This window comes from Winogradskyella sp. PG-2 (assembly GCF_000828715.1).
Taxonomy (GTDB): Bacteria; Bacteroidota; Bacteroidia; order Flavobacteriales; family Flavobacteriaceae; genus Winogradskyella.
Window position 1 is genome coordinate 3,102,202 of record NZ_AP014583.1, and the last position, 115,343, is coordinate 3,217,544.

Genomic DNA, 115,343 nt, shown 5'->3' on the forward strand with positions numbered 1-115,343 from the left:
ATATGGAAGACATAGACAAACTAATTAAAGACACCTTAACACAAGAAGAAGCTAAATTCTATGATGATTTAGAAGAACAAAACCTATGGCAGATGATCTTTGGTATTTTTAAAGGAAAAAATAGCTGGATTGTTTATGTTATGAGCATTGTTCAAGTTGTATTCTTTGGTCTTTTTATTTATTGTGCTATTCAATTTTTTAAAGTTGAAACGACCAATGAACTAATTAAATGGGGAATTTATGGAACCTTGGCATTGATGGCATCGAGTATGTTAAAGTTATTTTCTTGGATGCAAATGGATAAGAAAGCGATAATTAGAGAAATTAAGAGATTAGAGCTACAGGTATCATCACTTTCTAGTAAAATACCTGACTAAGTTTTAAATCACAGTATTATTTAGTAATTTGCAGGTCTCTAGGGATGATTTCTTTCCCACGCTGAATTTTCAAAACTTTTGAAAGGATAAAGGTAGATAAGGAATGGATATTTTATTCATTTAAAAATTTATTTTATTATGGCAGTTTTAGACCAATTAACGTCGCAACAAGCGATTGATTTAGAAAACAAGTATGGTGCACACAATTACCATCCATTACCAGTGGTACTGAGTAGGGGAGAAGGTGTGTATGTTTGGGATTTAGAAGGTAAAAAGTATTATGATTTTTTATCGGCATACTCAGCAGTTAACCAAGGCCATTGTCATCCAAAAATTGTTGGAGCAATGACTAATCAAGCACAAACTTTAACGCTTACATCAAGAGCATTTTATAATGATATGCTCGGTAAATTTGAGAAGTTTGCTACCGAAACTTTTCATTACGACAAATTATTACCAATGAATACAGGTGCTGAAGCAGTAGAGACAGCATTAAAACTTTGTAGAAAATGGGCTTATGAAATTAAAGGTATCGATGAAAATAAAGCACAAATCATAGTTTGTGAAAACAATTTTCATGGTAGAACAACAACGATTATTTCATTTTCTAATGATCCTGTTGCTAGAAAAAACTTTGGACCATATACAGACGGGTTTATTAAAATTGAATATGACAACTTAAACGCTTTAGAAGAAGCTCTCAATACTAATGAAAATGTTGCTGGTTTCTTAGTTGAACCAATCCAAGGAGAAGCTGGTGTTTATGTGCCAAGTGAAGGTTATTTAAGTGCAGCTAAAGCGTTATGTGAAAAACATAATGTATTATTTATTGCAGATGAAGTACAAACTGGTATTGCAAGAACTGGTCGTCTCTTGGCTACATGTGGTAATTGTAGTTGTTCAGACAAACATTGTTCTGGTGCACCTGAAGTAAAAGCAGATATTTTAATATTAGGGAAAGCTTTATCTGGTGGAGCTTATCCTGTATCTGCGGTATTAGCAAATGATAGTATTATGAATGTTATTAAACCTGGGAATCACGGAAGTACTTTCGGTGGTAATCCAGTAGCAGCGGCTATTGGTATGGCTGCACTAGAAGTTATTAAAGATGAAGAATTAGCTAATAATGCTCAACAATTAGGTGAATTATTTAGAACTGAATTATCTAAGTTTATTGAAACAAGTTCTATTGTGAATAGTGTTAGGGGTAAAGGACTTTTAAATGCTATTTTGATTAATGATGATGAATATAGCGATACAGCCTGGAATATTTGTTTAAGATTAAGAGATAATGGCTTATTGGCTAAACCAACACACGGTAACATTATTCGTTTTGCACCACCATTAGTTATGACCAAAGATCAATTGTTAGATTGTGTATCTATAATCATTAAGACACTAAAGGAATTTGTGGATTAAATTATCAAAATTAAGATATAAAAAAAGCGATTTTCAATTAAGAAAATCGCTTTTTATTTTTTTACTAATAAGACTATTGTCCCATCATTTCTCTCATTTTTTCTTGGAGTAATTCTGGATCTTGCATTGTTTCCCATCCAAAATAAGTGAATAACCATATCATATAAATAGTCATTAAAAGACTTAACACTATACCTATTATTCCCATTATTTTACCGGCTTTAACATTTCCAAATCCAGTATAATCTTCAGGCGCAGCTTTATATATTTTTGTTGCTTTCCCTGCTAATACTACTGCAACAATACCAAAAATTAGTCCTGGTGCTCCATAGCAGCAACAGCCTAAGATTGATAATATTCCCATTACAAGTACAAGCGTTCCATTTGGTATTTGTTGTTTTTCCATTTGAGTTGATTTTTATTTTAGTTAAAATGTTTTAATTATAAAGCTTACTACAATAATACTAATATTTATTACAAAAAGGCCAAGTATTATTTTATGACCGAACTTAAATTTAAATTTTAGATGTAATAATAAGAAAGAAAACAAAATAATTAGCGTGTAAATAGCTGGATACATATAAAAAGCAGCGATAAACTCACCTTTTAAAATTAATGAAACTGAGCGCTGAATTCCACAACCCATGCATTCTACATTAAATGTCTTCTTCCACATACATGGTAACATGTAATCTTCTAATTGTGCTATCAGTAATTTCATAACAACAAATTTAGCTCTTTTGATAAAAAGTTCAATAAAAAATCATTCTTAGCTGTATTTTTGTGCTACTATTTTAATTGTTTATTATGAATATCTCTAGAACTATAAATTTTATATGTATTGTTGTTGGTGGTTTAGTTGCATTATATGCTCAAGCTCAAGAACAACAAAATACCTATTTGTTAACAGCAGGAATTGTATTATTAATGTTTGGTATCTATAGAACCTCTCGAAACATTCCAAGTAAGTTCGATAAGCAAGAAGAAGAGACTTTCATACAAACAGAAGATGAAGATTAATATTGGTGATAAGGTAGAAACCATTGATGATGCTATTTCTGGAATAGTGACAAAGATATCCGGAACTACCATTTCAATAGAAGATATGGATGGTTTCGAGTTTCAGTTTGAAACTAATGAATTAATGATATCATCAAACGAGAACACCATTGAGAACTCCATCTACAATTCAGATTTAGATGCTGTAAAAAGAGAAAAGGAAATACAGAAGCGTAAAATTGTTCCTACAGTAAAACCTAAAGAACGACATGCCCCGAAATTTGAAGTCGACTTACATATTCATCATTTAACTTCATCTACTAGTGGTATGTCTAATTATGATATGCTAAACCTGCAGTTAGACACAGCAAGACGTCAATTAGATTTTGCAATACGGAAGCGCATTCCTAAGATTGTATTTATACATGGAGTAGGTGAAGGAGTACTTCGTCAAGAGTTAGAAACCTTATTTGGACGTTATAATAATATAAAGTTTTACGATGCAGATTATAAGACCTACGGTTTAGGTGCAACGGAAGTTAGAGTATTTCAGAATTTAGAGCCCTAGATATTAATCTATTTCAGTATTAAAACTTATAGGATCTCCTATATATGTCCCAAATGGAATTTCAGTAGAATTTATTGGACCTATACCAGTATTTAATACTAAAAAACGAGTGGTTGCAATTCTTGTATATGTATTGTCAATAAACCCAGAATCAGTAAATGCCTCTGATGCATTAGCATCTAAATATCGTCTTGGTACTACAGAACCATCCGTACTTTCTTGATAGTCATCCCTTGGGTTTTCATTTTCATTTTCATCCTCTAAGCGTGTGTCAATCCCGTCTCCGTCATCATCTGTGTCTAAATAATCTAAGTCACCATCACCATCTGTATCTAGTGGATTTGTATTAGGATTATCATCACTATCACTGTTATCAATTTCATTAATGGTCTTTACATTATCATTATCATCATCTTCATCTAAATAATCAGCAATACCATCTCCATCCCAATCTTGAGGGTCTGCTATTCCACCTGGCCCATATTCAAATTCACTCGGAATTCCATCATTATCATCATCTTCAATATTAACACTAACGACTACAGTGCCAGCACTAGCTACATTATCTTCGGTGACTACTAAACCAGAGTCGGATAAAACATTACACAATACGCCATCAGACAAGGTCGTATTGTATTTACGATAATAAAACTGAACTTCACCAGGGATTGTAAGTTCTACAGATGTTTCAGTTGCTGTAGTAAACAAATAATCACTTGATGGTTTAGGTAATACTAAAAGCAATGCCTCATTTGGGTCTTCACGTGTATCATAAACCAGATATGAATCTTCAAAATTATCACAACGTTCTAGTAATTCATCAAATTCTAAATCTACAGTAAAAATGTCGCCATCATCACAGGATACAAATAAGGCTAAACAAAAGATGATATAATAGTGACACTTCATAGATTCTATTTTGAACAAAAATAATGGATTTGTAAAATTATAACGCTCCATTGTCTAAATAATTTTATTTACAATATTTTTGCAACATGAAGGCAGTATATTTAGACAATGCAGCTACAACTGCATTACGACCAGAAGTTGTTGATCGTATGACTAAGGTTCTTAATGAGAATTTTGGAAACGCCTCATCTACACATAGCTTTGGAAGATCATCAAAGGCGCTTTTGGAGCAATGCCGTAAAAACATTGCGAGTTATTTTAATGTTACATCTTCTGAGATTGTGTTTACCTCTGGAGGGACAGAAGCTGATAATTTAGCACTGAGAAGTGTGATAAGAGATTTAGGTGTTACAGAAATTATTACTTCTAAAATTGAACACCATGCTGTTTTACATACTGCTGAACAATTGCAAAAAGAATATAATATTGTTGTAAAATATGTCGATTTAGATCCTTGTGGTTTAATAAACTACTCACATTTAGAACAGTTATTAGCCTCTAGCAATAAAGCAATAGTAAGTTTAATGCATATTAATAATGAAGTAGGTAATATTTTAGACATTAAACAAGTAGCAGAGCTATGCAAAGCTAATAATGCACTATTTCATAGTGATATGGTACAATCTGTAGGACATTATAAAATAGATTTACAAGATATTACTGTTGATTTTATGGCAGCAAGTGCTCATAAGTTTCATGGGCCTAAAGGTGTAGGATTTTGTTTTGTCAGGAAAGAATCTGGTTTAAAACCTTTGATTTTTGGTGGTGAGCAGGAGAGAGGTTATAGAGCAGGTACAGAGTCTACGCATAATATTGTAGGCATGGATGAAGCTTTAAAAATTGCTTATGCTCGTCTTGATGAAGAAAAAAAATATGTTTCAGATTTAAAAACGTATTTCATTCAACAACTCAAAACAAATTTATTAGATGTTCATTTTAATGGAGGTTGTGAGGATGTTATTAATAGTACTTATACATTAATAAACGTGTGTTTACCTATTGCTCCAGAAAAAGCACCTATGCTACAATTTCAATTAGATTTAAAAGGTATAGCCTGTTCTAAAGGAAGCGCTTGTCAGAGCGGAAGCTCACAGCAATCTCATGTGTTAACTGAATTACTTAATGCTGAAAATTTAAAGCGACCATCTGTGCGTTTTTCGTTTAGTGTTTTTAATACTCAAGAGGAGTTAGATTATGTAATCTGGGTATTAAAAGAGTTTGTTAATTCTTAACAATAATCTTCTGCGACTTAACTGCGTTAGTGTTAGACCTTACATTTACAACATAAACACCATCACTTAAATCTGTTGTAGAAAGCACGTAACGATCTAGTACTGAATCATAAGTGCCATGCAATAAGCGTTTTGCCGCAATATCATATACTTCAATGGATGTGATATCTAAACCATTAGGATTAATGACCGAAAGTTGGTGAATACCATTATTTTGATTTATCACTAAGTCATTAACTTCAAACCCTTTAATATTTAATGGGTCTTGTGGTGTAAAGACAATTTCAAAACGATCAGTGTAGTTCCCAGGTTCTATATTAAGATCGTAATCTTGATTTCTCAAGTTTACATAAGTTTCATTTTCAATATCATGGATATAGATACCTTGAGATTCTTCAAAATTTTGAATATCAAAAATTCTAAAACGTAGCGGCTGTTGTTGTTCTATATCAATAACTAAAGGAATTACTAGTGCTTCTTCAAAGGGATAAGCTTGACCTGAATACTTTATATCTTCTATAGCAAAATAGGCATCTGAACTTACGTTATCAGAACGACTTAGCTCTAAACCATAATCAAAACCATCTGTTGCAGAATCGTGAAAATTTAAAACAACTTGTCGTGTATATTTGCTACTATCAACTGTAAAATCTATATTAATTCTAAATCTTCTAAAATCATCAGGAACAATAGTTAATCCATTATTTTGATAATTTAAATTTGTATTATTTCTAAAGAAAAAACTATCGGCACCTTCCTTTTCGTATACACGAAATTCATTTTTTGCACGAACAATTCCTGAAGTGCCTGAACGACCTTCTACCATAAAACCTTGCCCTATTGGGATAAATCTTCTAGAAAGTTTGGTTCCATTTGCTCCAGGTGGTGGTAATGGAAGAACGTTGTCTTGTTCATCATAAGTAAAAAATATTGCAGGAGTAGTAGTGATAACAGTACCGGCTGCATTAATAGTATATTCAGAATATCCACCAACATAATCTTGTAAGGTATGAGATGCAACAGTACCATCTTGTTCCCAAAAGAAAAGTGTACCAGTAATTGCCGCTGCATTTTGTGTATCATGAATAAAAGCAGCAGAATCTATTGCGCTTGGATAAGGGTTACCTATCAAAGTAAAATCACCATCTGCAACAGTGTTAGACATTGTTCCGTTATTTGGTTTACCTCTAAAATCATAATCAGTGCTACCTGTCGTTCCAATGCCTGTACCTTTCATTGTAAAACCTAATCCTGGGTCAATGTCACCAACATCACCAGCAAAAATCCAATCTGCATATGCGCTTGAAGATACATAAGTCCATAACCAACGAGATGATATTTGTAGAGGACTTGCAGTTCCGTTATAACCTGTTGTAAACGTACTATTATTACTGTCAATAAGACTTGCGGTACTTAATAAAGGGTCATCTATCTGATTTGTTCTAAAGTCGTTATTCCCAAAAGTATTTGTCAATATTCCTCCTACTGGTGAGCACCAATAATTATAAGACCATTGATTTACAGTTCCATCTTGGTATACACTTAACTCACCCAGACCAGAATTGCCTGTAGTTCCTGTGCCTTGCAAAAGTTGAGATTCGTCTCTTAAATATATTTTTGCTGTGGTTTCTTCTAAATTAATATCATCATTAACAAAGAGAACTTGATCTTTTACATATACATAAGCATTATTTCTTACGCTAAGTTGCGAAAAAGAAAAACTAAAGCATAGCATTAGACATGCAGTGAGGGAAATTTTCATGTTTAAAATTTTGTACTATAGCTTAGTAGGGTAATCTAAAGTGGATTAGACAGTTACAAATCTAACAATTTTGTATCATTTTATAGGTTTAATAATCGTCAATTTTGGCACTTGCACTAAAAATCTAAGTAATTTCACTAAATATTTAGAAGAAGGCTAAAAGCGAGCCGATAACCTCACATTAAAAACTCGAGGAGTTAAGAAGTTAGGAATAGCAAATTGACGTTTAGAATAAACATCTCTTACCCAAGTATTAGTAATAGAGTTTTGATTGTTGAACATATTGTAGATTTCAAAGCCTACTGAGAGTTCTTTAAATGCTTTTTTCCATTTAGAATTATATGTCTTATCTGGATTTACTAATTCTAAAGATACTCCTAAATCAGCACGTCTATAATCACGTAAACGTATCTGAAAGTCATAAGGATCAGCATAGCTTGGTGAACCACCTGGTACACCAGTATTATAAACTAAATTTAAATACATCTTTAAGTCTGGCATATTTGGTACATAATCCTGAAACAAAGCTCCAAATTTTAAGCGTTGATCCGTAGGTCTTGCAATATAACCACGGTTTTCAATATTTTCTTCGGTCTTTAGATAACCAAAACTAAACCAGGATTCAGTACCAGGTACAAACTCACCATTAAGTCGCATATCTAAACCATAGGCATATGCTTCAGCATTATTTTTTGCTCTATATCTAATCCTTACATTCTCTAAGGTATATGGATTTACATTACTCAAACCCTTGTAATATGCTTCAGTCACTAGTTTAAATGGTCTATCCCAAATTTCGAAGCTATACTCGTTTCCTAAAACCACATGAAATGATTTTTGCGCTTTTACTTTTGGTTGAACAACACCAGAAGAATCTCTTAATTCTCTGTAGAAAGGGGGTTGGTAATACAAACCACCTGCTACTCTAAAAAGCATATCTTTATCCCAATCTGGTTTTATAGCTAATTGGGCTCTAGGACTAAAAACGGTCTGAGAGTTACTTTCAATTCCATCACCATTAACGGTCCAACTATGTGCTCTAACTCCTACATTATAAAAGACATCGTTATTTCCCCAAGTTGTATTCTTGCTATATTGAGCAAAAGCTTGTAGGCGGTCAATTTGAACTTTATTTAAAGCTCTTACATTTTCGAAAGCTGCAAGTGGACCAGAAAAAGGTTCGTAAGGCTGTAAGTTTGGTGAGCTAAAGTTTGGCGGACGAATAGAAAAACCAGCCGAATCAATAACTTCCCATTCTAAAAGTCGGTCTCTAATATCCTCATGTGTATATTTTATAGACCATTCTACAGTACTTTCATCGTCAATTTTATAATCACCTCTATGTTCTGCATTAACTATAAAAGCGTCTAAATCATTTCTGGCATGTGTTAATTGAGAACCAATACCTTCACTAAACTCAACTTCCCCTAAATTTTCGTCACCAATATTTGTATTAACTTCTCCCAAACGATATTGTGCAAATATGTCAAAATACTCTTGTTCAGTAGTATGATATGCTGAAGCAATTACTTTTAAAGTTAATTCATCGCTTGCAAAATAATTGGCTTTAAATGCTCCGAAATAAGTCTGGTATTGATCTTTTTCTTGCCCATCATAAAATACTAGAAGTGCTACAGGTTCTTGCAAAGTACCAAAGTTAGTTTGTCTATTTTCTGGCTCAAAATTGTATTTATTTAATGAAATATTACCTAAAAAATTTAGATGAAATTTACTCGAAAAACGATAGGTTAGATAGGTTTGAGCATCTGCAAATACAGGTTCTACATTGCCTTCAGTCTCAAGATTATTTAATATTAAACTATTATCTCTGTAACGAACACCAGCTATTCCCGAAAACTTACCATCATTAGATACGGCTTCTGCAGCGACACTACCTCCTAATAAGCTTAAGTCGGTTCTTACTCCAAAAGCAACTGGGTTTCTATATGTGATATCTAATACAGAAGATAATTTATCACCAAATTTTGCTTGAAAACCACCAGCTGAAAAATCAACATTCTGAACTAAATCCGTATTCACAAAACTTAATCCTTCCTGATTACCAGAGCGAATTAGAAAAGGGCGATAGATTTCTATTTCGTTAACATATACTAAGTTTTCATCAAAATTCCCACCTCTTACTGAGTATTGTGTACTTAGTTCATTTGAGATATTAACTCCTGGTAGTGTTTTTAAAATATTCTCAACACCAGGTTGAGCACCTTTAATTGTTCTCACCATCTGAGGAGAAATGGAAGTAACTCCATCAACGGACTGTCTTGTATTAGTATTAATAACTACAGTTGCAATTTGCTCAATTTCAATTTTCATAACAGGATTAAACTCCAGCTCTTGTCCGTTTTTTAGATTGAATTTAGCCTCAACTCGTTTATGATTTAAATGAGTAAATACAATAGTGATGTCTTTACCAAATGGAATTTTAAGTTCATAAAATCCGTTTTCATTTGTAGCTGTACCTTCACCTGTGCTAGCCTTAATATTAACATCATTAATAGGGTTGTTGTTTTCATCTAAGATAACACCTCTGATAATTGCAGATTGTGAAAAGGATAATAAGCTAAAGAATAAGCCTAGTAGAACTATAAAATGTAAGCGTTTCAAATAGTTTAGTTTTATTTTCTAAAAAAGATTGCTTCAAATGTAGAACTATTTCCAACATTATCTGTAACAATTATTTTTAATTCGTTCTTTGTATCAGTAACGATATTATCTTTAAAATCGTGTATAAGTGTATCAGTTTTATAATCATATTCCATTAAAATCCACTTTCCGTTAACTGTTGCTCTATATTTACTAATGCCAGATAGTCCATCTTTTATTTTTACTTTAAGGTAACGGTATTTACTTAACCATTTTTTATCTTGAAAATTAGTGGGTCTTATAGAAGGTGCAACAGTATCCATAGCCAAAGTATAAGTGCCAAAAATTTTGCTGCCAGCACTTAAAATTTTGCCTTTGCGTTTAGTTCGTACATAGCTTGGTTTCTTGTAGTAGCCATATAATCTAGCAATAAAAATCTTATCTAAATGTTCTGTTTTGTAATTACTTAAGTCGTAATTAATATAAAAGTTTTTTTGTAGTGGAATATTGTCTTCATGCAAGAAGAGCGTATCACAGTTAACTTTAAAATCTATGAAACGATCGTCATATAATGTATTTTTATAAAAGCTAACTTTTATATTATTAGACTCTAACGTTGTTGCCTTGTTACTATATACAAGAGATTTAGACAATAAAGTATCATTATTTACTTTTTCAATAATTTCTAATTTTCCTTTTACAGGAACTGAAATCCAAGTTTCATTTTGCTTATAATCTCTTATTCTTACTTTATAGACAGATGATGTACTATCTTCAACACTTATATAACCATTGTCATAAGCATCTTTATAAAGACTCAAAGGGTTATTTTTTTGTATGAACAACTTTTGGATACGAGAACGATTAGTTTTAAAGTATTCATAATCTATTAATCTCTTAATATGCTTAGTTTCGTCAAAACTGAAGCGCTTAAAGTCTATTTCTAGACTTTTATTACCATTAAAAAAAGTTTGGATATTACTTACACCATTGTTGTTTGGTGCTAAATCTTGTTTGTCATAACTCGTTATACCAAAACCAATATTACCAAAAGCAGTAATTTTTTCAACCTCGTAATCTCCACTCTTCTTAGGAATCAACCTTAAAGGAACGCGTTCATTCTTGCCATTTATTATAGCGTTTTCATCTTTTGGATATGCATAAATAGCCGAAACATAAGGCGCTTTAGTATCTTTTACATCAAAGCCAAAAAGCATAGGATTCAATGGTCGTTCTTGGTTATCCCTAATTTCGAAATGTAGATGAGGTCCACCAGAACCTCCTGTATTACCAGAGAAAGCTATCACTTCGTTAGGAGCAATAATAATTTCTTCAGTACTAGGAAACACCTCTACCTCAAAACTTTCCTTATCATACTGGCATTCTTTAATATACTTTTCTAAGCGTTTAGAAAATTTTTGAAGGTGACCGTAGACCGTAGTGTACCCATTGGGATGAGTTATATATATTGCTTTACCATAACCAAAATGCGAAATTTTAATTCTACTTATATAACCTCCGGCAGAAGCATAAACTTTAAGTCCTTGTTTTTGTTGTGTTTTAATATCTATACCACCATGAAAATGCGATGATCTTAACTCAGCAAAAGTACCAGCAAGAACAATCTGAATATCTAAAGGGTTTCTAAAATAATCTTGAGGGTATTCTGTTTGACCATAAGCAGAACAGGTAATTAAAAGGAGGAGCAATTTTTTTTTCATATAATGGACTATGTTAGCTAAAATATCAATTTGATTGAGAAATTCAAATCTTAATATAATATTATTTTTTTTAACGTATTAATTCTTTTGATGTTATGGGAACTAAAAATAATTGTAAAAGAATTGTGTTTTTTCATTAGGTATGTTAACTTTGTTTCAACAGTATTGAATTACTTTAATGAGTAAAATAGAAGACATTGTTGATGCTTTAGAAAATAAAATCAGTAAAGTTTTACATAAGCAAGAGGTTTTAAAACAGACCAACGCGAAACTTTCTGAACAATTAGAACAACAACAGCAAAAACTTTTAGAGCAACAAGAAGAATTAGGGTCTTGGGCAGAAAAGTATGAAACACTCAAAATCGCAAATTCAATGCTAGGTAGTGACGAAAATAAACGAGAAACAAAGCTCAAAATAAATGCACTTATTAGAGATATTGACCATTGTATTGGGCAGATCTCGGAATAAAGTTGTAAATTAGACTAGATGTCAGATCAATTAAAAATTAAACTTTCAATCGCTAATAGAGTATATCCTTTAACGATTAATCCGATTCAAGAAGAAGGTTTAAGAAAGGCTACAAAGAAAATTGAAGCCATGATAGGACAATTTGAACAGAATTATTCTGTTAGAGATAAGCAAGATGTTTTAGCAATGTGTGCTTTACAGTTTGCTGCTCAAGTAGAGCAAAAGTCAATAGATAAAGAGTATGTTAATGAAGAAGTTCAGGAGAAGTTAGAAGCTTTAAACGAACTTTTGAAAGGGCATGTATAACTCGTACGTTCTTTAAAATAAAAGGTTACTGCCTACATTAGTTACATTTTTTGATAAACTCAACGATCAATTCTTTAAAAAGGGTGAGTTGAAGTTGTAAAATCGTGCTGTTAATACTTTGGTATTTAGACAGATTTTTGATCAGCTTGTTAGCCCTAAACTTGTTTTTAAGGAGTTTATACAAAACCGATAACTGATGTAGGCTTTTTTTATATACTAACACTAAATAATAAACATGGACACTAACACAATTTTATATATTGTTGGAGGAGTAGTATTAGGATTAATACTAGGATATATTATAGCAAAATCCTTAGCGAAAGGAAATGCATCAAAGTTAATATCTAATGCTGAAAGCGAATCTAAATCGATTTTAAAGCAGGCTAATGTCGATGCAGATGCCCTTAAAAAAGATAAAATTCTTCAGGCAAAAGAAAAGTTTATTGAGCTTAAGGCTGAGCATGAAAAAGTGATCTTGTCGAGAGATAAGAAAATGGCTGAAGCAGAAAAGCGAATTAGAGATAAAGAATCACAAATCTCTAATGAATTATCTAAATCCAAAAAATCTAACCAATCATTAGAGAGTAAAATTAAGGATTATGATTTTAGACTTGAGTTCTTAGAGAAGAAGAAAGGTGAAGTAGAGAAAGCTCATAAAAACCAAATCAAACAATTAGAAGTAATTTCTTCTTTATCTGCTGAAGAAGCGAAAGAGCAATTAGTTGAATCCCTTAAGGAAGAAGCTAAGACAGATGCAATGGGTTTTATTCAGGATAAATTAGAAGAAGCAAAACTAACAGCACAACAAGAAGCTAAAAAGATTATTATTAATACCATTCAACGAATAGGTACCGAGGAAGCAGTCGATAATTGTGTATCTGTATTTAATATAGAATCTGATGATGTTAAAGGAAGAATTATTGGTAGAGAAGGTAGAAATATTAGAGCAATAGAAGCTGCCACTGGAGTGGAAATTATTGTAGATGATACACCTGAGGCTATTATCTTATCTTGTTTTGATTCTGTAAGACGAGAAATAGCACGCTTATCATTACACAAATTAGTGACTGATGGTAGAATTCATCCAGCAAGAATTGAAGAGGTCGTTAGAAAGACTCAAAAACAGATTGAACAAGAAATTATTGAGGTAGGTAAACGTACTGTTATTGATTTAGGGATTCATGGATTGCATCCTGAATTAATTAAGATGGTTGGTCGAATGAAATACCGTTCTTCTTATGGACAAAATTTATTGCAACACTCAAGAGAGGTGGCTAAACTTTGTGGAGTCATGGCTGCCGAATTAGGACTTAATCCTAAGTTAGCAAAACGTGCAGGTTTACTTCATGATATTGGTAAAGTTCCATCTTCAGAAACTGATGTTGAAACTCCACATGCAATATTGGGAATGCAATGGGCTGAGAAGCATGGTGAAAAACCAGAAGTATGTAATGCTATAGGCGCTCACCATGATGAAATTGAAATGACAACATTACTTTCGCCTATAATACAGGTTTGTGATGCTATTTCTGGCGCAAGACCAGGTGCAAGAAGACAAGTATTAGATTCTTATATACAGCGTCTTAAAGATTTGGAAGATGTTGCATTTGGGTTTACTGGTGTTAAGAAAGCTTACGCAATACAAGCAGGTAGAGAATTACGTGTTATTGTTGAAAGTGAAAAGGTATCTGATGATAAAGCCGCAAGTTTATCATTTGAAATTTCTCAAAAAATTCAAACGGATATGACTTATCCTGGACAAGTAAAGGTGACTGTAATTAGAGAGACACGTGCAGTAAATATTGCCAAGTAAAATATAACTAACTCAAATTTTTAGTATAGGTATTTAAATTTAAGTTTTAAATGCCTATTCTTATTTTCTTGGGTGATATTTATTTAAAATATCGGTCAAATGTGAACGATCCACATGCATGTAGATTTCAGTAGTTGTTATACTTTCATGACCAAGCATCATTTGAATTGCTCTAAGGTCAGCACCATTTTCTAAAAGATGCGTAGCAAAGGAATGTCTAAACGTATGAGGGGATACATTTTTCTTTAGTCCCGATTTTTCAACTAGTCTTTTAATGATAGTAAACACCATTGCACGTGTTAGTTTTTTGCCTTTATAGTTGAGGAAAAGAACATCTTTTGAACCTATATCAACCAAAATTTGTTGCCTTATAGATTTCCAAATATTAATATAACCTTGTGTGCTTGTACTAATAGGAACAAATCGTTCTTTATTACCTTTACCTAGGACTTTTATAAAGCCTTCATCAAAAAACAAATCTGAAATTTTGAGTTCAATTAACTCACTTACTCTTAAACCACAACTATAAAGGGTCTCTATAATCGCTCTATTTCGTTCTCCAAGATTTACTCCATTAAATTGGTAACTCAAATCAATGTTAGAAATAAGACAATCTATATCACCAAGGGATAATGTCTCAGGAAGTTTCCTTCCTATTTTCGGAGTTTCAATGAGATCAGTTGGGTTATCTTTCCTGTAATTCTCAAAAACTAAATAGTCAAAAAAGTTACGAAGTCCTGAAATGATTCGTGCTTGAGATCTCGGATTAACAGCCTTTGAAATGTGATATATAAATTGCTTAAGAGTCTCGTTGTTTATCTTAACTGGAGATGCATCTATCTTAAATTCAGTCAAGTAAGTAATTATCTTTTTAATATCGTACCTGTAGTTTTCTATTGAGTTTTCTGCTAAACCACGTTCAAGTTTTAGGTACAATAAATAATCCTTTAAAGCGCTCTCCCAATCCATGCCTAAAAATAGCAATAAATACCAAATAGTTTAACGAATTGACTACGTGCTTTGTAATAATTTCTTAAAAAGTAGTTAATAACAAATCAATTCAAAGTGTTGAAAATAAAATATTTAAATTATTTTGTTTGTAAAACTGTTAATAAGTGTGCCTAGAAACTTTATTATTTGAGAAAAAAGGCTTTATTTTGCATTTATCAATTTTAAAACTTTAAAACTTTAAAACTTTAAAAATTATGAAAAAATTATTTTTAGCTGCATTCGCAGTTTTTGCATTTGCAAGTGTAAACGCTCAGGAATTTAATGCTGGTGCTAATCTAGGGCTACCTATTGGTGATGCTGGTGACGGTTGGACTTTTAATGTCACTCTTGATGTAAATTATTTATGGGAAGTTTCTGAAAAATTTCATGCAGGTGTTGCTTCTGGATTATCTTATAATTTTGGTGATTCTTTTGATACTGGTTTCGGTACAATTGATGTAGACGATGCCGTTTTTTTACCGATTGCTGCAGCTGGACGTTTTGCAGCTTCTGAAAAGTTTACGTTAGGTCTAGACTTAGGATACGGACTTGGTATTTCTCCAAGTGAATTAGAAAGTGGATTCTATACTGCTCCTAGAGTACAATATGCAGTTAGTGAAGCTTTAGATGTAGTTTTAGCTTATAGAGGGGTAAGTCTTGATGGTGGATCTTTTGATACTATAACTTTAGGTGTTGAATTTGGATTATAATACTTATTAAAATATTATATAAAAAGAGAGGCTTTTAGGCCTCTCTTTTATTTATTCGATAATTGAGAATGAGGCGTAAACTATTTTGCCTTTTTTATATATTTACCCTATGAAGAAATTAATTATCATAAATGGTCCAAATCTTAATTTATTAGGAAAGCGTGAGCCAGAAATTTATGGAAGCCAAACCTTTGAAGATTATTTAAAAACACTTAAATCTAAATTTAATACTGTTAGTTTAGATTATTTTCAGTCTAATGTAGAGGGAGAGCTTATCAATAAAATACAAGATGTTGGTTTCTCTTATGATGGTATTATTTTAAATGCTGGAGCTTACACACATACCTCTATTGGTATTGGTGATGCTATAAAGGCAATATCAACTCCAGTAGTAGAAGTGCATATTTCTAATACGTTTAGCAGAGAAGAGTTTAGACATCAATCTTACATATCTCCGAATGCTAGAGGCGTTATACTAGGTTTTGGTTTGCAGAGTTATGATTTAACGATTGAAAGTTTTATGAACTCATAATTCATGAAACTATTTCTCGCCATAATCGGAGTCGTTTTTTTCTCAAGTATAATTGAAGCTCAGACAGAATTTGGTGTTAAAGGCGGATTAAATTTTACTTTTTATAAAGTCACTGAAGCTGATTTTGGTACAAATCCAGATATTGAAATTGGATTATACGCTGGTTTATTTGCTGATTTTGAGATTGAAAATGACTTTCATATTCAACCAGAATTATTATATATAGGTGTCAACGATTTTAAATTTTTGAAACACCTATATATTTAAAGTATAGTCTTAATGATACATTTCATATACTAGCAGGTCCAAGCTTAAACTATTTTTTCGATTTCTTTTCCAGTAAATTAAAAGTTAGAGCAGATTTAAGTTTAGCTTATAACTTATCTGACAAATTAAATCTTCACATGAAATACACTATTGGTTTAGAAGAGCTGTCTCCTAATATTCTATTTTTAGGATTCGGTTATAGATTATAAAATTAAGATAATATTACCATAAAAAATTAAGCCTTTTCACAATAGATTAACGCTCATTTTCATTTTGATTGTGATTTAGTTAGGATTAATTAACAACTTACAAGAGTAGGTTTGTCATTATTAATTTCTAACAATCAATTAATTATGAAAAATTTATGTTTTACCACGCTACTCATTTTTACTATTTCTATTGCTACTGCTACTGCTCAAGATTCTACTGCTTTAAAAAAGAAAAAATTCGACTTCGGTATTAGGCACGGATACAGTATTTGGGATGTAAATGCATCTAATAGTGGATTAAGCGACACTAACCTCTATGTTGGCTTATTTCTCGAAACGAGATTATCTAAAAAACTTAGCATTCAACTAGAAGCTAATTACTCACATTCTAATCTTTTAGAGCTTCCTGTATTATTAAAATATAGAATTTCTGATAAGTTTGAAATTTATGGTGGTGCTCAATTAGAAGTTTCCTTAGATGATAATATTCAAGAAGCTTTTAAGAATAAGCGTTTAGGTACTTCATTAGTGCTCGGTGCACAATATAATATCAATACACATTGGTTTATTGATGCAAGATATACACATGGTTTAACAAATCAGATTAGAGTATTTAATGGCTTTGATACTGAGTCAATCTATGGAAAGAAGTCTACAGTTAATTTTGGAGTAGGTTATAAATTTTAAGCTAAAAATGCGATTCTTAAGAATCGCATTTTTTGTTTTTAGTTCAGTTTATATATTACAAGTGAATCACTTCATCGTAAGCAGCTGCAACAGCTTCCATAACAGCTTCACTCATTGTTGGATGCGGGTGCACAGCTTTTAAAACTTCATGCCCTGTAGTTTCAAGCTTTCTTCCTAAAACAGCTTCGGCAATCATATCGGTGACACCAGCACCTATCATGTGGCAGCCTAACCATTCACCATATTTGGCATCAAATATTACTTTCACGAAACCATCTTTATGTCCACCAGCACTTGCTTTACCTGATGCTGAGAAAGGAAATTTACCAATCTTAACATCTAAGCCTTGAACCTTTGCTTGTTCTTCTGTTAAGCCAACTGAAGCTATTTCAGGTGAACAATAGGTACAACCGGGAATATTCCCATAATCTAATGCTTCTACATATTGTCCAGCTATTTTTTCAACACAAAGAATACCTTCAGCAGAAGCAACGTGTGCTAATGCTTGTCCTGGTGTAACATCACCAATCGCATAATATCCTGGAATATTTGTTTGGTAATAATCGTTAACTAAGATTTTATCTCTATCAACAGCAATACCAACATCTTCTAATCCAATATTTTCTATATTAGACTTTATGCCAACTGCAGATAAAACAATATCTGCTTCTAGGATCTCTTCTCCTTTTTTAGTTTTTACAGTAGCTTTAACACCTTTTCCAGAAGTGTCAACAGAAGTAACTTCAGCAGATGTCTTTATCTTAATTCCAGATTTTTTAAAGCTACGCTCTAATTGTTTAGATACTTCGTTATCCTCAACAGGTACAATTTTATCCATATATTCTACAATGGTTACTTCAGTTCCCATGGAGTTGTAGAAGTATGCAAACTCAACACCTATAGCTCCAGAACCAACAACAATCATCTTCTTAGGTTGTTTGGCTAATGTCATAGCCTGTCTATAACCAATTACTTTTTTACCATCTTGTGGTAAGCTTGGTAATTCTCGAGAACGTGCTCCAGTTGCTATGATAATATGGTCAGCAGAATATTCAGTGCCCTCAACATCAACTTTCTTACCTGTTTTAAGTTTTCCGAAACCTTCAATAACGTCAATTTTATTTTTTTTCATCAAAAACTTGACGCCATTACTCATGCCATCGGCAACTCCACGACTACGTTTTACCACAGCATCAAAATCGTGCTCAGCGTTTTCCACTTTTAGACCATAATTTTCAGCGTGCTTAAGATATTCAAATACCTGAGCAGATTTTAAAAGCGCTTTAGTTGGAATACAACCCCAATTTAAACACACACCACCAAGACTTTCCTTTTCTATAATAGCTGTTTTAAAGCCTAATTGCGAAGCTCTAATTGCTGTAACATAACCACCAGGACCACTTCCTAAAACTATAACATCGTATTTACTCATGCGTCAATTTTTTAGTTGAATTTTGAAGCCACAAATTTACAAAACCAAAACGTAACATTAAAGGTCTTCAGTAAAATGTCTTTTGCCTTTGTCTTTTGAGAACTTATCTTTGTTGTAAGCTTTAGATTTTCCTTTAGGAATAGATAGGGATTGCCAATCAGTTCCTTTTATTAGTTTTCCTAAAAAAACGATTTGTCCAACATGATAAGCATAGTGCATCATTTGCCTGTTCATAGCTTCTGTAACAGTATGACCTTGATTTCTTATATAAATGATTTGATCTAAATCATTTGATGATAATGGTCTAATAGCTTCAAACAAACAATTCCAACCTTTATCCCATGAATTTACTAAATCTTCTTTAGAAGCATAAGTGTCTTCAAACTCTTCATCACGTTTACGCCATTCTTTTTCACCATCTTCTGTTAAAAAATTTGTCCAACGGCTCAACATATTGCCTACAATATGTTTAACAATGATAGTTATTGAATTAGAATCTTCAGAAAATTCTTTCTTTAGTTCATCAAAAGAAAGTTGAGCTATAGTTTTATCACCTAGACTTTTGTAATATTCAAATTGCTTAATTGAACTTGTTAAATATGAGACATTCATAATAATTTATTTAGAAATATAAAATTAGCGATATACTATCTAATAAACTATGGGATTTCCATAGATAGATATTATATCGCTATTTAAAAATTTAAATACTGTTTATCCTTCTGAAGGCACAAATTTTAAGGCTACACCATTAATACAATGACGTTTGCCTGTTGTCTCTCTTGGACCATCATTAAAGACGTGCCCTAAATGCCCTCCACATGTGGCGCAATGCTCTTCATCTCTACTGTAACCTAAATTGTTATCAGTACCATAAGCGACATTGCCTTCTATTTCTCTATCAAAACTTGGCCAACCTGTCCCAGAATCAAACTTGTGCTCACTCTTAAATAAAGGTGTATCACAAGCAGCACAATGATAAACTCCCTTTTTGTAATTTTTGTTTAATTTACTAGAAAATGGTCTTTCGGTTCCTGCTTTTCTTAAGACATAGTATTGCTTATCTGTGAGTTGTTCTTTCCACTCAGCTTCAGTTTTTGTAATCGGGAAGGTTTCTTTTTCTTTAGTTCCAGTTTTTTGAGCTGAACTATTACAGCTAAAAAAGAAACTAATTAATGTAACTAAGACTAACTTTTTCATGCAATAAAGTTAATGATTTTTTGATATTATTTTAAGTCGAAAATGATTTTACTTCATTACGAAATCGATTTAACTTTTTATTTAATATTTTTTGTGATATCACAATGGTCTTTTCATTATTTGTCTTAATTTTAAGCTATTAATAGATATTTTAGATGTCTTAATTAAATTAATAATTTACGCTACAATAAGTAATGAAAGCATTATTTTTCACAAGAGAATTTCCACCATATGTATATGGAGGTGCAGGAGTACATGTTGAATATTTAGCAAGTGAGCTTTCTAAATTAATGGAAATGGAAGTTAGAGCTTTCGGAGATCAAGATATTACTAATAATTCAATGAGCGTAAAAGGGTTTCCCTATGAAAATTCGGCTTTTGATAATGCCAACGACAAATTAAAAGCAGTATTTAAAACATTAAGCACTGGTCTAAGCATGACTTCAGATGAGATTGATGCAGATATAGTGCATTGTCACACATGGTACTCTCATTTTGCTGGTATTATGGCTAAATTATGCTATGGAACACCTTTGGTGGTAACCACACATTCTTTGGAGCCACTAAGACCATGGAAAAGAGAACAGCTGGGACGAGGTTACGATGCTTCATCTTGGGTTGAAAAAACAGCTATTGAAATGGCAGATTGTTTAATTGCTGTATCCGAAGAGACAAAAGAAGATGTTCTTAAGCATTTTAATGTAGATGAAAATAAAATTGAAGTTGTCTATAATGGAATTGACTTAAAAGAATATGTTGTTGTTAATGAGACTAATGTTCTTGATGAATATGCTATAGATAAGAACAAGCCTTATGTATTATTTGTAGGAAGAATTACAAGGCAAAAAGGAATTATTCATTTAGTAAATGCTATTAAATATATAGATGGAAATACACAAGTAATTTTATGTGCTGGTGCGCCTGACACACCAAAAATTGCTAAAGAAATGGAAGATGCAGTTGCAGAAGCTTCAAAGACAAGAAATAATATAGTTTGGATTGATAAGATGTTAGACAAGAAAGATGTGATTCAACTCTATTCTCATGCAGATGTATTTTGTTGCCCTTCTATTTATGAACCTTTCGGAATAATTAATATTGAAGCTATGGCTTGTGAAACTGCAGTTGTAGCAAGTGCAGTTGGAGGTATAAAAGAGGTTGTAGTTGATGGAGAAACGGGATTATTGATTAACTTAGAGCAACAGACAAGCGCACCTTTTGAACCGGTTAATCCAGATGAATTCTCAAAGGATTTGGCTGAAGGTGTTAATAAAGTAATTAACGATAAAAAGTTACAAAATAAAATGGCTAAAAATGGTCGAAAACGAGTAGAAGAATTTTTCGATTGGACAGCCATTGCAAAACAAACAGAAGCTATATATAAATCTTTAATAGATAAGAAATGATTAACGACAAAGTTTTAAGTATTATTTTGGGTGGTGGACAAGGCTCTAGGTTATATCCTTTAACGGAGAGCAGATCTAAACCAGCTGTACCAATTGCAGGTAAATATAGATTGGTAGATATACCAATATCTAACTGTATCAATTCAGATATAAAGCGCATGTTTGTGTTAACACAGTTCAATTCTGCTTCTTTAAATAAGCATATAAAAAACACATATCACTTTAGTTTCTTTAGCTCTGCTTTTGTAGATGTTTTAGCTGCAGAACAAACTATTGCCAGTGACAAATGGTTTCAAGGTACTGCAGATGCCGTTCGCCAAAGTATGCATCATTTTTTACGTCATGATTTTGAATATGCATTAATTCTATCTGGTGATCAATTGTATCAAATGGATTTTAATGAAATGATACAAGCACATGAGGACAGTGGTGCAGAAATTTCTATTGCCACATACCCTGTTAATGCTAAAGACGCTACTTCATTTGGAATAATGAAAACGGATGAGAAGAATATTATTAAAACATTTATAGAGAAACCAGATACATCATTATTACCAGATTGGACTTCTAATGTAAGTGATGAGATGAAAAATAATGGAAGACATTATTTGGCATCCATGGGTATTTATATTTTTAATAGAGACTTACTGGTAAAATTGATGAAAGACGATGGAACTGTAGATTTTGGTAAAGAAATTATTCCTGGAGCTATTAAAAAACATAAAACCTTAAGCTACCAATATGAAGGGTATTGGACTGATATTGGAAATATAGATTCTTTCTTCGAGGCTAATTTAGGATTAACAGATCCTATTCCTCAGTTTAACTTATATGATAATGACCAACGTATATATACTAATGCTAGAATATTACCAACATCAAAAATTTCTGGAACCCTATGTGATCGAACCGTTATTGCTGATGGATGTTTAATTCATGCAGCAAAAATTGAACGTTCCGTTATTGGTATTCGTTCAAGAATTGGTGCAGAGTCAACCGTCATTAATTGTTATATGATGGGTAATAGTCATTATGAGTCTTTAGATGATGTACAGGCACAAAAAGTTAAAACCTTTATGGGCATAGGGGAACGATGTTTTATTAAAAATGCTATTCTAGATAAAAACTGTAGAATAGGTGACGATGTAAGAATTAATGGTGGTGTGAAACTTAAAGATAAAGAAACCGATACTTACTTTGTAAAAGATGGTATTGTAGTTGTTAAAAAGGATGCACACATTCCTTCAGGCACAATTATTCAATAGTAAACTTTCTTTTTATAAATAGTTATCCAATTCAAACGTTGTAGTATATTTTTAAAACGGATTGTCTTTTAAATGTAGATAATGTGTTTTAATTTCGCATCGTAAACAACAATCAACCAACACTATGCAAAACCAAAGACGAGTTGTTATAGATGCTGTTAGTCCTCAGATTAATGGTGGTGAATTCTTCATAAAACGTGTATTAAATGAGATTATTAACGTTGATGCAAATGTTTTAGTCGATGGACATGATGTCATTGCGGCTTCAGTTTTATACAAACATGAAAAAGCTAAAAAATGGAATGAAGTTAGAATGGATGATATCGGTAATGACGAATGGAAATCTTCATTTACAGTTGAGAAGCAAGGTTTTTATGCCTATAAAGTGCAAGGTTGGGTAGATTACGCATTGAATTGGCAGCATGGTATTGAACGTAAGATTGATGATAATCAGCATGTAAAGTCAGAATTATTAGAAGGTATTACATTTTTAAAACCTTTGCTTAAAAAAACAATAAAGCAAGAAAAGGACTATTTAGAATATTGTATCGATTGTTTTGAAGACGATAATAAATATGATGATGCTATCAAAGAAGCTGTGAGTTCTAAGCTTCACAATGTATTTGTAAAGTATCCAGAAAAGCATTTATCAAATGAAACTCAAGAGTTTCAAGTTTATGTAGATAGAAAGAAAGCTAGGTTTAGTACTTGGTACGAGTTTTTTCCGCGTTCTGCATCAGAAATAGACGGACAACATGGAACCTTTAAAGATTGTGAGCGTTTGTTACCAAGAGTAGCACAAATGGGTTTTGATACGCTCTATTTTCCACCTGTACATCCTATAGGAGAAATTAATAGAAAGGGAAGAAATAATACGACTGAAGCTAAAGATAATGATGCAGGATCTGCATGGGGAATTGGTTCTAAGCATGGAGGTCATAAAGATTTGCATCCAGAATTAGGATCTATAAAGGATTTTAAAGCCTTAATTAAAAAAGCAAAAGATCTCAATATAGAAATAGCAATGGATTACGCATTGCAAGCTGCACCAGATCATCCTTGGGTAGAGTCTAACCCAGATTGGTTTAAATGGCGACCAGATGGAACTGTTCAGTATGCTGAAAATCCACCTAAGAAATACCAAGATATTCTTCCTATTTATTGGGAGAGTAAAGATTATAAAAACCTATGGAAAGAGTGTCTAGATACTATAATATATTGGATAGATTGTGGTATTAATGTTTTTAGAGTGGATAATCCACACACTAAGCCATACTATTTCTGGAATTGGTTAATTGCTGAAGTAAAAAAGAAATACCCAGATGTTTTATTTTTAGCTGAAGCATTCACTAAGCCAAAAGTAATGCAGCAATTAGCAAAACAAGGTTATACACAATCTTACACTTATTTTACGTGGAGAGATTCAAAGCACGAATTGATAGAATATGTTACAGAGCTAACCCAAACGGATCAACGCGAATATATGCAACCTAATTTCTGGCCAAATACACCAGATATAAATCCATATCACTTACAAGGTGCTAATGAATCTAAATACTTACAGCGTTATGCTCTGGCTGCAACTCTAAGTTCTAGTATCGGTATATATGGTCCTGTATTTGAACAAATGATAGACGATGCAATTCCAGGTAAAGAGGAATACTACATGTCTGAGAAGTTTGAGGTAAAGCATTATGATTGGTTTATAGAAAATAAATTAACACTACTGATCTCTAAGATAAACACACTTCGTAATCAAAATGAGGCTTTACAGCAAACTAATAATATTAAGTTTTGCGATATACATAACGATAATTTATTAGCATTTTATAAATGGAATGATGATAAAACAAACGAATTACTGATTATCATTAGTTTAGACCAATACTATGCGCAAAAAGGAAATGTCCAGTTACCTATAGGAGATATTGGAGTACATGCAGGGCAAAGTATTCAGGTTGAGGATTTAATTACTGGTAGCTCATACAATTGGTATGATGAATGGAATTACGTTGAGTTGCATCCAACCTTACCATTTCATATCTTTAAGATAAATAAGTAGGCATGTCTAAAAAGAATTCTCAGGCTGTTAATCTCAAGCAACCGTATAACTTCGATATACGTTGGGAAGAGCTAATGGAAAACGAAGATTTCGTAGACATTTTTTTATCTGATGTTTTAGAACAGTATATTGTAAAACAACGCTGGTATGGTGGAAAATCGAGTAAACTAAAATATGTTGAGTTAGCAGAATATTTTCGTATTCAACAAAACGAAGAGGTCTATTATGGTCTTATTTTAGAAGTTAATTTTGTCGAAGCCTTTTACCAACATTACTTTTTACCAATAGCCTTTGTTTCTGATGAAAATTTTGCAAAAGACGACCGTATTCTTCCTATAAGTATCCAAAATCAAAAAGGATTTATAATAGATGCCATAAATCTTGAGGCTTTTAGACGCGTTGTTTTTGAGCGTATTCTAAGTGCAGTTCCTAAGGACAGAACTCGTGTTCAGTATAAAAAAAGCTCATTGTTTAAAGATAGTAAATATGAATCTTCGCGATTCATGGGAATGGAACAAAGTAATACGTCTATAGTTTACAATGATAAGTTTGTTTTAAAGTTTTTTAGACGCATATATGCAGATCGTAATCCAGATTACGAGATGAGCCGTTTCTTATCCGAAAAGAAAGACTTTAAAAATACACCTGCGTATTTAGGTAGTATGCAAATTAAAGATCACGAAAATACCAATATTACTATTGCATTGATGAATGAAATGGTCCCTAATGATGGTGATGCATGGGATTATATGCTCAAAGAATTACATAAGGTGTTTTCTAATTTAGAATATAAGTCTATTGATATTGGCCAGTTGCCACATACTGAGACTTTTGTACGACTAGATATTAGAGATATTCCACCTCAAATTATTGATTGGGTTGGTTTAAATGTATTTACTAAAATTCAGCAATTAGCTAAACGAACGGCTGAGATGCATATTGCTTTGGGCTCAGAGTTTGAGGATACTGCATTTACACCAACTCGCTTTAATGGAGACTATACGGTTTGGTTAAAGAATAGACTATTATATCAATTTCAGAATCGTTTAAATGCTGTAGAAAATAACTTGCATAAGTTAGATGGTTTAGCTTTAGAGCTAGCTAATGTTTTTCTGGATAAGAAAAACGATATAAGAAAACGTTTTGTAGATTTTGATTGGACTAAACTAAAAGGAGAACGTTTGCGTGTGCATGGCGATTACCATTTAGGTCAAATACTCGTTAAAGACGATGACTTTTATATATTAGATTTTGAAGGTGAACCAGAAAGTACGATTAGAGATCGTAAGGTAAAACAACCACCATTAAAGGATGTAGCAGGTTTGTTTAGGTCTTTTCATTATGCGATTTATGCTACTATATTCAATAACCTAGATAATTATAAGCATACACAAACAGAACTTTTTGAAGCTGGTGAAATACTATATCAATACTTTATAGGTCTATTTTTAGGTACTTATGTAGTAGAAATACAAAATGCAAATATCAACATTGGCTATCAGCAAGAACGTATATTCTTATTAAAATATTCATTACTCGAAAAAGCAGTTTACGAATTAGGATATGAACTTAATTCGCGTCCAAGATGGGCAGTTATTCCTTTAAAGGGAATCTCAAATATAATTAACAACTAATTTATGGCAGAAGTAATTGCACACAGTCGTTTTACAGATTTCGATGTTAACCTTTTTAAAGCAGGAAAGCACTATAGATTATATGAGAAGTTTGGATCACATATAACTACTGTAGATGGAGTAGAAGGTGTTTACTTTGCTGTTTGGGCACCTAGTGCCAAAATGGTATCTGTAATTGGAGATTTTAATTTTTGGGTAGAAGGTGAGCATAAATTAAATGTACGCTGGGATTCTAGTGGTATTTGGGAAGGTTTTATTCCAGGTGCAGGTAAAGGGAGTAAGTATAAATATAAGATTCAGAGTAATCATAACGATATAAAAACTGAAAAAGCAGATCCTTATGCAAGGCGTGCAGAGCATAATCCAAAAACAGCTTCAATTGTTTGGGATGAACCTTATTCTTGGAAGGATAGCATATGGATGAAAAAGCGTAAAAAGCATAATGCCTTAGATGCACCTTATTCGGTTTATGAAGTTCATTTAGGTTCTTGGAAAAAGAAAATTGAAGAAAATCGATTTTTGTCATATAAAGAAATGACAGATGAGTTAGTTGCTTATGTAAAGGATATGAATTTTACACATGTGGAATTAATGCCAGTTATGGAGTTTCCATATGACCCATCTTGGGGCTATCAACTTACTGGTTATTTTGCGCCAACATCTCGTTTTGGATATCCTGAAGAGTTCAAATTACTTGTCGATAAGTTACACCAAAATGATATCGGAATTATTTTAGATTGGGTGCCATCGCATTTTCCAGAAGATGCTCACGGATTAGGATTTTTTGATGGTTCAGCACTTTATGAACATCCAGATCCAAAAAAAGGTTATCATCAAGACTGGAAAAGTTTAATCTTTAATTATGGACGTAACGAGGTTAAGTCTTTTTTAATTAGTAACGCCATATTTTGGTTAGATCAATTTCATGTAGATGGTTTAAGAGTTGATGCAGTAGCATCCATGTTATTTTTAGATTATAGTAGAGAAGATGGTGAATGGGAACCAAATATGTTTGGTGGAAGAGAGAATTTAGAAGCTATGTCATTTTTAAGAGAAATGAATGAAGCTGTGTATTCGTCTTTTCCAGATGTACAAACTATTGCGGAAGAATCAACTGCTTTCCCAATGGTATCTAAGCCAACTTCTATTGGTGGTTTAGGATTTGGTATGAAATGGATGATGGGTTGGATGCACGATACGTTACAGTATTTTGCAAAAGAACCTATATACAGAAAGCATCATCAAAATGATTTAACGTTCTCAATGACTTACGCATTTACTGAGAATTTTATGCTACCATTAAGTCATGATGAAGTGGTATATGGTAAGAGGTCAATCTTGGGAAGAATGCCAGGTGATGAGTGGCAACGTTTTGCAAATTTAAGACTATTGTATAGTTATATGTTTACACATCCAGGAACTAATCTATTATTTCAAGGTGCTGAATTTGGCCAAAGTGAAGAATGGAATTTTGAACAAAGTTTAGATTGGCATCTGCTACAATACAATCCTCATAAAGGAGTACAAGAATTAGTTAGAGATTTAAATGCACTTTATAAAAAAGAACCAGCTTTACACGAAAAACAATTTTCGGGAGAAGGATTTGAATGGATAGATTATAATGACGCCGAAAACTCAGTATTTACATATATCAGAAAAGGGAATAATGAGGAAGACGATGTCATTATAGCTTGTAATATGACACCAGTTCCTAAAGAAAATTACAAATTAGGCTTGCCAAGAAAAGGGAAGTTAAAAGAGATTTTTAATAGTGATTTAAAGAAATACTTTGGTAGCGGAGAATTTAAGAACAAAATAAAAACTAGTAAAGCCGATGCCTGGCATTTTAGAGATGATTCTATTGAGGTTACTATTCCACCATTAGGGATGGTTGTTTTTAAGTATTCGAAATAAATTAGGTGTTTATTTTGTATTTGAAATTTCAGTTTTTGCGATTAAGAAATCAATATTAAATAGACATAAAACCTAATTTAAATTATCATTTAATCAAAATTCTTACCCGAAAACGTTATAGTTAGCAATTCATTATAAATACCACGTTTAAGGTTTTTAATAGTTCTATTTTTTCCGTTTTTTTACAGTTATTTTACAAAGAGATTGATATATGATTGTAAATACTGAACTAGAAAATAAAGGAAATTTATTTCCTTCAAAATTAATAGACTTCAAAAAGGACGTTGATAAGCTTTACTTTACTGCAGATAATGATGTTATTCTTCAATTAACAGTTGTAAGAGATAGTTTACTTCGTTTTAGATATACAACAGTTGGTAATTTTGATAATGATTTTTCTTATGCTATTACCAAATATGCCAGCATTGGTTATAATAAATTAGAAATTGAAGAGAAAAAGGATCGTTACGAGATAACAACTTCAAAATTACGATGCGAGATTTCTAAAGAAAGCATGCGAGTAGCTATCTATGATGTTATAGATGGTAAACTTATAAATCAAGACGAAACTGGTTTCCATTGGGAAGAAAGCTACCAATATGGTGGTAATGTTGTAAAAATGAGTAAAGTTTCTAATGATGGTGAGAGTTATTATGGCTTAGGTGATAAGCCTAATCATCTTAACCTAAAAGGAAAACGTTATAATAATTGGGTAACAGATTCTTACGCTTATGGTAAGGATACTGACCCAATATACAAGGCAATTCCGTTTTATACGGGTCTGCATCATGGTAAAGCCTATGGTATTTTCTTCGATAATACATTTAGAACTTCTTTCGATTTTGCTCATGAGCGTAGAAATGTAACAAGCTTTTGGTCACAAGGCGGGGAAATGAATTATTATTTCTTTTATGGGCCTAAGATGAACGATGTTGTTGAAAGTTATACAGACTTAACTGGAAAGCCTCACCATTTACCTCCACTTTGGGCATTAGGATTTCATCAATGTAAATGGAGTTATTACCCTGAAAGTAAAGTTAAGGAGATTACTTCAACGTTCAGAAAACTTAAAATCCCTTGTGATGCTATCTATTTAGATATAGATTACATGGATGGATTTAGGTGTTTCACTTGGAACAAAGATTATTTTCCAGACCCAAAGCGTATGGTTAAAGAATTATCTGAAGATGGTTTTAAAACTGTTGCTATTATTGATCCAGGGATTAAAATAGATAAAGATTACTCAGTTTTTAAAGAAGCTTTAGAAAAAGACTATTTCTGTAAGCGAGCAGATGGAGACTATATGAAAGGGAAAGTTTGGCCAGGTGAATGTTACTTTCCTGACTTTACAAACCCAGAAGTAAGAGATTGGTGGTCTGGTTTGTTTCAAGAACTTATTGAGGATATTGGAATAAAAGGAGTTTGGAATGATATGAATGAACCAGCCGTAATGGAGGTGCCAAATAAAACATTTCCAGATGATGTAAGGCATGATTATGATGGTAATCCTTGTAGCCATAGAAAAGCGCATAACATTTATGGTATGCAAATGGCAAGAGCTACATACCAAGGCTTAAAGAAATATTCTTATCCAAAACGTCCTTTTGTAATAACACGTTCAGCATATTCTGGGACACAGCGTTATACATCTACATGGACAGGAGATAACGTTGCAACTTGGGAACATTTATGGATTGCAAATATTCAGGCGCAGCGTATGGCAATGTCTGGTTTTTCTTTTGCAGGAAGTGATATAGGTGGTTTTGCAGAGCAACCACAAGGAGAATTGTTTACACGTTGGGTTCAGCTTGGTGTTTTTCACCCATTCTTTAGAGTACATTCTTCAGGAGATCATGGTGATCAAGAACCATGGGCTTTCGATGAAGATGTTACTGATATAGTTAGAAAGTTTATTGAAATTCGTTACCAATTACTACCTTATTTATATACTGCATTTTGGAACTATGCAGATCACGGAACTCCTTTATTAAAATCACTAGTGTTATTTGATCAGGATGATGTACAAACACATTACAGAACTGACGAGTTTATTTTTGGAGAACAAATTTTGGCTTGTCCAGTTTTAGAGCCAAATGCCAAGGGAAGACGTATGTATATTCCAAAAGGGAATTGGTATAATTTCTGGACAGATGAGGTTCTTAAAGGTGGAAGAGAAATGTGGATTGATGCAGATATAGACAGTATGCCGATTTTTGTAAAAGAAGGTGCTATAATTCCTAAATATCCTATTCAACAATACGTAGGCGAAAAAGAAATAAAAGAAATTACTTTAGACGTTTATTATAAAAAAGGTAAAGAAGAAAGTGAACTTTTTAGTGATGCTAATGATGGTTTCGATTATACCAAAGGACGTTATAGTTTAAGAAACTTTATGTTAACTGGCCGTAAAAACGAATTAATCATTAATCAGCATAAAGAAGGTAAATTTATTACACCTTATGAAACATTTAAGGTTCAAATACACGGATTGCCATTCGAAATTGGTGAAGTACAGATAGACAACGAAACAATTTCTTTAAAGCATCTAAAATCTAATGGTACGATTTCTTTTGTTGTAGATAAGAATTTTTCTGAATTGCATATTATTGGTAAAGCGTCAAAATCAAAGTGACCAAAAGTTTATTTTAGTGTCTAATAGTTACAAATTCATTTTTGTATTTTAGTAATCATAATATAGACCATTAGCTATGAAGTTGAAAAAAGTAATATTAAGTCTTGGTATACTGGCCGTAATTCTGTCTTGTGCTACAAATCCTTTTACAGGTAAAAAAACATTGGCTTTTGTTAGTAATGACCAATTATTCCCTTCAGCTTTTGCCCAATATAATCAGGTGCTTTCAGAAAATAAAGTTATTAAAGGCACTAAAGATGCTGAGATGATCACTAGAGTAGGTCAGCGTATTGCTGTTGCAGCAGAGCGTTGGTTAAATGCAAATGGACATCAAAGTTATTTAGATGATTATCAATGGGAATATACACTTATTGAATCAGAGCAAGTTAATGCATGGTGTATGCCAGGTGGTAAAATTGCATTCTATACAGGTATTCTGCCTATTGCTCAAAATGAGACTGGTGTAGCAGCTATAATGGGACATGAGGTTATACATGCGTTAGCAAATCACGGACAGCAACGTATGAGTGCAGCATATTTACAACAAGGTTTAGCAGAAGCAGGAAATGTAGCTTTAGCAAATGATCAAAAAGCATTAGGCATTTTTAATCAATCTTTTGGTATTGTTTCTAATGTTGCTGGAATGTTACCATTTAGTAGAGCACATGAAACAGAAGCTGATAGAGTTGGATTGCTTATAATGGCTATTGCAGGATATAATCCTGATGAAGGAGCGGAGTTATGGAAACGTATGAAAGCTAATAGTGGAGGTCAAGCACCACCAGAATTTTTAAGCACACATCCAAGTAACGACACAAGAATAACTAATTTACAGGCAATGGCGCCAACAGCACAAGCAGAAGCAAAGAAATTTGGCGTTACTTCATTTAGACCTATAAATTAAGAACCTATTCATAATATTTGATTATTTTAGAAGCTGCTCAATAAGAGCAGCTTTTTTATTTCTATACTATGAGTGAATTAAAAAAAGGAAGCAAAAAGCTTCTGCATGCATGGGCTTTCTACGATTGGGCTAATTCTGTATATCCTTTAGTTATATCGTCAGCTGTATTTCCTATATTTTATGGTGCATTGACTATTATAAAAGATGAAGAAACAGGTAAAGTATTAAATGATACAGTTAATTTTTTAGGCTATCAGTTTAATAATGACTCCTTAATAAGTTATGTAACAGCCTTTAGTTTTTTAATAGTATCGATACTTTCACCAATACTTTCTGGAATTTCAGATTATGTAGGTAATAAAGAATCTTTTATGAAGTTCTTTTGCTATTTAGGCGCCTCTGCTTGTATAGGATTATATTGGTTTTCTCTAGATAATTTACTTTTTGGAATGGTGTGTTACGTTCTAGGACTAGTAGGTTTTTGGGGAAGTTTAGTATTTTATAATTCATATTTGCCAGATATTGCATTTCCTGAACAACAAGATAAAGTTAGTGCTAAAGGGTTTTCTCTAGGTTATATAGGTAGCGTATTATTACTATTAATAAATCTTGTGATGATTCTTAAATTTGAGTGGTTTGGTTTTGAAACCGAGGCGCAACCAACAAGAATTGCATTTATCATGGTTGGTGTATGGTGGGTTTTATTTGCTCAATATACTTTTAAACATTTACCAACAGGAACTAATGAAGGTCATAAAGTAACAAAAACAGTACTTATGTCTGGTTTTAATGAACTTAAAAAAATATGGTTAGCACTTAAGTCCAATAAAATTTTAAAAACCTATTTATCTGCGTTTTTTGTTTATAGTATGGCAGTACAAACCATAATGTTAGCTGCTACATATTTTGCAGTTGAGGAGTTAGATTGGGGAACTCAAGATTCTACTACAGGATTAATTATTAGTATTTTATTAATTCAATTGATAGCTGTTATTGGAGCAAACTACACAGCAAAACTCTCTAAAAAAATTGGAAATATAAAAGCTTTAATCTGTGTGATATGCATTTGGATCTTAATTTGCGGATTTGCTTATTTTGTTAAGACTCCAACACATTTTTACATAACAGCTGCTACTGTTGGTTTAGTAATGGGTGGTATACAAGCATTATCTAGATCTACATACAGTAAATTGATACCATTTGGGTCTGAAGACACAGCATCTTACTTTAGTTTTTATGATGTTGCAGAAAAAATTGGACTCGTAATAGGGTTGTTTTTATATGGATTTGTTGCCAGTATTACTGGCAGTATGAGATATTCTATTTTATTTCTTATTACATTTTTTGTTGTAGGCTTACTAATACTGAATACGATCAGAAATGTAAAAATAGATCAGAGTTAGATTTTCAGTAGTATCATATTAAAATTAATCCTTAACTTTATAGTGCTATGATGAAGAAAATTTTAGTGCTATGTTTATTTATAGCACTCATTTTGTTGGTTAATTGTGGTAACGAACCTTATGAAGGTGATTTACCAACTAGAGACAATCCATGTGAGCTTGCTATAGAAGCTACAGCAAATGCTGCTGAAGACTTTAGTGCTGCTACAGAAGACCAATATAATCTTTTGTGTTCGGTTTATAAAGATGCTTTACAAGATCAAATTTCACTTTGTGGTGATCCTGATGGATTATTACAGAATATAATTGATGAATTAGGAGATTGCGTTCTCGAAAACCCACTATGTGATGATGCTATAGCTGCAACTGAAGTTGCAAGACAAAACTATTTGCTTGCTTCTGATTCTGATACAGAAGCGTTGTGTAATGCTTACAAAGATGCTCTTGAGTATCAAATCGAAGTTTGTGGTGATGATGGTACACTTAGAGCTATACTAGATGAATTAGGTGATTGCGAACCCGTTTTTGTTGAAACTGTTGGTACTTGGAGATTAGAAGCATGGTTAACAGATCAAGCTAGGGATATTGATAATGATGGTGAGGTAACAAACGATTATTTAGAAGATATCGATTGTTACACTAACGAAACCATTACATTTTATAGTGATGGTACAGGAGTTTTATACTTAAGATCTGTTGCAGATATTACATACACACCAATTGATGGATCTCCTAATGAAGAGGACTTTTTTGTTACCTGTAACGCTATAAGTATAGATAGGCCTTTTAATTGGGTGCAAATAGGTAATAACACTTTAATTTTTACAATGGAAGATGGAAGTATAGTTAATTACTTTAGAAATTCTAATAGTTTGTTTATAGCTATTGATAATGCTTTCTCAGCAACGAGTACAGTTGATGGTGTGTCTCAGATTAATGAACGCATTACTTATGTATATGTTAAGTTATAAAGATTAGATTTATGCCTAAGAATAGATTCTATTATATCTATGGGAAATCACTATTGTTTAATGGTAAAAATGATTATAAGTAGATAATGCCTTTTAAAATAAGGAGATTACTAAAAGTAAATTTGAGAGTTTAATCTCTAAATGCGATAGATGCGGGTTTTATAGTTTAAAGGATCTAACTGAAAGTTTAAGAAATTAAATAAATAAAAAAAAAGAACCAGCAAAGCTAGTCCTTTTTCAATTTTTGGTTGATTGATTTACTAATTACTCACACTACCAGAGCCTGAAATCTTAATGTCTTTATTTGTTGGTGTACCAGAGTAGTTAACATCTCCAGAACCACTTATTCTAACTTTAAGTTCTCCATTACAAACCACATCTGCAGTACCAGAACCTGCAATTTTTGCAGTAACGTTTGTGCTTTCTAACCCTTTACCATTAAAGTCTCCTGAACCAGCAATCTTAGTTGTTAATTTTTTTGCTGAACCCTTTAATACAATATCACCAGAACCAGCTATAGCGCTTTCTATAGTTTTGGCAGCTACATTTAAATTAATATCACCAGAACCAGCTATAGATACGTCAAAGTCATCTGCTTTAATTGTACCAGTATTCATTATGTCACCAGATCGTGCAAGAGAAACAGAACTAATAGATTCGAAAGGTACAGTAACCACAATAGTTTTACTAGGCTTTAAATTATAACCTTTTTTAGCTTTAACTATAAGTTTATTGTCTTTCACTTCAGTAACAATATACTCCATAAGGTTAGCGTCACCTTTGATAGAAATTTCACCTTCCTTTCCTTGTACTAGTTTAAAGTCCATTGGTCCTGCAGCTTTTAAGCCATCATAAGAACTTGTTGATCTTGTCACTGTTGTAATATCTCCATTACCTTTCATTTTTTTACCATTTCCCCATTGTGCACAAGATAGTGTTGTGCTCAAAAGAAAAGCTAATAGCGTAATCGATTTTAATAGTTTCATAATTTTTGTTTTTGATTAATTGATTTTATTTGTTTTTGATTGTTTATTGTCTTTTAAAACTCACACTTCCATGTTGGGATTTAATTTTTACCATATTACCAGAATCTTGAGAGCCATAGTAACCTTCATATGCTTTACTTGTATAATCTGTATGCTTATTTGTGAAATTAAAACCTTGAGAATCTCTTAATGACCCATGACTAAAGTCGAAATCAAAATTAAAATTAAAACCAGCATCATAGCCTATAGTCATGCTTGTAAATCTTGTATCTATGTCGATAGAATTAGCTTTAGAAGCTAAACGTTCTATTTTTAAAGAAACATGGCTACCTCTTAATTTTAGATTTTTGAAAACATTGCCAATTCTAGTAGTGAGGTGGTTACCCTTGCCATCTAAATTATTAATATTATCAACTTTTAGAGAACCATGATTGCAATTGTAATCAATATTTTCTGCAAACTCAACTATTGATCTTGTATGATTAGCGCTAAGATTTATTTTTTCAGCTTTTGTGATTGTAAAACCACTATGGTTAGCTGAAATTTTCCCTTCTTTAATATACTCAAAATAGCTATTTCTTGTATGGTTGAAATTAATCACATTGTTATTAGACATTAATTCTTTAGTAGTAATTTTACCATGATCACATCTAATTTTGCTAGAGCCCTTCAATCTATCTAAATTAATTGATCCAAATTTATTATTAAGATCTACATTATTAGTCATTGGCATCTTTATAACATAATCAATCTCCATTTTTAAATTCATCTTTTTTCCCCAGTTCCACCAGTTCTTTTTGTTTTTTTCAATTTTGGTAATTGCAGAAACTAAATCATTAGAAGATGAAAATTCAACATCAATTCCGTTAAGACGGTCTTGTACTTTTTCTTCATCATTACCTGAGATCTTTATAGTAATATTGAATTCAATACGATTTTCATCCCATGTGATAATGTTTAAATTACCAAAACTATTGGTGACCTTCAAAGTTGCGTCAGATGAGACATTAAAAGACTTTTTAATGTTTCTTTCTTTACTTGTTTTAGCTACTATTAGATCTGTATTCGCAAATGTTAAAAAAGGAATAACTAACAGTAATAATGCTAACCTATATTGTATTTTTAGTATCATTTGTATTTGTTTTTAAATTTTTAATAGTTTCAATTTCTTCTAAGACAATATTTAAAATGTCTATTCTATTTTGAAAATTGGTAATCATAGCATAGATAACACGCTGATCATTTCCAATTTCGGTTAAATTTGTTTTTAATTTTTGGTATTCACTTTCTAATAATTTAATCTGCTCTAGCGCATCTGTAATTATTTGTTCTGTTAATGGTGAACGTTCATTATTTAGTTTTTTTAACTCATTTTCAATAGTTGCTGTAAAGAAATCTTGTGTTTCAGCTAATTCTGGCGACACACTTGCCAAGTCTAAAGTTTCTGGTTCGTTTTGAAGTGTCATAAAAACACTTAAACAAATAACTACAGAAGCTGCAATGGCTAGGAAAGGTCTCCAGTTAAAACGAGATGACGATTTAGAATCATTAACAACCACATCATTTGCTTTTAACCTGTCTAAGAAGCGAAGCTCATGACCTTGACTAGGTTCGTTAACATCGAACTCATCTTTTAAGTTGTCAAATAATTCGTCTATAGTATCTTTTTGCATAGTTCTTTATTTTATGCGGTTTGCATTAATTTTTTACGTAAACTTTCTTTTGCTCTTGAGATCATCGTTCTGCAATTAGCATAAGAAATATCCATAATGTCACAGATTTCTTCATAATCATAACCCTCAATAAGATGTAATGATAATCCTAAACTATAGTTAGGCTTTAAGGTTTTCATTACGTTCATTATTTGTTTTACTTTTTCGTTGTTATGATTGCTTTCTTCTATGCCTGTGTCGTCTTCAACTTTATATAATAAATTGTCTAAAGGCACTTTATTTTGTTTCGACGTTTTATTGTAATGCGCAATACTATTATTCACTACAATTCGTTTTAACCAAGAACCAAATACTTTGGTGTCTTGAAGTGTATTTAACTTTGTAAAAGCCGTTAAAAATGACTCTTGCATAATGTCCTCAGCCTTAAAAGAGTCTTTTACGATTCTAATTGCTGTGTTATACATTGCTTTGTTATATCTGTTGTAAACTTCCAACTGTGCACGTTGATTTCCAGATTTACAATGCAATAGTAACTGTTCGATATTTTGATTGGTTGATGTCAAAAAAACAATTGCTTTGGTATAAAGATGAAGACATTCATAAACTGTTACAGTTTAATTAAAAAAAGTTTTAATTTTTATAAAGGTAATGGCATAACAATTGAAAATATAATAGTGTGAACAACTTTGAATATCTTATAACTAACTGATATTCAGAATAAAGTTAATTATTAATACATTTAAACCAATGCTATTCTTAATTTATAAATGACAGAATGGCTTAAATATATATATGGGAAAATCAAATTTTATAAGCCTTGACAGTTTGTCATTTCAGGATTTTAATGAAAATTCAGAATTAATTCCATTAATGACACCTGAAGATGAAGAGTTAATAAATAATGAATCTCTACCTGAGTCTTTACCAATTCTATCTTTAAGAAATACTGTGTTATTCCCTGGAGTAGTTATTCCAATTACTGCAGGACGCGATGCATCTATAAAGTTAATTAATGATGCTAATAAAGGAGGAAAAGTTATTGGAGTGGTATCTCAAAAGGATGAGTCTGTTGAAAACCCTACAGCAAAGGATATCTATAAAATAGGAACTGTAGCTCGAATTTTGAAGGTTTTAAAAATGCCAGATGGTAATACTACAGTTGTAATTCAAGGAAAAAAACGTTTCCAGATTAAAGAGGTTATTTCTGAAAAGCCTTATTTAACTGCAACAATTTCTGATATCTCTGAAGCTAAACCTGCAAAGGATAATGAAGAGTTTAAAGCTATAATAGATTCTATAAAAGATTTATCACTAGAAATTATTAAAGAAAGCCCAAATATTCCATCTGAAGCATCATTTGCTATTAAGAATATTGAAAGCAACTCGTTCTTAGTAAATTTTGTGTCTTCAAACATGAATCTTAAAGTAGAGGAGAAGCAAGAATTATTAAAAATTAATGATCTTAAGGAACGTGCGCTTCAAACCTTGAAGTTTATGAATATGGAATATCAGAAGCTAGAGCTTAAGAATGATATTCAGAATAAGGTTCAAAGTGATATGAACCAACAGCAACGTGAGTATTTTTTGCATCAGCAGATGAAAACTATTCAAGAAGAATTAGGTGGAGGAGTATCTTCTAGTGAAGAGATTGAAGAGATGAAGACTCGTTCTAAGGCAAAGAAATGGGATGACAAAGTAAAAGTACATTTCGATAAAGAGTTGTCTAAAATGCAACGCATGAACCCTCAGGTGGCTGAGTATTCAATTCAACGAAATTACTTAGACTTATTTTTAGATTTACCTTGGAATGAGTTTAGCAAAGATAAATTTGATCTTAAGCGAGCAATGAAAATCTTAGATCGTGACCATTTTGGTTTAGACGATGTTAAGAGGCGTATTATAGAGTACTTAGCTGTATTAAAGCTTCGTAATGATATGAAGTCTCCAATATTGTGTCTCTATGGACCACCAGGTGTAGGTAAAACATCTTTAGGAAAGTCTATAGCTGAAGCTTTAGGTAGAGAATACGTAAGAATCTCATTAGGTGGTTTACGTGATGAATCTGAAATTAGAGGTCATAGAAAGACATATATTGGTGCAATGCCAGGACGAATTATTCAGAGTTTAAAGAAAGCTCAAACTTCTAATCCAGTTTTTGTATTAGATGAAATTGATAAACTTTCAACTGGTAATCAAGGTGATCCATCATCTGCGATGTTAGAAGTGCTAGACCCAGAACAGAACAGTGAATTTTATGATAATTTCTTAGAAATGGGTTATGACTTATCTAAAGTAATGTTTGTAGCTACTGCAAATAGTTTAAATACTATACAACCAGCATTAAGAGATCGAATGGAGATTATTAATGTTACAGGTTATACTATTGAAGAAAAAGTTGAGATTGCTAAGCGTCATTTGTTACCAAAACAGCTAAAGGAACATGGTTTAGATAGTAAGCATTTAAAAATAGCAAAGCCACAATTAGAAAAAATAGTTGAAGGTTATACTCGCGAATCTGGTGTAAGAGGTTTAGAAAAGCAAATTGCAAAAATGGTGCGTTATGCTGCTAAAAATATTGCAATGGAAGAAAAGTATAACATCAAGATTTCTAATGATGATGTTATAGAAGTATTAGGTAGTCCAAGATTAGAACGCGATAAATATGAAAATAATAATGTCGCAGGTGTAGTTACTGGCTTAGCTTGGACTAGAGTAGGAGGTGATATTTTGTTTATAGAATCCATTTTATCTAAAGGTAAGGGTAGCTTAACTATTACTGGTAACTTAGGTAAGGTCATGAAGGAATCTGCTACAATTGCCATGGAATACATTAAGGCTAACACGGATGAATTTGGGATAAAACCAGAAGTTTTTGATAAGTACAATGTACATATTCACGTACCAGAAGGTGCAACTCCAAAAGATGGACCAAGTGCCGGTGTAACCATGTTAACATCTTTAGTATCTTTATTCACTCAGAGAAAAGTGAAAAAGAGTTTAGCTATGACTGGTGAGATAACATTGAGAGGAAAAGTGTTGCCAGTTGGAGGCATCAAAGAAAAAATTCTAGCAGCTAAACGTGCTCGTATTAAAGAGATTTTGCTTTGCGAAGACAATAAAAGAGATATTGATGAGATAAAGCCTGAATACCTTAAAGGTTTAACTTTCCATTATGTTACAGATATGAGTGATGTGTTAAAACTCGCATTAACCAATCAAAAAGTTAAAAATGCAAAAAAACTATAAGTTAATTTTTTCCATTATTGCATTGGCAATATCTAGTTTATTTGCTTTTGCGCAATCTGAAATTGAATATAAAGATGTCATTTTAGATGGTAAACCAGCAAAACTAAATATTGCCACTGGAGAAATTACTTTAGTTAACTTAGAAGAAAAAAAAGCAGATACTTCAAATGTTGTCAAAGCAATAATACCAAAACAAGAAATTTCCTCAGATGCTTCAGATTTTTATGTTGTAAAGCAAGGTGAAACTTTATATCAGATTGCAAATCGTTTTGAAACTTCTTTAACTCAATTAAAGAAAGTAAACAATTTAGAAACTACGATAATAGATAAAGGACAAAAGCTGGTAGTAAAGAATTTTGATCTACATATTGTACCAGAATCAAAGTCTAAGCCTATTAATACAGCCAATAAAAATATTTCAAATTTTCATATTGTAGAACGTGGGGAAACTTTATTTGGATTAGCTATGAGATACAACCTTACTGTTAATGAATTAAAAAGCAAGAATAGTTTAAATACAGACTTAATTAAAGTAGGTCAAAAGCTTCGTGTTAGAGATTTTGGATTATCTAATGACAAAGCTGATATTTCAGTTTGTACAGTTGCTAAAGGGGATACTTTATATAGTATTGCTAAGAAAAGCGGAACATCTGTAAAAGCGCTTAAGAAATTGAATAGGTTAACTAATGATATGCTTATGATTGGTCAAATACTGCAATTAAAATAGAAAATTATTACACCCAAAAAATAAAAAAATCATATCATCGTTTTAAGATAGATTTAGTTATTTTGCATGGTTTATGATTAAGAGGGTTACCAACTTATTTTTTTTATTGTTGGCACTACCATTGTTCGCGCAATTAGGTGGAGAATCTACATACCAATTCTTAAATCTTGTTTCCTCACCACGACAAGCTGCTTTAGGAGGAAAAATCATTACCAATTTCGATCACGATGTTACAGAAGGTCTATATAATCCTGCCTCAATTAATTGGGAAATGGGGAATCAATTAGCTGTTAACTATTCCAACTATTTAGGAGGTATAAGTTATGGAACAGCTGCTTATGCTTATACTTGGGATAGACATGTACAGACCTTTCACATTGGTGTTTCCTACATCAATTATGGTACTTTTGATGGTTATGATGTTAATGGTAATTCAACAGGTACTTTCAATGGAAATGAAGCCGCTCTTTCCGCAGCTTATAATTATAATATTCCTTTTACAGATTTTTATGTTGGAGCAGCTGTGAAGCTTATAACATCGTCATTAGAACAATACAACTCTTTTGGTGGAGCATTAGACTTTGGAGCAATGTACATTAATGAAGATTTAGATTTTCATGCGGCTATTACAGTTAGAAATTTAGGAACGCAGTTTACAACTTATGCAGGTCAAAATGAACCTTTACCATTTGAAGTTAATTTTGGAATGTCCCAAACTCTAGAAAACGTACCTTTACGTTGGCACTTAACTTTGGAGAATTTGCAAAAGTGGCCAATTGGTGTTTCAAATCCAGCAAGGGCGACTACAGATTTAGATGGGAATCAAACTCAAGAAAAAGTTAGCTTTTTTAATAAAGGTTTACGACATCTTATTTTAGGTGCAGAATTATTTCCGGAAGGAGGTTTTAATATAAGATTAGGATATAATTTTAGGAGAGCAGAAGAATTAAGAATTTTAGATCAAAGAAATTTCTCAGGGCTCTCAGTTGGTGTTGGTATTAAGTTAAATAAAATGCGATTTAGTTATACTCACGCAAGATATACAAGTGCATCTAATACAAGTTTTTTCGGATTGCAAATAGATTTAGATAGTAGGAGGAGATAATATTTTAAATTTAAAGTATGAATAAAATCATTATCGCTATAGATGGCTTTTCATCAACAGGAAAAAGTACTATTGCAAAACAATTAGCCATTAAGCTTAATTATATATATGTAGATACAGGTGCAATGTATAGAGCTGTGACCTATTTTGCATTAGAGAATGATTTTATTGGTGATGATTTTTTTCACTCTAAAAAATTGATTCAAAACCTAGATAAAGTTTCTATTACATTTAGGTTTAATGACATTAAAGGTTTTGCAGAAGTTTACTTAAACGGTATTAATATTGAATCAGATATTAGAACACTAAGAGTTTCCCAATTTGTAAGTCCAGTCGCTACACTATCCGAAGTAAGGCGTATGTTAGTAAAACAACAGCAGTTGATGGGACAGTATAAAGGTATTGTAATGGATGGACGCGATATAGGAACTGTAGTTTTTCCTGAAGCAGAATTAAAAATATTTATGACTGCTTCTGCAGAAACTAGAGCAAAGCGACGTTACAAAGAACTTTTAGAACGTGGACATAATTTAAATTACGAAGATGTCCTAGAAAATGTAACAACTAGAGATCGCATTGATTCTACAAGAGAGGATTCACCATTGGTAAAAGCAAATGATGCCATAGAAATTGATAATTCAGAATTAACAATTGAAGAGCAATTAGATACAATTATAAATCTTGCAAGTCATAATATTTCTAAATAAAAAAAAGCGACTCTAAAGTCGCTTCTTTTATTTTTTAATTCCTGTTAAAGATTAGGAATTACTAATTCTTGATCTGGATGAATTAAATCCGGATTCTTAAGGATATCTGTGTTTGCAGCAAAGATTTCTTTATACTTCATTGCATCACCATAATAGTGCTTAGCAATTTTTCCTAAAGTTTCACCAGAAGCAACTGTATGTATTGCATAAACTGTTTCATCAGCCACTTTAATATTTGCCATAATATCAGAAGGATTGTCACCACCAGCTACTTTAATAGCATCCCATAATAGGTTTTTCTCATACTGTGTGGCAGCAGTACCAGTTACTTTAAGTACTCCATTGTCTTCACTAACATCTCCGTTTTGAATGTTTAATTTTTCGCCTAAGTCTAATACGCCTTGGTATTTAGCTCTAACCATAGTTGTTTGAATTTTAAGTTATTAATGTATTGTGAATATACCAAATTATGTGCCAAGTTTTGTGATTTAACTAATCATTTTGATATACCAATAATTGGACACAATTATATTTATTATGTCACATATAGCTGTTAAGGATTTACAGATATATAATTCTTAGTTGTATTTATTCAATAACTCTGAGGTATTGGGACCAGTTACGATCACCATTATCCTCATCAATGGACCAAACTTCTAGTACATTATTCTCAATTGAGAATTCTAACATATAAGTATTGTCAAGATCTGTTGTGTAAGAAATTATATTGTTATCTATAATAAAACTGCCACTTGTTATAAATCCACTATCGTTTGAAACATAAGTACCTTTAAAGTCTCTATTGTCGGCATCTTCGTAAAAACTTAAAGTGTGGCAACATATTACCTCTAATGAAGATATGTTATTTACACCACGAGCACTAATATCCCATTCCCCTAGTATTTCAATATCTACGAGTGGATTGTTAGGACTAGTGTCATCATCTTTACTACAACTGATAATTAAAAATCCAAGTAAAACAGATAAGAAAAAATGCTTTTTCATCATTTCTTTTTATCAAAAATAACTTAAATATTCATCTTTTCTGAAAATGTACTGTTATCAATCCGAAAACTAACTTTAATTAACCTATTAATAATAGGGTGAAATATTTGTTAATTACTTATAAATGCTTAATTTTGCGCTCCTTTTTAGCGAATATTAGGAAGAATAGAAAGGAAATAAAAAAATAATAATTAATAACTTCTGTAGCTTTTTTTCGCAGGCTTTCAAAAATTACAGAATACAAAGTTTAATCAGCAATGGCTGAAAAGAAAACAAAAGAAGCTGAGGTAGCAGTAGAAGCAACTGAAGCAGTAACAGTAGAAGCTCCAGTAGTCTCTGAAGCACAAGCAAATCCAGAAAAATTCTTAAAAGAGTTCGATTGGCACAATTACGAAGAAGGAATTGAGCAAGTTGAAGATACTAAATTAGAAGAATTTGAAAAATTGGTATCAGAAAATTTCGTTGACACTTTAGATGATGAAGTTGTAGATGGTACAGTTATCACAATTACAGATCGTGATGCTATTATTGATATTAACGCAAAATCTGAAGGTGTAATTTCTCTTAATGAGTTTCGTTACAATCCAGATCTTAAAGTTGGTGACAAAGTAGAAGTATTAATTGATGTACGTGAGGACGCTACAGGTCAATTAGTATTATCACACAGAAAGGCGAGAGTAATCAAAGCTTGGGATCGTGTAAACAACGCACATGATACTGGTGAAATCGTAAATGGTTTTGTGAAATGCAGAACTAAAGGTGGTATGATTGTAGATGTATTTGGTATTGAAGCATTCTTACCAGGATCTCAAATCGATGTTAAGCCTATTAGAGATTACGATCAGTATGTAAATAAGACTATGGAATTTAAAGTTGTGAAAATCAACCACGAATTCAAAAATATAGTTGTTTCTCATAAAGCTTTAATTGAAGCTGATATTGAAGAACAAAAGAAAGAAATCATTGGTCAACTAGAAAAAGGACAAGTATTAGAAGGTATTGTTAAGAACATTACTTCTTATGGTGTGTTTATTGATTTAGGTGGTGTAGATGGTTTAGTTCATATTACAGATTTATCTTGGTCTCGTATCAACCATCCAAATGAGATTGTTGAGTTAGATCAGAAATTAAATGTTGTAATCCTTGATTTTGATGAAAATAAATCAAGAATCCAATTAGGTCTTAAACAATTATCTAAGCATCCATGGGAAGCTTTAGGTGAAGATGTTAAGATTGGTGATAAAGTAAAAGGTAAAGTTGTTGTAATTGCAGATTACGGTGCATTTATTGAAGTTGAAGAAGGTGTAGAAGGCTTAGTTCACGTTAGTGAAATGTCTTGGTCAACACATTTACGTTCAGCTCAAGATTTCGTAACTGTAGGTGATGAAATTGATGCTGTTATCTTAACTTTAGATAGAGAAGATCGTAAAATGTCTCTTGGTATTAAGCAATTAACACCTGATCCATGGACAGATATCACTAAGAAATATCCTGTAGGTTCTAAGCACACAGGTATTGTACGTAACTTTACAAACTTTGGTGTTTTTGTTGAATTAGAAGAAGGTATTGATGGATTAATTTACATCTCAGATTTATCTTGGACTAAGAAGATTAAGCATCCATCTGAGTTCTGTAACGTTGGTGATAACCTAGACGTCGTTGTATTAGAATTAGATGTAGAAGGACGTAAATTATCTTTAGGTCATAAACAAACTACAGATAACCCTTGGGATAAGTACGAAAAAGAGTTTGCTTTAGAATCTATTCACAAAGCAGCAGTTACTGAAATGGTAGATAAAGGAGCAACAATAGATTTCAACGAAGATATTGTGGCCTTTATTCCAGCACGTCATTTAGAGAAAGAAGATGGTTCTAAACTTAAGAAAGGTGAAGAAGCAGAATTTAAAATCATTGAATTTAATAAAGAATTCAAGCGTGTTGTAGCATCTCATACAGCAGTATTTAGAGCTGAAGAAGCTAAAATCGTTAAGCAAGCTGTTAAAAAACAGGCTGCTCAAGCGGCAGAAGCTAAACCAACTCTTGGTGATGCAAATGAAGCTTTACAAGCACTTAAAGATAAATTAGACGGGAAGAAGTAATTCCTTGAAATTTAATTATAGAAAAAAGCCTTTCAGAAATGAAAGGCTTTTTTATGAATGCACTTCTGTTTGAAACTCAAATAATTTACCTTAACTTTGCCAACCAGCAACGCTTGGATACTATATGAGTCAAAAAGTATTACTTAACTCTAAAGAAGTCAATATCACTCTACACAGATTGGCTTGCCAGCTTATTGAAAACCATGATGATTTTTCTGAAACTGTACTTATTGGTTTACAACCAAGGGGTAAATTTTTAGCAGATCGTTTAGCTCAAATGCTTAGAAATGACTATAAAATTAAAAATATTCAATTAGGTCATTTAGATATTACATTTTTTAGAGATGACTTTAGAAGAGGAGATAAGCCTCTAGAAGCTAATACAACAGAGATAGATTTTATTGTAGAAGATAAAAATGTGGTATTTGTTGACGATGTGCTCTATACTGGACGAAGTATAAGGTCTGCATTAACCGCAATTCAGTCTTTTGGAAGACCAAAAAATATAGAATTATTAACCTTAATAGACCGACGTTTTAGTCGTCATTTACCAATACAACCTAATTATAAAGGGAGACAAGTAGATGCAATCGATAACCAGAAGGTAAAAGTAAATTGGGTAGAGAATGAAGGGGAAGATGCCGTGTATTTAATAGATAAATAGAATACTAAATTATGAGTGAATTAAGTGTCAATCACTTATTAGGAATCAAATATCTTACAAAACAAGATATAGAACTTATTTTTGAAACTGCAGATCAGTTTAAAGAGGTTATTAATAGACCGATTAAAAAAGTACCTTCACTAAGAGATATTACCATTGCCAATTTATTTTTCGAAAATTCTACACGTACAAAATTATCTTTTGAGTTAGCAGAGAAAAGATTGTCAGCAGATGTGATTAATTTTTCAGCTTCACAATCCTCAGTTAAAAAAGGGGAAACGCTTATTGATACAGTAAATAACATATTATCTATGAAAGTAGATATGGTGGTATTGCGTCATCCAAATCCTGGAGCAGGTGTATTTTTATCTAAACATGTTAATGCAAGTATTATAAATGCAGGTGATGGATCACATGAGCATCCGACGCAAGCTTTATTAGATTCTTATTCTATAAGAGAGAAGTTAGGTGCTGTTAAAGGAAAAAATGTAGTTATTGTTGGTGATATACTACACAGTAGAGTTGCACTATCTAATATATATGCTTTGCAATTGCAAGGGGCAAATGTTATGGTTTGTGGACCAAAAACATTACTTCCAAAGTATATTAAAGATCTTGGTGTAAAGGTAGAAACTAATCTTAAAAAAGCACTCGAATGGTGTGATGTAGCTAATATGCTTCGTGTACAGAATGAGCGTATGGATATTAGTTATTTTCCTTCTACTAGAGAATATACTCAGCAATTTGGTATTAATAAGGAATTATTAGATAGTTTAGATAAAGAGATTGTCATTATGCATCCAGGCCCAATAAATAGAGGAGTAGAGATTACAAGTGATGTAGCAGATTCTAAACAAGCTATTATATTAAATCAGGTAGAAAATGGTGTAGCAGTTAGGATGGCGGTAATTTACCTTTTAGCGTCTAAAATAAAACAATAGATTATGATTATTGATAAAGATGGTAATACGATAATAATTGCTCAAGAAAATGCTTCTGTTAAAACTTTGGTTAATAATATTGAGCAGGCCTATGATAAGTATAAAAATCATCACCTTGTTGTTCGGTTATCGAGTTTAGACAAGATTGCTTTAGAAGATGTTATTGAATTTTTGCGTCTTAGTAATGATCATCGTTCTGCTAAAAAATCTTTTGTCGTAGTTTCTGAGAAAGCAGATTTAGACGAAATGCCAGACGAAGTTATCGTAGTGCCAACATTGCAAGAAGCTTTTGATATTATAGAAATGGAAGACATTGAACGCGATTTAGGGTTTTAATACATGAAATTAACCATTTTAGGCTGTCACAGCGCAACTCCACGAACAGATACCAATCCAACTTCTCAAGTCTTAGAGATTAAAAACCACATGTTTTTAATTGACTGTGGTGAAGGTACACAAGTAGAACTTCGACGTAACAAAGTGAAGTTCTCTCGGATTAAGCATATTTTTATTTCTCACCTTCATGGCGATCATTATTTTGGTTTGGTTGGTTTAGTGAGTACATTTCGTTTACTCACTAGAGAAACTGAACTTCATATATATGGCCCAAAAGGATTAAAAAAGGTGATTACACTTCAAATGAAATTGTCTGATAGTTGGACTAATTATCCTCTGATTTTTCATGAGTTAAACTCAAAGGAGACAGAATTAATCTATGAGGATGATAAAGTTGAAGTTCATACAATTCCACTAAAGCATCGCATTTATACGAATGGCTTTCTTTTTAAAGAGAAAGAAAATGAGCGTAAATTAGATATAAATGCTGTTAATGAAGCTAATATAAGTAGAGCTTATTATAGAAAACTAAAACAGGGTGCAGATGTTGAAAATGAAGATGGTGTTTTAATAGATAACGGTTCAGTTACAAAAGATCCAATACCTCCTCAAAGTTATGCCTACTGCAGTGATACAGTTTATAACGAGTCTGTAATACCAATAATAAAAGATGTTACTGTACTCTACCATGAATCTACATTTTTAGATAAAAATGAAGATCTTTGTGAACGTACTAAGCATAGTACAGCTAAACAAGCTGCGACTATTGCTAAAAAAGCTAATGTAGGTAGGCTAATACTTGGTCACTATTCCACACGATATGGAAGTTACGATGGTTTTGAAACTGAAGCGAAGACTGTTTTTGAAAATGTTCTTCTATCTAAAGATGGAAAATCTTTTGAATTTTAGTTAAATTCTTTTAAATGTTGCACCCAATTAATTGCCTCTCCTAAACTTAATGCACGCTTCATTGGTATAGAGGCCATTTGTTTCTCAATGTTTGCACTTAAATATGTAGAATCTCTGTAACTTACTATTGAAGCAGCAATTAAAATACTATCATCTTTATCAAAGTAAGACCATAAGACTGGATCGATAGAATAAGCATTAACACGGTTTGCTATATAAGCTAGGGTTTTATGATGTCCATAATAAGCTCTTAAAGAACTTAAAAGTTTATTTAACTTTTCTGAGTTAAAATGTTCACCTTCATTGACCTCCATAATAAAAAAGTCATCACAGAGGTAGTATGAGCCAAAGTCAAGAACTATTTTTTCATAATTCAGTGATTTCGAAAGAGGAGAATCTTCAAATTGCATTCTAAGAATTATTTTAGTTAATAAGGGTTAACTTTATCAAATCTACGGTTTTTTTGATAGAAACAAAATATTCTACTAACTTCGTAATATCTATGGAAAAAGACTTAAGTAACTACAGAAAATCATACGAAAAAGGTGAGCTTCTATTGGAGAATGTGCCTCAGAATCCTATTGAGTTATTCAGAAATTGGTTTATTGAAGTTGATACTCATTTCAATGTTGATGAAACTAATGCAATGACTATTTCCACTATTGGGTTAGATGGTTATCCTAAGAGTAGAGTAGTGCTACTGAAAAAGTATTCTCACGAAGGTTTTATTTTCTATACCAATTATAATAGTGAAAAAGGTAAGGCTATTAGTGATAACCCAAATGTTTGCTTATCTTTTTTTTGGCATACAGCAGAGCGACAAATAATTATAAAGGGTACAGCTGAGAAGATTTCTGAAAACTTAAGTGATGGATATTTTGAATCGCGACCTAGAGGAAGTCAACTAGGTGCTATTGCTTCAAATCAAAGTGATATTGTTTTTGATAGAAACGAATTAGAATCTAAACTTAAAGCTTTAGAAGATAGATATGAAGGTATGCCCTTAGAAAGACCTAAACATTGGGGCGGATTTATAGTAAAACCAGTTGAGATTGAATTTTGGCAAGGTAGACCTAATAGACTTCATGATAGAATTCGTTACCAACTTCAAAAAGATTATAATTGGAAAATTGATAGGTTATCACCTTAGTTTTATCGATAAAAAGCTTTTTTATTCGATGTAATTTGATTTTTTGATACTTAAAAGTGTATTTCACCGATGTTTTGCAATTAAATTCGATAAAATGCATGTATTTCATCGAATTTATCTAAATTTCTTTTTTTTTAGCAAGTAGGCACTTAGTTTAGTAATCCCAAACCTAAATAACCTACTTATGAAAGTTGCTAAGCTTTTGCCATTTTTGGCTATTGTTGCCCTCTTAGGCTTATCATCTTGTTCCACAGACAGTGCAACAGATGATAAAACTAACTCTATAGAAGTTCCAGTTGCTCCTCAAGCAAAGCAAATCGAAATAGAGATTATGGAACTTATTAATGTTTACAGAATTACAAAAGGTTTAAATCCATTAAATGATCATAATACGGTCAAGGCTGTAGCATCTACCCACACAGATTATATGATTGAAGTAGATAATGTGTCTCATGATAACTTTTTTCAAAGAAAACAGAGCTTGGAAGCTAATGCTAGTGCTAATATAGTTTCAGAAAACGTGGCATACGGTTTTAATTCTGCGGAGTCTGTTGTTAATGCTTGGTTAAACAGCCCAAGTCATAAAGAAAATATTGAAGGAAACTTTACAGATTTTGATGTATCAGCCGAACAGAATAGTGAGGGTAAATGGTACTTTACTAATATTTTTATAAAACGTTAAATCGTTTTAAAATTGATTAATAGCAAAAAAAACCACAAATTCTTGTGGCTTTTTTAGTTTATAGACTCGTATTCTAACCACTCTAATGGTTTTGAAAGCTGATGCGAGTTAAATTCTAGATGAATAACACGACGCCTTTCCTTGTTAATCGTTTTGTTTGAAGCAAGGAGGTGAAAAGGTTTCATTAACATTATTCCACCTTTTTCGACCTCACATATAATCTCATTATCTAGATTCCAATCTGAAGTATTTTTTCTTATAATTTTTTTTTTGATGAGACTTAGGAATTATTTTTAAAGCTCCATTATCTTTATTGGTATCATCTAAATGAATGCGAATTGTAATAGTTTTTTCTAGAATCTTGTGAGGAGGTTGTACACAATATAAGCCTTTTTTGATGGTCCAATTTTTATAGCTATTTAACTCAACTTTTTTATTAACAGATATACTTATATCTTGATGATATGGAACAAACCAATTAGATTCTGGTGGCTTGTCAAAAAAGATAGCTTTTATTAAAAAAGGATTAGTTTCACTAAGACTTGTTATGAGATTAATTAATTTTTGATTAAATACTAAATTCTTTAAATCTGGTACAGCTTTAAAAAGTTGTCTAATGGCATATATTTTTTTAGACTTACTAAGAGACTTCGTCTCTAATTTATTTGATTCTAAACAGCTTATTATTCCTTTGATTTCTTCATTTGAGTAAAACGTATCAATTATCGAATAGCCATAATCATATAGTTCTATCGTGTGTTTTGTGTAATTCATATATTATATAAATGTAATCTAGAAAATTTGTAAATGAAATTTTTTGTGATTGCTTTAGCAGTTAAAAATAAAAAGCAAGCTCAGTGAGCTTGCTTATATTTAAATTTTATTTTAAAGCCTTTAAATTCTATTCGTTAACAATATAAAAGTAAGAACGCCTGTTCATTTGGTGCTCTTCTTCTGAACATTTTACGCGATTGGCACATTTGTTTAATAGTTGAGTTTCACCATAGCCATTTGCACTTTCTATTCTACTAGCATCAATACCTCTTGAAATAATATAATCTCTTGTAGATTTTGCTCGTCTATCCGATAGCTTTAAATTATATCTGTCACGACCACGACTGTCTGTATGAGATTCAATTTTAATAATCATTTCTGGATGTTTACGAAGTACGTCAACAATATTTTCTAATTCATATTCTGCATCAGTTCTGATATTAGATTTATCAAAGTCAAAGAAAATTGGGTTAATCACAATCTGATTGTCTATAATTAATGGCTCTAACTCTAAATCTAGGGTATTTACCTTTTCATTATCAAGGTCCGTATTAATTGTTTCTTTATCTTCCTTATAGTCTTCTTTTGTAGCAACAACAGTGTAAGTTTTGTCACAATCTACTACAAATGTATAATTACTGTTGTCTTTTGTGTCGATCTCTTCTATAACTTTACCAGTTTCATCAATCAATCGTATAATAACACCTGTTAAAAAGATGCCTGTTTTACTGTCCTTAATTACTCCAGAAATTTCTTGTTTGCATTGATAGGCATTAAAACTGTAGATGTCATCACTTCCTTTACCATTTGGTCGGTTAGATGAAAAGTAACCTTTTTGAGTTTCTGAGTCTATATAAAAAGCAAAATCGTCATAACCACTATTGTATGGAGCTCCTATATTTTCAGGTTCTGAACGATTTCCTGTTAAATTATTAGATTTAAAAATATCCAATAAACCTAGATTTAAATAGCCATCTGATGAAAAGTATAAGGTGTTATCCTTACTTACAAAAGGAAACATTTCTCTTCCTTCTGTATTAATTAATTCTCCCATATTCTCTGGCTCTCCATAAGTGCCATTTTCGTTTATGGAGACTGAATAGATATCGGTTTGCCCAATTCCACCTTCACGATCAGATACAAAGTATAGCGTTTTATTATCTGGACTTAAAGCAGGATGGCCTGTTGAAAATACTTTGTCATTAAAAGGTAATTCTTCAATATTTTCCCACTTATCATCTGTTAGAGTGGCTTTATAAATTTTTAAATGCGTTGTTCCTTTTTTATCGTAGTTAAGACGGTTACGTTTATTTACATTATCTCTAGTGAAATAGAGTGTTTTTCCATCATTTGTGATTGCAACTGAAGCCTCATGGTATTCAGAATTGATCATGCTAGAAGGTAAATCAGTTACAGATCCGTAATTTTGATTACCATTTTCTTTGGTAATTGATACCTGTACTAAGTCTAAAAAAGGTTCGTCATTCCAGTTATAAACTTTTTTCCCTTCATTATTTGCGGATGCAAAGTATAAAGTGTTATTGTGAATATAGGATCCAAAATCTGAATTTTCTGTATTGAAAGGTAAATTCTCAATATTTACAACTACATCATTTTTTGAAGTTAGTTTATTATAAATATCTACTTCATCAGGATTATAACCTTTAAGCCTACTATCTCCTTGATGTGCAGCACTAAGTTCTTTAAACCATTTATCCGCTTCATCATAATTGCCTATACTTCTTAGCGATTGAATATATTTATATAAGTATTTTGCATCTATGCTTTCAGATTCTTTTAAAGCTTCACTATACCAATAGACCGCTTTTTCTGAGTTAGAATTGTTATAGTATGCATCTCCCAATCGTGTTAAAACATGCACACTGTTTTCGCCTTTTTCAACTGCTTTCTCATATAATTCAATGGCCTTTACATAACCAAAATTATCAAAGAACTTATCAGCCAATTTTACTTGAGAGAAAGAAAGGGAACTTATTAAAGTTATAGTTATTGCTAATAATTTAGTCTTCATAATGTATTTCATTTTAGAAGTATCTTGGCGATTTAATTCGTTTACTTTTAAAGACTTCGAACATCAACAATACTTCATGAGTACCACTTGTATAAGGTCTTAAATCAGAAATCGGGTATTCGTATGCATAACCAATTCTCATTTGCTTAGATATCTGAAAATCTGCAATACCACCAATTGCTGCAGCATTTTCATTGATTCTATATCCTGCTCCCACCCAAAAAGTTTCATTAAACAAAAAGTTTGCCGAAATATCAAAAGAGAGTGGAGCACCATTTGTAGCTTTTAATAATACAGATGGTTTTAACTTTGTAGTTTCATTTAAATCGAAAACATATCCACCAGTAACATAATAACTTATACGTTCTAGTGCGACATAGTCTATTGTACCGTTCCCCCCATTATTATAATCTGTATTTAATATTCTTGGAGCAGAAAGCCCTAAGTACCAACGTTGAGAATGCCAATATAAACCTGCTCCAACATTAGGACTCCAACGATTTGATACATCATTAAAGAAAGGATCGTTAACTACAGATGGGTCATTTAGTAATTCTTCGTCTAAATTATAATGAGTAAATCCAGCCTTAAGACCAAATGCTAGTTCTGAATTAACACCGGTTTGGATTGTATATGAGAAATCACCATAAATGTATGAGAAGTTTTCATAGCCAAGCTTATCATTTATAAATGATAGGCCTAAACCTACATTCTCATTTCGTAAAGGTGTATGAATAGATAGTGTTTGTGTTTCTGGTCCACCTTCTAATCCTACCCATTGACTTCTATGCAAGCCAACAGCACTAAATGTTTCTCTACTACCAGCATAAGCTGGGTTTATAGAGATAGTATTAAACATGTATTGCGTAAATTGAGGTAATTGCTGTGCAAAAGCCGTTGATACACTCAAAAAGAGTATGGCAATACTTAAAATTTTAGATAGCTTCATCGGTTAAGTTTATTTAGTTGCTACATAGATAGGACCTGCAAATGGCTCTAATCCACTATTTCTTAAATTAATTATATAATAATATGTTCCAGTTGGGACTTTTCCAGAATTTCCTACTGAAGATCCATGTGCATCTCCGTTCCAATTATTTTGATAGTTATTATTTTTATAAATCTCAGCGCCCCAACGATTGAATATTTGTAACTCGATTACAAAGCCACAATCCTCAATACCACTTATAGTAAAGAATTCATTATAACTATCGCCATTAGCAGTTACAGTCTTTGAGATTTCAACATCAACTAGACCACAAGCTAATACAACACAGTCATCATCTAAAGTCACATTTACTTTGACTTCTGTTGGACATGGTCCTTCGGTAATTGAATACATAAATGTATAAGTACCAATTTCATCTACTAATGTAGGATCAAAGAAACTTCCGTTTAAACTCGTATTACCTGAAACAACACTCCAATTACCATTCATATCAAAATCACCAGATAATAAATCGAATAAATCGAATTCTGTATCAAGTATACAGAGATTTGCATCGAATACATTTATCACATTGCTTATTTCTACTGATATAGTTTGAACAAACTGAGATTCGTTGCCACAATTATCATTAATTGTCCATGTTCTAATTATACTATAATCTTCAAATTCATTTACTTGAGTAGAAATTTCATTGAAATCAACACTTATATTATTAGAACATGCATCTTCAAAGACTAAGTCCGGAACTCCTGGTATGTCATCACAAGCAACAGTTATGTTTTCATCAAATGGTGTAACAAGAGTTGGAGCAGTTGTGTCTTGTACAGTAATAAATTGTGTGTGTACTGCTTCGTTTCCACAGCTATCAATTGCTGACCAAGTACGCTCAATAATATAATCTCCAATACATGCTCCTTCAGTAATAGTTTCTTCAAAAGTTACATTTGTAGAACTACAGGTATCACTTGCGGTTAATGTTTCTGCTGTTGGAACAGCATCACATTCAGCATCTAAATCTGTTGGCAATGCCTCATTAAATGATGGTGCAGTTGTATCTTGTACACTTATAGTTTGCGTATGAATTGTCTCATTGCCACAATCATCAGTAGCTGTCCAAGTTCTAATTAAAGTAAATTCATTATCACAACTTCCAACTGTAGTAGATTCTGCAACAGTTACTGAAGCCTCACCACAATTATCTGTTGCAGTTATTGTATCCACATCAGGAATTGTATCACATTCTATAATTATGTCAGAAGGTAAGGCTACATTAAATATAGGAGCAGTAGTATCTTGTATAGTTATAATCTGTAATGCCGTTGCAACATTATCACAGTTGTCTACAAGTGTCCATTTTCTATTAATAATATATGATCCAGGACAATTACCTGCAGTAATAATATCTTTATAAACTGCATCTAATCCAGTTGCACAATTATCTGATTCGTCAGTTACATCTCCTGTAATTGTTAAATCATTAACATCTGTATCACATTCTAGGACTAAATCAGCAGGTACTGTAAAGGTAGGTGAAGTAGAATCTTGAACAGTTATTGTTTGTACAAGCGTTGTTGTATTATCACACTCATCAGTTAATGACCAAGTACGAGTAATAATCGATTCATTAATACAATTTCCATTAGTTACGCTATCAGTAAATGTAGCATTCAAATCATTAGAGCAGTTATCCTCTTCATCAATAACATTACCAGTAATATTGAGATCATTAGTATCAACATCACATTCTATTGTAATATCAGCAGGTACTGTAAAATTAGGTTCAGTAGTATCTTGAACAGTAATAGTTTGGTCAGTTGAAGTTGCGTTACCACAATCATCAGTAGCTGTCCAAGTTCTTATAATCGTTTTCGTATTTCCACAAGTTGCAGTTTCGACATCTGAGTAAGACACATTAGGTATAGCACAGTCATCAATTGCAGTGGCAGTTCCAGTATTTGTTGGATTTGTATCTTCATTACATTCAATAGTTACATTAGCAGGTATTGTCAAAACTGGATCTACTGTATCTATAATTGAATAAGTAGCAGTTGTAGATGAAGAATTATTACAATCGTCAGTAGCAGTAAAGGTAACTGTAAAGGCACCATTATTACAATCTAAAGCTGTATTTGCATCATAATCGTTAAACCAGGTTACATTACCACAAGTATCAGATGCTGTAGCACCAGCGTTATTTAATAACCAAGTTTCTAGTGTTCCATTTGGAGTCACACCACATTGTATATTTATATTTTGAATATTTGAATTGTCAATCGTGGGTGGAGTAGTATCTTGAACATTAATAGTTTGATCCGCTGAAGTAGCGTTACCACAATTATCAGTAGCCGTCCAAGTTCTTATAATCGTTTTCGTATTTCCACAAGTTACAGTTTCGACATCAGACTGAGAAATCGTCACATCACCACATGTATCAGCACCAGTAGCAATACCAGTATTAGCAGAAGACTCATCTTCAGTACACTCAATAGTCACATCAGCAGGCACAGATATAGTAGGAGGTGTTGTATCTTGAACAGTAATAGTTTGATCCGCTGAAGTTGCATTGCCACAATTATCAGTCGCTGTCCATGTTCTTATTATAGTTCTAGTATTTCCACATGCAGTTGTGACATCATTAGACTGTGAAATAGTAATTGTACCACATGTATCATTACCAGTAGCGACACCAGTATTAGCAGAAGATTCATCTTCTGTACATTCAATAGTGACATCAGCAGGTACAGATATAGTAGGAGGTGTTGTATCTTGAACAGTAATCGTTTGATCCGCTGAAGTTACATTACCACAATTATCAGTTGCTGTCCATGTTCTTATAATCGTTTTCGTATTTCCACAAGCTGCGGTTTCTACATCAGATTGAGAAATGGTCACATCACCACATGTATCATTACCAGTAGCGGCACCAGTATTGGCAGAAGACTCATCTTCAGTACACTCAATAGTCACATTAGCAGGCACAGATATAGTAGGAGGTGTTGTATCTTGAACAGTAATCGTTTGGTCAGCTGAAGTTGCGTTACCACAATTATCAGTCGCTGTCCATGTTCTTATAATCGTTTTCGTATTTCCACAAGCTGCGGTTTCTACATCAGATTGAGAAATGGTCACATCACCACAGGTATCAGCACCAGTAGCAATACCAGTATTAGCAGAGGACTCATCTTCTGTACATTCAATAGTCACATCAGCAGGCACAGATATAGTAGGAGGTGTTGTATCTTGAACAGTAATCGTTTGATCCGCTGACGTTGCGTTACCACAAGCATCAGTTGCCGTCCAAGTTCTCACAATTGTTCTAGAATTACTACAAGATGCAGTAACCACATCGCTCTCAGTAATAGTTACACTACTGCAATAATCCATACCACCAGCAATTCCCGTATTAGTACTTGTTTCATCTTCCGTACATTCTATTGTAACATCTGAAGGAAGTGTAAGGGTAGGTGGTGTTGTATCTTGAACTGTAATTGTTTGCTGCGCAGTTGCAGTATTATCACAATTATCGGTAATTGTAAATGTTCTTAATACTGTAATTGGGCAATTATTAGTTGATGTTGTAACGTCAATATATGTTATACTCTGAATATTAAAATCGTCAGAAGCATTGTAATTTGTATTGGAAGCAAAAGTTGATTGTATATCACCAGATTGCGTTTCACTATATGCGAATACAGCATTTCCATTAGTAATATCTCCAGTAGAACAGCCTTCAATAATAATTGTAGCTGGTACTGTTATTATCGGACTTTCAATATCATCTGTTCCAATTGTACCATTAACATTAAAGATACATCCATTGGCATCAGTAATTAATATTGTATAATTTCCTGCAACTAAGTTTTCAAATAAACCACTAGACTGTGAAGAGGAACCATTATCTAATGAATACGTATATGGTGGAATTCCACCAGTACTTCCAGCAGTTATACTACCAGTACTTTCACCTAGACATTCAACATTTACAATTTGAGTAATTGAACCTAAAACATTTTCAGCAGGTTCATTAACCGTGGATTGATTTGTTACAGTACAGCCATTAGCGTCAGTTATCGTTACAGAATATGTTCCAGCAACGACATTTGCTAAATCTTCTGTAGTAGCACCAGTATTCCATAGAAATGTATATGATGAAGTACCTCCATTTACTGTTAAGTCAATGAATCCAGTATTATCATCTTTACATAAAATATTAGTAATTTCAATACCTGAGCTCAAAGCACTTGGTTCATTTATGGTAATTGTTGTATTCTGAGTACAAAGTGTAGTCTGATCTGTTACAGTAGCAGTATAGTTTCCAGCAGGCAATCCTGATACACTAGGTGTAGTATCTGGTAAAGTATCCCAAGAATACGTAAAAGGACCAACTCCATTAGATACTACGGCCGTAACACTTCCATTACTCTCACCATTACAAATTACATGTGTTGAAGTTCCAGAAATTGAAAGGTTATTACAAGTACCAGGATTAACAGTCACAGTATTAGTATCTTTACAACCGTTAGCATTTGTTACTGTTACAGTGTAATTGCCAGCAGATAAACCAGAAATATTTTGAGTTGTTTCATCACCTGGTGACCAGAGATATGTGTATGGTTCTACACCACCAGTTGCTGTTGCACTAGCTGTTCCATCGCCTGTACTTGGACCAAGTTCGTCAGTTGAAGAAGATGTTAAATTTAAAGCGTTATTTGGTTCTGTTATAGAAATCGTTTCTTCAACAGCTTGACAAACCGTCCCATCAATGGTTACATTAACATCATATACTCCTGCTGTAATATTATTTATTGTACTCGAAGTAACACCAGAATCAACCTGACCATTACTCCAAGTAAAAGTAAAAGTTGCTCCAGGGTTAGCATTTGAATTTGCAGAAATTGTTCCTGAACCTGTTGCATCACCAACACATAATACATTTGTTGTATCATCAATTGTTAACTCAGCATCACATGTATTAGTGCATACTATAACAATACTTTGCGTAATAGTACAACCGTTAGCATCAGTAATTGTTACAGAATGAGTTCCAACAGAGAGATTAGTAGCATTTGCGTTTGTCTGATTACTAGCAGAAGCACTCCATAAATATGTATAAGATGCTGTTCCACCAGAAACATCTGCAGTAGCTTCTCCATTAATACAGCCTTGAGCCGTATTGGCGTCGATCTTACTCATATTAAGACTTAAAGGATTAGTAGGTTCTGTTATTGTAGTATTAGCTGAAACAGAACATCCGTTTGCATCAGTTACAGTGACAGAGTAAGCACCTGCTATAACATTAGTCAAATTTTGACTCATTGAAGAATTACTCCAAGAATATGAATAAGGTTGTGTACCTCCTGAAACTGTAATAGTAATATCACCTGTAGCTTCACCAGAACAATCAACATCATTTACATTTGCAATAGATACGTCTAAAGCAATAGGTTCTGAAATGGTTTGATTTACAGTAGTTGTACAGTTGTTTTCATCTGTAACGAGTACAATATAACTAGAAGCGGCTAAATTTTCGAATAAGCCATTGGTTTGATTATTTGTACCACCATCAATAGAATAATTATAAGGTGGTGTTCCTCCTGAACCTTCTACTGTTATATTACCGGTTGAGTTACTATTACAATCTACATTAGTAAAATCTGTAATAGAAGCTGTTAATGCATTATTTGGTTCTGAAATTGTTGCTTGGTTAGTAGTTGTACATCCATTTGCATCAGTAATAGTTACGTCATAATCACCAGCAGCAAGATTAGATTGATCTTGTGAAGTTGAGCTATTATTCCATAGCACAATATAAGGAGCAGTTCCTCCACTAATAGTTAAATCAATTTCTCCAGTACTTTCGCCATTACATAATACATTTGTTGTCGATAAAATAGTAGAATCTAGCGATTCGGAAGGTTCATTAATAGTAAAGCTATTTGATATTGTACATCCGTTTGCATCTGTAACTGTCACAGTATAGATACCTACAAAAATATTTGATAAATCTTGTGAGGTTGCTGAGTTACTCCAAGAATAAGTATATGGAGGTGTTCCACCTGATGGAGTTATATCAATTGCACCAGTTTCGTCAAGTTTACATGTAACATCAGAGATGGTTCCTGCAAGCTCTAGGTTGTCTAAGGTGATTGGAATAGAGTTTATATTTTCACAAGTTGTGAATGTACTTCTTATGTTTACTGTATAAGAGCCTTCAGGTAAGTTATTAAAAATTGGCGAGCTTTGATACGCACCATTATTTAAAGCATACTCATATTCTACACCTAATGGGCTTGTCACTGAAATTGTAAAATCATCAATTGCAGAACCACAGCTTACACTAGCTAGGGGAACTGGTGATAAACTAACAAATTCTATTGTTGCTGTAGCTCTATCACATACACCAGTATTTGGAGCTGGTAAACAGACTTCATATTCAAAAGTTACATTACCTGTGAAACCATTAAAAGGAATATAACTATATGTTCCATCTGAATTAAGTTCAAAAAAATCGCCTGTAGGTGCAGGTCCAGAAACTAAACTATAAGTCGAGTTATCAGGAACATTATTATTTACATTTAAATCGCCATAATATTTTGTATTAATACAATTCATGTTTTGCTGATCTATAGCATATTTTTGGAGAAGGAAGAACTTTCCATCTCCATGATCACTTGTAGCACCAACAAATTCAATTTTTGTAATCTTTGATCCAATTGGTGCAATATCGCTTAAGTAAAATAGACCAATACCAACTGTTTGACCATTTTCGTTACATCTTCCTGATTGCCAATAATCAGATCCTGAAATAGGAGGTGCAAAACTACACCCAGTATAATTTCCAGAATTCCTAACAAATGTCTCTCCTAACTTTTGCTCTAAACCACCACCAGAAGGAATTCCCCATATTTCAACATAAAAACAATTATTCCCTCCTCTTTCTGTAATCGCTATCACTCCGTCTTGATTTGCTGGAATGGCTGGACTATAAAAAATAGTTTGCTTTTGTGCATCAGTCGTTTCTACATCAGTAAAATTTGAACAAATATCTCTACCATTTCTAACAGATTCAAAATAATGATTTAGATTTTTATCTTGCATGGCTAATAAGGCCATAGAATTCCAATTTGCATTGTCACTTGAATTATTAATGGTAATACCGTTTTCTTCAATGTTATTTGCTGTATCACCTGTAGGACCTAATCTTGTCATTTCATAACTAGTAGGGACAACAAATGTATTATATACAACCCCTCCAATTGTAACTGATTGAATGGTTGCTGGGTCGTTATTGTTAGATTGTGTATCAGACCATTGAAACGTCACACCAGTTTGTATAGATGGTGATTGCTGTGCTAATATAATATTAGGTAGAACAACGCAAAGAACTATTAAAATAACTTTTGCAATGTTTACGACTGAAATACAATTGTATTTGTTTTTCATACTTTATATATAATAACTTATAATTTGTAAAAATGTCATTCAAAATAGAAATTAGGGAAACACCAAAGATTAATTCTTAGCGATACACCTTTTCTTATTAAACAACATAGATATGCGTTTTATGTTAAAAATAGAGGGAAGTATTATTAACTTAAATGATAAATAGAATGGATTAATATATTTTTGATTTGGGGTCATTTACATTAATTTTACAAAACAAAAGAACTAATAACTGAAACTATAAACAAATATTAGAGTTGAAAAAAGGCAAAATAGCCCTTAAAACGGAAATATGCAACATTTTGTCGTAAAAAATCGCACTTAATCGATGATATATGAAGATAATCGTACTTGTTAGACATGGAAAGTCCTCATGGGAGTTTGATGTTTCAGATCGTAAAAGACCTTTAAAGACTAGAGGTAAGAACGACGCTAAATTAATTGTAAATCAGTTTATCAAAGAGAATAGACTTCCAAAAAATATTTTTTCCAGTCCAGCAAAAAGAGCTTTAGATACCTGTAAAATTTTTGCAAAATCACTTAGTTTACCTAAAAACACAATAGAAGTTGTTGATGATTTATACGACTTTGGAGGTGAAAGTGTAATTAAATTTATTAAAAATTTACCAGATGATTATGATGAAATAATGATTTTTGGGCACAATCATGCATTTACATCTATTTCTAATATTTTTGGAAGTATTTTTATCGATAATGTCCCAACATGTGGATTGGTGAAAATTAGATTTGAAATAGATAGTTGGTCAGATTTAGAACAAGGAAAAACGGAACAGATACTTATTCCAAAGGAATTAAAATAATGACAAAAGATAAAAACATATATATAAATAGAGAACTTAGTTGGTTACAATTTAATGCTCGTGTACTTCAAGAAGCTGCTGATAATGATGTTCCATTAATCGAAAGACTAAGATTTCTAGGTATATTTTCTAATAATCTTGACGAATTTTTTAAAGTTAGATATGCTACCGTGAAACGGATTTTTGAAGCAGGTAAAGGAGGTAAAAGTGAGTTGGGAGGTATAAAAGCTGGAGATCTTTTGGAAGAGATAACTAAAATAGTTATTGATCAACAAAGTGAAAGTTTAAAAATTCTTGAGTCTATAGATTTAGAATTAAAGATTGAAAATATACAAATCATTAATGAGACGGAAATTGATGCAGATCAGCATCAATTTATAAAGAATTATTTCTATCAAGAGATAAGTCCAGCGTTAGTTATCATAGTTCTAAACGAAGCTATAGAATTACCTGAGTTAAAGGATAGTGCGGCTTATTTGACAATAAAAATGTCGAACTCTAAAGGTGATGATCAATATGCACTTATAGAGATATCTAAAACGATGGATCGATTTATTGTTCTGCCAAGTAAAAATGATTCTAATTATATCATATTAGTAGATGATGTTTTACGCCATTGTTTAGATGAAATTTTTAATATTTTCGATTATGAAACTATAACAGCTTATATGATTAAGATTACCAGAGATGGTGAACTCGATTTTGATAGTGATTTAAGTAAAAGCTTTATTGATAAGTTATCCGATAGTGTTAAAGATAGAAAAAGTGGTGATCTCGTGCGTTTTGTGCATGATAAAAGTATAGATGAAGATACATTAACTTTTTTATTAGAACGTATGGGGATTAATGATAATGATAGTATTATTCCTGGTGGTCGCTATCATAACCGACGTGATTATATGGATTTTCCGAGTTTAGGTAGAACAGATTTGTTATACGATAAAATAAGACCGCTTCCTGTTGAAGGTTTAAGCTTACAGGAAAGTATTTTTAAGACTATAGCTAAGAAAGATTATTTAGTATATGCTCCATATCACACCTTTTCTTATCTAGTTAAGTTTCTACGAGAGGCTGCATTAGATCCAAAGGTTAAGACTATAAAAATTACAATTTACAGATTAGCACAAATATCACATGTAGCAAGTTCACTTATTAATGCTGCTAAAAATGGTAAAAAAGTAACAGTTTCTATTGAGCTCAGAGCACGTTTTGATGAAGAAGCAAATATCAATTATGCTGAACAAATGCAAGATGCTGGCGTAAATATGTTATTCGGAGTTTCAGGTCTTAAAGTGCATTGTAAAATGTGTGTTATTGAGCGTGAGGAGAATGACAAATTAGTTAGATATGGGTTTGTAAGTACTGGGAATTTTAACGAATCTACTGCGAAATTCTATACTGATTTTACGCTTCTTACAGCAAATTCTAAGATTCTCAAGGATATTAATAAAGTCTTTAACTTTTTTGAGGTGAACTATAAGATAAATAGATATAAACATATTATTACATCACCTCATTATACTAAATCAAAATTATTTGCTTTAATTGATACAGAAATTGCGAATGCTCAAAAAGGAAAACCGGCTTATATAAAGCTAAAAATGAACAGCATTAGTAGTTATAAAATGATAGATAAATTATATGAAGCGAGTAAAGCAGGTGTTAAAGTACAGATGATAGTTAGAGGACTATGTTGCATAGTGCCTGGAGTGAAAGGCATGAGCGAGAATATTGAAATTATTAGTATTATCGATAAGTTTTTGGAACACACACGTCTATACATCTTCTCTAATAATAATGACCCAAAAATGTATATCTCTTCTGCAGATTGGATGACACGAAATATTGATAATAGAGTAGAAGTTAGTTGTCCAATATATGATCAAGACATTAAAAATGAGTTATTAGATTTATATATGATTTGTTGGAATGATAATGTAAAGGCACGTATTATTAATGAAACCCAAGACAATTCATATCGAAAAAATGATAAACCAAAAACACGAGCACAATTCGATACATATAAGTATTACTTAAATAAATTTGAAGGATAGTATGCTAAAAATAAAAAAATATGCAGCTATAGATATCGGGTCTAATGCCGTAAGATTATTAATTTCAAATATTATTGAGTTAGATGATGAGCCTGTTCGATTTAAAAAAAATTCATTAGTTAGGGTTCCAATTAGATTAGGTGCAGATGTTTTCTTGAATGGGGAAATCTCAGAATACAACCAAGAACGAATGTTAGATACCATGAAAGCTTTTAGTCTTTTAATAAAGTCTCATGGTGTTGTTAGGTATAAAGCTTGTGCGACTTCTGCAATGCGAGAAGCGAGTAATAGTAAACCATTAACAGAGAAAATTTTAAAGACATGCGGAATTAACATTGATATTATTGATGGTGAAGAAGAAGCTACAATAATTGCTGCAACGGATTTAAATGCATTTATTGATCCCAATAAGACTTACCTATATGTGGATGTAGGTGGTGGAAGTACTGAATTTTCAATAATTCATAATGGAGAAAAAGTAAAATCTAAGTCCTTTAGAATTGGTACTGTAAGATTATTGAATGATATTGTTAAAAACGAAACTTGGGAAGAATTAGAACTCTGGATTAAAGAAAATACTAAGCAATATTACAAAATAGAACTGATTGGATCTGGAGGAAATATTAATAAAATATTTAAGATTTCAGGAAAGGATGCAGGTAAACCATTAACGTATTTTTATTTAACGAGTTATTATAAGATGCTTCAAAGCTATTCCTACCAAGAACGCATCACAAAACTAAACTTAAACCAAGATAGAGCAGATGTAATAATTCCTGCGACTCGTATTTATCTTTCCGCTATGAAATGGAGTGGCGCAAAGGACATCTATGTACCAAAAATTGGACTTTCAGATGGGATTATAAAAAGTATATTCTACGAAACAGTATCTAGTGTAGAAGTAAAATAATCCGCTTAAACGTTTGTTTTTATAGACAAAATGTATAAAAAAGTCATATTTTGGTAAAAATATTAGATTTTAAATTTATATTAGCCATCTCAAATTAAATATTATGAAAAAATTTGTATTTGCTTTAGTATTTGCTTGTTTTACAACTATATGTATGTCTCAGGAGATTAAATATGGTGTAAGAGGAGCGCTTAATGTGTCTAACTTAGACTTTGACCCTGATGCCACTTTCAGTAACAAACATCGTAATGGATTTGCTTTTGCTGGTTTTGTGGATTTCGGATTAACAGAAGACGTTGCTTTACGCACAGAACTTCAGTGGTCTGCTGAAGGAGGAAAAGATGAAGCTATAAGAGCAGACTATATTCAGTTACCAATTTTATTACGTATATCTGTTTCGGATCGATTATCTCTAGGTGCTGGACCTCAAATTGCTTTGAAAACATGGAAAAACCAAGATGGATTTTCAACATTTGCATTTTCTGGTATTGCAGGATTAGAATATATGATTACAGACGAATTATTTGTTGATGCTAGATTATCTTATGGATTTTCTAATATTTTAGATAAAGACCTAACAGATGTTACAGCTAAGAATCATGTAATGCAGTTTGGATTTGGTATAAAAATCTAAAGAAATAATTTCAACAATATATTATAGAGCCTTAACTCAATGTTTAGGCTTTTTTTTATCCATGAATTGTTTCCTTATTTCCTAAGTTCCTTATTATTTCAGCTTCATAATCAAGAAGTTGTCGCCATTTGTCATCAACTTCTTTTCGGTCCCCGTATTGTCTTGCAAAGTTCAAAAACATAGTATAATGGCCAGCTTCACTTATCATTAATTTTTTGTAAAACTTTGCTAGTTTTTTATCTTCTAGTTCTTCAGATAATAGTCTAAAACGCTCGCAACTACGTGCTTCAATAAGTGCGGCACATAATAAACGATGGACTAATTGCGTAGTTCTACTTCCTCCTTTAGGAAAGAATTTTAAAAGTGAAATGACATAATCATCTTTACGATCTCTTCCTAAGGTCCAACCATGTTCAAGAATTTTATCATGGACCATTTTAAAATGACTCATTTCCTCATTAGCTAATTCAATCATTTCTTGGACAAGGTCCGTATATTCTGGAAAACTAACAATTAAAGAGATTGCAGTACTAGCAGCTTTTTGCTCACAGTATGCATGATCAGTAAGAATATCTTCAATATTTTTTTCTACGATATTCACCCATCTTGGATCCGTAGGTAATTTAAGTCTTAGCATCATCTTTATTGGTCTAGGTGAATAAATTTTGAGTTACCATATTCATCTATAATAAGTTTATGTGATGCTATTTGATCTGTTTCAGGAATCGCATAAATGATATGAATTGAAATACTATTTTTTAAAGTACTATCACCATCAACTTCTATAGATTTTAGTACAGCAAGTTTATCAAAATTATGTAGCTGATTATTAGAGTTATAGCTTAAAACTTTATTAGCATTAAACTTATTAAACCTTTTATTATAAATGAGTTTACCTTCCTTTTCAACTTGAACATTAAACTTGAAATTTCTATAATGCGTTTGATAATTAATAGTGTCTTTTATTTTAGTAAAAAGGACACTATTATCCATATCTGAAAATGCTTTTATTTTTACGCGATAGCCATTACTTAATAAGGTGTCAACTTCATGTTCTATATAGCCCTCAGGGTGGTATACATCTACTTCAAAACTAACAGTTTTTTTGAATTCTTCTATGCTTTCAGAAAGTGCTTGGTTTTGCGTAATTCTTCCTTCACAGCTAGTAAATACAATAACTAAGATTAAAAATAGTCCAAATGTTTTTTTCATTTTTTATTTTGTTTCAATTCGTGTTGAGTTGATTTATAAAGTATAGATTATGATCTTATATATCTAACCCAAATGTTTTTCTCAGTAATTCAATATTTGGGTTTTTCTCTTTTAATTTTTCGTATTTCTCTAAAGGTGTGAATGCGTATTTCTTAGCAATTTCCTCATTTACCGTAATCTCTAATTTTAAATCGTAATTACGTAATTTTTTCTTTAAAAAAGTCATCAAAGGAAACTCAGCACGTTCTAATTCTATTTTATTAGTATTATTAGAATAGGTTAAGTGAATTATACTTCCATTGAGTTTAGGTGAATCCATTTGTAATATTGAAGCCATAATTTTTTCGCCCTTCTTATCCATTTGTGCTGTGTAAGATTTCCAAGCCTCAGATAATGCTTCTTGAGTCACAGGTTCTTTTGGAAGATCATCCTCATCAATAATAACATCCATTTGTCGGATGAGGTGCTCTTTCTTTTCTTTAATACTTTTTAAAGATAATCCTGATATACTTTTCTTTGGTTTTTCAATAGATATTTTAGGAACTACAGGGGTTGCTGCCACTGCAGCGAGGGTTTCTTCAACAACCAGTTCTTGTTTGAGAATTGGTTTTTTATCAATAACATTAGATTCAACTTTAGGTTTACGAACAGAAATTGGAGTAATACCTTTAGCTTTAAAATAAGAAGGCGGAATTATGAAATGCTTACTGTTTTTTTTTCTCCATCAAAAGTGATAGAGGCAAGCTGCATTAAGGTTAGTTCAACTAGTAAGCGTTGATTTTTACTAGTTTTATACTTTAAATCACAGTCATTTGCAAGTTGGATACCTTTCATGAGAAAGCTATGCGAGGTTTTCAACGATTGGTCAATATATTTTTGTTTGGTATCGTCTCCAACTTCTAAGAGTTCTATAGTTGCTTGGTTTTTACAAACCATTAAATCTCTAAAATGTGATGCCAAACCAGCAATGTAATGATGTCCATCAAACCCTTTTGATAATATACTATTGAACTTCACTAACAATTCAGGTATATTATTTTCTAAGATTAAATCTGTACTTGTAAAATACGTTTCATAATCTAGTACATTTAAATTTTCAGTAACTGCTTGTCTGGTTAAGTTCTTACCAGAAAAACTAACAACTCGATCAAAAATCGATAAGGCATCTCGCATAGCACCATCTGCTTTTTGAGCAATAATATGTAGCGCATCATCTTCTGCTGTTACATCTTGCTCTTCAGCAATATATTTTAAATAGGACTTAGCGTCTTTAACAGTAATTCGTTTAAAATCGAAAATTTGACATCGCGATAAAATCGTTGGAATAATTTTATGTTTCTCAGTAGTTGCTAAAATAAAAATACAATGTTTTGGCGGCTCTTCTAAGGTCTTTAGAAAGGCATTAAAAGCAGCTTGAGATAGCATGTGTACCTCATCAATGATATAAACTTTGTACTTACCAACTTGTGGAGGAATACGAACCTGATCTGTAAGGCTTCTTATATCATCTACTGAATTATTAGATGCTGCATCTAATTCAAAAATATTGAAAGCAAAATCTTCGTCTTCACTTGTGTTGCCATCACTATTAATCATTTTAGCAAGGATACGTGCGCATGTTGTTTTACCAACACCACGTGGACCTGTAAATAATAAGGCTTGGGCTAGGTGATTGTTTTCAATGGCATTAAGTAATGTATTAGTAATAGCTTGCTGACCTACAACATCCTTAAAGGTTTGTGGTCTGTATTTGCGAGCCGATACTACGAAATGTTCCATTGAAATTAACTGAGTTACAAATTTAAAAAACTAAGCTCAAATTGTATTTCAATTTGGGCTTAGTTTTGTGGAGTTATTAACAGTATTCTTTAATTAATTTATAACTTTAGCAAGGTTTTTTAAAACTTCTAATTTAAGAAGTTGGTCTTTCTTCTTTAATTTCAATCTAGAAGTATCTGTGAAATAGTAATTCATAAGTATACCACCAAACATTACGAATGCATAACCTTCATCTGCATCTATAACTACTCCATATTCTACATAGGCGATATCTTCATTATTTTCCGTAATCGCGTTATCTATATCTGCTTTGGTAACTAATTTATATTCATAATTATAAATCTTATCTAAATTAGACTTAAAGTCGTCGTCAACAGCCTCTCTATCAATATATAAAGTCATATTTTTTAAAGATTCTGCTGAATCACGCTGATCAAATCCATTTTCTTTAAATTCTTTATAACGTTTCCACATTGTTTTAGGGTCTATTTCCAAATACGTATATAATAGTTGTTCTATTTTTTGAATTTGCCTGTAAACACTACCTAATGTAGATTCTTCATCGAAATCAAAACCGTATTGATGTACAGGTCTTTTTTCTCCGCAATTCCCTAGCGTGAATAGTTGTTTAGCACTTGTCATCATATTTGGAGCTCCACCTTTTTTATGCATAAAATAAGCTTTTGAATCATCTTTTCTATAAGACTTTTTATACTCTTTTTCAGTAATGTACATGATGCTATCATTGATATCCCATTCACTTTCAAAGGTTTTTTTGATATAATTATTGTATTTAATATCGATGTCTTTCTTTTCCTCTTTAAGAACAACCAAAAGAGTCTTGCTTTTAAAATCAACAGCTTTTTCTTTGAATTTAGTCATAATTTTACTGCCACGTTGCCCACTTAATGCTGAGATAGATATTAAAGCAATAAAGGTTAAAACGATATGTTTTTTCATAAAATAAGTTTTAATGATAATCTAAGTTAAAAATAATTATTGCAATACACTTAACTCTTTATTCTAATATTATAACTTTGCCTGCTAGTAAATCGCCTTATCGATTCTAAATTTATTTAGGGTAGGAAAGTCCGAACACCATAGTGCAATCATAGTGGTTAACAGCCACCAGTCGTAAGGCTAGGAAAAGTGCAACAGAAAGTATGTACAGGTAATGCTGTAGTGAAACCAGGTAAACTCTATGTGGTGCAATGTCATGTATACTAACGTTCGAGTGTACACGCGCGATTGTTAGAGGGTAGGCAGCTAAAGTTTGCTGGTAACAGTAAACGAAGATAAATGATAAGGGCTCTTTTTAGAGTACAGAATTCGGCTTATAGATTTGCTTAATTAAACAAGCCTCATGTTTTACATGAGGCTTTGTTTTTTTAGTCTTCGTTTTCTTTAATTTCAAAAAAACTGAACATATTACCACCATAGCTTTTAGAATGGGAGTAATACTCTAAATTACTTAAATCAGTATGTTTAGAATGTTCAACAATTAACAAGCCTTCGTCTTCTAACAACTGGTTTTTAAATACTAAATCAGGAATTTTTGAAAAGACTTCAATTTCAAAATCGTAGGGAGGATCTGCAAAAATTATCGTATGCTTTTGCTTGGTCTTTTCAAGAAACTTAAATACATCGCTTTTTATGGTGTTAATTGACATTTCAAAAGATTCAGCAGTTTCATTGATGAATTTTATGCAACCAAAATTATCATCTACTGCTGAGATTTTTTCTGTACCACGTGAAGCAAATTCATAACTTATGTTGCCAGTACCAGCGAACAAATCGAGCACAGAAATATCATCAAAATAATATTGATTATTTAAAATATTAAATAAAGCTTCTTTCGCCATATCTGTAGTTGGACGAACAGGTAGTTTTTTTGGTGCTGTGATTCGTCTTCCTTTATATAGGCCAGATATAATGCGCATTAAAATGAGTTTAAAATTAAATAATGCGTTTTATATGCATTATTTGAGATTGTTGATTCGAGATTGTAAGCTAAGAAATTTTCAACAAAATAGATATGCCTAACGTATGTATAGATGATATCATAAAGTCCATCTTCTTTGGAAATATTTCCACTAAGGTAAACAAAGGTAGTTTCAACATTTAAATTTAGTTGTTCAAAAACAAATAATATATAATAGATAAAATCTTCTTTTGAATTGTATTCAAAAGAATTAAAAAGCATAAGACTTTTCTTTTCTGATACAATGACCTCTAATGTGTTATCATTAACATTAACATTAACAGTTGTTTCGTCCCTTCGATTGTTTTGTAGAATACTATCAATTAAAACACTAGAGGCATGTTTGTATACAAATTCACCAAAGGTTTCAAAAATGTAATTATTTATATTTACATAAGGCACATAAACATTACTACTATCATTTATTACAATATCATCATGCGCAATAAGATCGGTTTTAAGAATTTTAGAATTAAATTTTAGGTAATCTGCTTTATTATTTTCGTTATATAAAGCATTAGGTACCAAAGTTGCTAGTTCATTTTGATGAATAACTGTAACTGAATCAAAGTCTTCGGAGAATGAGGTGCTGCTACTAAGCTCTGTCTTTAAACGATTAAGAACATCAAATGGATTCAACTTTTGCCCAAAGGCAGTAGTTTTTAGAAATTCAATGGTATTAGAAGTTCTGTTTAGTATACAAAAAGAAAGCCCATTCAAATTCACTTGAATGGACAGTTCCTTAATATTATTTTTAGTCAAAATTACTCTTTGATTGTAAGATCTTTACCCCAATTTCCATTAGTAGTAACTTCTTCCATAGAACCTATTTTTACAGATTCACCTTTAACACCAGCAACAGAAAATGCTTGTCTTTCTTGCTCAATTAGATATTTATCTTCACCATCTAAAACTAAAGATTTGTCTACACTCGCTTCAAACACAGGGATTTCATCTAGTTTACCAGCTTTTAAAGTGAATTCTGCGCCTGCCTTTCCAATTCCAACATTCATCATAGTTTTATAACGATCACTTCCTTTAAATATAGAATCTTTTACAGAGTAAAAACTTAATGTATCAATTAATGTTATAGTTTTAAAAGTTTCAACACCACCAAAGGCTGCTGTTCTTTCAACATCTAAAACTAAAGTGTCACGTCTTTGTGTAATAGGTACTTGACCATTGTCAACAAAACTTATTAACTTTTTAAAGTCACCAGCAAATTCACCATTCACTTCTTTGTAAGCTAATTGCGAATCTCTAACATCTATTAATCTGTCTATAACAACTTTATAACGCTCTATTTTTGTTTTCTTAAACTTAATATCTTTATAAACAGAATTAAATGTTATAAAGCCTAACCAAATAATTATAGCCCATAGAACAATATTAACGATTGGTTTTAATTTCTTTGGTACAAATTTGTCAATTAACCAAACAATACCAATGGTTAATAATATAATAACTACAATTGCTATAATTACTTTCATATATGTGTTTATTAATTAGGTCTATCGCAAATCTACAATTTTTTTTTGTTCGTTAAAACTATCTAAATAAAAATCATTCAAAATAAACAAGTAAAGTGCTGAGTCTCATTTAAAATCTAGAATAATGCTATCTTGCTGTATATTTATTTATCTATGATTTCTAATGCTTCTGCATTTTATACTTTACTAAAATCTAAGTTTCCTTTTTCGCCAACTTCCAAGCAAGATATGGTGTTAATGCAGCTATCTCAATTTATTTTTGACACTAACAAGAGCGCATTATATTTACTTAAAGGTTATGCTGGAACAGGAAAAACGAGTATCATTGGCACTATTGTTTCTAACTTATGGCAAGCAAAAAAAAGTGCTATTTTATTAGCTCCAACAGGAAGAGCTGCCAAAGTAATTTCTAATTATTCTAAGAAGGAAGCATTCACAATTCACAAAAAAATATACTTTCCGAAGAAAGAAAAAGGAGGTGGAGTAAAATTTGTAATGCAGCCAAATAAACATAGAAACACAATTTTTATTGTTGATGAAGCTTCTATGATACCAGATACTCCATCTGGTTCTAAATCATTTGATAGTAGTTCTTTACTTGATGATTTAATGCAATACGTCTATTCTGGCCATCAGTGCAAGCTGCTTTTAATTGGTGATAAAGCACAGCTTCCACCTGTAAAATCTGATTTAAGTCCTGCGTTAGATGTAGATAAACTGAGCTTAAATTATTATAAAGACGTGATTGGAATTGAACTTGATGAAGTGGTAAGACAAGAACAAGATTCTGGTATTTTAGAAAATGCTACAGAATTAAGGTCGGTTTTAGAGTCTACGATTTATGAAAGTTTTAAATTTAATCTTAGTCCATTTAAAGATATAGTAAGACTTGTTGATGGCTATGAAATTATGGATGCTATTAATGATGCATATAGTAATGAAGGTTATGAAGAGACAGCAATAATTGTAAGAAGTAATAAACGCGCCAATGCATACAATCAACAAATTAGACAGCGTATTTTATTTAACGAAAGCGAATTGTCTGCTGGTGATTATTTAATGGTGGTTAAGAATAACTATTTTTGGATTAAACCTACTACAGAAGCTGGCTTTATTGCTAATGGTGATATCATAGAATTACTAGAAATCTTCAGTATAAAAGAATTGTATGGTTTTAGATTTGCTGAAGTGAAAGTAAAAATGGTAGACTATCCTAAAATGCGTCCATTTGAAACAGTTTTACTTTTAGATACTATAGATGTAGAAAGCGCATCTTTGAGTTATGAAGAATCTAATCGATTATATCAGGAAGTGTCTAAGGATTATGAAGACGAACCTTCAAATTATAAACGTTTTCTAGGAGTTAAGAACAATAAATTTTTCAATGCGCTACAGGTTAAATTTTCTTATGCTATTACATGCCATAAGTCCCAAGGTGGTCAATGGAATACAATTTTTGTAGAACAACCTTATTTACCAGAAGGTATGAATAGGGATTACATACGGTGGTTATATACCGCAATTACTAGAGCTAAGGATAAACTCTATTTAATTGGATTTAAAGATGATATGTTTGTTGAAAATGATTTAAATTAGAAGTATGACAATGGAAACAATTTTAATATATTTCTAGGAGTTGGGCTAGCTGCTTCGGTAGGTTTTAGAGTTTTTTTGCCTTTATTCGCATTAAGTTTGGCAACCTATTTTGGAAAATGGGATCTTAATGAATCCTGGCTTTGGATTGGTAGTTCTACTGCAGTTATTACTCTTGGTATTGCAACCTTAGTAGAGATAGCGGCATATTATATTCCTGTAATAGATAACCTTTTAGATACTATTGCGATTCCTTTAGCAACTATTGCAGGTACTGCAGTTATGGTATCTACAGTTGCAGATTTAAGTCCTGTGGTAACTTGGGCGTTAGCTATCATTGCTGGTGGAGGTACAGCTGCAGCTGTGAAAAGTTCGGCGAGTACCACACGATTAGGTTCAACCATATCTACTGCAGGTATTGGAAATCCTTTAGTTTCTTCTATTGAAACAGGTACATCTTTAGTCATGTCTATAGTTTCTATATTTTTGCCAATTGTTGCTATTATTCTCGTTATATTCATCTTTTATATTGTTTTTAAAATCTATAAAAAGTTAAAACCTAGTAAGTCAAAATCATCCTAAAGCCGTATTTTTGAATCCTATAATTACAGATAGATGAAGATAATTTCCATGATTCCTGCACGTTATAGTGCATCTCGATTTCCGGGTAAATTGATGCAAAATTTAGCAGGTAAATCTGTGATTTTAAGGACATATGAAGCTACTGTTGCTACTAAACTCTTCTCTGATGTTTATGTGGTCACAGACAGCTCTATTATCTATGACGAAATAGCAAATAATGGTGGTAAAGCCATCATGAGTAAGAAAGAACACGAGTCTGGAAGTGATAGAATTGCTGAAGCAGTTGCAGATGTAGATTGTGATATTGTTGTTAACGTACAAGGTGACGAACCCTTTACTGAGCGCGAAAGTTTGCATAAAGTTCTAGAGGTTTTTAGAGATGATGTTGATAAAACTATTGATTTGGCGTCGCTTATGGTAGAAATTTCCCATTGGGACGAAATCAACAATCCTAATACCGTAAAAGTAATTGTAGATCAAAATAATTTTGCTTTATACTTTTCTAGAAGCCCAATTCCTTTTCCAAGAGATAAAAATGTTGGAGCACGTTATTTTAAACATAAAGGCATATATGCGTTTAGAAAAGATGCCATTTTAGATTTTGCTGTTTTACCTATGAAATACATTGAAGCATCTGAAAAGATAGAATGTATACGCTATTTAGAATATGGTAAACGTATAAAAATGGTAGAAACTGAAGTACAAGGAGTTGAGATTGATACTCCTGAAGATTTAGAAAGAGCGAAGCGTTTGTGGAAGTGAATTATAATAACATAAAAGTAATTGGCTTTGATGCTGATGATACCCTTTGGGTTAATGAAACGTACTTTAGAGATGCAGAAGAACAAGTAGGTAGACTATTATCACATTACGAAACACCAAATAAGATAGACCAGGAGTTGTTTCGGATGGAAATTAAAAACCTTCCGACGTATGGTTATGGTGTTAAGGGGTTTATGTTGTCTATGATAGAATTAGCACTAGAATTGTCTAATGGTACAGTTTCTAATAAAGTAATTTCAAAAATGTTAGATATTGGTAAGGATATGATTAATAAGCCTATAGAATTATTAGAGGGCGTAGAAGATGTGCTTAAGACCTTGTCTAAAGATTATAAATTAATTGTCGCAACAAAAGGCGACTTGCTAGATCAAGAACGAAAGTTAGAAAAATCGGGATTGATTGATTATTTTCATCACGTTGAAGTACTAAGTGAAAAAGAAGATGCCAACTATGAGAAACTTTTAAAGCATTTAGAGATAAAGCCTTCAGAGTTTTTAATGATTGGTAACTCTTTAAAATCTGATATTTTGCCTTTATTAAATATTGGTGCAGAAGCTATTCATATTCCATTTCATACAACTTGGGAACATGAAAAAGTTAATGAAAAGGATACAAATGGTGCCAAATATAAAATTGTAGAAAGTTTGACCGAAATTATTAAGTTGTTACAATGAAAATTGTAGATATAGATACTTGGAATCGTAAAGAGCTCTACAATCATTTTATACGGCTTAAGGATCCTTATTTCGGTGTAGTTATTCCATTTGATGTAACTAAAGCTTATGATTATGCTAAGGGACAGAAGATTAGTTTTTTTGCTCAGTATTTGCATAGTTGTATGAAAGCAGTTAATGAAGTTGATAATTTTCGTTACCGAATAATTGATAATAAAGTTGTTGATTATGATGTAATACATGCGTCGGCTACTATTATGAGAGAAGATAAAACTTTTGGGTTTTCATTTATAAATTATGATGAAGATTTGGATGTATTTATAAATAATTTGAAAAAAGAAAAAATTAGAATTCAAAATTCGTATGACTTATATCCACCAGTTAACAGTCAAGATTGTATTCATTGTTCTGCTTTACCTTGGTTTAAGTTTTCTGGTCATAAAGAACCAGTATCAGGAATTATGGATTCTGTACCAAAAATTGCATTTTCAAAAGCAGAAAAAAGTAATGGAAAACTAATGATGAATGTTTCTATTAATGTTAATCATGCCTTAGTTGATGGTTATCATGTTGGACTTTTTGAAGAAAAGTTTCAATTTAATTTAAATACTTAGTTAATACGAAGTTTGTTTTTATTTTTGTTAAAGATTTAGAGTAAATGATATATAAGAATTATCCAATGGTGTCTAGAGTTGTTTTTGGACGTGGAAGTTTTAATCAGCTAGATGAAATTCTCTCACCAAAGCGCAATGGACGTAATGCACCATTTATATTTTATGTTGACGATGTGTTTAAAGGCAACCACTGGTTGACCTCTAGAATTACTTTGTCTTACAAGGATAAAATCATTTATATACCTACAAAGGAAGAGCCGAAAACCTCTCAAATAGATCAGCTGGTAGAAGATATTATACTTGAGTATAGTGAATTGCCATCTGGTATTATTGGTATTGGAGGAGGTATTGTTATGGATATTGCAAAAGCGGTATCATTGATGCTTACCAATAAAGGAGAGTCAAAAGATTATCAAGGTTGGGATTTGATTAAATATCCTGCCATTTATCATGTTGGTATTCCAACAATTTCTGGTACAGGCGCAGAAGTATCTCGTACTACAATTTTAACTGGTCCAGAAAGAAAACTTGGTATTAATAGTGATTACACGCCTTTTGATCAAGTGATTTTAGACCCAGAATTAGCTAAAGATGTACCTAAAGATCAATGGTTTTATACAGGTATGGATTGTTTTGTGCATTGTGTAGAGTCACTTAACGGAACTTATTTAAACGCTTTTAGTGAGAGTTATGGTCAAAAAGCTTTCGAATTATGTCAAGAGATATTTTTAGATGAAACTTTAAGTAAGAAAGACGCAGAAGATAAGCTAATGATGGCATCATGGCATGGAGGAATGAGTATTGCTTATTCTCAAGTTGGGATTGCGCATGCTATGAGTTACGGTTTAGGTTATTTACTTGGTGTAAAACATGGTATAGGAAACTGTATCGTATTTGATCATTTAGAAGAATATTATCCAGAAGGTGTTAAGTTGTTCAAGGATATGAAGGCTAAACATAATATTCAATTACCACAAGGTATCTGTGCAGACTTAGAAGATTATCAATTTGACACAATGATCGATGTTGCTTTAAGCTTAGAGCCACTTTGGGAAAATGCAATTGGTAAAAACTGGAAAGCAATAATCACACGCCAGAAGTTGTTAGAGCTATACAAAAAGATGTAGCATGCGTTGGTTAGCAAAATTCATTTATTTTAAATTAATGGGCTGGAAAGTTGTTGGAAACACTAACTTTTCAAAAGATACTGTGAAAAAAGCAGTTATTATTGCCTTACCTCACACAAGCTGGCATGACTTCTACATTGGTATTCTCTTAAGAAAAGTCACTAGAGTTAAAACAAATTTTGTTGGTAAGAAAGAACTCTTTACCTGGCCTTTTGGCTATTATTTTAGAGCTGTAGGAGGAAAAGCATTAGATAGAACGTCTGGTCAGAATAAAGTTGAAGCTATAGCTAAATTGTTTGATGAAGAAGAAGAATTTAGACTGGCATTAGCACCGGAAGGCACGAGAAAAAAAGTCGAAAACTGGAAAACGGGATTTTATTATATAGCTAAAGCAGCAAAAGTTCCAATTATAATGTTTACTCTCGATTTTAAAAATAAACAAAACAGGGTTTCAAATCCGTTTTATCCTACTGATGATATTGAAGCAGATTTTAAGTTTATGAAGGCGTTTTACAAAGGAGTAGAAGGAAAGGTAAAAGCCAATAGTTGATTATTTTCTATCTTTAAGCTCGTACATAAATTTTAGACCACTCCAATCTTCATCTATTGCAGCGACCTTAATATCTACTAATCCAGTTTCTAAAACAATAGCGCGTACTATTTCTCTATTAATATCGGTTTCAATTTTAGATTTTCCTTTAGGCGAACTCAACCAAAGTATACCTTTTTGTTTTAAGCCAGCTTTTAAACTTGTAACTGTTTTGGTTAATTCTTTATTTTTAGTAAAAAATCCGTGTATAAAATCTAATTCATCTGCTTTTATGGATGTTAGGTAATGTATATTATCAGATTGTTCATCGAATAAATCGTGATAATAATCTGGTGCATTAAAAAGATAGATTTTAAAATCTGCTTTTAGACCTAATTTTTTTGCTAATGGTATCTTAGAATAACCTGAACTCATTTCATTTTTTTAACTTTATGTAGCATTAATTTTGGCATAGGATTTGCAATAAATATTATGCAATGAAACATAAAGTAAACTTTTAAGTCCCTAAAAAGAAACATTGCTATTAAAAAAAGCCATCTATCGTTAAGAAGATGGCTTTTTTTCTTCTATAAATTTACTAAGAAGGTAATTTGTTTGTTTCTGTAATTTCTTCTTAAAGAAACCCATACCACCAAATAAAAACCCTTTTATTCCCATTGCCTGACTAGACCATTTATGCAGATTAAAACGATCGATATGTTTTATTATAAGACCGTCTTTAAATTCAAACTTTGCATCAATTTTATTATGCACTTTTCTACCCGTTTTGCTGAACATATAAAAAGCTTCCCAATGTGGAGAACCATTAGTGTCATTTGTATTTATGTTAGAGCTAATTACTTTGAAATTTTTTCCTTTCTGCGACGCGCAAAGCATTTGCCACATAGCTTTAGCCTTCTCACCTTTTAAAACGCCAAAAGCAGGATCTTCAAAATGAATATCATCATGATAGCAAGCACACATGGTATCTGCATCGAGATTTTCAAAGGCATTATAAAATTTATGAATTAGTTCTTCCATGTTATTCTATCGTAATTATATTTCTAAAACCTATATCAGTTCGCTCATCAAATTCGAAATCAAAATAACCTGCATCACCTTTTTTTCCTGAGATTAAAGTTCTTGCTCTTCCGATTTCGAGCTTATTTTTATTAAAGGCTTTTACCATAACGTTATTGTTAAAGTTCTTATTAAAAATAATATATAAAGTTAATTTATTATTATTTACAATTGGTTGACTTTCTATATTATAAGTACTAGTTTTTAAACCTTTACTTTTAAGATTTTTTGATAAAAAAATTTCACATTCTAAGGTTTTATCGACACCTTCTGTAACCCCTTCTATAAATTCTGTAGCTGTTTCACCTACAACTTCACCACCTTTGTTAATTCCTTCTTTGGTTTTGTTTGCAATTCTATTGCACGATAAAAAAGTTAGACTTAAAATAAATAAAATTACGATGTTAAGTTTCATTTTTAAGCTACTGAATAATTAATGTTCTATAAAAATAAGCTATTAATTTATAATATAAGGTGGATCGTTTTAGTACCTGAGTTCTATTTGCTCTTGGTTTACTTTTTGATCTAATGACTTTAAAAAGTTTATAATTTCCATACTATAGCTTTTATCTGAAAAACCATGCATGCCATGATTTCCATTGTTAAACGTAACTAAGTAATAAGGTTTATCTAATTGTTTTAAATGATTTACAATAGCTTTAGAGCCATATAATTCTAAATAGCCATCTTCATTTTTGTTGCAATTATGATGAGATCCATAATTATAAGGCACTAATTGATCGTTTTCACCATGAAATAACTGAGTAGGAATTGCGGACTGACTTGTGATATTGTCCAAAGAGGTTAAGGCACCAGCTCTGCTAATTAGACCAGCAAATTTAAACTCCTTAGGAATTATAGTATCCCTATAAGTATACATTAAATTTAAAATAGCTTCAGCACCAGCGCTTTCTCCGGCAATAACGATTTTGTCTTTGTTAATTTTAAATGTAGCAGTGTTTTCTAACACATAATTTAAAGCATGGCTTATATCTTCTGAGGCCTCATTAAATGTTTTTATTTTATCATTTGCACTGGTATTACAGTTAAAGTCTTTGTTGGCACGTGTTAATCTGTAAGATACCGCAATTTTAGCATAACCATTTTCGGCAAGCTTATGCGCAAGACTAACGATGACCTTCTCATCTCTTTGTCCATTAGCAAAACCACCACCATGTACATAAATAAGAAGTGGTAAGTTATCCTTGTTTTCTTTTGGCTTATAATAATCTAACTCTAGCGTTTCTGAATTTAAACTTCTGTAGGTATGCGTAGATTTTTCTACAACAGTATTATGCTTTCGTTTGTTTTCACAATTGAGAAAGAAAAGACTGCATAATAGCATAATATTTTTAAAAACTCTTTTAAGCATATTACACTCTCTTTTTAATTTTATCGTAGAATTTCCTTAAATGAAGATAAATGAAAGCATTGGTTTTAGCATAGTGAAATGATATAAAGCAAACAATAGTTAAAAATAGTAGTGCCCCAAATATAGCTTGCCATGGCAATAATGTTTTACCAATGAGTTTTTGTAAGCCAATACCTGTGAAACTTCCATAGATGATAATAAAATGAATCACATAAATAGAAAGCGTCTTTTGCCCAATCTTTAAAATTAAAGGTTGTTTTATAAATTTTTCTGCAAGATAAAACAGTGAAAATATAATAAGAACATCTCCAAGTCTTGTAAATAAATAATTATAATTAGCAGACGCTTTTAATAGTTCAACATCAAATATATTATAGAGTTTTATGAGTAACCAAGACGACTTATAAATTAAGGATAAACCAATAATAAAAAAAGCTGAAACTATAGAAGTTTTAAAATGCTTACCCTGTAAATACCGATAAAAAATAGTTGCAAAAAAGCTACCAAAAGCCATATAGCCAAACCAAGGAAAAATGGTAAATACAGATCCATTACTTTTAGTCATATAATTAGAAAAAAACAATGGGATTCCTTCTAGTTCTAAAAACCGATACAAAGGTTCAGTTAGAAAAATACAGGTGCCTGCCAATAGCATTACTATAGAGAATAGTAGTGTTTTCCTCAAAACCAATTTATAAATAACAACAATGGTTATTAAAGACAAACCAATACATTGTAAGACATCTATAACTAAGAAATAACTATTAAATCGTCCTACTAGCCACTCAAAAATAGGTGCACGTAAAAGATAACCAATACCTATTAGCATAAGACCACGTATTAACCCTTTACGCATGCGTTTCTCTAAAGTTCCATTATGTTTAGCTCTAATCATTAAATAAGAGAATATTAAACCAGATATTGTAAAAAAAGTAGGTGCGGTAATACCTCTAAAATATTCCCAAGTTTTAAAAATGGTATTGCTTTGGTCTCTAAAAGAGACATCGAGTAAAGAATCTATAAAATGCCCTTGCAACATCATTAAAATGGCAAATGCCCTTACTGCATCAATAAAATAAAGACGATTTGTACTCAATTGGTGATTGGTTTATGTACAAAGGTAATATTTATATTTGCTCAATTAACTATTCACTAACATCTAATGTAAAGGTATAAGTATCAGTCGTAAATGAAGATTCGGATGTAGGGTAAGGCTCTAAGCTTATTAATTCAATATTTATTCCAAATAACTCTATATTATCTGAGAATGTATTTCAAGGCATAGGTATCTCACCATGAGTATTCAATACAAAATCTTCAGATTGACCATTTTTCTGCATCCTCATTAATACTTCAGCATTTCCTGACCAAAAACATAAAACATCTGAAGGACATCTATAATCTGCTACATTGAGTAAAGTTATTCTAGTTTTATTTTCTTCATAAACAACTATTTCATTGTGTGGGTCATCGATAGAACAATTTAAAAATATGGTTAATAAAATGAGTAAAACATTAACTCTATTTCTTAGATACATAGTTGATTGATTTATATATTAGATGCTCAAAACCATATTTGGTTGCGTGCGATTCAGGTTTATTTTAAAATAGATAGTTTCTATCGAGTATAATTTTATTTGGTTTACTACATTTATAACTTATGGGGTTTCTTAACCAACTACTAAAAGATTTTTCTGCCTTAGCTTGGGGATTACCTTTACTCATCCTACTCATTGGTGGTGGATTATACCTATTGATTCGTTCTCAATTTTTACCGTTTCGGTATTTAGGACATGCGGTTAGTGTACTTAGAGGAAAATATGATGATCCAAATGATCCTGGTCAGATTTCACATTTCCAAGCCTTAACAACGGCATTATCTGCAACCGTAGGTATGGGAAATATTGCAGGTGTTGCTGTTGCGATATCGATTGGTGGTCCTGGTGCTGTATTTTGGATGTGGATGAGTGCAGTTATCGGTATGTCTACCAAATTTTTTACATCAACTTTGGCCATATTATATCGTGGAAAGGATAGTGCTGGTGATCTACAAGGTGGACCAATGTATTTTATAACCGAAGGTTTAGGTAAATCTTGGAATCCTTTAGCTATATTTTTTAGTTTTTGTGGTTTGCTAGGTGCTTTACCAGTGTTTAATGTCAATCAATTAACCCAAGCTTTAAATGATATATTACTCATACCTAATGGAGTAGAAGTTGGGTTAGTAACAAACCTATACATAGGATTCATTTTAGTAAGCATCACAGCTTTAGTAATTTTAGGTGGTATAAAACGTATTGGTAGTGTCGCTTCGCGGTTAGTACCAAGTATGGTTGTGTTATACTTTATTCTGGTCATTATTATATTAGTAGCTCACAGTGATGTGTTACTCTATTATTTAAAACTCATTTTTACAGACGCGTTTGCGGCTAATTATTATCCTGAGGGGGATACTTTTTTAGGCGGTGTAGTTGGTGCTTTAATTTTGCATGGTATTAAGCGAGGTGCGTTTTCTAATGAGGCTGGTATTGGTACAGCGCCAATGGCACATGGAGCTGCTAAAACAGATGAGCCTATTAGAGAAGGTTTAGTGGCTATGCTCGGACCAGCAATAGATACATTAATTGTCTGTACACTAACAGCTTTGGCGATTTTGGTTACTGGTGTTTGGGAAAGTACAGATAATAATGGTGTAAGTCTTACAGCTTCTGCATTTTCTAACGTAATGCCAACTTATGGAAAATATGCATTATTAATTTGTATTACTGTGTTTAGTATGAGCTCATTGTTTTCATACTCTTATTATGGAACAAAATGTATGTCCTTCCTTTTTGGTGCGGACAAAAAACATTACTACAATTACTTTTATATTTTAAGTATTCTTTTGGGAGCTACCACGAGTCTAAGTATGATGATTAACCTCATAGACGGAGTTTTTGCTTTAATGGCAATTCCTACTATGATTGCAACGATAATTTTAGCACCAAAGGTAATTTCAGAATTAAAAGCCTATTTGACGAGATTAAAACAGACTATTAATGAAAGTAACCGATAATGCAAAAGCCTATTGGCGTGACAATATAATATATGTATTAATCTTACTTGTCATATGGTTTGCCGTGTCTTATGGTGCAGGCATTTTGTTTAAAGACGAGTTAAATGCCATAAAGATTAGAGGCTTTAAACTTGGATTTTGGTTTGCACAGCAAGGCTCGATGTATGTCTTTGTAATACTCATATTTGTATATGTGAGATTAATGAATAAACTCGATAAAAAATACGGCTATGATGAATAGAATTTTACTTATAGCCGAAATGGATGTACAAACTTGGACTTATATTTTAGTTGGCATTACTTTCACACTGTACATTGGTATTGCTATATGGTCTAGAGCTGGCTCTACAAAAGAATTTTACGTTGCAGGAGGCGGAGTCTCGCCTTTAGCTAATGGTATGGCAACAGCGGCAGATTGGATGAGTGCGGCTTCTTTTATTTCTATGGCTGGTATTATTTCATTTGCTGGCTATGATGGTGCTGTATATTTAATGGGTTGGACAGGTGGTTATGTATTATTGGCTTTATTACTAGCTCCTTATTTGCGTAAGTTCGGCAAGTTTACAGTTCCAGATTTTATAGGTGATCGTTACTATTCAAAAACAGCTCGTATTGTGGCTGTATTTTGTGCACTTTTAGTATCATTTACTTACGTTGCAGGTCAAATGCGTGGAGTAGGTATTGTGTTTTCAAGATTTCTTGAAGTAGATATCGATACAGGAGTATTTATAGGAATGCTCATTGTTCTATTTTACGCTGTTCTTGGTGGTATGAAAGGCATCACCTATACGCAAGTTGCACAATACTGTGTTTTGATATTTGCTTTTATGGTTCCAGCAATTTTTATTTCAATTCAGATGACTGGGAATCCAATACCTCAATTAGGATTTGGTGCTGAGTTAAGTGATGGTTCGGGAACATACTTATTAGATAAATTAGATGGTTTAAGTACACAATTGGGTTTTGCTGAATATACCGAAGGCTCAAAGTCAACTATAGATATTTTTGCTATTACATTAGCTTTAATGGTTGGTACTGCAGGATTACCACATGTAATTGTAAGATTCTTTACAGTTAAGCGTGTAAAAGATGCTCGAAAATCTGCTGGAATCGCCTTATTACTAATAGTTATTTTATATACATCTGCACCAGCAGTTGCAGCTTTTGCTAGGACTAATATGATTGAAACGGTTTCTAATCAATCTTATGCAGAAGTTCCGGAATGGTTTAAGAAATGGGAAACAACCGGATTGATAGCATTTGATGATAAAAATAATGATGGTCTAATTACATATGTGGCAGATGCGTCTAAAAATGAATTAATAATAGACAGAGACATAATGGTATTAGCAAATCCTGAAATTGCTAAACTACCTAATTGGGTGATTGCATTAGTCGCAGCAGGTGGATTAGCTGCAGCATTATCTACTGCGGCAGGATTGTTATTAGTGATTTCTTCATCTGTATCTCACGATTTAATTAAGAAAATAATAAAGCCTTCAATATCTGAAAAAGGTGAATTAGTTGCAGCAAGATTATCTGCAGTTGGTGCGGTTTGTGTTGCTGGTTATTTTGGTATTAATCCACCAGGTTTTGTTGCAGCTGTAGTTGCCTTAGCTTTTGGTTTAGCAGCAGCCTCATTTTTCCCAGCTATTATTTTAGGTATTTTTTATAAACGAATGAATAAAGAAGGCGCGATTGCAGGAATGATGGTTGGTATTGTGAGTATGCTCCTTTATATGATGAAGTATAAACTCGGTTGGTTTGATGAGGTATTACCTAATAAAAGCGAATGGTGGTTTGGTATTTCGCCAGAAGGCTTTGGTACAATTGCTATGATTCTCAATTTTATAGTTTCAATTACGATAATGAAATTCACAAAAGCACCACCTCAAGAGGTTCAGGATATTGTAGAGCATATTCGTATTCCTAGTGGAGCTGTTAAAGCTGTAGAGCATTAGTAAAAAAAATAAAAACCTCTTATAAATCTATAAGAGGTCTTAATTTTCATGGATTAAAATTTACTTCTTCTTCAATAATATCTTTTCATTCGTAAACTGATTTGCTTCATCTAAAAAGGCTATCATTTTGTTCCAGTTAGCATTTGGTTCAAAATTATGCTTGTATTGCTTCGATGTCTTTATAATCAATTTATTGTCTTTAATTTCCGCTGTGCTAATAAAAGCTCCAGTTTCGTTATCTACAGACTTGTTGAGTTTAACTAAACCAGCAACAGTATAACCTTCAGGAATATTAAAAGTCATGTTGTAATTATAGCTTCTCGCATTACGAGAATAGACATTTGCGGTACGATTACGTTCTTTTTCTTCAAGGTCTATTTGTCCTCCTATAAGTTTTCCAATTTCAATGATATAGTTTGGACCTGCTTTTTTTATCAAAGAATTTTTAGTGGTAAATGTCTCAGTGAAGGTGAAGTAATCATCTAAACCATAACGTCCAGTTTCATTAATGAGATAAGCATAATCTTCAATCTCTTCAACAGTATATTCTCCTTTCGCACTAATTTCAAATCGTTCTTTTTGCTTTCCTTTTATTTTTTCAATTAAAGCATTTAACTCTTTTTTATATCTGGCTTTATCCTTTTTACGTTTTACTAATTCGATAAAAGATTTAGTGTCGTACTTCGCATAGTCTTCATCAACATAATCTGAAAACATGAGTCTATCGTATTGTTCATCTTTTTTAGAATGTCCTTTATAGCTATTTACAGAGCTTATTGATATGCCAGAGAAATCCTCAGTCATATTTAGAGTCATTTCCTTTTTTGTTTCGTTATCCAGGTGAGTTGAAACAGGAAGTTTTCCTCTTTCTATAACATCAATTTTGTTACGTGTAGGTGATAATAGAAATACATCGGTGTCTTCAATTAGTGGTGAAAACTCATTAATGTTTGTATGTACACTAAATAATTGCGCATATAATGGAGTAGGTGTATTCACTTTGATAAGAACATTGACATTTCGTTCTATTAGTAAATCATCAATAGAGCCATCGAAACGTTTTTTTGCAACAACAATCTCATATTTTATTTTTTCTCGTTTTAAAAACTCTGTAAAATGACGTACAAATTGTTTTTGGTTATCAATAAATACTGGATATCCATAAAAAACGAATGGATTGTACATTATATCTGCATCTTTTATAAAGATGGCCTCAACGAAGCGCGTTAAGTAATAATGACGCATAAAGTAAAATGCTTCAGTAACTTTTTCGGTATCACTACTGAAATTTTTCTTTTTAAAGAACTTTCTAACATCACCTATATTTCCATCTGGTTTAAATCTATTATCATATAGATCTAATACTTCATCTTGGGAAACTGAGGTTTTTATAATTTTTTCTTTTTCAGGAAGAAATGCTAAAGCTCTATCTTCAAATTTTCCTGATCTAGCAAAATACACTTGAAACTTATATGATGGTAATTCTAATAGTGGATAAAACCAGCGCATATATTCATTCTTTTCAATATCAGATGCAACTAATTCGTAACGCCTCATATTCTTTTTCTCTGTTGGAATTTGCTCTAATTTTGGTGCTCCATTAAAAGAATTGAAATTGATGAAAAAGTCATTTTCCGTTTCAAAAAATAATTTAAAATCTACAGTAGGATATTCTTCACCTAAATTGGTTTCCACAGGATCAAACCCAAAAGCATAAGTAGCTTTAAAAGGTTCTAATCTATAGAAGTAATAGTCTATAATATCACCAATTTCTAGATTTGAGATAGCGACTTTAGTTTCTCCATCGACTTCTACAGATTCTTTCTCAACATCGATCTCTATTTCTTTTCCATCTGGTTTTACAATTTTCACACCAACATAGTTATTACCTTTTTCTTTCCATGTATAGCGTCCTTTAGATGATCTAAAGCGTTTTGTAAAAGCAAATTCTGAAAATTCTTCAACGGCAGCTTTGTCTAAAAGCTTAATTCGCTTTCTTACAGAACTTGTATATGTCACTTTCTTACCAAATTTGTGAAAATCGTAATTCTCATTTTTATATAAGATTACAGCAGATTCATTAGCCCATTTCTCTGGGATTTCGGTAATGTTTTTGTATTTATCCGAATTGCCCCAAAAAAAGTCTTTTGCTTCTAATTCTTCTTCGGATTGCCCAAAAGATACTATTGAAAAGGCTACAAAAAGTAGCGTTAGTCTTTTAATATTCATTGATTTAGTTTTTGGTAATGATGATTTGTTCTTGATAGGTATTATTTAATTGACTGATAAAGGTATTCCATTCTTCAAAATCGTTAGTTTCAATTTTGGCATTTTTAATCTTAAACAGTTTCTTGTAAATAAGTTTATTGGTCTCTGTTTTAAAACTTACAGACATATCATAGTTTTTACTTGAAATCTGAATGTCTTTTGGTAGTTGTGAAACCTTATAGCCAGATGGAATTTCTAACGTGGTTGTAGATTCTAAATACTTTTTAGAACTAAAAATATAATCTACATCACGTTCTTTAAATTCATAACTACCTAATTCTTCATCGCGGTCTAGATCTATATATATTGAATCATCGAATGTCGAGACTGCATTCTTTACAGTAATATCATAAGAAAGTGTAACATTACCATCTCTATTAGACAAATCTGAAGTTGTAATATTTGCTACTTTTCTATTGCTATCTCCTCGACTTAAATAAGCTTCTAAAAATTCTTCTTTCTTATCGGTTTTTAATTGATCGAAATAGTATAATAAACCCGATCGGCTTTCTCCATTAAAAACCTTTTCAACAGAACCAGTTAATAGTTCATCCTCTAATTTTAGATTGTAATTAAAAGATTCTTTGTTAAACTCTACTGCACTTTCTGGTACTTCTTTTAAGATAAAAGTATCTTCATCTTCAATCATTACTTGTTTGCCTTGTATACGATTTGCATATTCTCCAAAGGCATTGAATTTTTCTGTACCATCTAAGAAAATGATTTTATCGTCTTTAAATAAAGAACAAATCATATGATTGTCAACCGATAAATTTGGTGTAGAGTAATCATAAGCAATACGTTTAGTTCCAATCCATGTTAATCTTGCGTCAAAACCAGCTTCAATAAGCATTTGCTTGGTAAGGTTAGCCATACCTTTACAATCACCATATCTTTTATTAAAAACATTAGCAGCTTCATCTGGTTTAAAACCTGCAATACCATCTTCAAAAGCTATATATCTAATATTATCTTGTACCCAATAATAGATGTTCTTTATTTTTTCTTCATCACTTTTAGCATCCTTGGTTAATTCTACAACTTTAGCTTTTATTGGAGAATTGTCGTTCTCTAAGCTATTAACGAGAGATTTATACCAATTATAAAGATCTTGAGTCGAATCAAAAATTGGCTTTGTTTCGCCTTTAATAGTATAAGATTTTGCTAATACAAGGAGATGTGGATACACATAAGTTGGACCAGGCGCATTAGACGCATTGCGCATAGCTGGGACATCTTTTACTGTATAAGTATGAATTTTAGATTTGTTCTTAACATTTGGTTTTACGGTTTTAACGATGTCGTAACCTTCAAAATTAAGTTCTTTTAATTCAATATTTAACCAATCCGGAATTTCAACTTTAATTACTTTTTTAACTGTTGGATAGTAATCATTAAAATAAAGCTTTGTAAAATATTTTATGTCGTTATAGTTCTTCAGAATCTCAGTGCCATAGCGATAACCTTGTAATGGAAAATCGACATTGGTAAATTTTACTCTGGCATCGTTATGAAATAAGTCATCACTTTTATAGGCTTCATCTTTTACAAAGAAACGAGCGCTTCTATCATTTTTATATAGAATTTTAAATTCTTCAATTTCAGATTCACCATCATAAAAACAATATTTCTGAATATCTGCTCGAGATATCATATTTATCATTTTCTCTTTTAATTGATGATGAACAATTACTTTTTCTGAGTCTTTGTTAAACTCAAAAGTTACAAAATCTATGCTTTCTTCAAGAGCAATTTCATCATCTTTATGGTCAAATTTCTCTTTAAGTTTTTTTGCTTTTGCAATATCTGTAGCATCAGGTTCAATCTTTCGTTGACCATACGAATACGAGATAAAAGTAAAAAGAAGGATAGTGGATAGTAAGTTTCTAATCATAGAATAAATTGTATAGTAATAATATATCTAAATGTTAATAATAACAAAAGGAAATAGCATATAATGTAAGTAATTTCGTTTAACCACCATTTTTAATTTTTGAATGCTTATTCTTTTCCTAATTATGAAGTTCAATAAATTATTTTAGTAAATTACATCGTCAAAAATTGAGAGTTATACATGAGTAATTATCATATAAAACAGTTTGAAGAATACTTCCAGGTTTATAGAAAATCAGTAAGTAATCCTGAACAATTTTGGGAAGAAATAGCTGAAGAACATTTTGTTTGGAGAAAAAAATGGGATAAGATATTAAGTTGGGATTTTAAAAAACCTGAGGTAAAGTGGTATGAAAATGCTAAACTTAATATTACAGAAAACTGTCTAGACAGACATTTAAGAACACGAGGTGACAAAACAGCTATTCTATTTGAACCTAACAATCCTGATGAAGCTGCAGAGCATATTACATACATACAATTACATGAACGTGTTTGTAAATTTGCGAATGTATTAAAAGAGAAAGGCATCGAAAAAGGGGATAGAGTCTGTATTTATTTGCCAATGATTCCAGAATTAGCGGTCTCCGTTTTAGCTTGTGCTAGAATTGGAGCAATTCATTCTGTGGTATTTGCAGGTTTTTCGGCAACAGCCTTATCAACACGTATTAACGACTGTGATGCAAAAATGGTGATTACTTCTGATGGGTCTTATCGTGGTGCAAAAACTATTGATTTAAAAGGTATTGTTGATGAAGCGTTAAACGATACTCCTGATATAGAATCAGTATTGGTAGCAAAACGTATAGATTCAGATATTAATATGAAAGAAGGTCGTGATTATTGGTTACAACCACTTTTAGATGAAGCATATCAAGACTGTGATGCGGAAATAATGGATGCAGAAGATCCGCTTTTTATTTTATATACTTCAGGTTCTACAGGAAAGCCAAAAGGGATGGTGCATTCTTCAGCTGGATATATGGTTTATACGGCCTACACATTTAAGAATGTTTTTCAATATAAAGATAATGATGTATATTGGTGTACTGCTGATATAGGTTGGATTACAGGACATAGTTATATTGTATATGGACCATTAGCAAATGGTGCAACTACTGTAATGTTTGAAGGCGTACCTAGTTATCCAGATTATGGACGTTTTTGGGATATCGTGGAGAAACATAAAGTCACTCAGTTTTATACAGCACCAACAGCTATAAGAGCATTAGCTAAACAAGGGACTGAATTTGTTGATAAGTATGATTTATCAACGCTTAAAGTTTTGGGAACTGTAGGTGAACCTATAAATGAAGAAGCCTGGCATTGGTACAATGAAAATATTGGCAAGAAGAAAAGCCCGATTGTAGATACTTGGTGGCAAACTGAAACAGGAGGTGTTATGATAACGCCAATTCCATTTTCTACTCCAACAAAGCCAACCTATGCAACGTTACCATTTATTGGTGTGCAACCTGCTTTAATGGATGAAAACGGTAATGAAATTAACGGCAATCAAGTAGAAGGGCGTTTATGTGTAAAGTTTCCTTGGCCATCTATAGCACGTACTATTTGGGGAAATCACCAACGCTATAAAGACACCTATTTTTCAGCTTATGAGAATATGTATTTTACAGGTGATGGAGCATTACGAGATGAAGTTGGTTACTACAGAATTACAGGTCGTGTAGATGATGTAATTATTGTGTCTGGTCATAACCTTGGAACAGCTCCAATTGAGGATGCTATAAATGAGCATCCTGCAGTCGCAGAATCAGCTATTGTTGGCTTTCCTCACGATGTTAAAGGCAATGCACTATATGGTTATGTGACTTTAAAAGATAGTGGTGAAGGTCGTAACCATGATAATTTGCGAAAAGAAATCAATCAATTAATTACAGACCGTATTGGACCAATTGCAAAACTCGATAAAATTCAATTTACGGTTGGCTTGCCTAAAACTAGAAGTGGCAAAATAATGCGAAGAATTTTAAGAAAAATTACTTGTAATGAAACTGATCAGTTAGGTGATACGAGTACCTTATTAAATCCAGAGGTTGTTGAGGATATTATAAGTAATGTAGTATAACTTATTAAGATTTTTTTGCTTTTTCTGCCTGAGCTTTTTCAACAATTGCTTTTAATCTTGCTTTACGCTGTTCAACTTTAGATTTTATCTTATTCTTTTTCTGAGCTATGAGTTTACTGTGCTTGGCTTTGTTTGCGGTATTCTTTTCGCGTCCTTTCTTTGCCATATTATATTTTAATTAATAGTGAGATTTCTTTTTGCACTCAAAAAGGCACTTTACTATCTTCGTTGCTAAACTAATAAATATTATGCTTAAAGCTGTTTTATTTGATATGGATGGTGTTATTGTAGATACAGAACCATTACATCGAAAAGCTTATCATCAGATGTTTAAAGATGTAAATATCGATGTTAATTCTGAGCTCTACGAATCCTTTACAGGTCAGTCTACTATAAATATCTGTAAGCGATTAGTCGATCATTTTCGATTAATTGATACACCAGAACATTTAATGCATTTAAAACGTAAGCATTATAAATATTTATTCGAGAATGATGATGAATTAGCTTTAATAGATGGTGTTTTAGATCTTATAAAGGATTATCATAGTAATGATATTACTTTAGTTGTAGCGTCATCAGCTTCAATGAATGGTATTAATCAAATTTTTAAGCGTTTTAATCTTGATAAGTATTTTAAAGGTAAATTTAGTGGAGCTGATTTAAAAAAATCTAAACCGCATCCTGAAATATTTACAAAAGCAGCTAATTTTACTGGTTTCAATACATCAGAATGTATGGTTATAGAAGATTCTACTAATGGTATCAAAGCAGCCCGTGCTGCAGGTATATTTTGTACAGCATTTAAAAGTGAGCATTCTACAGGACAAGATTATAGTTTAGCAAATATTGTAGTTTCTGATTTTAAAGAAATTTCAGTATCAAACCAAAACAACTTTTTCATAAATTAAGATAAATAAATTTCACAGCATGAAAATTATAGGAATAGGAAAAAACTACGTCAATGACTTATCAGAAATTGCAGCTATAAAAACAGGTACGCAAACAATTTTCACTAAGCCAATTTCTAGTTTGGTAACTGGTAATGCAGATGTCGTTTATCCAGCTATTACAAATGAAATTGCATATGAGTTAGAATTGGTTATAAAAATTGGAACAAAAGGAAAAGATATTTCTCAGGAAGATGCTATTTCTCATATTTCAGAAATTGCTGTTGGAATAGATTATACTGCTAAAGATGTATTAATAGCAAGTAGAGAGAAAAAGGGACCTTGGGCTTAAGCTAAAGGGTTTGATGGCGCTTCTCCGGCATCTAGTTTTCAGCCAATATCAAATTTTACAGATTTAAATGATATTAATTTTGATTTAAAGATTAATGGTAACACAGTACAAGTTGGTAATACACACCTCATGATTTATACTTTTGCAGAAGTAATTTCCTATGTATCATCCTTTATGACCTTGGAGCCTGGAGATTTAATATTTACAGGAACACCTGCTAAAGGCAAAGGTGATATTTTTAAAGGAGATCATTTACAAGCATCGATTGAAGGATATTTACTGTTAGATTTTAAGATGATTTAAATTTTGAATAGAGCATAAATGTTCTATTATATAACATATTCTCAGATAGTCCGTCAAACTTATATAATCAATATAAAATAGCTATGAAATTCAAATTTTATTTATTAGTCTTTTTCCTTTTATGTCAGTTCTCGTTTGCTCAAAACTTAGAAATACCTGAAGCGGTAAAAACTCATATAAAGGCTAGAGTAGACAATGGATTTAATCCAAGTGTTTCATTGGCATATATTGATGGAGGTGACGTTTCATATTTTAATTATGGTAAAACTGAGGTTAATAATGGAAAGCATGTAAATGAGAATTCAGTTTATGAAATAGGCTCAATTTCAAAAGTATTTACTACAATTTTATTGGCTGATGAAGTATTAAGAGGGAACATGAAACTGAGTGATCCTGTTTCTAAATACTTGCCAAATACATTTACTATTCCTCAAAGGAATGAAAAAGTAATTACGCTAAAGGATTTAGCTACACATACTTCAGGTTTACCTAGAATGCCAGATAATTTTAGTCCTGCTGATATAAACAATCCTTTTGCAGATTACAAAGTTAGTCAGCTTTATGAATTTTTGATAAGCTATAAGCTACCGAGAGATATTGCTTTGGCTTGGCATTTTGCTAATAACAATTTAATAACTTGGCATAATGGAGGTACGGGTGGTTATAGAGCTTTTGCAGGATTTTTAAATAATACCAAGAGAGGAGTAGTAGTATTAACGAATTCTACATTTAGTGTTGATCAAATAGGCTTAAAATTGCTTGATGCAACTATAAATTTAGAATTGCCAAAGAAATCTGAATTCCCAGATGTTGTAAGCGTATCCAATGAAATTTTAGACACATATATTGGGGTGTATCAATTAGCTCCAGAATTTACAATTACAATTAGTAGAATAGATAATGAACTTTATGCACAAGCGACAGGACAATCTAAATTCCAAGTATTTCCGTCTGCAGAAAACGAGTTCTTTCTTAGAGTAGTAGAGGCAAGTGTTACATTTAATAAAGACGCTGATGGTAAAGTGGATAGTTTAATCTTACATCAAGGAGGGCAAGATATGCCAGCACCTAAAATAGAGTAACGATTAGATTAGCCTTCAAAATCAAAATCATCATCACCAACATTGCCGCCTCTTCCACCAGAGCGATCACGCTTTTTCAACATTTGATTAAATCTGTATATAACAGATAAATTAACTTGGCGTTGTCTCCATTGTGATTCACTATATCTAGAAAATAAATCTGTAGTTGTTGTAGATTGACGTTTTCTAGAATTGAGTAAATCTCTTACATTTAATGACACTGTAAGCTTGTTTTCTATTAATTCTTTACTCATCGCTAAATTAATAGAAAAAAGACCATCAGTATCTGATTGTGCATCTTGTCTAGCACCTCTGTAGAACGCATTAGTTTGCCAATCGATTTTACCAGGAAGCGTTATTTTAGAGCTAAAACGTGCAAACCAACTTGTGTTTTTTGTACTATAATTTATACCGTTAAATTCTCCATCAGTTTCGAATTGAAAAAAGTTAAAACTAGTATTTAATCGAAGCCATTTTTTAGGATTATACAAAAGATCTAATTCGGCTCCAGTTCTTGCATTTGTAGATAAATTAACTGGGATTGTACGTATGATATCTATACCGTCAGTTGTTTGTTGCCCAGTATTTTCTTCTACGCGCTCAAAAGATTGCGTTTCGTACTGGTAATAAACAGATGTTGTTAATGTTAGTTTATCCCAACGTTTTAAATACCCTAAGTCAAAAGCACTTGCGAATGCAGGTTGTAAATTTGGATTCCCTTGAAATATATTTGTTCTACTAGATCGTGTAGGAAATGGATTGACAAATCGTCCTCTGGGTCTATTAATTCTTCTATTGTATCCTAAAGTTATACTTTCTTCAGAGTCAGAATCATCAGAACCTAATTCATAGATTAAATTAAGTGTAGGGAATAAGCCTAAATAATTATTATCAAAATCTGTTTGAATAGGAAAACCAAAAGCTTCTACTAATTCTTCATCAGTTAAACGTGAATCTATTTTTCCTTTTAGCTGTGTGTGTTCTAATCTTAAACCTAAAAGAAATGAGAATTTGCCAAATTTTGTGCCATATTGTGAGTATAATGCGTTTACATTTTCATCATAATCAAAAACATTTGTAATCGTATCGTTAACGACTAAATTGCCTGTAGCAATATTTTCTTGTTCTAAACGATAGTCAGTTACTTGATTTTTAAATGTACCTCTGTAACCTGCTTCAAAACGAGAATTCTCACCAAGAGGGAGCACATAATCAGCTTGTAATAAATATTCTTTCTGATCTTCAATCGCAAATTCTTGTTCTATTTGAAATGGTTCTGGGTCTATTTGATTTGTCACTAAATAGTCTTCGTTTAAAAAAGTAAAGCCTTCTTCATCACCATTTTCAAATTGAAAATCTGCAGTTAATATATGGTCAGAATCATCACCAAAACGTTTAACATAGTTTAAAGAAAACTGATAACTATTATCTTTTTCAGTTTCTTTTTCTCGTCGTAAAGTTTCTTCTATAATGTTTCCATTATTAAAACGTTCACTACCGTTTAGAGATATATCAGCATCACTTCCAAAACGATAAAATAGACCTGCAGTTATGGAAGATTTTTCGGTTAAGAAATATTCTATCCCAACATTGGCATTGTAGTTTCTATTGAGACGTTCTATAGTTCTATCTTCTCGTATGCGTCTATATTCAGGTTCTACTATTTGTCCATCAATAGTGGTATCAAAATAGGTAACATCATTAAGTCTCGTTCCTGGTGCATCAAAGTATCTCCAACCTAGGTTTGAAAACACATTAAAATTTTCAGTTCTATAATTTAAGCTTGCATTTAGTCCTAGGTTATCAGGATTACCCATTGTTAAGTTAAAAGACCCATTAAATCCTAATGTTTCTTTTTGTCTTAAAATAATATTTAGAATTCCTGCTGTACCTTCAGCATCGTATCTAGCAGATGGGGAAGTGATAACTTCTACACGTTCAATAGCATCGGCTGGTAATTGACTTAAAACATTAGTATCTCCAAAACCTGCAAGCGCAGAAGGTTTTCCATTGATTAGGATTCTTACATTCTCATTACCTCTTAAGCTTATTGCACCTTCAATATCAACAGATACAGATGGCACATTATTTAAGGCGTCACTGACTGTTCCGCCAGCAGTAGTCAAATCTTTTCCAATATTATAGACTTTTTTATCGAGTTTAATTTCTACAGTAGTAGTTTCTGCAACAACAGTCACTTCATTTAAAGTGTCTACATCTAAGGCAATATTAACTGTACCTAGATTTATAGATTTATCTATAATTTTATTGAGGTATTCTTTAGTTTTATAAGATATGTATTCTACATAAATATTGTAAGTACCTACATGAACATCAACACTAAACATACCTTTTGAGTCTGTTATTCCTCCAGTGACAACTTTATTATCTGTTGTAGTTTTAAAAGTTACAGTCGCATATTCTAAAGGAATGTTTGAATCCTCCTCGAGGACTGCACCTTGAACTTTCACTTCTTTTTGAGCAAAACTTTGGTTGTAAGTAAACAATAAAAAAAGAAGTAGGTAAGAAGTAATCTTCATTATTTATGGTTTGTTAGAGTATTTTGTTGCGCAAAAATACCCTTACCTCTTCCTTTTTTGGTTAATCTTATGTTAAGACATATATGGATTTTTTATAACGTAATTGACTACTTCTATTGGTCTTTATTCTTCTTCTTTCTTTTTTTGCGCTTCTTTTTCTTTTCTTTTTTCACTTCTTTTTCATCAAAGTCACCTTTAATCATGTCTTTGATTTTTGTCATATCATCTTCAGAAATTAGCTCTTCGAGTTCTGCAAAGTGCGAGTCATCAAGTTTTTTTATGGCCTTATCTCTATCAAGAGTGTGCTCGAATTTTATTTTTGAGAGAGCTACCTTCTCATCAAAATAACTGTTGATATATTGTTTAACTATTTCTTTTTGAAAATCATCACCCTCTAAAGTTGTTATAAAATTTGCGATGAATTCATTTTTACGTTCTTCTATTTTTCGTTTATGATCTGCAATCTCTTTATCAGTAGGTTCTCTATTTACTACTGGATTACCCATTCGATCTCTTCGTCCTTGGCCAAAAACATTTAAGCCAATAAATAATGCGAAAATTATAAGTACAATCTTTTTCATTAAAGTAAGTTTAAAATATTTCTAATATCGATTCTGGTGGTCTACCAACCACAGCTTTATTTTCATTTATAACAATAGGGCGTTCAATCAATTTTGGATACGCAACCATAGCCTCTATAATATCCTTATCTGCAAGTGCCTTACCTTTATAATCCGATTTCCAAATAGCTTCATTTTTGCGAATTAAATCTATTGGTTTTATGCTTAATTTAGTAATTATAGATTGAAGCTGTTCTCTATTTAATTGATTGTCTAGATACTTGACAATTTCAAATTCTTTATTTGATTGCTTTAAAATCTCTAATCCTTCTCTAGATTTTCTGCACCTAGGATTGTGATAAATTGTAATCATATTTTAAATAGAAATTGAATAATGTTTTAATGCTTCAGTTAATGCTTTTGGTGATTCAAAATATATGCCATTAATTCCTAATGCTTGTGCAGCATCAATATTTCTTTGATTATCGTCTATAAAAATAGAGTTTTCAGCACTAATATGAAATCTATTTAAAGTGGTTTCATATATTTCTTTGAATGGCTTTCTTGTTTTTTCTTCACCAGAAACTACAATCCCTTCAAACCAATGTAAAAAATCAAAACGCTTTAGCGCTATTGGGAATGTTTCGCGGCTCCAATTGGTTAAGGCTACTACCTTATAGTTTGGATTATCAATTAGAGATTTTAAAATTTTCACGGTTCCTTCTATTGCATCACCTAACATTTCTACCCAACGCCCATAATACAGTCTTATTAGTTCTTCATGTTCAGGAAACATTGCAACACGCTCTTCAGTGGCTTTTTGCAATGGGTAGCCAGCATCTTGATTTTCATTCCAGTCCATTGTACAGATATTATCAAAAAACCATTGCATTTTTTTTCTATCTCCATTGAAAACATCTAAATACACATACTCAGGATTCCAATCAATTAATACACCTCCAAGGTCAAATATTATCGCATTTATTTTTTTCATTTACAGTTTATTTGTGTCTACTTCTTTCTGTCCCATCATCATAAGATAAGCTTTTAAGAATGGTTCTATATCACCATCCATAACAGCGTCTACATTACCAGTTTCGTGAGTAGATCTAACATCTTTCACTAATTTATAAGGGTGCATCACGTAGTTTCTTATTTGACTTCCCCATTCTATTTTCATTTTTCCTGCTTCTATGTCATCACGCTGAGCCATTTGTTTTTGAAGCTCAATTTCGTATAGTTGAGACTTTAACATTTGCATTGCTCTTGATCTATTATCGTGCTGAGATCTTGTTTCTGAACATTGAATTTGTATACCAGATGGTTTGTGTAATAACTGAACTTTAGTTTCAACTTTGTTTACATTTTGTCCACCAGCTCCACTAGAGCGAGCTGTTGTAATTTCAATATCTGCAGGATTAATTTCTATTTCAATAGAATCATCTACCAATGGATATACATATACTGAGGCAAAACTGGTATGACGTTTAGCATTACTATCAAAAGGGGAGATACGAACTAATCGATGTACACCATTTTCACCTTTAAGCCAACCAAAAGCAAAATCACCTTGAATTTCTAAAGTAACCGTTTTTATACCAGCGACATCTCCTTCTTGATGATTTAGCTCTTTAACTTTAAATCCACTTTTCTCAGCATACATTAAATACATTCGCATAAGCATACTTGCCCAATCACACGATTCAGTTCCTCCAGCTCCTGCAGTAATTTGAAGAACAGCACTTAAGCTATCACCTTCTTCAGAAAGCATGTTTTTGAACTCTAATTTCTCAATAGCATTGAGAGCTTTATAAAACCTAGCTTCAACATTTTCCATTGTAGCTTCATCTTCTTTGTAGAACTCATAGATGACTTCTAAATCTTCAAAAAGCGATTGTGCAGAATTATAATCAGTTACCCAACTTTTTTTCTCACGAATGGACTTCATAACCAATTCGGCTGCTTTAGAGTCATTCCAGAAGTTTGGATCAAAGGTTTGTTCTTCTTCGTTAGCTATTTCTATGAGCTTAGCATCTAAGTCAAAGATATTGTCTAAGTGTGTCTAGACGGGAATTAAGATCTTTAATTTGATCTGATGTTATCATAAATAGTAGTAATTTATGCAAATATAAGATGCCTCATTAAAGTGCCATAATTTTGAATAGGTTTTTTAGAAATTCCGTAGTTTTATGATTCAATAAATTCAACATGAAAAAATTAACTTTCCTTTTTTGTTTTGTATGTATTAGTTTTCAATTTCAGGCTCAAATTTTAAATAAGAAAGACCTCAAAACTTATGAAGGGTATTTTGACTTTTATTATGAAGAGAATACTGATAAAATTTATCTTAAGGTAGAAAACTTAGAGAAAGATTTTCTTTATGTAAATTCTTTAGCTTCTGGTGTTGGAAGTAATGACATAGGTTTAGATAGAGGACAGTTAGGTAATGAACGTTTAGTATATTTTAAAAAAGCGGGGAACAAATTATTGCTTATTCAGCCCAACTTAAAATATAGAGCAAACACCGATAATAAATTAGAGAAAAAAAGTATTGAACAAGCATTTGCTAAGTCTGTATTATTTGGATTTAAAATTTTATCTAAAAAAGACAAAAGCTATATTATTGATTTCACCCCTTTTTTGATGCAAGATGCGCATGGTATTGCCAACCGCTTAAAAAATAAAAAAGAAGGGACATACAAACTAGATGCAACTAAAAGTGCTTTGGCATTAGAACGAACAAAATCATTTCCAAAGAATGTTGAGTTTGAAGCTATGTTGACTTTTAAAGGTCAACCTACAGGAAGAAATCTAAGAAGCGTTACTCCAACAGCATCATTAGTTACAGTTATTCTGCACTATTCTTTTATAAAGTTACCAGATAATAATTATAAACCAAGAGCTTTTGATACACGAAGTGGTGCAATTTCTATGTCTTATTTAGATTATGCAACACCAATACAAGAGGCTATTAAAAAACGATTCATTATTAGACATCGATTAGAAAAGAAGAATCCAAGATTAAAGCGAAGTGAAGCTAAAGAACCTATTATTTACTATTTAGATCCTGGTACACCAGAGCCAGTACGTTCTGCTTTATTAGATGGAGCAAGTTGGTGGAATCAAGCTTATGATGCTATTGGGTTTAAGAATGCATTTCAGGTTAAAATGTTACCCAAAGATGCAGATCCTATGGATTGCAGATATAATGTTATTCAATGGGTTCATAGAAGCACAAGAGGTTGGAGTTATGGTGGAAGTGTAGTAGACCCAAGAACAGGTGAGATTATTAAAGGTCATGTTAGTTTGGGCAGTTTACGTATTCGTCAAGATTTTATGATTGCTCAAGCTTTAATAAATCAACCTTTTGCTGAGCGAGATGATAACTATAAGCCAATGCTAGATATGGCTTTAGCCAGAATTAGACAGTTGAGTGCACATGAAGTAGGTCACACAATTGGTTTTGCTCATAATTTTGCAGCTAGTACTAATGATAGAGCTTCAGTAATGGATTATCCACATCCTCAGATTTCAGTTAATAGTGGAGACATAGATTTCAGTAATGCTTATGCCACAGGAATAGGTGACTGGGACAAAGTCACTGTAGCATATAGTTATTCTCAATTCGACAAAAAGACGAACGAAAAGAAGGCTTTAAATAATATTCTAAAAAAGGCTCAAGATGATGGTTTGCGTTTTATCACAGATTCTGATGCTAGAGCTTCTGGTGGAGCACATGCCTTGGCGCATTTATGGGATAATGGCAAAACAGCAGCTGAAGAACTGACTAGTGTTTTAGAATTACGTAAACAAGCCATTTCAAATTTTTCAAAAGATAATATTAGGAGTTACGAGCCTTATTCTGTTTTAGAGGATATTTTCGTGCCTTTGTACTTTTATCATCGTTTTCAGGTAGAAGCAGCAACTAAGGTTATTGGTGGCTTAGATTATAATTATGCTGTTAAAGGTGATAATCAATTGACATCAAAACCTGTTGACGTTATTATTCAGAAGGAAACTTTAGATGCTATTCTCAAGACTTTAAATGCAAATACTTTAGCTATTCCTAAAGATAAATTAGGTTTATTTCCACCTCGTGCATTTGGCTATAATCGTAGTCGTGAATCTTTTAAGGGAAAAACAGGTGTTGCTTTTGATCCGTTAAGTGCAGCGAATACAGCTAGTGATATGAGTTTGAAATTTCTATTGCATCCGCAAAGAGCTAATCGTTTAGTATTACAAAAGAGTTTGGATGTAAATCAATTAAGTTTAGATGAAGTGATAGAGAAACTCATTACTAATTCCTTCGCAAAGAATATAGAAGATTCCTATTTGTCTGAAATTCAGGAACAAATTAACGTCAATGTATTAAAATACTTAATGAATTTAGCAGTAAATAATCAGTCTTACTTTAAAGTTAAAGCCATTGCAAATAAAGCGTTAAGAGATATTGCTAAGAATAATTTTGGATTAGAAGCAACGCAATATCAATACGGTTTGATCATTAAAGAATTTTATGAGCACCCAGAGAAATATAAGATAGAAAGTTCTCCAAAAATCCCAGATGGTTCTCCAATTGGTAGTGATATTTGTAATTACAACTCTAATTAAACATGATAATAGATTTAAGAAGCGATACAGTTACAAAACCAACAAAAGGCATGTTAAAAGCTATGTTAACAGCTGAAGTTGGTGATGATGTATATAAAGAAGATCCTTCGGTTAATGCTTTAGAAAAACGATTAGCCGATATGTTTGGAATGGATGAGGCTTTATTTTTTCCAACAGGAAGTATGGCTAATCAGGCAGCTTTAAAACTACATACAAATCCTGGAGAACAAGTAATTTGTGATAAGTATGCACATATCTATAATTATGAAGGAGGTGGTGCTTCGTTTAATAGCGGAATCTCTTGCAAATTAATTGATGGATATCGTGGTATGTTCACCGCAAAACAAGCTAAAGCATCTATAAATCCGCCAGATTTTTACCATAGTCCGTTAACCTCATTGATAGCCATTGAGAATACCACTAATAAAGGAGGTGGTGCGTGTTGGGACTTTAAAGAATTAGAAAAAATTAGAACCGTTGCTGATGAAAATAGTTTAGGTTATCATTTAGATGGTGCACGACTGTGGAATGCACTCAGCAACACAAACGAAAATCCTAAACATTATGGTGAGCTATTTGATACTATTTCAGTTTGCTTAAGCAAAGGTTTGGGCTGCCCAATGGGTTCTATTTTAATAGGTAATAAAAATGTAATGAACGGAGCACTTAGAGTCCGAAAAATATTAGGAGGTGGTATGCGGCAAGTTGGTTTTGCAGCAGCAGCAGGATTATATGCTTTGGATAACCATTTTGAAAGACTTTCTGAAGATCATCAAAAAGCTAAAGAAATAGGTGAGGCGTTAAGTGAATTAGGCTCAATTAAGAAAGTAGAACCTATAGAAACAAATATTATCATCTTTGAATTGAATAATGATATTGACGAAATCAGCTTTTTAGCTGATTTAAATAAGTCGGATATTCACATAATTGGTATGGGAAGCAACAAATTAAGAATGGTAACGCATCTAGATTATACAGATGCTATGCACGAGAAACTTATTAGTGTTTTAAAAACAATGTAAGTTAACAGTTAATCTAAGGCATATCAACGAATATATTTATGAAATGATTCTATTCCTTATATTTTCGTTTAACTTAATAAATGTGAATGAAGCTTAGTATCTTAATACCAATGTTTAATGCCAAAAACTATATTGGTAATTGTATAGATAGTTTACTTAATCAAGATCTTTCACAAGATGATTATGAGATTATCATCATGGATGATGGGTCTAAAGATAATTCTGTAGAGATTGTTAAAGCATATATTAAGAAACATAAAAATATAAGCCTTTACCAAGAATCTAATTCTGGGGCTTTTTCTACCAGAAATAAACTTCTGAAATTAGCAAAAGGAGATTATATCTACAATCTCGATGCAGACGATTATATTGTCCATAATTGTCTTGCGATCTTTTTAAATATAGCAGAAAGTAAACAATTAGATATTATTGGTTTTGATACAATCGAGACTTCGGATTTAGACAAGTTAGAATTAACAAAATCTATTGATTTAGAAACAGTTGAATATATTACTGGCAAAGAACTTATAGAAAATTACATACATTATCGACATGAGATATGGTGGTATTTTATTAAAAGAGATTTTTTGATAAAACACAATATGGTTTTTAATAATAATGAATATAATGCTGATGTAATGTTTACTTTAGAGGCGTTAATCAAATCGGAAAAAGTAGGTTACTTTCCAATTTCGATACATCGCTATGTTCAAACTGAGAACTCTCTAATGCGCAGCACTAATTGGGAAGTTGTACGAAAGAGAATTGAATATTTACAAATGATGATTGGTAATTCTAGCCAATTAATTAATACCCTTAATACAGGCTCTAATTCAGAAGTTTTATTAGAAAACATGCGTTACAGAAGAGACATATTTACGTTTTTTAATATTATAAATATGTTGAGAAACCCATTTAGTCTGAGTTATGTAAAATCTAAGATTACTGTTTTTAAATCCTTGGGTGCTTATCCAATTAATAATTTCAACAATTTTAAATATAGTGGTATCCATTATCGTATTTTGCTTTTCATTATCAATAACCAATCATTTCTAAACACTTTGTTTTTAGTTAAAAATTGGTTTACAAAATCATTTAAATAGGTTAAGCTGTCCGATGAGATTGAGTATTATCATACCAGTTTATAATGTGGTAAAATTTCTACCTAGATGCTTGGATAGTATATTGGAGCAGGACATTGCTTCAGATGATTATGAAATTTTAATTATTGATGATGGCTCAACTGATAATAGCTTTGATATAGCAAACGCCTACAGTAAAAAATACGCTAATTTAAAAGTACATAGTAAGAAAAATGGTGGAGTAGGTACAGCGAGAAACCTTGGTGTTTCTTATTCCAAAGGAAATTATATCTACTTTATAGATCCGGATGATTATTTAGCAAAAGATGTGTTAAAGACTTTATTGGAAAAAATAGAAAGTAATGATTTAGATATAATGACTTTTATATCTAAGCGAACAACTGATCAAACTTTGCAACATTCTGAAACAAAAAAACCTGAGTTGGGATTATCATCAATTTTAAATGGTGAAAGCTATATAGCAGAGAATAATTATAAGAATGAAGTATGGTGGTATATAATCAAGAGAGAATTTTTACTAGACTCAAAAATTAAATTTATTGAAGGTAGATGGATGGAAGATGCTATTTTAACAGCAAGACTTTTTTTGAAAGCTAATAGAATGGCACATTTTTCGATTGATGCGCATAGGCATTTAATTATTGAAGGTTCTGCAATGAGAAATAAAGAGCCTTCGCATTACATAAAAGTTATTGATGATAATAAGAATGCTGCATTAGTATTTGAAACTTTAATTCAAAGCCTTATAAAAAAAAATGCAAATTCTAGCTGTATAAAACGATTGAAGACTAGACAACAATCTTTTATCTTTTTTTTAATGGTAAGAATGCTAAAGTCTACTATAAACTTAAAGCAAGTTAAAACTACAATTTATGAAATATCTAAAACAAATGCTTATCCATTAAATATATTCCCAGGAAATGATTATCAAGGAATTCGGTATACCTTATTAACAAGATTATTCAATCATAAGCGAGCATACTACTTTATCTTCAGGTTTTTCAACCCTATTTTAAAAAATAAAAAAGGTGTTTATCTTTTAATAATTATAAGATGATTTTCATGCCATAAATTAAAGACAAATTTCTTTATCAAATTCCATAATTTTAGAGCATATTAATTATATCTCTCTACAAAGAAATATATCTAAATAATATTTTACTTTACTTAGTATTATTGCATAAAAAAGGAGACAATTTATTGTCTCCTTTTTTAGAATTATTAAAACAAATTTAATTGTTTTAGTGTTGTTAGAGTTTTATTAGTTTTACCAACGGCAACGACGGTTACTTCCATCATACTCACATAACTCACCACCACGAGAACTACTTCCTCCTGTAACTTCTAAAACACCTCTAGAATATCCAGGTCCAATATTTAAACGACAGTCAGTTCTGAATTTTGTATAGTAACAGTTTCCAACAAAAACGTAAGCCCATCTACCAATAGTACCGTTAGCATTAGAACCGCTCAAAGCAATTTCATCTCCTTCACCAACAACACTATCAAATATTTTTGTTGCATAACAAGTGTTTTCGTAACGCTGATAAACTCTTACTCTGTAATCATTAGGCCAATTCCAAGTTAAATCTAAGTCAGTAACTTTACCTTGACAATCATCACACTCATCTTCAGCAATTTCGATTAAAAAGTTAAAATCGATTAACCATAATGGGTCACAAGATACAGGATCGATTAACCAACCCCATCCACTGATACCTTCTGCACCAATATTAGAATCGTAGTTAGCTCCACCAGGACCTACATGTACTCCATAGTTAGGAGTGTTTGGATCATTTGGATCAGGTCTTTGAGTTAAACCAAAAGTACCTTCTTGTACACAATCACCACCTGCAGCAGTTACTACACTTCTTGTATGATCAATTATGTAAAAGTTCATTTCTTCTTCGTCAGATGCATTTCCAGCAGTTCCTTCTTTTTTGTGTTCTCCACCAATAGCAGACCACTCATCCCATGTCTTTTTATTCTTTAACCAAACGTTTAAAGTAACAGCACATGTACCTGAATAAGTTACACCAGTAAGGTTAGCAGTACCATTAGAATATTCAGTAAAAACTAAATTTTCACCTTCAGCAGCACCAAAGTAAGTACTAGCATCAAAATAATCATCACCAGCAGCGCTTTCTGACCACCAGAAGTTAGATTGTGGTTGACGACTTCCAAAAGGAGCTCTATCAGCATCGATTACATTATAAACTTCCGATACAGTAGCACCATAAGTATGGTTAGACATACCAACATTCATGAGAGTACCCTCGTTCATCTCTTCACTGTTAGCATTAAATACAAGCTCTAGATCTTCTTCACCGTCAGATACTACTCTTCCATTTTCAAAACGTAAATCAGCTTGGTTTTCGTTCTGCTCTTCTTGAGTAGACTCTTGTTCACACGATGCTAAAGTTACTAGCATCGCAAGTAAGAATAATTTTGTTAATTGTTTCATAATTAAAATTAGGTTAATAGCATTAATAATGGCACAAATATATATTCTTACATTTCTTCTCTATTTTTTTTTAGACTAAATACCAAACTATTAGTTTTAAGAAATCAATATTGCATTTCGTCGTTTATATTGGTATTTCTCTGATGTTTTATAGGTTATACATCTTGGAAATGAAATAAATATAAAAATGAAAAATGCATTACAAATAACCATCTGCAATGCATTTAATAATATGAAATCTTTATTTATATAAAGTAACTATTTAAACATATCCATACCAGGAATATTAGGCATTTCTTCTTTTGCTACGGCAGCAATTTCAGTTTCATTAATGTTCGTTGCTTTTTCTATAGCTTTATTCAAGGTTAGTATGAGGTAATCTTCAAGCATATCTTTATCGCTTAGTAAGGCATCATCTATGTCTATAGCTTTGATACTTCTATTTGCCGTTATTGTTACTTTTAGCTTATTATCTAAACTAATTTCTTCAATTAAAACCGTATGTAAACGTTCTTTTGTTTCTTCAACTTTTTTTTTGGCTTCTTTCAATTTACTCATCATTCCCATCATATCTCCAAACATAATTTAGTCTTTTAAATTTATACGATACAAAATTACTAAATTGCTCCACTTTTTTAGATTAAATTTTTCTTAAAACAAATGATAAAGTATTCTGAATTAAATCCACCAATAGCTAATAAGATTCCGCATCAATTAGAAAAGCATGGAGATCGTAGAGTAGATAATTATTTTTGGATGAAGGATAGAGAGCATCCAGAGGTAATAGATTATCTCAATTCTGAAAATAAATATTGCGATTTTAGAATGGCACACACCAAGAATTTTCAAAAAGATTTGTTTGAGGAGATGAAAGCCAGAATAAAAGAAGATGATTCATCTGTGCCATATAAATACAATGGATATTGGTATATGACTAAATTTGAAAAAGGTAAAGACTATCCCATTTATACACGTAAAAAAACACATTAGATGATCCAGAAGAATTGTTATTTGATTGTAATATAATGGCAGAAGGAGAATCTTATTTTAAATTAGCAGGTATTAGTGTTAGCCCAGATAATAACTTGGTTTCCTATGGAGTTGATACTACAGGACGTCGTAACTATACAATTCATGTTAAGAACTTAAATACTAATGAAATTGCTGCAGACAGAATAGAAAGTACTACAGGTTCTTCTAGTTGGGCAGATGATAACAAAACACTGTTTTACACAAAAAAGGATGAGGTAACACTAAGGGCACATCAAATATATAAACATCGACTTGGAGAAACTAAGGATGAGTTAGTTTTTGAGGAAGAGGATGATACCTTCGGAGTAACTGTTTATAAATCAAAATCTAGAAAATATATAATCATTGCTTGTTACAGTACATTAACCAATGAGTATCATATTTTAAAAGCTAAAGAACCAGAAGAGAAGTTTAAAGTATTTCAAGAGCGTATTAGAGGTTTAGAATATAGTATCTCTCATTTCGAAGACCATTTTTATATTCTCACTAATAAAGACAATGCGACCAACTTTAAGATAATGAAAGTAGCAGAAGTGGATACGAAAGTTGAAAATTGGCAAGATTTGCTCCAGCATAGAAATGATGTTTTACTTGAGAGTGTTAATATTTTTAAAGACTACTTAGTAATTAGTGAACGGAGCGATGGTTTAAATCAAATAAGGGTTAAAAGATGGGATGGAACAGAAGATTATTATTTACCTTTTGATAACGAAACATATACCTGTTATACAGGAACTAATGTAGAATTTGATACGGAAATATTGAGATATGTGTATAATGCTTTAACGACTCCATCTTCTGTTATAGATTTTAATATGCGAACTAAAACCAAAACAATTCTTAAGGAGCAAGAGGTTTTAGGTGGAAAATTTAATAAGGATAATTATACCTCAGAACGAATATGGGCAACTGCAAATGATGGTGTTAAAATCCCAATGTCAATTGTTTACAAGAAAGGCATAAAAATGGATGGTAGTAATCCTTTATTACAATACTCATACGGAAGTTATGGTTCTACAGTAGATCCATATTTCTCTACTATAAGATTAAGCTTACTTGATAGAGGTTTTATATATGTTATTGCTCATATTCGTGGAGGAGAATATTTAGGAAGACAATGGTATGAAGATGGTAAATTATTGAACAAAAAGAACACCTTTTTAGACTTTATAGCTTGTTCAACACACTTGATTAAAGAACGTTATACATCTTCTAAACACTTATATGCAATGGGGGGGAGTGCTGGAGGTTTATTAATGGGTGTTGTTATTAATGAAGCACCAGAATTATATAATGGAGTTATTGCAGCTGTTCCTTTTGTTGACGTTATGACAACAATGTTAGATGATTCTATTCCACTTACTACAGGTGAATATGATGAATGGGGAAACCCAAATGATAAAATATTTTATGATTATATGAAATCGTATTCACCATATGATAATATAGAAGCTAAAGATTACCCTAATATGTTGGTTACCGCAGGCCTTCACGATTCGCAAGTGCAGTATTGGGAACCTGCTAAGTGGGTTGCAAAATTGCGCGATATGAAAACATCTAATAAGCAACTTTATTTGAAAACTAATATGGATGCTGGTCATGGAGGAGCATCTGGTCGATTTGAAAGTTTAAAAGAAGATGCTGAAGAGTTCGCCTTTTTAATTGACCTTGAGGGTATTTCTTCCTAATTCAAAAAAAAATGTTACTTTTGCGAGGTTTTAGGTGTCAAATTATTAAATTGATATCGATAAATAGCATTTATGGACAACAACAAAAATGTATTTGATAATGTATTACAACTTATTGGTAGTACACCACTTATCAAGTTAAATAGAATGACTGCCGACTTTGATGGCGATTTTTATGCTAAAGTAGAAGCATTTAATCCAGGTCATTCTTCTAAAGACAGAATTGCGTTACACATTATTGAAGAAGCTGAACGTCAAGGTATTTTAACGCCAGGTGACACCATTATTGAAACAACTTCTGGTAATACAGGATTTAGTATTGCAATGGTTAGTATCATCAAGGGTTACGAGTGTATTTTAGCAGTAAGTTCTAAATCTTCTGCGGATAAAATAGACATGTTAAAGTCTATGGGAGCTAAAGTATATGTTTGCCCAGCTCACGTTAATGCTGATGACCCACGTTCTTATTATCAAGTTGCAAAACGCTTGCATGAAGAGAACAAAGGTTCTATATACATTAACCAATATTTCAATCAGTTAAATATCGATGCGCACTACAATACAACAGGTCCAGAGATTTGGAAACAAACCGAAGGACAAATAACACATTTAGTAGCTTGTAGTGGAACAGGAGGAACAATATCTGGTATTTCAAAATATTTAAAAGAGCAAAATCCAGATGTAAAAATTATTGGTGTAGATGCTTACGGTTCGGTTTTAAAGAAATATCATGAGACAAGAGAGTTTGATGATAAAGAAATATATCCTTATCGTATTGAAGGTTTAGGTAAAAATTTGATTCCAACTGCTACAGATTTTGATTTAATTGATAAGTTTGTTAAAGTAACTGATGAAGAGAGTGCTCATACTGCTAGAGAAATTTCCAATACAGAAGGTCTTTTTGTAGGTTACACTAGTGGAGCAGCTATGCAAGCGATAAAGCAACTTGTTGGTGAAGGAGAATTTAAGATTACGGATAAAATTGTAGTTGTATTTCCAGATCATGGATCACGTTATATGAGTAAAGTCTATAGTGATAAATGGATGAGTGATCAAGGCTTTTTTGATAGTAAGACCACGACACCTGAAACAATTGAATACGTAAAATAAGTTTTAGATTATATGATATACCTATCATGGGCAACTATGATAGGTTTTTTTATGTTTAAAACTTCGTGAGCACTTAGATTAAATAATATTATGCAGTCATAATATTATTATTTAATTTTGCTCTAACTAACTAAATGAAATTAACTAAAATGTTGCTGTTATCTGCATACTGCGCTTAGAGTATGTGAATAGCAATTAATAGCAAACGAAACGCATGAAGGATTTATTTGAAAAGATTTATAGAGATAAAGGACCACTTGGAAAGTGGGCTGCCCAGGCTGAAGGTTATTTCGTATTCCCTAAATTAGAAGGTGAGATTTCTAATAGAATGAAGTTTCAAGGTAAAGATGTTATTACTTGGAGTATAAATGATTACTTAGGTTTGGCAAATCACCCTGAAGTTAGAAAAATAGATGCTGAAGCTGCTGCTGATTATGGCTCTGCTTACCCTATGGGTGCGCGTATGATGTCTGGTCATACAGAGATACATGAACAATTACAAAATGAATTAGCTGAGTTTGTTAATAAAGAAGCAGCATATTTATTAAACTTTGGTTATCAGGGTATTATGTCTACAATTGATGCATTAGTTGGTAAAGATGATATTATTGTTTATGATGTAGATGCTCATGCTTGTATTATAGATGGTGTTCGTTTGCATATGGGTAAACGTTTTACTTATAAACACAATGATGTAGCGAGTTTAGAAAAAAATCTTGAGCGAGCTACAAAAATGGCGGAGCAAACTGGTGGTGGTATTCTTGTGATTTCAGAAGGTGTGTTTGGCATGAGAGGCGAACAAGGCCGGTTAAAAGAAATTGTGGAGTTAAAGAAGAAATTTAATTTTAGATTCTTAGTAGATGATGCTCATGGATTTGGGACACTTGGTGCCACTGGTGCTGGTGCTGGTGAAGAGCAAGGTGTGCAAGACGACATTGATGTATATTTTGCAACCTTTGCAAAGTCTATGGCAAGCACTGGTGCTTTTATAGCTGCAGATCAAGAAATTATAGATTATTTAAAGTATAATCTTCGTTCTCAAATGTTTGCAAAGTCATTACAAATGACTTTGACAGTTGGGGCTTTAAAGCGTTTGCAAATGTTAAAGACTATGCCAGAGCTTAAAAAGAATCTTTGGACAATAGTTGACGCTCTACAATTTGGATTAAAAGAACGCGGTTTTGATATTGGAACAACACAAAGTTGTGTAACACCAGTATATTTAAAAGGTAGTATTCCAGAAGCGATGGCATTAGTTAGAGATCTTCGAGAAAATTATGGAATATTCTGTTCTATAGTTGTTTACCCTGTTATACCTAAAGGGTTAATTTTACTAAGAATGATTCCTACTGCGACACATACTTTAGAAGATGTAAGAGAGACTTTAGATGCATTTGATGCCATTAGAAGTCGTCTAGAAAATGGAACATATAAAAGAATGTCTGCAGCATTAATTGCTGCAATGGGTGAATAAAAGCCATTACGTTTTAGAATAAAAGCCACTTTTTAAGTGGCTTTTTATTTATGATATAATCTTTTTAAACGTACAGCGCCTTTTGTGGGTTACAGGTTTGAAGTTTTTCCAAAGTTTATGAATTGCTTCATTATCATCTAATTCGGGACCTCTAACACAAAGCTCAATACCTTTAGCATTAAATGTTTGCCAAAACTCTTCAAATATAATAGCTGTAACACCTTTATTTTGATATTCTGGTAAAACACCAATAAGGTAAAACGTTACGGTTTTTGCTTTTTTCTTAGCTCTTAAAAGGTGCATAAATCCAAAAGGGAATAGTTTTCCATTCATTTTTTGCAATGCTTTAGCATAAGATGGAGTTACAATTCCGAAGCCTACTAGTTTACCGTCTTTGTCTAATACAAATTTTACATATTCCGGATTTAAAAACCCAATAAACTTCTTTTTAAAATAGTCGCGTTGCTCTTTATTAATTTCTACGAATGACGATAATACAGAATGAGATTTTGAAAACACATCGAACATTTCATCCGCGTAGTTCATAATCTCTTTATTATCGGTGAAATTTAGTGCTCTTAGTTGGTAACGTTTCTTTACCATAATCTGCACACGTGTAAAGAACTCTTGTAAGATGTTTTTAAATTCCATCTTGTTCTCAGAATAGGTTTTACCTATACCATAACCTAATTCCTTAAAATGGTTTGCATAATATGCGTGATTATGCCATGTTATCATACTTCCTAATTCATCAAACCCTTCTGTTAGTATACCAACTTTATCTAGGTTAGAAAATCCAACAGGGCCTTCAACATAATCAAGATTGTTTTCTTTTCCAATCTCGTGAACTTTTTCTAATAATAGTTTTGTTACGTCAACATCATCAATAACGTCAAACCATCCAAAACGCATTTTCTTTTCGTTTTGACCATTGACTTCAAGCCAGTTGATGATGGTAGCGATACGACCAACAATTTCATTGTTTTTGTAAGCTAAAAAATAACGTGCTTCAGCATCCTTAAAAACTGGGTTCACATCTTTATCTAAAGTCTTAACTTCTTCTGATATAATGGGAGGCACCCAAGAAGATGCCCCTTTATAAAGTTTAAAAGGAAACTTAACAAAGGTTTTTAAGTCTTTTTTAGACGAGATTTCTTTGACTATGATCATGAGTTAGGGGGCTGTATATTAAGAATCAAAATCATCCGTTTTATTCTTCTTCTTCTTTCGTCTTTTTTTTCGTTTGCCCTCCTCTTTTGCAGAATTACCATTGTCAATTTTCTTGTCTTTGTGAAAATCTAAACGGTAAGAAGCACCAAATGCAATATTGAATACTGAAGGCGTATCTTTTGTATTAAAAGCAATATTGGCATCTAATTGGAAATCTTTTTTCCATAGATAAGCTCCACCGACTCTAAAAATGTTATCAGCATAAAAATCGCTACTTATACCTTGAGCTTCTCCAAAAACAACCCACTGTGGTGTGAATGAATGTGTAAGTGTTAGAATATATTGAAACTCAGAAAACTCGGAACCAATTCTATCTTTTATAAGGTTCATAACAAAAACCCATCCGCCATTAAAGTTATTTTGTGTTGCAATCATAACTTTTGGACTAAAACCTTCAACATCTGGTGCAGTATATGGATTATTCTTAGTATCAAAATTGGCACCAACATAAACTGCTACAGCTGGTATAAGTGATTTCCATTGAAACTTTTTGTTATCATGATAGCTATATAAATTTGGTTTCGATTCTTCTGCATTTTTATAGGGATCATAGACTAAGTACTTAGCACCTAATGTAAAATTTCTAAAATTTGAGCGTTTATCTTTAACTGGAACATTAGCACTATTAAATGTGATATTGTCATTCTGATAAATACCATCTAACGAGAATTCTAGTTGTTCAAACAAAACACCATACCTAACCGCAAAGTCTAAACCAAACCCAGAAACTTCATAATTTAGTGGAACGTGTTCTTCACTTACACTAAATGCACCAGCTTCAAATTGAACAATTCCAGTACCAACAGAAAAAGCACTTTTGGATACACCAGGCCTATTCGAGTTAATGACCTCTGTATATTGAGCGTAGGTAGATGTAAAACTTAAGCTAATTAGTAAAACAAAAATTGATTTGAGAACTCTCATTTGGTTTTGGTTTAAATTCAAATATATATATTTTATACTTTTTTTAAGGAATAATAACGGATTATAAATGAGTATAATTGTATTTTTGATTATAATTTATTTTATGATACAAGAAGCTTCGGCCATGGGATTATTAAGAACTGTTTTAATTATATTGCTTGTTTACTTTGGTTTCAAGATATTAGCGCGTCTTTTTGCACCATTTCTTTTACGTTTTGTAGCGAAAAAAGCAGAGCATAAATTTGGTGAGCAATTTGGTGGATTTCAAAATCAGGCTAACCAAAGACAACAACAAAAACAGAAGGAAGGGGAGACCGTTATTGATAAAATACCTAATCAAAATAGAAAGTCTAATGATAAGGTAGGTGAGTATATTGATTATGAAGAGGTAGAGTAACAACTAATTCTAACTTTGATAACGATCAGACGCTAATCACTCGTGCCTTTCAAAAAAAATAACTACTTTTCAGAATCATTCAATTTAAAGTATTCTCATGTCATTTTCTTTTAAGCGTTTACTGCCACATATCTTAGTTTTAATAGGATTTGTAGTATTATCCTTAGCCTATTTCAGTCCAGTTTTACAAGGCAAAAAAATTAACCAAAGTGATATTATGCATTACATTGGTATGGCT

Annotated in this window: 103 protein-coding genes, 2 other RNA genes and 4 pseudogenes (3 of these 109 cut by a window edge); 62 read left to right on the forward strand and 47 right to left on the reverse strand. The window is 32.0% G+C overall.

Annotated features, from left to right (window positions below):
- A protein-coding gene (locus WPG_RS13965) for an RNA polymerase sigma factor (protein ID WP_045473795.1) crosses the window boundary here: on the forward strand, position 1 shows a 1-nt sliver of it. The gene continues 551 nt to the left of window position 1, outside the view; only 1 of the gene's 552 nt is visible here; its start codon lies beyond the left edge, outside the window; only part of the stop codon is in view: it crosses the left edge, with 1 base visible at position 1.
- On the forward strand, positions 1-377 hold the 3' portion of the coding sequence (locus tag WPG_RS13970) for a DUF6768 family protein (RefSeq protein WP_045473801.1). It extends 10 nt beyond the left edge of the window; only the last 377 of its 387 coding nucleotides appear in the window; its start codon lies off the left edge, out of view; its stop codon occupies positions 375-377. Before WPG_RS13965 ends, WPG_RS13970 begins: the two co-directional genes overlap by 11 nt.
- 138 nt (positions 378-515) lie before the next feature.
- On the forward strand, positions 516-1,796 hold the full coding sequence (rocD, locus tag WPG_RS13975; protein ID WP_045473803.1) for an ornithine--oxo-acid transaminase: 1,281 nt from the start codon (positions 516-518) through the stop codon (positions 1,794-1,796).
- Between the two features lie 73 nt (positions 1,797-1,869).
- On the opposite strand, the gene WPG_RS13980 is transcribed toward rocD, so the two are convergent.
- Both WPG_RS13980 and WPG_RS13985 read right to left on the reverse strand, forming a co-directional pair.
- Positions 1,870-2,202, reverse strand: coding sequence for a CCC motif membrane protein (locus WPG_RS13980; RefSeq protein WP_045473805.1), 333 nt, complete (start codon positions 2,200-2,202; stop codon positions 1,870-1,872).
- 21 nt (positions 2,203-2,223) lie between these two features.
- Positions 2,224-2,517 (reverse strand): DUF2752 domain-containing protein, encoded by a 294-nt coding sequence (locus WPG_RS13985; RefSeq protein ID WP_045473807.1) that lies wholly within the window; start codon positions 2,515-2,517, stop codon positions 2,224-2,226.
- An 86-nt stretch (positions 2,518-2,603) separates the two neighbouring features.
- Between WPG_RS13985 and WPG_RS13990 the strand changes: the two genes are divergently transcribed.
- On the forward strand, positions 2,604-2,816 hold the full coding sequence (locus tag WPG_RS13990; protein ID WP_045473808.1) for a hypothetical protein: 213 nt from the start codon (positions 2,604-2,606) through the stop codon (positions 2,814-2,816).
- Positions 2,806-3,363, forward strand: coding sequence for a Smr/MutS family protein (locus tag WPG_RS13995; RefSeq protein ID WP_045473810.1), 558 nt, complete (start codon positions 2,806-2,808; stop codon positions 3,361-3,363). Before WPG_RS13990 ends, WPG_RS13995 begins: the two co-directional genes overlap by 11 nt.
- 3 nt (positions 3,364-3,366) lie before the next feature.
- Here the strand turns inward: WPG_RS13995 and WPG_RS17595 are convergent, their stop codons facing one another.
- Complete coding sequence (locus tag WPG_RS17595; protein WP_144374483.1) at positions 3,367-4,272, reverse strand: hypothetical protein; 906 nt, start codon at positions 4,270-4,272, stop codon at positions 3,367-3,369.
- A gap of 86 nt (positions 4,273-4,358) precedes the next feature.
- Between WPG_RS17595 and WPG_RS14005 the strand changes: the two genes are divergently transcribed.
- Positions 4,359-5,504 carry a cysteine desulfurase family protein gene (locus tag WPG_RS14005; RefSeq protein ID WP_045473812.1) on the forward strand — a complete coding sequence of 382 codons (1,146 nt, stop codon included), beginning with the start codon at positions 4,359-4,361 and terminating at the stop codon, positions 5,502-5,504.
- On the opposite strand, the gene WPG_RS14010 is transcribed toward WPG_RS14005, so the two are convergent.
- The 3 genes from WPG_RS14010 to WPG_RS14020 form a co-directional block, all read right to left on the reverse strand.
- Positions 5,494-7,266 (reverse strand): T9SS type A sorting domain-containing protein, encoded by a 1,773-nt coding sequence (locus WPG_RS14010; RefSeq protein WP_144374484.1) that lies wholly within the window; start codon positions 7,264-7,266, stop codon positions 5,494-5,496. The genes WPG_RS14005 and WPG_RS14010 overlap by 11 nt on opposite strands.
- Before the next feature lie 156 nt (positions 7,267-7,422).
- The gene (locus WPG_RS14015; protein WP_045473814.1) at positions 7,423-9,888 is read right to left on the reverse strand and encodes a carboxypeptidase-like regulatory domain-containing protein; all 2,466 of its coding nucleotides are present in this window, start codon (positions 9,886-9,888) and stop codon (positions 7,423-7,425) included.
- An 11-nt stretch (positions 9,889-9,899) separates the two neighbouring features.
- Entirely contained in the window at positions 9,900-11,588 is a 1,689-nt protein-coding gene (locus WPG_RS14020; protein ID WP_045473816.1) for a M23 family metallopeptidase, read from the reverse strand.
- Between the two features lie 178 nt (positions 11,589-11,766).
- On the opposite strand from WPG_RS14020, the gene WPG_RS14025 reads away from it, so the two are divergent.
- From WPG_RS14025 to rny, 4 genes are all read left to right on the forward strand, one after another.
- Positions 11,767-12,057 (forward strand): hypothetical protein, encoded by a 291-nt coding sequence (locus WPG_RS14025; protein ID WP_045473818.1) that lies wholly within the window; start codon positions 11,767-11,769, stop codon positions 12,055-12,057.
- Positions 12,058-12,075: 18 nt separating this feature from the next.
- Positions 12,076-12,363 carry a cell division protein ZapA gene (locus tag WPG_RS14030; protein ID WP_045473820.1) on the forward strand — a complete coding sequence of 96 codons (288 nt, stop codon included), beginning with the start codon at positions 12,076-12,078 and terminating at the stop codon, positions 12,361-12,363.
- Positions 12,364-12,420: 57 nt separating this feature from the next.
- Positions 12,421-12,541, forward strand: a non-coding RNA gene (gene ssrS / locus WPG_RS17945) — 6S RNA.
- 57 nt (positions 12,542-12,598) lie between these two features.
- Positions 12,599-14,176 (forward strand): ribonuclease Y, encoded by a 1,578-nt coding sequence (gene rny, locus WPG_RS14035; protein WP_045473822.1) that lies wholly within the window; start codon positions 12,599-12,601, stop codon positions 14,174-14,176.
- A 60-nt stretch (positions 14,177-14,236) separates the two neighbouring features.
- Here the strand turns inward: rny and WPG_RS14040 are convergent, their stop codons facing one another.
- Complete coding sequence (locus WPG_RS14040) at positions 14,237-15,145, reverse strand: tyrosine recombinase (protein ID WP_045473824.1); 909 nt, start codon at positions 15,143-15,145, stop codon at positions 14,237-14,239.
- Between the two features lie 236 nt (positions 15,146-15,381).
- On the opposite strand from WPG_RS14040, the gene WPG_RS14045 reads away from it, so the two are divergent.
- The 4 genes from WPG_RS14045 to WPG_RS14060 all read left to right on the forward strand — a co-directional run bounded on the left by WPG_RS14045 (position 15,382) and on the right by WPG_RS14060 (position 17,571).
- A complete protein-coding gene (locus WPG_RS14045) occupies positions 15,382-15,876 on the forward strand; it encodes an outer membrane beta-barrel protein (protein ID WP_045473829.1) in 495 nt (164 codons plus the stop codon).
- A 109-nt stretch (positions 15,877-15,985) separates the two neighbouring features.
- Positions 15,986-16,408 (forward strand): type II 3-dehydroquinate dehydratase, encoded by a 423-nt coding sequence (gene aroQ / locus WPG_RS14050; RefSeq protein WP_045473831.1) that lies wholly within the window; start codon positions 15,986-15,988, stop codon positions 16,406-16,408.
- A 3-nt stretch (positions 16,409-16,411) separates the two neighbouring features.
- A complete protein-coding gene (locus WPG_RS14055) occupies positions 16,412-16,675 on the forward strand; it encodes an outer membrane beta-barrel protein (protein WP_045473833.1) in 264 nt (87 codons plus the stop codon).
- A 353-nt stretch (positions 16,676-17,028) separates the two neighbouring features.
- Entirely contained in the window at positions 17,029-17,571 is a 543-nt protein-coding gene (locus WPG_RS14060) for a porin family protein (protein ID WP_045473835.1), read from the forward strand.
- A gap of 55 nt (positions 17,572-17,626) precedes the next feature.
- Here the strand turns inward: WPG_RS14060 and lpdA are convergent, their stop codons facing one another.
- From lpdA to msrB, 3 genes are all read right to left on the reverse strand, one after another.
- Positions 17,627-19,003 (reverse strand): dihydrolipoyl dehydrogenase, encoded by a 1,377-nt coding sequence (gene lpdA / locus WPG_RS14065; RefSeq protein WP_045473837.1) that lies wholly within the window; start codon positions 19,001-19,003, stop codon positions 17,627-17,629.
- 57 nt (positions 19,004-19,060) lie between these two features.
- Positions 19,061-19,615, reverse strand: a complete 555-nt coding sequence (locus WPG_RS14070; protein WP_045473839.1) for a DUF1572 family protein — start codon at positions 19,613-19,615, stop codon at positions 19,061-19,063.
- Between the two features lie 102 nt (positions 19,616-19,717).
- Entirely contained in the window at positions 19,718-20,203 is a 486-nt protein-coding gene (msrB, locus tag WPG_RS14075) for a peptide-methionine (R)-S-oxide reductase MsrB (protein ID WP_045473841.1), read from the reverse strand.
- Positions 20,204-20,397: 194 nt separating this feature from the next.
- Here msrB and glgA point away from each other — a divergent pair, with 194 nt between their 5' ends.
- The 9 genes from glgA to WPG_RS14120 all read left to right on the forward strand — a co-directional run bounded on the left by glgA (position 20,398) and on the right by WPG_RS14120 (position 34,394).
- Positions 20,398-21,609, forward strand: coding sequence for a glycogen synthase (glgA, locus tag WPG_RS14080; RefSeq protein ID WP_045473843.1), 1,212 nt, complete (start codon positions 20,398-20,400; stop codon positions 21,607-21,609).
- Positions 21,606-22,874: a glucose-1-phosphate adenylyltransferase gene (locus WPG_RS14085; RefSeq protein WP_045473844.1), complete on the forward strand. Its 1,269-nt coding sequence runs from the start codon at positions 21,606-21,608 to the stop codon at positions 22,872-22,874. Before glgA ends, WPG_RS14085 begins: the two co-directional genes overlap by 4 nt.
- 124 nt (positions 22,875-22,998) lie before the next feature.
- Complete coding sequence (locus tag WPG_RS14090; protein WP_045473846.1) at positions 22,999-24,936, forward strand: alpha-1,4-glucan--maltose-1-phosphate maltosyltransferase; 1,938 nt, start codon at positions 22,999-23,001, stop codon at positions 24,934-24,936.
- A gap of 2 nt (positions 24,937-24,938) precedes the next feature.
- Complete coding sequence (locus WPG_RS14095) at positions 24,939-26,570, forward strand: maltokinase N-terminal cap-like domain-containing protein (protein WP_045473848.1); 1,632 nt, start codon at positions 24,939-24,941, stop codon at positions 26,568-26,570.
- A 3-nt stretch (positions 26,571-26,573) separates the two neighbouring features.
- Entirely contained in the window at positions 26,574-28,484 is a 1,911-nt protein-coding gene (glgB, locus tag WPG_RS14100) for a 1,4-alpha-glucan branching protein GlgB (RefSeq protein ID WP_045473850.1), read from the forward strand.
- Between the two features lie 211 nt (positions 28,485-28,695).
- Positions 28,696-31,116, forward strand: a complete 2,421-nt coding sequence (locus tag WPG_RS14105; protein WP_045473852.1) for a glycoside hydrolase family 31 protein — start codon at positions 28,696-28,698, stop codon at positions 31,114-31,116.
- A gap of 76 nt (positions 31,117-31,192) precedes the next feature.
- A complete protein-coding gene (locus WPG_RS14110) occupies positions 31,193-32,020 on the forward strand; it encodes a M48 family metallopeptidase (protein ID WP_171817189.1) in 828 nt (275 codons plus the stop codon).
- Positions 32,021-32,088: 68 nt separating this feature from the next.
- Complete coding sequence (locus tag WPG_RS14115) at positions 32,089-33,423, forward strand: MFS transporter (RefSeq protein ID WP_045473854.1); 1,335 nt, start codon at positions 32,089-32,091, stop codon at positions 33,421-33,423.
- Between the two features lie 47 nt (positions 33,424-33,470).
- The gene (locus WPG_RS14120) at positions 33,471-34,394 is read left to right on the forward strand and encodes a hypothetical protein (protein WP_144374485.1); all 924 of its coding nucleotides are present in this window, start codon (positions 33,471-33,473) and stop codon (positions 34,392-34,394) included.
- A gap of 260 nt (positions 34,395-34,654) precedes the next feature.
- Here WPG_RS14120 and WPG_RS14125 read toward each other — a convergent pair whose 3' ends face one another.
- Genes WPG_RS14125 through WPG_RS14140 form a run of 4 tightly spaced genes read right to left on the reverse strand, consistent with a single transcriptional unit; the run spans position 34,655 to position 37,616 of the window.
- Positions 34,655-35,380 (reverse strand): head GIN domain-containing protein, encoded by a 726-nt coding sequence (locus tag WPG_RS14125; RefSeq protein ID WP_045473858.1) that lies wholly within the window; start codon positions 35,378-35,380, stop codon positions 34,655-34,657.
- A 43-nt stretch (positions 35,381-35,423) separates the two neighbouring features.
- Complete coding sequence (locus WPG_RS14130; protein ID WP_045473859.1) at positions 35,424-36,512, reverse strand: hypothetical protein; 1,089 nt, start codon at positions 36,510-36,512, stop codon at positions 35,424-35,426.
- The gene (locus tag WPG_RS14135) at positions 36,490-37,053 is read right to left on the reverse strand and encodes a hypothetical protein (RefSeq protein ID WP_045473862.1); all 564 of its coding nucleotides are present in this window, start codon (positions 37,051-37,053) and stop codon (positions 36,490-36,492) included. The genes WPG_RS14130 and WPG_RS14135 overlap by 23 nt, the downstream gene beginning before the upstream one ends.
- Positions 37,054-37,064: 11 nt before the next feature.
- On the reverse strand, positions 37,065-37,616 hold the full coding sequence (locus tag WPG_RS14140; protein ID WP_045473864.1) for an RNA polymerase sigma factor: 552 nt from the start codon (positions 37,614-37,616) through the stop codon (positions 37,065-37,067).
- Positions 37,617-37,845: 229 nt separating this feature from the next.
- Here WPG_RS14140 and lon point away from each other — a divergent pair, with 229 nt between their 5' ends.
- The 4 genes from lon (at position 37,846) to cmk (ending at position 42,838) form a co-directional block, all read left to right on the forward strand.
- On the forward strand, positions 37,846-40,299 hold the full coding sequence (gene lon / locus WPG_RS14145; protein WP_045473866.1) for an endopeptidase La: 2,454 nt from the start codon (positions 37,846-37,848) through the stop codon (positions 40,297-40,299).
- Positions 40,283-41,026 (forward strand): LysM peptidoglycan-binding domain-containing protein, encoded by a 744-nt coding sequence (locus WPG_RS14150; protein WP_045473868.1) that lies wholly within the window; start codon positions 40,283-40,285, stop codon positions 41,024-41,026. The genes lon and WPG_RS14150 overlap by 17 nt, the downstream gene beginning before the upstream one ends.
- A 73-nt stretch (positions 41,027-41,099) precedes the next feature.
- Positions 41,100-42,131, forward strand: coding sequence for a type IX secretion system protein PorQ (gene porQ, locus WPG_RS14155; protein WP_045473870.1), 1,032 nt, complete (start codon positions 41,100-41,102; stop codon positions 42,129-42,131).
- A 17-nt stretch (positions 42,132-42,148) separates the two neighbouring features.
- Positions 42,149-42,838 carry a (d)CMP kinase gene (gene cmk, locus WPG_RS14160; RefSeq protein ID WP_045473872.1) on the forward strand — a complete coding sequence of 230 codons (690 nt, stop codon included), beginning with the start codon at positions 42,149-42,151 and terminating at the stop codon, positions 42,836-42,838.
- A gap of 44 nt (positions 42,839-42,882) precedes the next feature.
- Here the strand turns inward: cmk and WPG_RS14165 are convergent, their stop codons facing one another.
- Both WPG_RS14165 and WPG_RS14170 read right to left on the reverse strand, forming a co-directional pair.
- Entirely contained in the window at positions 42,883-43,260 is a 378-nt protein-coding gene (locus tag WPG_RS14165) for a LysM peptidoglycan-binding domain-containing protein (protein WP_045473874.1), read from the reverse strand.
- 166 nt (positions 43,261-43,426) lie between these two features.
- The gene (locus WPG_RS14170) at positions 43,427-43,843 is read right to left on the reverse strand and encodes a hypothetical protein (protein ID WP_045473876.1); all 417 of its coding nucleotides are present in this window, start codon (positions 43,841-43,843) and stop codon (positions 43,427-43,429) included.
- A gap of 257 nt (positions 43,844-44,100) precedes the next feature.
- Here WPG_RS14170 and rpsA point away from each other — a divergent pair, with 257 nt between their 5' ends.
- The 5 genes from rpsA to WPG_RS14195 all read left to right on the forward strand — a co-directional run bounded on the left by rpsA (position 44,101) and on the right by WPG_RS14195 (position 48,792).
- Entirely contained in the window at positions 44,101-45,942 is a 1,842-nt protein-coding gene (gene rpsA, locus WPG_RS14175) for a 30S ribosomal protein S1 (protein ID WP_045473878.1), read from the forward strand.
- A 124-nt stretch (positions 45,943-46,066) separates the two neighbouring features.
- Positions 46,067-46,606 carry a bifunctional pyr operon transcriptional regulator/uracil phosphoribosyltransferase PyrR gene (pyrR, locus tag WPG_RS14180; RefSeq protein ID WP_045473880.1) on the forward strand — a complete coding sequence of 180 codons (540 nt, stop codon included), beginning with the start codon at positions 46,067-46,069 and terminating at the stop codon, positions 46,604-46,606.
- Between the two features lie 11 nt (positions 46,607-46,617).
- Positions 46,618-47,547, forward strand: coding sequence for an aspartate carbamoyltransferase catalytic subunit (locus WPG_RS14185; RefSeq protein WP_045473882.1), 930 nt, complete (start codon positions 46,618-46,620; stop codon positions 47,545-47,547).
- A gap of 3 nt (positions 47,548-47,550) precedes the next feature.
- Positions 47,551-47,883: a hypothetical protein gene (locus WPG_RS14190; protein WP_045473884.1), complete on the forward strand. Its 333-nt coding sequence runs from the start codon at positions 47,551-47,553 to the stop codon at positions 47,881-47,883.
- Positions 47,884-47,886: 3 nt separating this feature from the next.
- Positions 47,887-48,792: a ribonuclease Z gene (locus WPG_RS14195; RefSeq protein WP_045473886.1), complete on the forward strand. Its 906-nt coding sequence runs from the start codon at positions 47,887-47,889 to the stop codon at positions 48,790-48,792.
- Here WPG_RS14195 and WPG_RS14200 read toward each other — a convergent pair.
- A complete protein-coding gene (locus tag WPG_RS14200) occupies positions 48,789-49,202 on the reverse strand; it encodes a hypothetical protein (protein WP_045473888.1) in 414 nt (137 codons plus the stop codon). The two genes, WPG_RS14195 and WPG_RS14200, sit on opposite strands and share 4 nt — an antisense overlap.
- 92 nt (positions 49,203-49,294) lie before the next feature.
- Here WPG_RS14200 and pdxH point away from each other — a divergent pair, with 92 nt between their 5' ends.
- Positions 49,295-49,942: a pyridoxamine 5'-phosphate oxidase gene (pdxH, locus tag WPG_RS14205; protein WP_045473890.1), complete on the forward strand. Its 648-nt coding sequence runs from the start codon at positions 49,295-49,297 to the stop codon at positions 49,940-49,942.
- Positions 49,943-50,126: 184 nt separating this feature from the next.
- Positions 50,127-50,624, forward strand: a complete 498-nt coding sequence (locus WPG_RS14210; RefSeq protein WP_045473892.1) for a CAP domain-containing protein — start codon at positions 50,127-50,129, stop codon at positions 50,622-50,624.
- 225 nt (positions 50,625-50,849) lie between these two features.
- On the opposite strand, the gene WPG_RS14215 is transcribed toward WPG_RS14210, so the two are convergent.
- The 4 genes from WPG_RS14215 to WPG_RS14230 form a co-directional block, all read right to left on the reverse strand.
- The gene (locus WPG_RS14215; RefSeq protein WP_231850198.1) at positions 50,850-51,398 is read right to left on the reverse strand and encodes a phytanoyl-CoA dioxygenase family protein; all 549 of its coding nucleotides are present in this window, start codon (positions 51,396-51,398) and stop codon (positions 50,850-50,852) included.
- Positions 51,399-51,525: 127 nt separating this feature from the next.
- Positions 51,526-53,430: an OmpA family protein gene (locus WPG_RS14220; protein WP_045475607.1), complete on the reverse strand. Its 1,905-nt coding sequence runs from the start codon at positions 53,428-53,430 to the stop codon at positions 51,526-51,528.
- Between the two features lie 13 nt (positions 53,431-53,443).
- Entirely contained in the window at positions 53,444-54,379 is a 936-nt protein-coding gene (locus WPG_RS14225) for a type IX secretion system membrane protein PorP/SprF (RefSeq protein WP_045473894.1), read from the reverse strand.
- A 9-nt stretch (positions 54,380-54,388) separates the two neighbouring features.
- The gene (locus WPG_RS14230; protein ID WP_045473896.1) at positions 54,389-61,822 is read right to left on the reverse strand and encodes a gliding motility-associated C-terminal domain-containing protein; all 7,434 of its coding nucleotides are present in this window, start codon (positions 61,820-61,822) and stop codon (positions 54,389-54,391) included.
- Positions 61,823-62,157: 335 nt separating this feature from the next.
- Here WPG_RS14230 and WPG_RS14235 point away from each other — a divergent pair, with 335 nt between their 5' ends.
- From WPG_RS14235 to WPG_RS14250, 4 genes are all read left to right on the forward strand, one after another.
- On the forward strand, positions 62,158-62,643 hold the full coding sequence (locus tag WPG_RS14235; protein ID WP_045473898.1) for a SixA phosphatase family protein: 486 nt from the start codon (positions 62,158-62,160) through the stop codon (positions 62,641-62,643).
- The gene (gene ppk1 / locus WPG_RS14240) at positions 62,643-64,697 is read left to right on the forward strand and encodes a polyphosphate kinase 1 (RefSeq protein ID WP_045473900.1); all 2,055 of its coding nucleotides are present in this window, start codon (positions 62,643-62,645) and stop codon (positions 64,695-64,697) included. The genes WPG_RS14235 and ppk1 overlap by 1 nt, the downstream gene beginning before the upstream one ends.
- A gap of 1 nt (position 64,698) precedes the next feature.
- Positions 64,699-65,607 (forward strand): Ppx/GppA phosphatase family protein, encoded by a 909-nt coding sequence (locus WPG_RS14245; RefSeq protein WP_045473902.1) that lies wholly within the window; start codon positions 64,699-64,701, stop codon positions 65,605-65,607.
- A 103-nt stretch (positions 65,608-65,710) separates the two neighbouring features.
- Positions 65,711-66,241, forward strand: a complete 531-nt coding sequence (locus WPG_RS14250) for a porin family protein (protein WP_045473904.1) — start codon at positions 65,711-65,713, stop codon at positions 66,239-66,241.
- 55 nt (positions 66,242-66,296) lie between these two features.
- Here WPG_RS14250 and WPG_RS14255 read toward each other — a convergent pair whose 3' ends face one another.
- The 5 genes and pseudogenes from WPG_RS14255 to WPG_RS14280 all read right to left on the reverse strand — a co-directional run bounded on the left by WPG_RS14255 (position 66,297) and on the right by WPG_RS14280 (position 70,192).
- Positions 66,297-66,878 (reverse strand): tRNA-(ms[2]io[6]A)-hydroxylase, encoded by a 582-nt coding sequence (locus WPG_RS14255; protein WP_045475609.1) that lies wholly within the window; start codon positions 66,876-66,878, stop codon positions 66,297-66,299.
- Positions 66,879-66,883: 5 nt separating this feature from the next.
- Positions 66,884-67,453, reverse strand: a complete 570-nt coding sequence (locus WPG_RS14260; protein ID WP_045473906.1) for a hypothetical protein — start codon at positions 67,451-67,453, stop codon at positions 66,884-66,886.
- Between the two features lie 55 nt (positions 67,454-67,508).
- The gene (locus tag WPG_RS19010) at positions 67,509-68,015 is read right to left on the reverse strand and encodes a hypothetical protein (RefSeq protein ID WP_410529699.1); all 507 of its coding nucleotides are present in this window, start codon (positions 68,013-68,015) and stop codon (positions 67,509-67,511) included.
- 102 nt (positions 68,016-68,117) lie between these two features.
- A pseudogene (dnaX, locus tag WPG_RS19015) lies at positions 68,118-69,232 on the reverse strand (DNA polymerase III subunit gamma/tau); the annotation flags it as partial.
- 93 nt (positions 69,233-69,325) lie between these two features.
- Positions 69,326-70,192, reverse strand: coding sequence for a hypothetical protein (locus WPG_RS14280; RefSeq protein WP_045473914.1), 867 nt, complete (start codon positions 70,190-70,192; stop codon positions 69,326-69,328).
- 84 nt (positions 70,193-70,276) lie between these two features.
- Between WPG_RS14280 and rnpB the strand changes: the two genes are divergently transcribed.
- Positions 70,277-70,585: RNase P RNA component class A (gene rnpB / locus WPG_RS17650), an RNA gene on the forward strand.
- Between the two features lie 35 nt (positions 70,586-70,620).
- Here the strand turns inward: rnpB and rsmD are convergent.
- The 3 genes from rsmD to WPG_RS14295 are packed head-to-tail and all read right to left on the reverse strand — an operon-like array spanning position 70,621 to position 72,703.
- Positions 70,621-71,172: a 16S rRNA (guanine(966)-N(2))-methyltransferase RsmD gene (gene rsmD, locus WPG_RS14285; RefSeq protein WP_045473916.1), complete on the reverse strand. Its 552-nt coding sequence runs from the start codon at positions 71,170-71,172 to the stop codon at positions 70,621-70,623.
- The gene (locus tag WPG_RS14290; RefSeq protein ID WP_045473918.1) at positions 71,172-71,975 is read right to left on the reverse strand and encodes a DUF3822 family protein; all 804 of its coding nucleotides are present in this window, start codon (positions 71,973-71,975) and stop codon (positions 71,172-71,174) included. The genes rsmD and WPG_RS14290 overlap by 1 nt, the downstream gene beginning before the upstream one ends.
- 2 nt (positions 71,976-71,977) lie before the next feature.
- On the reverse strand, positions 71,978-72,703 hold the full coding sequence (locus tag WPG_RS14295) for a hypothetical protein (protein ID WP_045473921.1): 726 nt from the start codon (positions 72,701-72,703) through the stop codon (positions 71,978-71,980).
- A gap of 153 nt (positions 72,704-72,856) precedes the next feature.
- Here WPG_RS14295 and WPG_RS14300 point away from each other — a divergent pair, with 153 nt between their 5' ends.
- The 7 genes and pseudogenes from WPG_RS14300 to WPG_RS14330 all read left to right on the forward strand — a co-directional run bounded on the left by WPG_RS14300 (position 72,857) and on the right by WPG_RS14330 (position 78,626).
- The gene (locus WPG_RS14300) at positions 72,857-74,299 is read left to right on the forward strand and encodes an ATP-dependent RecD-like DNA helicase (RefSeq protein WP_045473923.1); all 1,443 of its coding nucleotides are present in this window, start codon (positions 72,857-72,859) and stop codon (positions 74,297-74,299) included.
- 4 nt (positions 74,300-74,303) lie between these two features.
- Positions 74,304-74,878 (forward strand): annotated as a pseudogene (locus WPG_RS14305) (DUF4126 domain-containing protein).
- Positions 74,879-74,911: 33 nt separating this feature from the next.
- Complete coding sequence (gene kdsB, locus WPG_RS14310; protein WP_045473925.1) at positions 74,912-75,640, forward strand: 3-deoxy-manno-octulosonate cytidylyltransferase; 729 nt, start codon at positions 74,912-74,914, stop codon at positions 75,638-75,640.
- Entirely contained in the window at positions 75,631-76,335 is a 705-nt protein-coding gene (locus WPG_RS14315; RefSeq protein WP_045473927.1) for an HAD family hydrolase, read from the forward strand. The genes kdsB and WPG_RS14315 overlap by 10 nt, the downstream gene beginning before the upstream one ends.
- On the forward strand, positions 76,332-76,949 hold the full coding sequence (locus tag WPG_RS14320) for a CatA-like O-acetyltransferase (RefSeq protein ID WP_045473930.1): 618 nt from the start codon (positions 76,332-76,334) through the stop codon (positions 76,947-76,949). The genes WPG_RS14315 and WPG_RS14320 overlap by 4 nt, the downstream gene beginning before the upstream one ends.
- A 44-nt stretch (positions 76,950-76,993) precedes the next feature.
- Positions 76,994-78,076, forward strand: a complete 1,083-nt coding sequence (locus WPG_RS14325) for an iron-containing alcohol dehydrogenase family protein (RefSeq protein WP_045473932.1) — start codon at positions 76,994-76,996, stop codon at positions 78,074-78,076.
- A 1-nt stretch (position 78,077) separates the two neighbouring features.
- Positions 78,078-78,626 (forward strand): 1-acyl-sn-glycerol-3-phosphate acyltransferase, encoded by a 549-nt coding sequence (locus tag WPG_RS14330; protein WP_045473934.1) that lies wholly within the window; start codon positions 78,078-78,080, stop codon positions 78,624-78,626.
- Here WPG_RS14330 and WPG_RS14335 read toward each other — a convergent pair whose 3' ends face one another.
- From WPG_RS14335 to WPG_RS14360, 6 genes are all read right to left on the reverse strand, one after another.
- Positions 78,627-79,040 (reverse strand): DUF3052 family protein, encoded by a 414-nt coding sequence (locus WPG_RS14335; RefSeq protein ID WP_045473936.1) that lies wholly within the window; start codon positions 79,038-79,040, stop codon positions 78,627-78,629.
- 129 nt (positions 79,041-79,169) lie between these two features.
- The gene (locus WPG_RS14340; protein WP_045473938.1) at positions 79,170-79,646 is read right to left on the reverse strand and encodes a nuclear transport factor 2 family protein; all 477 of its coding nucleotides are present in this window, start codon (positions 79,644-79,646) and stop codon (positions 79,170-79,172) included.
- Position 79,647: 1 nt separating this feature from the next.
- The gene (locus tag WPG_RS14345) at positions 79,648-80,100 is read right to left on the reverse strand and encodes a hypothetical protein (RefSeq protein ID WP_045473940.1); all 453 of its coding nucleotides are present in this window, start codon (positions 80,098-80,100) and stop codon (positions 79,648-79,650) included.
- A gap of 69 nt (positions 80,101-80,169) precedes the next feature.
- On the reverse strand, positions 80,170-81,057 hold the full coding sequence (locus WPG_RS14350) for an alpha/beta hydrolase (RefSeq protein ID WP_052471288.1): 888 nt from the start codon (positions 81,055-81,057) through the stop codon (positions 80,170-80,172).
- A 1-nt stretch (position 81,058) separates the two neighbouring features.
- Complete coding sequence (locus WPG_RS14355) at positions 81,059-82,153, reverse strand: heparan-alpha-glucosaminide N-acetyltransferase domain-containing protein (protein ID WP_084221595.1); 1,095 nt, start codon at positions 82,151-82,153, stop codon at positions 81,059-81,061.
- A 178-nt stretch (positions 82,154-82,331) separates the two neighbouring features.
- Positions 82,332-82,595 (reverse strand): hypothetical protein, encoded by a 264-nt coding sequence (locus tag WPG_RS14360; protein WP_045473942.1) that lies wholly within the window; start codon positions 82,593-82,595, stop codon positions 82,332-82,334.
- 122 nt (positions 82,596-82,717) lie between these two features.
- Between WPG_RS14360 and WPG_RS14365 the strand changes: the two genes are divergently transcribed.
- Genes WPG_RS14365 through WPG_RS14375 form a run of 3 tightly spaced genes read left to right on the forward strand, consistent with a single transcriptional unit; the run spans position 82,718 to position 86,073 of the window.
- Complete coding sequence (locus tag WPG_RS14365; protein ID WP_045473944.1) at positions 82,718-84,112, forward strand: alanine/glycine:cation symporter family protein; 1,395 nt, start codon at positions 82,718-82,720, stop codon at positions 84,110-84,112.
- Positions 84,096-84,353 carry a DUF4212 domain-containing protein gene (locus WPG_RS14370; protein WP_045473946.1) on the forward strand — a complete coding sequence of 86 codons (258 nt, stop codon included), beginning with the start codon at positions 84,096-84,098 and terminating at the stop codon, positions 84,351-84,353. The genes WPG_RS14365 and WPG_RS14370 overlap by 17 nt, the downstream gene beginning before the upstream one ends.
- Before the next feature lie 19 nt (positions 84,354-84,372).
- A complete protein-coding gene (locus WPG_RS14375) occupies positions 84,373-86,073 on the forward strand; it encodes a sodium:solute symporter family protein (protein WP_045475618.1) in 1,701 nt (566 codons plus the stop codon).
- 60 nt (positions 86,074-86,133) lie between these two features.
- Here WPG_RS14375 and WPG_RS14380 read toward each other — a convergent pair whose 3' ends face one another.
- The gene (locus WPG_RS14380; protein ID WP_045473948.1) at positions 86,134-88,302 is read right to left on the reverse strand and encodes a DUF3857 domain-containing protein; all 2,169 of its coding nucleotides are present in this window, start codon (positions 88,300-88,302) and stop codon (positions 86,134-86,136) included.
- Positions 88,303-88,306: 4 nt separating this feature from the next.
- A complete protein-coding gene (locus tag WPG_RS14385) occupies positions 88,307-90,235 on the reverse strand; it encodes a transglutaminase-like domain-containing protein (protein ID WP_045473950.1) in 1,929 nt (642 codons plus the stop codon).
- Positions 90,236-90,415: 180 nt separating this feature from the next.
- On the opposite strand from WPG_RS14385, the gene acs reads away from it, so the two are divergent.
- The gene (gene acs, locus WPG_RS14390) at positions 90,416-92,323 is read left to right on the forward strand and encodes an acetate--CoA ligase (RefSeq protein ID WP_045473952.1); all 1,908 of its coding nucleotides are present in this window, start codon (positions 90,416-90,418) and stop codon (positions 92,321-92,323) included.
- A 4-nt stretch (positions 92,324-92,327) separates the two neighbouring features.
- Here the strand turns inward: acs and WPG_RS18250 are convergent, their stop codons facing one another.
- A complete protein-coding gene (locus tag WPG_RS18250; protein WP_171817190.1) occupies positions 92,328-92,489 on the reverse strand; it encodes a hypothetical protein in 162 nt (53 codons plus the stop codon).
- Between the two features lie 82 nt (positions 92,490-92,571).
- Here WPG_RS18250 and WPG_RS14395 point away from each other — a divergent pair, with 82 nt between their 5' ends.
- The 3 genes and pseudogenes from WPG_RS14395 (at position 92,572) to WPG_RS14405 (ending at position 94,950) form a co-directional block, all read left to right on the forward strand.
- Positions 92,572-93,234, forward strand: a complete 663-nt coding sequence (locus WPG_RS14395) for an HAD family hydrolase (RefSeq protein ID WP_045473953.1) — start codon at positions 92,572-92,574, stop codon at positions 93,232-93,234.
- Between the two features lie 19 nt (positions 93,235-93,253).
- Positions 93,254-93,868: pseudogene (locus tag WPG_RS14400) on the forward strand (fumarylacetoacetate hydrolase family protein).
- An 83-nt stretch (positions 93,869-93,951) separates the two neighbouring features.
- Entirely contained in the window at positions 93,952-94,950 is a 999-nt protein-coding gene (locus tag WPG_RS14405) for a serine hydrolase (RefSeq protein ID WP_045473955.1), read from the forward strand.
- Positions 94,951-94,958: 8 nt separating this feature from the next.
- Here WPG_RS14405 and WPG_RS14410 read toward each other — a convergent pair whose 3' ends face one another.
- The 5 genes from WPG_RS14410 to prfB form a co-directional block, all read right to left on the reverse strand.
- Entirely contained in the window at positions 94,959-97,490 is a 2,532-nt protein-coding gene (locus WPG_RS14410) for an outer membrane beta-barrel protein (RefSeq protein WP_045473958.1), read from the reverse strand.
- A gap of 113 nt (positions 97,491-97,603) precedes the next feature.
- Complete coding sequence (locus WPG_RS14415; protein WP_045473960.1) at positions 97,604-98,071, reverse strand: hypothetical protein; 468 nt, start codon at positions 98,069-98,071, stop codon at positions 97,604-97,606.
- A 10-nt stretch (positions 98,072-98,081) separates the two neighbouring features.
- Positions 98,082-98,423, reverse strand: a complete 342-nt coding sequence (arsC, locus tag WPG_RS14420; RefSeq protein WP_045473962.1) for an arsenate reductase (glutaredoxin) — start codon at positions 98,421-98,423, stop codon at positions 98,082-98,084.
- A gap of 3 nt (positions 98,424-98,426) precedes the next feature.
- Entirely contained in the window at positions 98,427-99,044 is a 618-nt protein-coding gene (locus WPG_RS14425; RefSeq protein ID WP_045473964.1) for an HAD family hydrolase, read from the reverse strand.
- Positions 99,045-100,155 (reverse strand): peptide chain release factor 2 gene (prfB, locus tag WPG_RS14430; protein ID WP_144374488.1). Its coding sequence is split into 2 segments (ribosomal slippage): positions 99,045-100,091 and positions 100,093-100,155, totalling 1,110 coding nucleotides; the frame shifts between segments, so codons are not numbered across the junction.
- Positions 100,156-100,258: 103 nt separating this feature from the next.
- Between prfB and WPG_RS14435 the strand changes: the two genes are divergently transcribed.
- From WPG_RS14435 to WPG_RS17605, 4 genes are all read left to right on the forward strand, one after another.
- Positions 100,259-102,661 (forward strand): zinc-dependent metalloprotease, encoded by a 2,403-nt coding sequence (locus WPG_RS14435; protein ID WP_045473966.1) that lies wholly within the window; start codon positions 100,259-100,261, stop codon positions 102,659-102,661.
- A 2-nt stretch (positions 102,662-102,663) separates the two neighbouring features.
- Positions 102,664-103,683, forward strand: coding sequence for a threonine aldolase family protein (locus tag WPG_RS14440; RefSeq protein ID WP_045473968.1), 1,020 nt, complete (start codon positions 102,664-102,666; stop codon positions 103,681-103,683).
- 86 nt (positions 103,684-103,769) lie between these two features.
- Positions 103,770-104,786 carry a glycosyltransferase family 2 protein gene (locus WPG_RS14445; RefSeq protein WP_045473970.1) on the forward strand — a complete coding sequence of 339 codons (1,017 nt, stop codon included), beginning with the start codon at positions 103,770-103,772 and terminating at the stop codon, positions 104,784-104,786.
- Between the two features lie 13 nt (positions 104,787-104,799).
- On the forward strand, positions 104,800-105,843 hold the full coding sequence (locus WPG_RS17605) for a glycosyltransferase (RefSeq protein ID WP_052471289.1): 1,044 nt from the start codon (positions 104,800-104,802) through the stop codon (positions 105,841-105,843).
- Positions 105,844-106,053: 210 nt separating this feature from the next.
- On the opposite strand, the gene WPG_RS14455 is transcribed toward WPG_RS17605, so the two are convergent.
- Positions 106,054-107,250 carry a hypothetical protein gene (locus WPG_RS14455; protein ID WP_045473972.1) on the reverse strand — a complete coding sequence of 399 codons (1,197 nt, stop codon included), beginning with the start codon at positions 107,248-107,250 and terminating at the stop codon, positions 106,054-106,056.
- A gap of 258 nt (positions 107,251-107,508) precedes the next feature.
- Entirely contained in the window at positions 107,509-107,832 is a 324-nt protein-coding gene (locus WPG_RS14460; RefSeq protein WP_045473974.1) for a YbaB/EbfC family nucleoid-associated protein, read from the reverse strand.
- 78 nt (positions 107,833-107,910) lie between these two features.
- Between WPG_RS14460 and WPG_RS14465 the strand changes: the two are divergent.
- The 3 genes and pseudogenes from WPG_RS14465 to WPG_RS14475 all read left to right on the forward strand — a co-directional run bounded on the left by WPG_RS14465 (position 107,911) and on the right by WPG_RS14475 (position 112,554).
- Positions 107,911-109,970 (forward strand): annotated as a pseudogene (locus tag WPG_RS14465) (S9 family peptidase).
- Between the two features lie 72 nt (positions 109,971-110,042).
- Positions 110,043-111,080 (forward strand): PLP-dependent cysteine synthase family protein, encoded by a 1,038-nt coding sequence (locus WPG_RS14470; protein ID WP_045473976.1) that lies wholly within the window; start codon positions 110,043-110,045, stop codon positions 111,078-111,080.
- A gap of 214 nt (positions 111,081-111,294) precedes the next feature.
- Positions 111,295-112,554, forward strand: a complete 1,260-nt coding sequence (locus WPG_RS14475) for an aminotransferase class I/II-fold pyridoxal phosphate-dependent enzyme (RefSeq protein ID WP_045473979.1) — start codon at positions 111,295-111,297, stop codon at positions 112,552-112,554.
- A gap of 48 nt (positions 112,555-112,602) precedes the next feature.
- On the opposite strand, the gene WPG_RS14480 is transcribed toward WPG_RS14475, so the two are convergent.
- A complete protein-coding gene (locus tag WPG_RS14480; RefSeq protein ID WP_045473981.1) occupies positions 112,603-113,724 on the reverse strand; it encodes an RNA recognition motif domain-containing protein in 1,122 nt (373 codons plus the stop codon).
- An 18-nt stretch (positions 113,725-113,742) separates the two neighbouring features.
- Positions 113,743-114,708, reverse strand: coding sequence for a transporter (locus WPG_RS14485; RefSeq protein WP_045473983.1), 966 nt, complete (start codon positions 114,706-114,708; stop codon positions 113,743-113,745).
- A gap of 103 nt (positions 114,709-114,811) precedes the next feature.
- Here WPG_RS14485 and WPG_RS14490 point away from each other — a divergent pair, with 103 nt between their 5' ends.
- Both WPG_RS14490 and WPG_RS14495 read left to right on the forward strand, forming a co-directional pair.
- Positions 114,812-115,105: a DUF4834 family protein gene (locus WPG_RS14490; RefSeq protein WP_045473985.1), complete on the forward strand. Its 294-nt coding sequence runs from the start codon at positions 114,812-114,814 to the stop codon at positions 115,103-115,105.
- A gap of 97 nt (positions 115,106-115,202) precedes the next feature.
- Positions 115,203-115,343: the beginning of a YfhO family protein gene (locus WPG_RS14495; protein ID WP_045473987.1), read on the forward strand. 2,292 nt of this gene lie beyond the right edge of the window; the window shows 141 of its 2,433 coding nt (coding positions 1-141); it begins with the start codon at positions 115,203-115,205; its stop codon lies off the right edge, out of view.

Coding starts and splice junctions, on each gene's coding strand:
- WPG_RS14395 (WP_045473953.1), top strand. CDS start 92,572: ATGCTTAAAGCTGTTTTATTTGATATGGATGGTGTTATTGTAGATACA.
- WPG_RS14455 (WP_045473972.1), bottom strand. CDS start 107,250: ATGAAACAATTAACAAAATTATTCTTACTTGCGATGCTAGTAACTTTA.
- WPG_RS14490 (WP_045473985.1), top strand. CDS start 114,812: ATGATACAAGAAGCTTCGGCCATGGGATTATTAAGAACTGTTTTAATT.
- aroQ (WP_045473831.1), top strand. CDS start 15,986: ATGAAGAAATTAATTATCATAAATGGTCCAAATCTTAATTTATTAGGA.
- WPG_RS14045 (WP_045473829.1), top strand. CDS start 15,382: ATGAAAAAATTATTTTTAGCTGCATTCGCAGTTTTTGCATTTGCAAGT.
- WPG_RS14380 (WP_045473948.1), bottom strand. CDS start 88,302: ATGAATATTAAAAGACTAACGCTACTTTTTGTAGCCTTTTCAATAGTA.
- WPG_RS14090 (WP_045473846.1), top strand. CDS start 22,999: ATGCAAAACCAAAGACGAGTTGTTATAGATGCTGTTAGTCCTCAGATT.
- WPG_RS14200 (WP_045473888.1), bottom strand. CDS start 49,202: ATGCAATTTGAAGATTCTCCTCTTTCGAAATCACTGAATTATGAAAAA.
- WPG_RS14280 (WP_045473914.1), bottom strand. CDS start 70,192: ATGAAAAAACATATCGTTTTAACCTTTATTGCTTTAATATCTATCTCA.
- WPG_RS17605 (WP_052471289.1), top strand. CDS start 104,800: ATGAGATTGAGTATTATCATACCAGTTTATAATGTGGTAAAATTTCTA.
- WPG_RS13980 (WP_045473805.1), bottom strand. CDS start 2,202: ATGGAAAAACAACAAATACCAAATGGAACGCTTGTACTTGTAATGGGA.
- WPG_RS14475 (WP_045473979.1), top strand. CDS start 111,295: ATGAAGGATTTATTTGAAAAGATTTATAGAGATAAAGGACCACTTGGA.
- WPG_RS14010 (WP_144374484.1), bottom strand. CDS start 7,266: ATGAAAATTTCCCTCACTGCATGTCTAATGCTATGCTTTAGTTTTTCT.
- WPG_RS14225 (WP_045473894.1), bottom strand. CDS start 54,379: ATGAAGCTATCTAAAATTTTAAGTATTGCCATACTCTTTTTGAGTGTA.
- WPG_RS14340 (WP_045473938.1), bottom strand. CDS start 79,646: ATGGAAGAACTAATTCATAAATTTTATAATGCCTTTGAAAATCTCGAT.
- WPG_RS14350 (WP_052471288.1), bottom strand. CDS start 81,057: ATGCTTAAAAGAGTTTTTAAAAATATTATGCTATTATGCAGTCTTTTC.
- WPG_RS13985 (WP_045473807.1), bottom strand. CDS start 2,517: ATGAAATTACTGATAGCACAATTAGAAGATTACATGTTACCATGTATG.
- lpdA (WP_045473837.1), bottom strand. CDS start 19,003: ATGAGTAAATACGATGTTATAGTTTTAGGAAGTGGTCCTGGTGGTTAT.
- WPG_RS14385 (WP_045473950.1), bottom strand. CDS start 90,235: ATGATTAGAAACTTACTATCCACTATCCTTCTTTTTACTTTTATCTCG.
- WPG_RS14460 (WP_045473974.1), bottom strand. CDS start 107,832: ATGTTTGGAGATATGATGGGAATGATGAGTAAATTGAAAGAAGCCAAA.
- WPG_RS14335 (WP_045473936.1), bottom strand. CDS start 79,040: ATGAGTTCAGGTTATTCTAAGATACCATTAGCAAAAAAATTAGGTCTA.
- lon (WP_045473866.1), top strand. CDS start 37,846: ATGGGAAAATCAAATTTTATAAGCCTTGACAGTTTGTCATTTCAGGAT.
- WPG_RS14435 (WP_045473966.1), top strand. CDS start 100,259: ATGAAAAAATTAACTTTCCTTTTTTGTTTTGTATGTATTAGTTTTCAA.
- WPG_RS14410 (WP_045473958.1), bottom strand. CDS start 97,490: ATGAAGATTACTTCTTACCTACTTCTTTTTTTATTGTTTACTTACAAC.
- WPG_RS14170 (WP_045473876.1), bottom strand. CDS start 43,843: ATGAAAAAGCATTTTTTCTTATCTGTTTTACTTGGATTTTTAATTATC.
- WPG_RS14165 (WP_045473874.1), bottom strand. CDS start 43,260: ATGGTTAGAGCTAAATACCAAGGCGTATTAGACTTAGGCGAAAAATTA.
- WPG_RS14055 (WP_045473833.1), top strand. CDS start 16,412: ATGAAACTATTTCTCGCCATAATCGGAGTCGTTTTTTTCTCAAGTATA.
- WPG_RS14135 (WP_045473862.1), bottom strand. CDS start 37,053: ATGCAAAAAGATACTATAGACGAATTATTTGACAACTTAAAAGATGAG.
- WPG_RS14255 (WP_045475609.1), bottom strand. CDS start 66,878: ATGCTAAGACTTAAATTACCTACGGATCCAAGATGGGTGAATATCGTA.
- WPG_RS14215 (WP_231850198.1), bottom strand. CDS start 51,398: ATGAATTACACAAAACACACGATAGAACTATATGATTATGGCTATTCG.
- WPG_RS14405 (WP_045473955.1), top strand. CDS start 93,952: ATGAAATTCAAATTTTATTTATTAGTCTTTTTCCTTTTATGTCAGTTC.
- WPG_RS14415 (WP_045473960.1), bottom strand. CDS start 98,071: ATGAAAAAGATTGTACTTATAATTTTCGCATTATTTATTGGCTTAAAT.
- WPG_RS14125 (WP_045473858.1), bottom strand. CDS start 35,380: ATGAAACTATTAAAATCGATTACGCTATTAGCTTTTCTTTTGAGCACA.
- WPG_RS14210 (WP_045473892.1), top strand. CDS start 50,127: ATGAAAGTTGCTAAGCTTTTGCCATTTTTGGCTATTGTTGCCCTCTTA.
- WPG_RS14185 (WP_045473882.1), top strand. CDS start 46,618: ATGAGTGAATTAAGTGTCAATCACTTATTAGGAATCAAATATCTTACA.
- WPG_RS14230 (WP_045473896.1), bottom strand. CDS start 61,822: ATGAAAAACAAATACAATTGTATTTCAGTCGTAAACATTGCAAAAGTT.
- ppk1 (WP_045473900.1), top strand. CDS start 62,643: ATGACAAAAGATAAAAACATATATATAAATAGAGAACTTAGTTGGTTA.
- WPG_RS14300 (WP_045473923.1), top strand. CDS start 72,857: ATGATTTCTAATGCTTCTGCATTTTATACTTTACTAAAATCTAAGTTT.
- WPG_RS14365 (WP_045473944.1), top strand. CDS start 82,718: ATGGGGTTTCTTAACCAACTACTAAAAGATTTTTCTGCCTTAGCTTGG.
- msrB (WP_045473841.1), bottom strand. CDS start 20,203: ATGAAAAAGTTAGTCTTAGTTACATTAATTAGTTTCTTTTTTAGCTGT.
- WPG_RS13995 (WP_045473810.1), top strand. CDS start 2,806: ATGAAGATTAATATTGGTGATAAGGTAGAAACCATTGATGATGCTATT.
- WPG_RS14120 (WP_144374485.1), top strand. CDS start 33,471: ATGATGAAGAAAATTTTAGTGCTATGTTTATTTATAGCACTCATTTTG.
- WPG_RS14085 (WP_045473844.1), top strand. CDS start 21,606: ATGATTAACGACAAAGTTTTAAGTATTATTTTGGGTGGTGGACAAGGC.
- WPG_RS14480 (WP_045473981.1), bottom strand. CDS start 113,724: ATGATCATAGTCAAAGAAATCTCGTCTAAAAAAGACTTAAAAACCTTT.
- WPG_RS14115 (WP_045473854.1), top strand. CDS start 32,089: ATGAGTGAATTAAAAAAAGGAAGCAAAAAGCTTCTGCATGCATGGGCT.
- WPG_RS14095 (WP_045473848.1), top strand. CDS start 24,939: ATGTCTAAAAAGAATTCTCAGGCTGTTAATCTCAAGCAACCGTATAAC.
- WPG_RS14005 (WP_045473812.1), top strand. CDS start 4,359: ATGAAGGCAGTATATTTAGACAATGCAGCTACAACTGCATTACGACCA.
- WPG_RS14150 (WP_045473868.1), top strand. CDS start 40,283: ATGCAAAAAAACTATAAGTTAATTTTTTCCATTATTGCATTGGCAATA.
- WPG_RS18250 (WP_171817190.1), bottom strand. CDS start 92,489: ATGGCAAAGAAAGGACGCGAAAAGAATACCGCAAACAAAGCCAAGCAC.
- WPG_RS14260 (WP_045473906.1), bottom strand. CDS start 67,453: ATGAAAAAAACATTTGGACTATTTTTAATCTTAGTTATTGTATTTACT.
- glgB (WP_045473850.1), top strand. CDS start 26,574: ATGGCAGAAGTAATTGCACACAGTCGTTTTACAGATTTCGATGTTAAC.
- rny (WP_045473822.1), top strand. CDS start 12,599: ATGGACACTAACACAATTTTATATATTGTTGGAGGAGTAGTATTAGGA.
- WPG_RS14375 (WP_045475618.1), top strand. CDS start 84,373: ATGGATGTACAAACTTGGACTTATATTTTAGTTGGCATTACTTTCACA.
- WPG_RS14245 (WP_045473902.1), top strand. CDS start 64,699: ATGCTAAAAATAAAAAAATATGCAGCTATAGATATCGGGTCTAATGCC.
- WPG_RS14040 (WP_045473824.1), bottom strand. CDS start 15,145: ATGGATTGGGAGAGCGCTTTAAAGGATTATTTATTGTACCTAAAACTT.
- WPG_RS14345 (WP_045473940.1), bottom strand. CDS start 80,100: ATGAAACTTAACATCGTAATTTTATTTATTTTAAGTCTAACTTTTTTA.
- rocD (WP_045473803.1), top strand. CDS start 516: ATGGCAGTTTTAGACCAATTAACGTCGCAACAAGCGATTGATTTAGAA.
- WPG_RS14485 (WP_045473983.1), bottom strand. CDS start 114,708: ATGAGAGTTCTCAAATCAATTTTTGTTTTACTAATTAGCTTAAGTTTT.
- arsC (WP_045473962.1), bottom strand. CDS start 98,423: ATGATTACAATTTATCACAATCCTAGGTGCAGAAAATCTAGAGAAGGA.
- pdxH (WP_045473890.1), top strand. CDS start 49,295: ATGGAAAAAGACTTAAGTAACTACAGAAAATCATACGAAAAAGGTGAG.
- WPG_RS13990 (WP_045473808.1), top strand. CDS start 2,604: ATGAATATCTCTAGAACTATAAATTTTATATGTATTGTTGTTGGTGGT.
- WPG_RS14070 (WP_045473839.1), bottom strand. CDS start 19,615: ATGAATGTCTCATATTTAACAAGTTCAATTAAGCAATTTGAATATTAC.
- WPG_RS14360 (WP_045473942.1), bottom strand. CDS start 82,595: ATGTATCTAAGAAATAGAGTTAATGTTTTACTCATTTTATTAACCATA.
- WPG_RS14235 (WP_045473898.1), top strand. CDS start 62,158: ATGAAGATAATCGTACTTGTTAGACATGGAAAGTCCTCATGGGAGTTT.
- WPG_RS14325 (WP_045473932.1), top strand. CDS start 76,994: ATGATATATAAGAATTATCCAATGGTGTCTAGAGTTGTTTTTGGACGT.
- WPG_RS14190 (WP_045473884.1), top strand. CDS start 47,551: ATGATTATTGATAAAGATGGTAATACGATAATAATTGCTCAAGAAAAT.
- WPG_RS14470 (WP_045473976.1), top strand. CDS start 110,043: ATGGACAACAACAAAAATGTATTTGATAATGTATTACAACTTATTGGT.
- WPG_RS14250 (WP_045473904.1), top strand. CDS start 65,711: ATGAAAAAATTTGTATTTGCTTTAGTATTTGCTTGTTTTACAACTATA.
- WPG_RS14130 (WP_045473859.1), bottom strand. CDS start 36,512: ATGATACTAAAAATACAATATAGGTTAGCATTATTACTGTTAGTTATT.
- WPG_RS17595 (WP_144374483.1), bottom strand. CDS start 4,272: ATGAAGTGTCACTATTATATCATCTTTTGTTTAGCCTTATTTGTATCC.
- cmk (WP_045473872.1), top strand. CDS start 42,149: ATGAATAAAATCATTATCGCTATAGATGGCTTTTCATCAACAGGAAAA.
- acs (WP_045473952.1), top strand. CDS start 90,416: ATGAGTAATTATCATATAAAACAGTTTGAAGAATACTTCCAGGTTTAT.
- WPG_RS14440 (WP_045473968.1), top strand. CDS start 102,664: ATGATAATAGATTTAAGAAGCGATACAGTTACAAAACCAACAAAAGGC.
- rpsA (WP_045473878.1), top strand. CDS start 44,101: ATGGCTGAAAAGAAAACAAAAGAAGCTGAGGTAGCAGTAGAAGCAACT.
- WPG_RS14320 (WP_045473930.1), top strand. CDS start 76,332: ATGAAAATTGTAGATATAGATACTTGGAATCGTAAAGAGCTCTACAAT.
- WPG_RS14110 (WP_171817189.1), top strand. CDS start 31,193: ATGAAGTTGAAAAAAGTAATATTAAGTCTTGGTATACTGGCCGTAATT.
- WPG_RS14330 (WP_045473934.1), top strand. CDS start 78,078: ATGCGTTGGTTAGCAAAATTCATTTATTTTAAATTAATGGGCTGGAAA.
- WPG_RS14220 (WP_045475607.1), bottom strand. CDS start 53,430: ATGAAGACTAAATTATTAGCAATAACTATAACTTTAATAAGTTCCCTT.
- glgA (WP_045473843.1), top strand. CDS start 20,398: ATGAAAGCATTATTTTTCACAAGAGAATTTCCACCATATGTATATGGA.
- WPG_RS14370 (WP_045473946.1), top strand. CDS start 84,096: ATGAAAGTAACCGATAATGCAAAAGCCTATTGGCGTGACAATATAATA.
- WPG_RS14445 (WP_045473970.1), top strand. CDS start 103,770: ATGAAGCTTAGTATCTTAATACCAATGTTTAATGCCAAAAACTATATT.
- porQ (WP_045473870.1), top strand. CDS start 41,100: ATGATTAAGAGGGTTACCAACTTATTTTTTTTATTGTTGGCACTACCA.
- WPG_RS14295 (WP_045473921.1), bottom strand. CDS start 72,703: ATGAAAGTAATTATAGCAATTGTAGTTATTATATTATTAACCATTGGT.
- WPG_RS14060 (WP_045473835.1), top strand. CDS start 17,029: ATGAAAAATTTATGTTTTACCACGCTACTCATTTTTACTATTTCTATT.
- WPG_RS14025 (WP_045473818.1), top strand. CDS start 11,767: ATGAGTAAAATAGAAGACATTGTTGATGCTTTAGAAAATAAAATCAGT.
- pyrR (WP_045473880.1), top strand. CDS start 46,067: ATGAGTCAAAAAGTATTACTTAACTCTAAAGAAGTCAATATCACTCTA.
- WPG_RS14105 (WP_045473852.1), top strand. CDS start 28,696: ATGATTGTAAATACTGAACTAGAAAATAAAGGAAATTTATTTCCTTCA.
- WPG_RS14030 (WP_045473820.1), top strand. CDS start 12,076: ATGTCAGATCAATTAAAAATTAAACTTTCAATCGCTAATAGAGTATAT.
- WPG_RS14020 (WP_045473816.1), bottom strand. CDS start 11,588: ATGAAAAAAAAATTGCTCCTCCTTTTAATTACCTGTTCTGCTTATGGT.
- rsmD (WP_045473916.1), bottom strand. CDS start 71,172: ATGCGCATTATATCTGGCCTATATAAAGGAAGACGAATCACAGCACCA.
- kdsB (WP_045473925.1), top strand. CDS start 74,912: ATGAAGATAATTTCCATGATTCCTGCACGTTATAGTGCATCTCGATTT.
- WPG_RS14195 (WP_045473886.1), top strand. CDS start 47,887: ATGAAATTAACCATTTTAGGCTGTCACAGCGCAACTCCACGAACAGAT.
- WPG_RS14425 (WP_045473964.1), bottom strand. CDS start 99,044: ATGAAAAAAATAAATGCGATAATATTTGACCTTGGAGGTGTATTAATT.